The organism is Yeosuana aromativorans (genome assembly GCF_014646655.1).
GTDB classification, from domain to species: Bacteria; Bacteroidota; Bacteroidia; order Flavobacteriales; family Flavobacteriaceae; genus Yeosuana; species Yeosuana aromativorans.
On sequence record NZ_BMNR01000002.1, the window covers coordinates 502,299 to 617,641 of the forward strand.

The 115,343-nt window shown below is 35.5% G+C and carries 116 protein-coding genes and 2 tRNA genes (2 of these 118 cut by a window edge); 77 read left to right on the plus strand and 41 right to left on the minus strand.

Features of this window, described 5'->3' with window-relative positions:
- The 13 genes from IEW94_RS05525 to IEW94_RS05585 form a co-directional block, all read right to left on the minus strand.
- Nucleotides 1–177, minus strand: partial view of a heme-binding domain-containing protein gene (locus IEW94_RS05525; RefSeq protein ID WP_166961751.1) — the 5' end (the start) only. The gene continues 279 nt to the left of window position 1, outside the view; only the first 177 of its 456 coding nucleotides appear in the window; its start codon is at nt 175–177; the stop codon falls past the left edge of the window.
- Nucleotides 178–846, minus strand: a complete 669-nt coding sequence (locus IEW94_RS05530; RefSeq protein ID WP_166961749.1) for a DUF3347 domain-containing protein — start codon at nt 844–846, stop codon at nt 178–180.
- A 56-nt stretch (nt 847–902) separates the two neighbouring features.
- A complete protein-coding gene (locus tag IEW94_RS05535) occupies nt 903–1,289 on the minus strand; it encodes a DUF302 domain-containing protein (protein ID WP_166961746.1) in 387 nt (128 codons plus the stop codon).
- Between the two features lie 5 nt (nt 1,290–1,294).
- The gene (locus IEW94_RS05540) at nt 1,295–1,483 is read right to left on the minus strand and encodes an SHOCT domain-containing protein (protein WP_166961742.1); all 189 of its coding nucleotides are present in this window, start codon (nt 1,481–1,483) and stop codon (nt 1,295–1,297) included.
- 12 nt (nt 1,484–1,495) lie between these two features.
- Entirely contained in the window at nt 1,496–2,794 is a 1,299-nt protein-coding gene (locus tag IEW94_RS05545) for an APC family permease (protein ID WP_188650821.1), read from the minus strand.
- A gap of 2 nt (nt 2,795–2,796) precedes the next feature.
- Entirely contained in the window at nt 2,797–5,166 is a 2,370-nt protein-coding gene (locus IEW94_RS05550) for a multicopper oxidase domain-containing protein (protein WP_166961739.1), read from the minus strand.
- A gap of 39 nt (nt 5,167–5,205) precedes the next feature.
- Nucleotides 5,206–5,640 carry a hypothetical protein gene (locus IEW94_RS05555; RefSeq protein WP_166961736.1) on the minus strand — a complete coding sequence of 145 codons (435 nt, stop codon included), beginning with the start codon at nt 5,638–5,640 and terminating at the stop codon, nt 5,206–5,208.
- A 122-nt stretch (nt 5,641–5,762) separates the two neighbouring features.
- On the minus strand, nt 5,763–6,077 hold the full coding sequence (locus IEW94_RS05560) for a P-II family nitrogen regulator (RefSeq protein WP_166961733.1): 315 nt from the start codon (nt 6,075–6,077) through the stop codon (nt 5,763–5,765).
- A gap of 73 nt (nt 6,078–6,150) precedes the next feature.
- Nucleotides 6,151–6,699 (minus strand): DUF3347 domain-containing protein, encoded by a 549-nt coding sequence (locus tag IEW94_RS05565; protein WP_166961730.1) that lies wholly within the window; start codon nt 6,697–6,699, stop codon nt 6,151–6,153.
- 24 nt (nt 6,700–6,723) lie between these two features.
- On the minus strand, nt 6,724–8,619 hold the full coding sequence (locus tag IEW94_RS05570) for an efflux RND transporter periplasmic adaptor subunit (RefSeq protein WP_166961727.1): 1,896 nt from the start codon (nt 8,617–8,619) through the stop codon (nt 6,724–6,726).
- 8 nt (nt 8,620–8,627) lie between these two features.
- Nucleotides 8,628–9,863, minus strand: a complete 1,236-nt coding sequence (locus IEW94_RS05575; RefSeq protein ID WP_166961724.1) for a TolC family protein — start codon at nt 9,861–9,863, stop codon at nt 8,628–8,630.
- Between the two features lie 22 nt (nt 9,864–9,885).
- Nucleotides 9,886–13,725 carry an efflux RND transporter permease subunit gene (locus tag IEW94_RS05580; protein WP_166961721.1) on the minus strand — a complete coding sequence of 1,280 codons (3,840 nt, stop codon included), beginning with the start codon at nt 13,723–13,725 and terminating at the stop codon, nt 9,886–9,888.
- Nucleotides 13,726–13,832: 107 nt separating this feature from the next.
- Nucleotides 13,833–14,243, minus strand: coding sequence for an HYC_CC_PP family protein (locus IEW94_RS05585; protein ID WP_166961718.1), 411 nt, complete (start codon nt 14,241–14,243; stop codon nt 13,833–13,835).
- A 256-nt stretch (nt 14,244–14,499) separates the two neighbouring features.
- On the opposite strand from IEW94_RS05585, the gene IEW94_RS05590 reads away from it, so the two are divergent.
- From IEW94_RS05590 to IEW94_RS05750, 32 genes are all read left to right on the plus strand, one after another.
- Nucleotides 14,500–14,922: an HYC_CC_PP family protein gene (locus tag IEW94_RS05590; protein WP_166961715.1), complete on the plus strand. Its 423-nt coding sequence runs from the start codon at nt 14,500–14,502 to the stop codon at nt 14,920–14,922.
- A 176-nt stretch (nt 14,923–15,098) separates the two neighbouring features.
- The gene (locus IEW94_RS05595; protein ID WP_166961712.1) at nt 15,099–15,680 is read left to right on the plus strand and encodes a helix-turn-helix domain-containing protein; all 582 of its coding nucleotides are present in this window, start codon (nt 15,099–15,101) and stop codon (nt 15,678–15,680) included.
- A 71-nt stretch (nt 15,681–15,751) separates the two neighbouring features.
- Nucleotides 15,752–16,360 carry a WG repeat-containing protein gene (locus IEW94_RS05600; RefSeq protein WP_166961709.1) on the plus strand — a complete coding sequence of 203 codons (609 nt, stop codon included), beginning with the start codon at nt 15,752–15,754 and terminating at the stop codon, nt 16,358–16,360.
- Nucleotides 16,361–16,517: 157 nt separating this feature from the next.
- Nucleotides 16,518–16,982 (plus strand): hypothetical protein, encoded by a 465-nt coding sequence (locus tag IEW94_RS05605; protein ID WP_166961706.1) that lies wholly within the window; start codon nt 16,518–16,520, stop codon nt 16,980–16,982.
- Between the two features lie 26 nt (nt 16,983–17,008).
- A complete protein-coding gene (locus IEW94_RS05610) occupies nt 17,009–17,272 on the plus strand; it encodes a DUF1517 domain-containing protein (protein WP_166961703.1) in 264 nt (87 codons plus the stop codon).
- A 101-nt stretch (nt 17,273–17,373) separates the two neighbouring features.
- The gene (locus IEW94_RS05615; protein WP_166961700.1) at nt 17,374–17,589 is read left to right on the plus strand and encodes a heavy-metal-associated domain-containing protein; all 216 of its coding nucleotides are present in this window, start codon (nt 17,374–17,376) and stop codon (nt 17,587–17,589) included.
- A 22-nt stretch (nt 17,590–17,611) separates the two neighbouring features.
- A complete protein-coding gene (locus IEW94_RS05620; protein WP_166961697.1) occupies nt 17,612–17,830 on the plus strand; it encodes an SHOCT domain-containing protein in 219 nt (72 codons plus the stop codon).
- 17 nt (nt 17,831–17,847) lie between these two features.
- Nucleotides 17,848–18,123: a DUF5676 family membrane protein gene (locus IEW94_RS05625; protein WP_166961694.1), complete on the plus strand. Its 276-nt coding sequence runs from the start codon at nt 17,848–17,850 to the stop codon at nt 18,121–18,123.
- A gap of 28 nt (nt 18,124–18,151) precedes the next feature.
- Entirely contained in the window at nt 18,152–18,808 is a 657-nt protein-coding gene (locus tag IEW94_RS05630) for an AlbA family DNA-binding domain-containing protein (RefSeq protein ID WP_188650823.1), read from the plus strand.
- A gap of 233 nt (nt 18,809–19,041) precedes the next feature.
- Entirely contained in the window at nt 19,042–19,650 is a 609-nt protein-coding gene (locus IEW94_RS05640) for a lycopene cyclase domain-containing protein (protein WP_229669465.1), read from the plus strand.
- An 11-nt stretch (nt 19,651–19,661) separates the two neighbouring features.
- A complete protein-coding gene (locus IEW94_RS05645; RefSeq protein ID WP_188650828.1) occupies nt 19,662–20,135 on the plus strand; it encodes a universal stress protein in 474 nt (157 codons plus the stop codon).
- 88 nt (nt 20,136–20,223) lie between these two features.
- Entirely contained in the window at nt 20,224–21,579 is a 1,356-nt protein-coding gene (locus IEW94_RS05650) for an NAD(P)/FAD-dependent oxidoreductase (protein WP_188651361.1), read from the plus strand.
- 7 nt (nt 21,580–21,586) lie between these two features.
- On the plus strand, nt 21,587–22,600 hold the full coding sequence (locus IEW94_RS05655; RefSeq protein WP_188650830.1) for a type II glyceraldehyde-3-phosphate dehydrogenase: 1,014 nt from the start codon (nt 21,587–21,589) through the stop codon (nt 22,598–22,600).
- Nucleotides 22,593–23,228, plus strand: coding sequence for a class I SAM-dependent methyltransferase (locus tag IEW94_RS05660; RefSeq protein WP_229669466.1), 636 nt, complete (start codon nt 22,593–22,595; stop codon nt 23,226–23,228). Before IEW94_RS05655 ends, IEW94_RS05660 begins: the two co-directional genes overlap by 8 nt.
- A gap of 29 nt (nt 23,229–23,257) precedes the next feature.
- Nucleotides 23,258–24,319, plus strand: coding sequence for a class I fructose-bisphosphate aldolase (locus IEW94_RS05665; protein ID WP_188650831.1), 1,062 nt, complete (start codon nt 23,258–23,260; stop codon nt 24,317–24,319).
- Nucleotides 24,320–24,335: 16 nt separating this feature from the next.
- Nucleotides 24,336–25,166 carry a universal stress protein gene (locus IEW94_RS05670; RefSeq protein ID WP_188650833.1) on the plus strand — a complete coding sequence of 277 codons (831 nt, stop codon included), beginning with the start codon at nt 24,336–24,338 and terminating at the stop codon, nt 25,164–25,166.
- A 2-nt stretch (nt 25,167–25,168) separates the two neighbouring features.
- Entirely contained in the window at nt 25,169–26,011 is an 843-nt protein-coding gene (locus IEW94_RS05675; protein WP_188650835.1) for an ATP cone domain-containing protein, read from the plus strand.
- A 55-nt stretch (nt 26,012–26,066) separates the two neighbouring features.
- Nucleotides 26,067–26,321 (plus strand): hypothetical protein, encoded by a 255-nt coding sequence (locus tag IEW94_RS05680; RefSeq protein WP_188650837.1) that lies wholly within the window; start codon nt 26,067–26,069, stop codon nt 26,319–26,321.
- A gap of 111 nt (nt 26,322–26,432) precedes the next feature.
- Nucleotides 26,433–27,809 carry an MBL fold metallo-hydrolase RNA specificity domain-containing protein gene (locus IEW94_RS05685; protein ID WP_188650839.1) on the plus strand — a complete coding sequence of 459 codons (1,377 nt, stop codon included), beginning with the start codon at nt 26,433–26,435 and terminating at the stop codon, nt 27,807–27,809.
- A gap of 29 nt (nt 27,810–27,838) precedes the next feature.
- Nucleotides 27,839–29,341 (plus strand): thymidine phosphorylase family protein, encoded by a 1,503-nt coding sequence (locus IEW94_RS05690; protein WP_188650841.1) that lies wholly within the window; start codon nt 27,839–27,841, stop codon nt 29,339–29,341.
- A gap of 10 nt (nt 29,342–29,351) precedes the next feature.
- Entirely contained in the window at nt 29,352–30,245 is an 894-nt protein-coding gene (locus IEW94_RS05695) for a ribose-phosphate pyrophosphokinase (protein WP_188650843.1), read from the plus strand.
- Nucleotides 30,242–30,892, plus strand: a complete 651-nt coding sequence (locus tag IEW94_RS05700) for a hypothetical protein (protein ID WP_188650847.1) — start codon at nt 30,242–30,244, stop codon at nt 30,890–30,892. The genes IEW94_RS05695 and IEW94_RS05700 overlap by 4 nt, the downstream gene beginning before the upstream one ends.
- Nucleotides 30,893–30,899: 7 nt before the next feature.
- The gene (locus tag IEW94_RS05705; protein ID WP_188650849.1) at nt 30,900–31,193 is read left to right on the plus strand and encodes a phosphoribosylpyrophosphate synthetase; all 294 of its coding nucleotides are present in this window, start codon (nt 30,900–30,902) and stop codon (nt 31,191–31,193) included.
- An 18-nt stretch (nt 31,194–31,211) separates the two neighbouring features.
- Nucleotides 31,212–33,281 (plus strand): copper-translocating P-type ATPase, encoded by a 2,070-nt coding sequence (locus IEW94_RS05710; RefSeq protein WP_188650851.1) that lies wholly within the window; start codon nt 31,212–31,214, stop codon nt 33,279–33,281.
- Nucleotides 33,282–33,608: 327 nt separating this feature from the next.
- Nucleotides 33,609–34,016: a hypothetical protein gene (locus tag IEW94_RS05715; protein WP_188650852.1), complete on the plus strand. Its 408-nt coding sequence runs from the start codon at nt 33,609–33,611 to the stop codon at nt 34,014–34,016.
- A gap of 97 nt (nt 34,017–34,113) precedes the next feature.
- Nucleotides 34,114–34,950: a DUF932 domain-containing protein gene (locus IEW94_RS05720; protein ID WP_188650854.1), complete on the plus strand. Its 837-nt coding sequence runs from the start codon at nt 34,114–34,116 to the stop codon at nt 34,948–34,950.
- Between the two features lie 775 nt (nt 34,951–35,725).
- Nucleotides 35,726–36,061: a single-stranded DNA-binding protein gene (locus IEW94_RS05725; protein ID WP_188650856.1), complete on the plus strand. Its 336-nt coding sequence runs from the start codon at nt 35,726–35,728 to the stop codon at nt 36,059–36,061.
- 78 nt (nt 36,062–36,139) lie between these two features.
- Nucleotides 36,140–36,592 carry a JAB domain-containing protein gene (locus IEW94_RS05730; RefSeq protein ID WP_188650858.1) on the plus strand — a complete coding sequence of 151 codons (453 nt, stop codon included), beginning with the start codon at nt 36,140–36,142 and terminating at the stop codon, nt 36,590–36,592.
- A gap of 16 nt (nt 36,593–36,608) precedes the next feature.
- Nucleotides 36,609–36,806: a hypothetical protein gene (locus IEW94_RS05735; RefSeq protein ID WP_188650860.1), complete on the plus strand. Its 198-nt coding sequence runs from the start codon at nt 36,609–36,611 to the stop codon at nt 36,804–36,806.
- Nucleotides 36,807–37,209: 403 nt separating this feature from the next.
- The gene (locus IEW94_RS05740; RefSeq protein WP_188650862.1) at nt 37,210–37,782 is read left to right on the plus strand and encodes a BfmA/BtgA family mobilization protein; all 573 of its coding nucleotides are present in this window, start codon (nt 37,210–37,212) and stop codon (nt 37,780–37,782) included.
- Complete coding sequence (gene mobB, locus IEW94_RS05745; protein WP_188650864.1) at nt 37,751–38,785, plus strand: MobB family relaxase; 1,035 nt, start codon at nt 37,751–37,753, stop codon at nt 38,783–38,785. The genes IEW94_RS05740 and mobB overlap by 32 nt, the downstream gene beginning before the upstream one ends.
- Complete coding sequence (locus IEW94_RS05750; RefSeq protein ID WP_188650865.1) at nt 38,782–40,227, plus strand: type IV secretory system conjugative DNA transfer family protein; 1,446 nt, start codon at nt 38,782–38,784, stop codon at nt 40,225–40,227. The genes mobB and IEW94_RS05750 overlap by 4 nt, the downstream gene beginning before the upstream one ends.
- 198 nt (nt 40,228–40,425) lie before the next feature.
- On the opposite strand, the gene IEW94_RS05755 is transcribed toward IEW94_RS05750, so the two are convergent.
- The 6 genes from IEW94_RS05755 to IEW94_RS05780 form a co-directional block, all read right to left on the minus strand.
- Entirely contained in the window at nt 40,426–42,114 is a 1,689-nt protein-coding gene (locus IEW94_RS05755; protein WP_188650867.1) for an AlbA family DNA-binding domain-containing protein, read from the minus strand.
- Between the two features lie 50 nt (nt 42,115–42,164).
- On the minus strand, nt 42,165–42,386 hold the full coding sequence (locus IEW94_RS05760; protein WP_188650869.1) for a hypothetical protein: 222 nt from the start codon (nt 42,384–42,386) through the stop codon (nt 42,165–42,167).
- Between the two features lie 109 nt (nt 42,387–42,495).
- On the minus strand, nt 42,496–43,197 hold the full coding sequence (locus IEW94_RS05765) for a GNAT family N-acetyltransferase (protein WP_188650871.1): 702 nt from the start codon (nt 43,195–43,197) through the stop codon (nt 42,496–42,498).
- Nucleotides 43,198–43,523: 326 nt separating this feature from the next.
- Complete coding sequence (locus tag IEW94_RS05770; protein WP_188650873.1) at nt 43,524–44,267, minus strand: ATPase; 744 nt, start codon at nt 44,265–44,267, stop codon at nt 43,524–43,526.
- Nucleotides 44,257–44,499 carry a hypothetical protein gene (locus tag IEW94_RS05775; RefSeq protein ID WP_188650874.1) on the minus strand — a complete coding sequence of 81 codons (243 nt, stop codon included), beginning with the start codon at nt 44,497–44,499 and terminating at the stop codon, nt 44,257–44,259. The genes IEW94_RS05770 and IEW94_RS05775 overlap by 11 nt, the downstream gene beginning before the upstream one ends.
- Nucleotides 44,500–44,982: 483 nt before the next feature.
- Entirely contained in the window at nt 44,983–45,243 is a 261-nt protein-coding gene (locus IEW94_RS05780) for a helix-turn-helix domain-containing protein (RefSeq protein WP_188650876.1), read from the minus strand.
- A 983-nt stretch (nt 45,244–46,226) separates the two neighbouring features.
- On the opposite strand from IEW94_RS05780, the gene IEW94_RS05785 reads away from it, so the two are divergent.
- The 3 genes from IEW94_RS05785 to IEW94_RS05795 all read left to right on the plus strand — a co-directional run bounded on the left by IEW94_RS05785 (nt 46,227) and on the right by IEW94_RS05795 (nt 52,130).
- Complete coding sequence (locus IEW94_RS05785) at nt 46,227–49,262, plus strand: SusC/RagA family TonB-linked outer membrane protein (RefSeq protein WP_188650879.1); 3,036 nt, start codon at nt 46,227–46,229, stop codon at nt 49,260–49,262.
- Nucleotides 49,263–49,273: 11 nt separating this feature from the next.
- On the plus strand, nt 49,274–50,668 hold the full coding sequence (locus IEW94_RS05790; protein WP_188650881.1) for a RagB/SusD family nutrient uptake outer membrane protein: 1,395 nt from the start codon (nt 49,274–49,276) through the stop codon (nt 50,666–50,668).
- A gap of 64 nt (nt 50,669–50,732) precedes the next feature.
- A complete protein-coding gene (locus tag IEW94_RS05795) occupies nt 50,733–52,130 on the plus strand; it encodes a TlpA family protein disulfide reductase (RefSeq protein ID WP_188650883.1) in 1,398 nt (465 codons plus the stop codon).
- Between the two features lie 71 nt (nt 52,131–52,201).
- Here IEW94_RS05795 and IEW94_RS05800 read toward each other — a convergent pair whose 3' ends face one another.
- The 4 genes from IEW94_RS05800 to IEW94_RS05815 all read right to left on the minus strand — a co-directional run bounded on the left by IEW94_RS05800 (nt 52,202) and on the right by IEW94_RS05815 (nt 55,747).
- Nucleotides 52,202–52,453, minus strand: a complete 252-nt coding sequence (locus IEW94_RS05800; RefSeq protein WP_188650885.1) for a DUF6520 family protein — start codon at nt 52,451–52,453, stop codon at nt 52,202–52,204.
- 86 nt (nt 52,454–52,539) lie between these two features.
- Complete coding sequence (locus tag IEW94_RS05805; RefSeq protein ID WP_188650887.1) at nt 52,540–54,114, minus strand: MauE/DoxX family redox-associated membrane protein; 1,575 nt, start codon at nt 54,112–54,114, stop codon at nt 52,540–52,542.
- 110 nt (nt 54,115–54,224) lie between these two features.
- The gene (locus tag IEW94_RS05810; RefSeq protein WP_188650888.1) at nt 54,225–55,181 is read right to left on the minus strand and encodes a helix-turn-helix domain-containing protein; all 957 of its coding nucleotides are present in this window, start codon (nt 55,179–55,181) and stop codon (nt 54,225–54,227) included.
- Between the two features lie 194 nt (nt 55,182–55,375).
- The gene (locus IEW94_RS05815) at nt 55,376–55,747 is read right to left on the minus strand and encodes a DUF7793 family protein (protein ID WP_188650890.1); all 372 of its coding nucleotides are present in this window, start codon (nt 55,745–55,747) and stop codon (nt 55,376–55,378) included.
- A 242-nt stretch (nt 55,748–55,989) separates the two neighbouring features.
- Between IEW94_RS05815 and IEW94_RS05820 the strand changes: the two genes are divergently transcribed.
- The 13 genes from IEW94_RS05820 (at nt 55,990) to IEW94_RS05880 (ending at nt 76,159) form a co-directional block, all read left to right on the plus strand.
- Entirely contained in the window at nt 55,990–58,416 is a 2,427-nt protein-coding gene (locus tag IEW94_RS05820) for a bifunctional aminotransferase class I/II-fold pyridoxal phosphate-dependent enzyme/GNAT family N-acetyltransferase (RefSeq protein ID WP_188650892.1), read from the plus strand.
- Between the two features lie 87 nt (nt 58,417–58,503).
- A complete protein-coding gene (locus IEW94_RS05825; RefSeq protein WP_188650894.1) occupies nt 58,504–59,358 on the plus strand; it encodes an RteC domain-containing protein in 855 nt (284 codons plus the stop codon).
- Nucleotides 59,359–59,660: 302 nt separating this feature from the next.
- Nucleotides 59,661–59,939, plus strand: coding sequence for a helix-turn-helix domain-containing protein (locus IEW94_RS05830; protein WP_188650895.1), 279 nt, complete (start codon nt 59,661–59,663; stop codon nt 59,937–59,939).
- A gap of 1 nt (nt 59,940) precedes the next feature.
- A complete protein-coding gene (locus IEW94_RS05835; RefSeq protein ID WP_229669467.1) occupies nt 59,941–60,633 on the plus strand; it encodes a hypothetical protein in 693 nt (230 codons plus the stop codon).
- Nucleotides 60,630–61,292, plus strand: a complete 663-nt coding sequence (locus tag IEW94_RS05840; protein WP_188650900.1) for an ATPase — start codon at nt 60,630–60,632, stop codon at nt 61,290–61,292. The genes IEW94_RS05835 and IEW94_RS05840 overlap by 4 nt, the downstream gene beginning before the upstream one ends.
- 20 nt (nt 61,293–61,312) lie before the next feature.
- The gene (locus tag IEW94_RS05845; RefSeq protein ID WP_188650902.1) at nt 61,313–61,603 is read left to right on the plus strand and encodes a hypothetical protein; all 291 of its coding nucleotides are present in this window, start codon (nt 61,313–61,315) and stop codon (nt 61,601–61,603) included.
- A gap of 340 nt (nt 61,604–61,943) precedes the next feature.
- Nucleotides 61,944–64,025 (plus strand): ATP-dependent nuclease, encoded by a 2,082-nt coding sequence (locus IEW94_RS05850; RefSeq protein WP_188650904.1) that lies wholly within the window; start codon nt 61,944–61,946, stop codon nt 64,023–64,025.
- Nucleotides 64,013–65,917: a UvrD-helicase domain-containing protein gene (locus IEW94_RS05855; RefSeq protein WP_229669468.1), complete on the plus strand. Its 1,905-nt coding sequence runs from the start codon at nt 64,013–64,015 to the stop codon at nt 65,915–65,917. Before IEW94_RS05850 ends, IEW94_RS05855 begins: the two co-directional genes overlap by 13 nt.
- A 12-nt stretch (nt 65,918–65,929) precedes the next feature.
- Nucleotides 65,930–67,249 (plus strand): hypothetical protein, encoded by a 1,320-nt coding sequence (locus IEW94_RS05860; protein ID WP_188650905.1) that lies wholly within the window; start codon nt 65,930–65,932, stop codon nt 67,247–67,249.
- Nucleotides 67,222–67,902, plus strand: a complete 681-nt coding sequence (locus IEW94_RS05865) for a condensin complex protein MksE (protein WP_188650907.1) — start codon at nt 67,222–67,224, stop codon at nt 67,900–67,902. Before IEW94_RS05860 ends, IEW94_RS05865 begins: the two co-directional genes overlap by 28 nt.
- Nucleotides 67,892–71,188, plus strand: coding sequence for a hypothetical protein (locus tag IEW94_RS05870; RefSeq protein WP_188650909.1), 3,297 nt, complete (start codon nt 67,892–67,894; stop codon nt 71,186–71,188). Before IEW94_RS05865 ends, IEW94_RS05870 begins: the two co-directional genes overlap by 11 nt.
- The gene (locus IEW94_RS05875) at nt 71,181–72,128 is read left to right on the plus strand and encodes a hypothetical protein (RefSeq protein ID WP_188650911.1); all 948 of its coding nucleotides are present in this window, start codon (nt 71,181–71,183) and stop codon (nt 72,126–72,128) included. Before IEW94_RS05870 ends, IEW94_RS05875 begins: the two co-directional genes overlap by 8 nt.
- A complete protein-coding gene (locus IEW94_RS05880) occupies nt 72,125–76,159 on the plus strand; it encodes a hypothetical protein (RefSeq protein ID WP_188650913.1) in 4,035 nt (1,344 codons plus the stop codon). Before IEW94_RS05875 ends, IEW94_RS05880 begins: the two co-directional genes overlap by 4 nt.
- 208 nt (nt 76,160–76,367) lie before the next feature.
- Here the strand turns inward: IEW94_RS05880 and IEW94_RS05885 are convergent, their stop codons facing one another.
- From IEW94_RS05885 to IEW94_RS05895, 3 genes are all read right to left on the minus strand, one after another.
- Nucleotides 76,368–76,961: an N-acetylmuramoyl-L-alanine amidase family protein gene (locus IEW94_RS05885; RefSeq protein WP_188650915.1), complete on the minus strand. Its 594-nt coding sequence runs from the start codon at nt 76,959–76,961 to the stop codon at nt 76,368–76,370.
- 118 nt (nt 76,962–77,079) lie between these two features.
- Nucleotides 77,080–77,229, minus strand: coding sequence for an integrase core domain-containing protein (locus tag IEW94_RS17015; RefSeq protein WP_373286591.1), 150 nt, complete (start codon nt 77,227–77,229; stop codon nt 77,080–77,082).
- Nucleotides 77,207–77,482, minus strand: a complete 276-nt coding sequence (locus tag IEW94_RS05895) for a transposase (RefSeq protein WP_229669469.1) — start codon at nt 77,480–77,482, stop codon at nt 77,207–77,209. Before IEW94_RS05895 ends, IEW94_RS17015 begins: the two co-directional genes overlap by 23 nt.
- 314 nt (nt 77,483–77,796) lie before the next feature.
- On the opposite strand from IEW94_RS05895, the gene IEW94_RS05900 reads away from it, so the two are divergent.
- From IEW94_RS05900 to IEW94_RS05935, 8 genes are read left to right on the plus strand one after another with little or no spacing between them, the layout of a single operon-like run.
- Nucleotides 77,797–78,084 carry a hypothetical protein gene (locus IEW94_RS05900; RefSeq protein WP_188650921.1) on the plus strand — a complete coding sequence of 96 codons (288 nt, stop codon included), beginning with the start codon at nt 77,797–77,799 and terminating at the stop codon, nt 78,082–78,084.
- A 1-nt stretch (nt 78,085) separates the two neighbouring features.
- Nucleotides 78,086–78,370 carry a hypothetical protein gene (locus IEW94_RS05905; protein ID WP_188650923.1) on the plus strand — a complete coding sequence of 95 codons (285 nt, stop codon included), beginning with the start codon at nt 78,086–78,088 and terminating at the stop codon, nt 78,368–78,370.
- On the plus strand, nt 78,357–80,759 hold the full coding sequence (locus tag IEW94_RS05910) for a TraG family conjugative transposon ATPase (RefSeq protein WP_188650925.1): 2,403 nt from the start codon (nt 78,357–78,359) through the stop codon (nt 80,757–80,759). The genes IEW94_RS05905 and IEW94_RS05910 overlap by 14 nt, the downstream gene beginning before the upstream one ends.
- Before the next feature lie 34 nt (nt 80,760–80,793).
- A complete protein-coding gene (locus tag IEW94_RS05915; RefSeq protein WP_506016857.1) occupies nt 80,794–81,351 on the plus strand; it encodes a TrbJ/VirB5 family protein in 558 nt (185 codons plus the stop codon).
- Entirely contained in the window at nt 81,351–82,190 is an 840-nt protein-coding gene (locus IEW94_RS05920) for a hypothetical protein (RefSeq protein WP_188650929.1), read from the plus strand. Before IEW94_RS05915 ends, IEW94_RS05920 begins: the two co-directional genes overlap by 1 nt.
- A 36-nt stretch (nt 82,191–82,226) precedes the next feature.
- Complete coding sequence (locus IEW94_RS05925) at nt 82,227–82,856, plus strand: conjugal transfer protein TraK (protein WP_188650931.1); 630 nt, start codon at nt 82,227–82,229, stop codon at nt 82,854–82,856.
- Nucleotides 82,857–82,868: 12 nt separating this feature from the next.
- Nucleotides 82,869–83,828 (plus strand): conjugative transposon protein TraM, encoded by a 960-nt coding sequence (traM, locus tag IEW94_RS05930; protein ID WP_188650933.1) that lies wholly within the window; start codon nt 82,869–82,871, stop codon nt 83,826–83,828.
- The gene (locus IEW94_RS05935; RefSeq protein WP_188650935.1) at nt 83,825–84,613 is read left to right on the plus strand and encodes a DUF4138 domain-containing protein; all 789 of its coding nucleotides are present in this window, start codon (nt 83,825–83,827) and stop codon (nt 84,611–84,613) included. The genes traM and IEW94_RS05935 overlap by 4 nt, the downstream gene beginning before the upstream one ends.
- Nucleotides 84,614–84,789: 176 nt before the next feature.
- On the opposite strand, the gene IEW94_RS05940 is transcribed toward IEW94_RS05935, so the two are convergent.
- Together IEW94_RS05940 and IEW94_RS05945 are read right to left on the minus strand one after the other, a co-directional pair.
- Nucleotides 84,790–86,046, minus strand: coding sequence for a site-specific integrase (locus tag IEW94_RS05940; RefSeq protein ID WP_188650937.1), 1,257 nt, complete (start codon nt 86,044–86,046; stop codon nt 84,790–84,792).
- A gap of 234 nt (nt 86,047–86,280) precedes the next feature.
- A tRNA-Arg gene (locus tag IEW94_RS05945) sits at nt 86,281–86,354 on the minus strand.
- A gap of 85 nt (nt 86,355–86,439) precedes the next feature.
- Here IEW94_RS05945 and IEW94_RS05950 point away from each other — a divergent pair.
- The 6 genes from IEW94_RS05950 to IEW94_RS05975 all read left to right on the plus strand — a co-directional run bounded on the left by IEW94_RS05950 (nt 86,440) and on the right by IEW94_RS05975 (nt 90,573).
- Complete coding sequence (locus IEW94_RS05950; RefSeq protein ID WP_188650939.1) at nt 86,440–87,075, plus strand: Crp/Fnr family transcriptional regulator; 636 nt, start codon at nt 86,440–86,442, stop codon at nt 87,073–87,075.
- 30 nt (nt 87,076–87,105) lie between these two features.
- Complete coding sequence (locus tag IEW94_RS05955) at nt 87,106–87,663, plus strand: YeeE/YedE family protein (RefSeq protein WP_188650941.1); 558 nt, start codon at nt 87,106–87,108, stop codon at nt 87,661–87,663.
- Complete coding sequence (locus IEW94_RS05960) at nt 87,660–88,073, plus strand: DUF6691 family protein (protein WP_188650943.1); 414 nt, start codon at nt 87,660–87,662, stop codon at nt 88,071–88,073. Before IEW94_RS05955 ends, IEW94_RS05960 begins: the two co-directional genes overlap by 4 nt.
- Nucleotides 88,074–88,874: a sulfite exporter TauE/SafE family protein gene (locus tag IEW94_RS05965; RefSeq protein WP_188650945.1), complete on the plus strand. Its 801-nt coding sequence runs from the start codon at nt 88,074–88,076 to the stop codon at nt 88,872–88,874.
- A 62-nt stretch (nt 88,875–88,936) separates the two neighbouring features.
- Nucleotides 88,937–90,352, plus strand: a complete 1,416-nt coding sequence (locus IEW94_RS05970; RefSeq protein WP_188650947.1) for an MBL fold metallo-hydrolase — start codon at nt 88,937–88,939, stop codon at nt 90,350–90,352.
- Between the two features lie 17 nt (nt 90,353–90,369).
- On the plus strand, nt 90,370–90,573 hold the full coding sequence (locus tag IEW94_RS05975; protein ID WP_188650949.1) for a YgaP family membrane protein: 204 nt from the start codon (nt 90,370–90,372) through the stop codon (nt 90,571–90,573).
- A 31-nt stretch (nt 90,574–90,604) separates the two neighbouring features.
- On the opposite strand, the gene IEW94_RS05980 is transcribed toward IEW94_RS05975, so the two are convergent.
- The 7 genes from IEW94_RS05980 to IEW94_RS06010 all read right to left on the minus strand — a co-directional run bounded on the left by IEW94_RS05980 (nt 90,605) and on the right by IEW94_RS06010 (nt 96,138).
- On the minus strand, nt 90,605–90,880 hold the full coding sequence (locus IEW94_RS05980; RefSeq protein ID WP_188650951.1) for an ATP-dependent Clp protease adaptor ClpS: 276 nt from the start codon (nt 90,878–90,880) through the stop codon (nt 90,605–90,607).
- 16 nt (nt 90,881–90,896) lie between these two features.
- Complete coding sequence (gene prmA / locus IEW94_RS05985) at nt 90,897–91,733, minus strand: 50S ribosomal protein L11 methyltransferase (protein WP_188650953.1); 837 nt, start codon at nt 91,731–91,733, stop codon at nt 90,897–90,899.
- Between the two features lie 189 nt (nt 91,734–91,922).
- A complete protein-coding gene (gene tpiA, locus IEW94_RS05990; protein ID WP_188650956.1) occupies nt 91,923–92,672 on the minus strand; it encodes a triose-phosphate isomerase in 750 nt (249 codons plus the stop codon).
- Complete coding sequence (locus IEW94_RS05995; protein WP_188650958.1) at nt 92,672–93,157, minus strand: TlpA family protein disulfide reductase; 486 nt, start codon at nt 93,155–93,157, stop codon at nt 92,672–92,674. The genes tpiA and IEW94_RS05995 overlap by 1 nt, the downstream gene beginning before the upstream one ends.
- 28 nt (nt 93,158–93,185) lie before the next feature.
- Nucleotides 93,186–94,262, minus strand: a complete 1,077-nt coding sequence (locus IEW94_RS06000) for an ABC transporter permease (protein ID WP_188651367.1) — start codon at nt 94,260–94,262, stop codon at nt 93,186–93,188.
- Entirely contained in the window at nt 94,259–95,584 is a 1,326-nt protein-coding gene (locus tag IEW94_RS06005) for a BT_3928 family protein (protein WP_188650960.1), read from the minus strand. The genes IEW94_RS06000 and IEW94_RS06005 overlap by 4 nt, the downstream gene beginning before the upstream one ends.
- A 14-nt stretch (nt 95,585–95,598) precedes the next feature.
- Nucleotides 95,599–96,138: a DUF1599 domain-containing protein gene (locus IEW94_RS06010; protein WP_188650963.1), complete on the minus strand. Its 540-nt coding sequence runs from the start codon at nt 96,136–96,138 to the stop codon at nt 95,599–95,601.
- Between the two features lie 156 nt (nt 96,139–96,294).
- Here IEW94_RS06010 and folP point away from each other — a divergent pair, with 156 nt between their 5' ends.
- From folP to IEW94_RS06030, 4 genes are read left to right on the plus strand one after another with little or no spacing between them, the layout of a single operon-like run.
- Nucleotides 96,295–97,128: a dihydropteroate synthase gene (gene folP / locus IEW94_RS06015; protein ID WP_188650965.1), complete on the plus strand. Its 834-nt coding sequence runs from the start codon at nt 96,295–96,297 to the stop codon at nt 97,126–97,128.
- Nucleotides 97,128–97,811 (plus strand): hypothetical protein, encoded by a 684-nt coding sequence (locus IEW94_RS06020; protein ID WP_188650967.1) that lies wholly within the window; start codon nt 97,128–97,130, stop codon nt 97,809–97,811. Before folP ends, IEW94_RS06020 begins: the two co-directional genes overlap by 1 nt.
- 35 nt (nt 97,812–97,846) lie before the next feature.
- On the plus strand, nt 97,847–98,632 hold the full coding sequence (gene cdaA / locus IEW94_RS06025) for a diadenylate cyclase CdaA (protein WP_188650969.1): 786 nt from the start codon (nt 97,847–97,849) through the stop codon (nt 98,630–98,632).
- Nucleotides 98,633–98,641: 9 nt separating this feature from the next.
- Complete coding sequence (locus tag IEW94_RS06030; protein WP_188650971.1) at nt 98,642–99,487, plus strand: DUF3667 domain-containing protein; 846 nt, start codon at nt 98,642–98,644, stop codon at nt 99,485–99,487.
- Here the strand turns inward: IEW94_RS06030 and IEW94_RS06035 are convergent.
- Together IEW94_RS06035 and truA are read right to left on the minus strand one after the other, a co-directional pair.
- Nucleotides 99,439–101,205 (minus strand): ABC transporter ATP-binding protein, encoded by a 1,767-nt coding sequence (locus IEW94_RS06035; protein ID WP_188650973.1) that lies wholly within the window; start codon nt 101,203–101,205, stop codon nt 99,439–99,441. The genes IEW94_RS06030 and IEW94_RS06035 overlap by 49 nt on opposite strands.
- Complete coding sequence (truA, locus tag IEW94_RS06040) at nt 101,206–101,949, minus strand: tRNA pseudouridine(38-40) synthase TruA (RefSeq protein WP_188650975.1); 744 nt, start codon at nt 101,947–101,949, stop codon at nt 101,206–101,208.
- A 75-nt stretch (nt 101,950–102,024) separates the two neighbouring features.
- Between truA and IEW94_RS06045 the strand changes: the two genes are divergently transcribed.
- Nucleotides 102,025–102,522 (plus strand): metallophosphoesterase family protein, encoded by a 498-nt coding sequence (locus tag IEW94_RS06045; RefSeq protein WP_188650977.1) that lies wholly within the window; start codon nt 102,025–102,027, stop codon nt 102,520–102,522.
- Nucleotides 102,523–102,581: 59 nt separating this feature from the next.
- Here the strand turns inward: IEW94_RS06045 and IEW94_RS06050 are convergent, their stop codons facing one another.
- Nucleotides 102,582–102,992 carry a DUF4293 domain-containing protein gene (locus IEW94_RS06050; protein WP_188650979.1) on the minus strand — a complete coding sequence of 137 codons (411 nt, stop codon included), beginning with the start codon at nt 102,990–102,992 and terminating at the stop codon, nt 102,582–102,584.
- Between the two features lie 199 nt (nt 102,993–103,191).
- On the opposite strand from IEW94_RS06050, the gene rho reads away from it, so the two are divergent.
- The gene (gene rho / locus IEW94_RS06055) at nt 103,192–104,862 is read left to right on the plus strand and encodes a transcription termination factor Rho (RefSeq protein ID WP_188650982.1); all 1,671 of its coding nucleotides are present in this window, start codon (nt 103,192–103,194) and stop codon (nt 104,860–104,862) included.
- A 157-nt stretch (nt 104,863–105,019) separates the two neighbouring features.
- Entirely contained in the window at nt 105,020–105,763 is a 744-nt protein-coding gene (locus tag IEW94_RS06060) for a S1 family peptidase (protein WP_188650984.1), read from the plus strand.
- 181 nt (nt 105,764–105,944) lie between these two features.
- On the opposite strand, the gene rpsT is transcribed toward IEW94_RS06060, so the two are convergent.
- The 3 genes from rpsT to proS form a co-directional block, all read right to left on the minus strand.
- A complete protein-coding gene (gene rpsT / locus IEW94_RS06065) occupies nt 105,945–106,196 on the minus strand; it encodes a 30S ribosomal protein S20 (RefSeq protein WP_188650986.1) in 252 nt (83 codons plus the stop codon).
- Nucleotides 106,197–106,219: 23 nt separating this feature from the next.
- Nucleotides 106,220–106,291 (minus strand) — tRNA-Glu (locus tag IEW94_RS06070).
- A 149-nt stretch (nt 106,292–106,440) separates the two neighbouring features.
- Nucleotides 106,441–107,919, minus strand: a complete 1,479-nt coding sequence (proS, locus tag IEW94_RS06075) for a proline--tRNA ligase (protein WP_188650987.1) — start codon at nt 107,917–107,919, stop codon at nt 106,441–106,443.
- Between the two features lie 99 nt (nt 107,920–108,018).
- Here proS and IEW94_RS06080 point away from each other — a divergent pair, with 99 nt between their 5' ends.
- From IEW94_RS06080 to IEW94_RS06115, 8 genes are all read left to right on the plus strand, one after another.
- Entirely contained in the window at nt 108,019–109,080 is a 1,062-nt protein-coding gene (locus IEW94_RS06080) for a hypothetical protein (protein WP_188650989.1), read from the plus strand.
- A gap of 41 nt (nt 109,081–109,121) precedes the next feature.
- Nucleotides 109,122–110,651 (plus strand): OmpP1/FadL family transporter, encoded by a 1,530-nt coding sequence (locus tag IEW94_RS06085; protein ID WP_188650991.1) that lies wholly within the window; start codon nt 109,122–109,124, stop codon nt 110,649–110,651.
- 170 nt (nt 110,652–110,821) lie between these two features.
- Nucleotides 110,822–111,499 (plus strand): GTP cyclohydrolase I FolE, encoded by a 678-nt coding sequence (gene folE / locus IEW94_RS06090; RefSeq protein WP_188650993.1) that lies wholly within the window; start codon nt 110,822–110,824, stop codon nt 111,497–111,499.
- A 23-nt stretch (nt 111,500–111,522) separates the two neighbouring features.
- Entirely contained in the window at nt 111,523–113,004 is a 1,482-nt protein-coding gene (gene cysS / locus IEW94_RS06095) for a cysteine--tRNA ligase (RefSeq protein ID WP_188650995.1), read from the plus strand.
- A gap of 95 nt (nt 113,005–113,099) precedes the next feature.
- Nucleotides 113,100–113,321 (plus strand): membrane protein insertion efficiency factor YidD, encoded by a 222-nt coding sequence (gene yidD / locus IEW94_RS06100; protein WP_188650997.1) that lies wholly within the window; start codon nt 113,100–113,102, stop codon nt 113,319–113,321.
- 155 nt (nt 113,322–113,476) lie between these two features.
- Nucleotides 113,477–114,445: an MBL fold metallo-hydrolase gene (locus tag IEW94_RS06105; protein WP_188650999.1), complete on the plus strand. Its 969-nt coding sequence runs from the start codon at nt 113,477–113,479 to the stop codon at nt 114,443–114,445.
- 267 nt (nt 114,446–114,712) lie between these two features.
- A complete protein-coding gene (locus tag IEW94_RS06110) occupies nt 114,713–115,207 on the plus strand; it encodes an RNA polymerase sigma factor (RefSeq protein ID WP_188651001.1) in 495 nt (164 codons plus the stop codon).
- Nucleotides 115,191–115,343: the start of a hypothetical protein gene (locus IEW94_RS06115; RefSeq protein WP_188651003.1), read on the plus strand. It continues 489 nt past the right edge of the window; 153 of the gene's 642 nt are visible here — the first part of the coding sequence; the start codon lies at nt 115,191–115,193; its stop codon lies beyond the right edge, outside the window. Before IEW94_RS06110 ends, IEW94_RS06115 begins: the two co-directional genes overlap by 17 nt.

Sequence of the window (115,343 nt, forward strand, 5' to 3'; positions counted from 1 at the left end):
ACTATGGCAATCATAACAGGAAATTTGCAACTTGTTCCCAATAGCTTTCGGAACATCATTAACCAACATAAAGTCTGTTTTAGGCACAACATCACTTTGATTGCGTGGGGTTTTAACAAACTGAATTCCTACAAAAACCACCAATAAAACCAATGCTATGATTTTAACTACTTTCATTTAATTAATTTTCTTTTTTACATTCCCACAGGTTATCATTTTACTACCAAAAAAAGGGTTTTTAATCTCTTTGGTTTCACTTAACCAATTTGTTTTTTTCATTGGGCAATAATCTAGGTATAAGGTTTTATTTGTACCCAATAATGTTACCAAATCAGAGATATCTGTACTCAATGTTTCAAAATGCTCCCGTTGGTGCTCAAGAGGGCTTTCGGAAATATGCTCTGCATGTTCTTTAGCATCTTCAACGATGTCCATGTAGGCTGTATGTTGCTCTTCATTAAGTTGCGACATCTCAAAGTTTGAAAAAGCGGCAAGCAATGCTGTTCCTCCTTTTGCGGCATTGTCTTTATTATCGGCAACTAATCCATTTTTAATTTGAAGGTAGGCATCAATAATCGGCGCTGTTGCAGCGTTTTTTTGAGTGGATGCTTCTATATCCCTAGTTTTCATTGTAGCTCCTTTGTCATGATCATGATCTTCATCACCATCTTCATGATGATGTTCTTCACTTTCATTATTCATTCCCATGTGGTTTTCTTTAGCCCCCATTTCTGTATGATGCCCATTTGAATCAACAGACTCCTTTTTGTTGTCTTTACAAGACATTACTGTTAAGGCTGCAAATGCTATTGCAAAAATTCCAATCGATAATTTTGTTTTTCTCATTTTTATTTGTTTTAAGTTTATATTAATAAAATACTGCTTTGCTCTATTTTATAGAGTCATAACTTTTCTATTACGTTTTCAAGCATTGCGGTTATGTCTTTGGCAACATCACTCAACTTTTCATTCTCCACAGCTTGCATTGATGCCATTGGGTTGACCGCAGCTACTTCGATAATGTCTTTATCAATTTCCTGTACTATAACGTTGCAAGGCAACATGGTGCCAATTTTATCTTCTGCTTGTAACGCTTTATGTGCATAAGGTGGATTACAAGCTCCCAATATTATATACTTTTTAAAGTCTACGCCCAATTTTTTCTTTAAAGTTGCTGTTACATCAATTTCTGTAAGTATTCCAAAACCTTCTTCTTTTAATCCTTTTGTAACTTTATCGATAACCTCTTCAAAAGTTCCATTTACTGTTTTATTAAAATAATAGTTCATGTTTTTTAATTTTTTGAATTAATGACTTGTTTTTTTTCCTCATATTCTTCTTTGGATATTTCACCATTTGCAAAGCGTCTGTCCAAAATTTCCGAAGGACTCTCCTTCTTGGGGATTTTGATCCCATTTTTCCCTGCATATAGTATAACCGCCAAAGCAATTATTACTAAAACAATAATCCATGTATACATCATAATTTCTGCTTTTTATTTGTTATCACTTCTTTTCAAAAACCATTTTTCGCCAAAAAAGATAAGCGTTATGGCGACTAATGCAACAATTATAACAGTTACATCTGAACTTGCCTTAATCCATAAAAAGCCACTTAAAACCACTATATCCAAAATTATTGCCGTTAGTACCATAAAGAAATTAGCCTTTATCTCTTTTCTTATATTTTTTAATATGCCCCATTGGATACCTATGTCCATCACCAAATAGAAAATAGCTCCTAGAGATGCAATACGACTTAAATCAAAAAATACAGTTAATACAATTGCTATGACAGTAACGTAAACCAACATATGCCTTTGAATATTTCCAGGCATCCCAAAATGCTTATGCGGGATAAGTTTCATATCGGTTAGCATTGCCGTCATTCTTGATACAGCAAAAATGCTGGCTATAATTCCAGATATGGTAGCCACTATGGCGATACCTACTGTAAACCATAATCCATATTTACCAAAGGCAGGTTTAGATGCTTCGGCCAGCGAATAATCTTTAGCTGTAACAATTTCAGAAATCGTTAAATTTGAGGAGACAGAAAATGCTACTAACAGATAAACTATGGTACATATTGCAAGAGATATAATAATTGCTCGTCCTACATTTTTGTTTGGGTTTACAATTTCTCCACCACTATTTGTAATAGTGGTAAATCCTTTATATGCCAAAATTGATAAAGCCAATGCCCCTAAATAATCTGTAATTGGGTAGGTTGAGTCATTATTAACATTAACAATATCTTGGAAAGAAAAACCAGCAGCCCAAAGTGCTCCAATTGCAAAAATAGAAATACCACCAATCTTTATAATGGCCATTGTTAATGAAGACCTTTCAATAATGTTATTTCCTGAAATATTAATTAGAAAAGCACCAACAATAAGGATGACACCCAATATTGACACCCAAACACTATTATTACTCACATTGAAAAGCTGTAAAGAATAAGAACCAAAAGTTCTGGCAACCAAACTCTCGTTAATAATCATAGAAAATGCCATTAACAGCGCTCCTGATGAAGCAACAGTACCTTTGCCATAAGCTTTAATCAAATACATTGCGATACCGCCTGAGGATGGAAATGCATTCGACATTTTTATATAACCATACGCACTAAAACCTGATATGATAGCTCCAGCAATAAATGCAAACGGGAAAAAATTCCCTGAGAGTTCAGCAATTTGGCCTAATAAAGCAAAGATACCAGCACCAATCATCACGCCAGTACCTAATGACACTGCACCTGTTAAGCTAATACTATTTTTTTTATAGGTTGACATAATTAAAATCGAACTAATAGACCTCCTCCCCAGCCATATTTATTGTTATAATTTCCTTGTATGGAAAAATTACGGGAAAGAATGTAAGACGCACCAACCAGCCACTGGGTTTCACCTTGATACGATTTGTTATTCTCCAGATGGTTTACCCATCCAAAATCTGCTCTGTACTCGTATTCGCCTTCTAGGAATATTCTTGGAAAAATCAATAACTCTCTGTCCATACGTATTCTTGGGCGCAACTGATAATCTATACTCACATCTACATTAAATCTATATGGGGTAAAATATTTAATACCAACTAATCCTACTGTATTAAAAGTATCATAAGAATCTGGTGTTGATGTTTCTGTATTTACTCCTGCATAAATACGCACCCAATCATTGAGGTATCTATTATAATTTACTTCTATTTCAGCGTTTTGGCTATAATCAAACTCGCCACGCAAACTAAATTCATTTCTAATATTACTTGACGTTAAAAAGAGTTCATTAAAGTTTGAACCTGTACGAGCCAACCCCCAGGAGTAGTATCGATCTGTTTCATCTACAAGTTTTTGAACTGGAAAGTCGGTCATCCTTTTATCTCTAGGTGTATCATAACTAAACACCCGTGCCATACCCCCTACCAAATGGTACAAAATATGACAGTGAAAAAACCAATCGCCATACTCTTCATTATAAAATTCGATAACGACTTTTTGCATCGGTGGCACATTAACAGTGTGTTTTAATGGTGATCGCTCCCCATTTTCATTAATCACCCTAAAGTAATGACCGTGCAAATGCATTGGGTGGTGCATCATTGTAAGGTTATTTAACGTAATCCTTGTAACTTCACCACTTTTAATTTTAATCTTATCCGTTTCGGACAATGGCACTCCATTCATACTCCAGATATAACGCTGCATATTTCCTGTTAGATTGAGCAAGATGTCATTTACGGGTAAATCTGCATTATAAGTGGTATTTTCCTTGGCCTTTAAAAAATCATAGTTGAAATAGGTTTTACGAACATTGTAATCAAAAGCTGTTGTATCTTTTTGTATCTTGGGCATATCATTATTCATATGGTCTTTCATTTTGCCCATGGTTTCAGTATGGCTCATTGAGACCGATCCTGTTTTCGTTTCCTTCATTTTATCCCTAGTCATATGGTCATCCTCCTTGGGCCTCATCTCATCCTTCTTCATATTCATACCCATGTTCATCTGTCCATCTTTCATATCCATCTTCATTCCATATTTCTGCATCAAAACCTCTGGTGTCTTTTTCTTTTTATTTCCAACTATCGCAGGCGCACCCATCTTCATATCCATTTTTGCCATTTGCTTCATCATGGCTACTTTGTCTGGCCTACCTATTACAGTTGCTGGAAAAAGTTTTCCGCTTCCCAAGCGAATTGAGGTATTACCAGAACCATCCTGAGTTGTGGCGGTAATTTCTAAAATTCCTTCCGGAATAGTTACTATAACATCATAGGTCTCTGCAATTGCAAAAAGAAACCGGTTTTTATGAATTGGTGTTACATCAACGCCATCACTTGCAACGATCATCGGGTTGCCAGCACCAAAATCCATCCAATAGTAGGTAGAGGCAGAAGCATTTATAAATCGAAGTCTCACTTTTTCACCTGGTTTAAACTCTGGATATTCAGCAATTTTTTTACCATTTGACAAAAATGCAGGGTAGTATATATCTGCAATATCTGCACCTTCCATACGGTCCCGCCAAAATTTGAACTGTGCTCCCAGAGCACCTTCTTTAATTACCCTACTCAACGGTACTGCTGTTCCTTTTTTAACTTGATACCACTCGTTCCCTCTTTTTAAGTTACGTAGTACATTCATTGGTTTTTCATTGGTCCAATCAGACAATACCACTACCAAATCTTTATCATAATCCAAGGTTTTCTCTTTTGGCTGAATAACTATAGAGCCATAAACTCCCTTTTGCTCTTGTAAAAGTGTATGGGAATGATACCAAAACGTACCTGACTGGTTAATTGGAATTCTGTACTGGAATGTCTCACCGGGCTCTATAGGCGGTGTAGTTAAATAAGGAACACCGTCATAGAAATTTGGCAGTATCAATCCATGCCAATGCACAGACGTTTCTTCATCCATTTTATTGGTTACGTTGATTATGGCAAGGTCACCTTCATTAAATTCTAAAGTAGGTCCAGGAACACTACCATTTATGGTCATGGCATTGGCAGTAACACCACCAAGGGTCATTTTATTTTTATTTAAAGTAAGATTATACTCTTTTATAGGTCGTCCCTCTTCTTTTCTGTCTTTACCGTTTGTACCAACTTGAGCCAATGAGAATGAGGACCATAAAAATAAAAGTATAATATAAATTGATTTCATTTTTTTCGTTTTTCTTATCTTTCTATTATATAATTTAAACTATTTTTTATGAAATTTAAAATATTTTTTGTACGATTGTTCTGATTCAAAATAAAGAACATCATTATTGCCTTGGGGAGACAATACGATATAAGCTAATGCCTTATCTACTTCTTTTCCGGTAAGAGGATCTTTTGAATACCGAACTTCTCTTATGGATTTTAATTTCCCAACACAATCAGGGCAACAACCATAATAGGTTTTTCCCTCAAACACAACAGGAATTTGGTCAATACCCATAAATTTATTATTGACGTAACACACTTTACTTGATTCTATTTTTGCTGCTTGAGCGGATTTTGAAATCATTTTTGTTGGACTTTCAATCTGATTGGTGCCAACTGGTTCTTTTTTATTGTCCTGATTTTTACAACTGCTTATAAATGCGCTTATAAATAATGCGCTTATAAATAAATATTTTCTACTTGTTTTCATGATTCTATAAATTTATCATTGTGCCTGTTGAAGAAAAGAACCCGTTTTTAATAATTGAAAAACTATAATTAACAAATTATTTTTATAAGGTTTCCAAGCTCTTTTCTTAACAGGTCTTATTTTTAATCTCTTATTCTTACTTTTTGCTCTACATTGGTCACATAGATTAAGCCATCACCACTTTTACCTGTATGTGCATGTTCTTTTATTATCTTAACAATTGCATTTTCATCTTCTTTATTGCACACTATTTCTAATTTTGCAATCTTGTAGTGCAAAAAAGGATGTCTTAAACTTGGGTATTCTTTATCCGGATCAGAAAGTTTTCCTGAACCATCGCCTTCAAAAAGGCTAAAACAACAAAAACCGTTTTTTTGCAAATTTAATGCTACATCATTTACTCTATTTATGCGGAAAAATGCTTTAATTTCTTTCATGACTTTAATTTTAAGATTAAAAAGCTGGTTCCAAACTCGTAATAAAACGGACGGAACCAGCTATTGCTATTAATTAGATGGGCTTAAATGTTTCCTTTACACTACCACAGCCAGACATAGCTTTATCCATATATGGGTTCTCAATTTTATTGGAATTGGAAAACCAATATGAACCGCCATTATTTGCCATAGGACAAAACGTTTTAAATATTTCACCTTCTACGATGTTTCCTTTTAATAAAGGTTCGAATGCTGAGGATAGATCAGAAAACAATACACGTTGCTCCTTAATATCTGAAGTAGAAGCCAATTGTGTGGCAACTTGTGCTGCATCTGAAGCCTTTCCATAAGAATTTAATATCTCAACAAGCATTTTAGAAGTCATTTGAACTTTTGCGGCGTTTGTTTCTACCAAAGCTTCATTTATCATGGTATAGTGCATATACGCTTTAGTTAAATTTTCATCATTTAATTTAACCATGTTGTTACCATAGTGATTCATCATATCTTTATTTTGGTGTTCCATGTTCATTTTACTATGATCATGCTGTGCATAGGTGAAATTTGATACGCTTAATATAAAAGCTATCATTACTGCTGATTTCAATTTTAAATTTTTCATCTGTTTTTGTTATTAAAGTTTTTATTAATTTTCAATTATTGTTTTTGTGTCACCACAGGTCAGCATCTTTTTACCGAGATATGGATTATTGATTTTCTCGCTTAAACTCATCCAAAAAGCACCGTTATTATTATCGGCCATAGGGCAAAACTGTTCATATACTTTTTGGTTGACACCAAATAGTTTGACGGCTTTTGATAAATGGGCAGACAAATGCTTAAAATGGTCTCGTTGTTTATAAATATCATTTGTTTTGGATATCGAAAGTGCTGATGCATTTACTTCTTTACTAATGGTCATCCAATGGTTATGCGCTTCCATATCTGTTAATAATTTCATTTCAACCTTTTTCATGGAATTCAAGAGTTCACCTGCATATTTTTGGGCTGCATTAGCATCATCTTTGGTTAAAGCATCCTTAAGTAGGATATATTGATTGAAAACATTTTCTAATTGGCTTTTAAAATCTTTTGATACAGAAATTCGAGTATCCATTTTGGAATGGTCAACATCATTTTTCATTTTCATTGGATCCATTGTCTCTTTTGAAGTTTTCATGTTTTTCATTTCCTCGTCCGTCATTTTATTAGCTCCAGCTGATTTCTTTTTATCTCCACCCATGTCCATTCCTGGCATATTTGCCATACCTCCCGTGTTTCCTTTTTCGCCAGTTGGGTTCATCATGCTTTTTTGACCTAATAATTGGGCTGAGGCATCTATTCTAAAGACACCATTGGATGCCACTGTTTCTCCACCAACTAACCCATCTTTTACTATATAAAAATTCCCCATATCTTGGCCTAGGGTTATTTCCCTATATACAAACGAAATGGTTTTTTCATGAGGAACTTTTACATATACTACTGAGCGTTTACCCGTCCAAAGAACTGCTGATTTTGGAATTACAATAGCATCTTTAACATTGGTTAATTTGGCATTAATAATACCACTTGCATACATTTCTGGCAATAGTGCATTTGATGGATTTTGAAGCTCCACCCGTACTTTGGCAACCCTTGTGTTTGAAGACACAAAGGGATCGACATAAGTCACTTTCCCTTTAAACATTTTCCCGGGAATGGCATTGATGGTAAAATCTACTACATTACCAAGTTGTATCCATGGAATATCGGCCTCATATGCTTCGAACATGACCCAAACACTGCTTAAATTCGCAATATCAAATAATACACTTCCTTCTTTTATGTAATCCCCCAACTCCACATCTCTTTTCATGACATAGCCTGTATAATCAGATAAAATATCTATTTGCTCTTGTATCTTTCCTGATTCTTCTATGGCATCAATTTGAGCATCGGTCAACTTCCATAGTTTTAGTTTATTACGGGTTGCTGTGTACAATTGTGGATAGATGTCCCTTGAATTTATTGACTCAAAAAGTTCCTTTTGGGCGGATATCAATTCTGGAGAATAAATACGCACAATTTTTTGGCCTCTAACCACCTTCTCTCCTGTAAAATTAACGTATAGGCGTTCTATTCGTCCCGGAATGTGGGAGACTTGAGAAAATAACTTACGTTCATCAGGTTGGACTCTGCCCAGTAAACGAATTTCTTTTGTTGCACTTGCTTTTTCAACTAATGTGGTTTGAATATTTCCTAACTGAATAGCTTCTTCCGTGAGTACAATTTCATTTTCTGCAATTTTTTCCTCATTAGCATTAGAGCTTGCATCAAGCGGTATTAAAGTCATACCGCAAATTGGGCATTTGCCCGGTTTTTCCATACGAATCTGCGGGTGCATGGAGCAAGTCCACAATTTTGTTACTGGATCTTGAACAAGGTTGTGTTCACCGTCTTTATGTACGCCCTCTGAACCTCCTCCAGAAAACACATTTCCTAAAATGATTCCGATAAATAAAATACCGGCTGCAATGATGTAATTTTTATATTTTTTCATAATGTTTCTTATTTTCCTATTAAATAATCCATAAACGCTGCTGCAGCATTTTTATCGGTCAATGCCTTTTGCTGTTCCAATTCGTACTTTAACAACTGACGTTCAATACGCAAGACTTCTTCAAAATCTTTTGAATTTGTAGAGTAAGAAGTCATTAAAACATCCAAAACTTTTTTAGCTATTTCAGATTGTCTTCCATTTAAAGCTATACGCCTATTGCCATCATTGAACTCTTTAAGCGTGTTTTTATAAATGGTGCCCAATGTATTTTTTTTGTCTTCTTTTCGTGAAATTTCTGCCTCCTGCATATATTTCGCCTCTGTAATCATTGCCTTATATTTTTTGCGATATAAAGGGATGGTAAGACCTACAGAAGGAAACATAAATACATCCTTACCATTATCGGAAGCGATTGACGATGGGTTTTTTCCAACAACGGTATACCCTAATCCAATATTGAACTTTGGAAGCCCTTCTTTTTTGGCCACAATTTCTTGGTTTAAAAAGGCATTAAGTTTATGATCAATACTTTTAATTTGATGATTTGATACATAAATTTCATCAAGCATTTTTAATTGATCTAGAGGAATTTCGTCTTGCCATAATAGCTCTGGTACCATTATTTCTGATGTATCTTCCCTATTTAATAGGTTATTGAACTTTACCTGTAATACATCTTTAGTGTCTAAAAATAATGCCAATTGATTTTCAAGATCATTCAATTCCAACTCCACACGGAGCTCATCGACAATGGATGCTTTACCTGCTTCTATTTTCACCAAAGAAAGTCGTTTAAAAACTTGCAATATCTCCACATTATCTTTGGTTATCTGTATAGCTTTCTCAATAAAATAGTAGTTGTAATAAGCTGTTTTCACCTCAAAAAATAAATTGGATTTTGCGTTTTCAAAGACTTCATATTTGGCCTTTGCCATTTCAGTGGCCACATCTTCTTTAGCACTCAACAACCCAAACCAAGGAAAGCTTTGTGATAAATTGAAAGTTGCTCTTTGAGGGCCTACCCTGGTTTCTGGTGATTGAATAAAATAACCAAACGCAACTTGAGGATCAGGTAAAGTGCCTACCTGAGGCACTTTTTCCATGGCAGCCATATAATCACTGAACGATGCTTTTAACTCAGGATTATTCTCAGCTGCAATTTTTAGATAATTTTCTAATACTGATTGGCTAAAAGTGTTCAAACTTAGTAGCAACAAGCAGCCAAAGAAAATTATTTTATACATTTTTATTATCATCTTTTTAAGTTTAAGATTGTATGTTTTTTTGTTGTTTCTTTAAACCATGTTCTTTCCACATACTGTATAAAACAGGAACTACAAACATGGTCATCACTTGCAACAGCATGCCTCCAAAGGAAGGAATTGCCATAGGGACTACAACGTCGGCTCCTTTTCCAGTGGCCGTGAGGACAGGAATCAAGGCAATAATGGCCACAGCTGCCGTCATCATTGCTGGCCGTACCCTTTTAGACCCTGCATGCAGAACAGAAGTCCTTACACCTTTAACGGTATTTGGCTTTTCCTCTTCAAAGACCTGGGTTAAGTAGGTTCCCATAATAACCCCATCATCGGTAGCAATGCCAAATAGCGCAATAAAACCTACCCACACTGCTACACTGAGATTAATAGTGTGCAACTGGAACAGATCGCGCATATAGACTCCAGCAAATTTGAAGTTTAAAAACCAGTCCTGTCCATATAACCAGATCATAATAAAACCACCAGCAAAAGCAACAAAAATGCCCGTAAATACCATTAACGATGGCAATAAATTCTTGAATTGGAAATATAAAATCAATAGGATAAGAATCAATGAAATTGGCACGACCAACATCAACCGTTTAGACGCCCTGATTTGATTTTCATAGTTCCCAGTAAAACGGTATGTTACCCCTGCGGGTAATTTAAATTCACCCGAATCCATTTTCTCCTTTAGCAACTTCTGCGCATCTTCAACCACATTGGTCTCGGCATTGCCTTCATTCATATCAAAAATTACGTATCCCGTTAAAAAAGTGTCCTCACTTTTTATTACCTGAGGTCCGCGAACATATTCAATGGATGCCAGTTCACCCAACTCTACTTGTACCCCAGCAGGTGTTGGTATTAAAATTTTCTTCAAATCATCAGGATTGTCCCTATACTCACGTGCATAACGTGCCCGAACCGGGAAACGTTCCCTGCCTTCAACGGTAGTGGTTAATTGCTTGCCACCAACAGCGACCGATAGTTGCATTTGCATATCCTTAATTGTTAAACCATATCTAGACATGGCTTGTCGATTTAATTTCATTTCCAAATAGGGTTTACCAACAACCCTGTCGGCAAAAACGGTAGACGGATTTATACTGGGAACTTCCTTTAACAGGTTTTCCAATTCAAATCCTGTTTTTTCAATGGATTCCAATGTTGGTCCAAATACCTTTATGCCCATGGGGGCCCTCATGCCCGTAGACAACATAATCAATCGTGTTTGAATAGGTTGTAATTTTGGGGCCGATGTCAAGCCTGGAAATTTGGAATGTTTTACAATTTCATTCCAAATGTCATCCGCTTTTTTAATTTTTGGGCGCCATTGTCTAAAGTACTCACCATCCTCATCTTCAATCAATTGCTCTTTAGTTATTTTTCTGAACTCATCCTTACCATACTTATACGTTGTACCATCTCTTAAAACAAATGCATCATGTTTATCAACTTTAAAACGCACTCTTCTTCCATCAGCATCTATTATGTATTCAGGAATATAATTTATGGTATTTTCATACATCGAGGTTGGCGCTGGATCCAATGCCGAATTGACACGCCCCCATTTACCAACAGACGTTGCTATCTCGGGAATAGAGTTCATGTGCTTATCTATGCTCGCAATGACCTCCATGTTTTCAGTTATTCCAGAGTGAGGCATGGTCGTTGGCATTAATAGAAAAGAACCTTCATCTAAAGCGGGCATGAATTCCTTTCCAACCCCCGGAAACGAATTTTCAGCACTTTTCCAAACATCAGTGTCTTTTATAAAATTTGGCATAAAACTGAACGTTTTGCCAAAACCCAACCAAATGGTAATACCAAAGAACACCACAATTATTGGAATTGACAGGAATTTCCATTTATTTTCTAAACACCAAGCTAGAACTGTTGAATAAAAATGAACAATAGTCATCAAAAGTCCTAAAACCGTTCCTACAATAATAATTACGAATATGAAATTTACAAATGTAGAGTTGGAAGCTCCCAAAGGCATCCATTCAATCGTTAAAAAATAAACCACTGTTAATACGGTAATACCAATATTGATGTAATTGGCAATTTTATCCGAATACGGTAGTTTTATTCTGTTTTTCAAAAATGTTCTTTCCGGTACTTGCGTCAATAAATTATTGGCCCCAAATGCGATTAAGGCGAGGGCAATATAACTTCCATAAGCTACTAAAAACACGATACCAAAACCAATTAAAATAGAATTGAATATGCGGCTTGTTTTCCTTTTATCTAATTTTATGGAAAATAATACCTGTGCAATGGCAGGAATAAATAGTATGCCAATAAACAATGAGGATACCAAGGCAAATGTTTTGGTAAAGGCCAAGGGTCTGAATAATTTTCCTTCTGAGGCCTGCATGGCAAACACGGGTAAAAAACTTACTATGGTTGTTGCCAATGCGGTCATGATGGCAGAAGCGACTTCTACGGTTGCCACATAAATTACTTGTACCAATTTTTTACCACCTATATGCTCGTTTTCGGGCATCTCAAGATGCCTTATGATATTTTCGGTAAACACAATACCAACATCCACCATCACACCTATAGCAATGGCAATCCCAGAAAGTGCCACAATATTGGCATCTACATTAAAGAATTTCATCAATATAAAGGTCATTAAAACACCAACAGGCAGCAAGGTTGAAATCAAAACAGATGCCCGAAGGTTTAGCACCAATACAATTACAACTAGGATGCTTATCAAAATTTCGTGGGATAATGATGACTCTAGGGTTCCTAAGGTTTCCTGAATCAAACCTGAACGATCATAAAAAGGGACAATGGTGATTTTTGAAACTGTACCATCAGCCAGTGTCTTAGAGGGCAATCCTGGTGCAACTTCATCAATCTTCTTTTTAAGATTATGAATAACCTCTTGAGGGTTTGCTCCATAACGGGCGACTACTACACCACCAACGGCCTCTACACCACTTTTGTCCAATCCCCCTCTTCTGGTAGCTGGCCCAAATTGTATTTTTGCAACATCCTTTAACCGAATGGGCACGTTGTCATGTACAGTAACTACACTTTCTTCCAAATCGGATAGATTCTTAATGTATCCCAATCCACGAACCAAATACTCAACTTTATTAAATTCTAATGTACGCGCACCAATATCCAGATTGCTGTTCTTAACGGCGTTCATAATCATGTTTACGTTCACATTGTTGGCTTTCATGGCGTCAGGATCAATTTCCACCTGGTACTCTTTAAGGAAACCACCAACCGAGGCCACTTCAGAAACACCGCTTGTGGCCGTTAGATAATAGCGTACATAAAAATCCTGTATGGTTCTTAATTCCTGTGGATCCCAGCCACCTGTTGGTTTGCCAGTTTTTGGGTCTCTACCCTCCAACGTGTACCAATATACCTGCCCTAATGCCGTAGCATCTGGACCTAGTGCAGGTTTAACTTCATCAGGTATCGTTCCCGGTGGCAAGGAATTGAGTTTTTCTAGGATACGGGTTCTGCTCCAATAAAAATCGACATCATCATTAAAAATGATATAAATACTGGACAATCCAAAAATGGAATTGCTCCTAATTGTTTTTACGCCAGGAATTCCCAATAAGGCCGTTGTTAATGGATACGTAATTTGGTCTTCAATATCTTGTGGCGATTGCCCCATCCATTCCGTAAATACAATTTGTTGGTTTTCTCCAATATCTGGAATGGCATCAACGGGAACGGGACTTCGTTCAATCCATGAGGTTTCCCAATTAAATGGTGCCGTTACAATTCCCCCAATAATAAAGGCGAACAGCAACATGAATGTTATTAGCTTGTTTTCAAGAAAATAGCGAATGATTTTATTTAACATATAATTTAATTTTTAAACATTAGACATTGGTGTTATAAAAACACCGAATACTCGAAATCATCCTAATGGAAAATATCCATTGGATAATACAGTCTATTGTTTAAAAATCAAATTAAATAAGTCTCATCAAGCTTGTAGATTTGCTTGATAACTAGTGGAGGTCTATATGACCTAAATGAAGTTACATTTTCATTATTGTCTTCAAAAAGGTTAACATATGTGTATACAAATAAAGCCACAAACTGTTGTTGGTGGAGCGTTAAATTATCAAAAGATGTGTTTAGTTCATCTTGACCTTTAACAGTAATCTGTTTTTCAGAACAACAATTCTTATTGATAACCGAATAGTCAGTATTTGTATGCTCCATATCCATGCCACAAGATTTAGCTTTATGGAATATTGCAACATCAACCAATGTATCACCACAATAGTGCATGTCTATAGTAAAAGATATTGTTGATAACAGCACTAAAAGTGCCATACAAATAGATAATATTTTGAACAAGAATTTTTTCATTATCATTACAAAACTACAAAAATTTCAGCATCTTGGCTTTATTTAACATATATTTTGGATATATAAAACATTCTTTATTTTAAGCTACGGTTTTTAAAATAAAAAAAATTACAAAATATTTTTTACTTTATTCGCTCAAATATTGAGATACAAATAAAAGAGTAAAGTTAGATACATAAAATGATATATATCATATTTTTGTTTAACCATAAGAGATATTTTTGAATGTTAACCAAAAATATGTTAGCTTTATAAAGTGAAATCTTTTTTTTCTAAAATACTATCTTTCCTTTTAGCAGCTTTAATATTGCTAACAACATCTTCTTTTAGGGTTAATATACACTATTGTGATAATGAATTAGTCAGCATGGCTTTTTTTGGTAAAGCTAAAGTTTGCGAAGATTATATAGAGAAGAATGATTTTTCAGTTAAAAACTGTTCTGCACTTCATGAAAAGGATTGTTGTGATAGTCAAACAATTGTTAAACAAGCTGATAATGTTTTCGAAACCTCTAAGAGTGAACTTAGGATTCAAACCATTGTTTTCCTTAACACCTTCTATTATACTTACCAAAACTTATTTGCAGAGAAAGAGAAAAATTTAGTTCCTTTTGATAATTATCGACCACCATTGCTGACTAAGGATGTACAAATTCTACTCGAGACTTACTTAATTTGATTTTCTTCATTGTAGATTGAATTCAATCTGCACATTATATTATAATAGCCAAATATTACTTCTGGCAAAAAATTGTTGTTCCTAATTCTCAACAATATAATTTACCCTACTAAACCTGTATAGTCTTAGCCATATTAAAATTGGACATGATGTACAACGACAAAACATAAAATATTATGAGTTCACCAAAAGAATTTTGGATAAAAAACATGGTCTGCAATCGTTGCCTCAAAGTAATCAAACAAGAATTACAAGAGTTGGGTTTAACTGTATTGTCATTAGAATTAGGAAGGCTTTTAGTAGAGGCCACGAACAAAACAGATAGTAATATCACAGGGGATGTCACAAAAGTGCTTCTTTCCAATGGGTTTGAAATTGTAAAAAGCGAAGAAGAAATGCTTTTAGAAAGAATCAAAATAATCTTGATTGAGCAATTACAAGAATTACCTCTAAACATTAAAGTGAAAACTTCAGAATTATTGTCCTCTGCATTAAATCGTGACTATAAAACATTGAGCAAATTGTTTTCTGCCAATGAAAAAACAACCATTGAAAAATATTTTATTAAACTGAAAACTGAAAAAGCAAAAGAACTCATCCAACTTAAACAACATTCTTTTTCAGATATAGGCTATTTGTTGGATTACAGTAGTGTCAACCACTTGTCACGCCAATTTAAAGATGTTGTTGGAATGAGTATGACTGACTATAAAAACGCAGAAAACTGGAAACGAAATTTCTATGATGAAATTATATAGATAAGATCGAAAATTATATAGCATAAGAAGGACGTCTATAACTAAATTTAAAAACTCTAAAACCAAATAAAATGAAAAAACTATTTATTACATTGATGCTACTTCCTCTATTAGGACTTGCACAAACCATAGAAAATATCGATTATATATCACCTTTTCATGATGGAGTAGCTGCCATAAAAAAAGGGAACGAATGGGGTTTTATTGACCTAGATGGTAAAATAATCATTGATTTTCGAGACGATTTGGTACTAACCAAAAATGACGATACTAGCTATCCCATATTTAGTAATGAAAGATGCTTAATTACACTTCAAAAAGAAGGTGTGCACTATTATGGGTATATCGATAAAACTGGTAAAACCATCATTACACCACAATTTTTGAATGCCTCCAATTTTGAAGGTAACAAGGCATTGGCTCTAAAAGTTGAAAAAGAAACCATTGGTTACAACCATATTTTTAAAAAAGATGTTGTTAGCTATCATTATTTCGAAGTGGTCATAGATATGGAAGGGAAACCCATTGAGCATTTAACCCAATTGGCCATTCACGTCTCACCTAAAGATAAGAATGATAAAAACCCACCTATCATATCATCCAGATTGATTTCGGATAAATTAATAGCAATAAAAGGAAGTAACAGCAAATGGCGTATTAAAAAAATTGATCAACAATAAAAACGTACTCAACAGAAAAGAAAAGCTCAAAAATTGAAGATTTTTTAAACCTAAAAATTAATAGCTGATAATCCATTCCCCTCAAAATGGTTATATAGAGTGTTGGGAATGGGTTTATAAAAATTATAATAAATGTTTAACTCAATAAATCAAAAATATGAAAAAACTAGTAATTACTTTATCTGCAATTGGGCTTTTAAGCTTAAGCAGTTGCAACCAGAAAACAGATGTGAAAGCTATGCTTCAAAATTCTGAAACAAGGAGTGAAGTATTCAAGACCATTGCAGAAAACCACAATTTCATGACAGAATTTATGGAGAATATGCAGGGAAGCAATCACATTATGCAAATGATGCAAGAAAACAAAAAAATGATGGGCTCCATGATGCAAGGAGAAGGTATGCAAATGATGATGAAGGACAGTACAATGATGTACTCCATGATGAGGGGAATGATGGGAAATGTAAAAATGATGGGATCCATGATGAAAATAATGAGCGAGAAAGGAATGATGAGTGAAGAATGCATGAATTCTTGTATCAAGATGATGAGTGCCGAAGGAATGGATAAGATGGATGGAATGAATGGGGAAACCAAAGAAGACCATTTAGAACATCACTAATTTATTAACAGTTAAAACCTAAAACAATGAAAAATCACTGGTTATGGATGGTTCTTGGTTGTGGCTTGCCACTCCTGTTCATCTTTTTAGCACCATCATTTGGGATAGGAGACGGTTCTTCTCTCTTCATTTTTATCATTTTTATGTTTGCCTGTCACCTATTTATGCCTCACGGCTCCCATGGTCATGAAGGGCATAACCATTCAGAAAAGCAGAACAATAACAAACAGGGCAAAGAGGCCACTTCTATTGAAACTAAAAAAGAGCATGAAGACCATCTTCATCATTAAAGGATAAAGCTATGAAATGAGCATAAACAAAAAATTGGTCGCAAATACCAATGAAGATATGCGAATTACATAGACCAATAAACGACAATAAATATCTACATATGAAACATAAATTTCAAATTGAGGGCATTGGATGTGCAGGATGCGTTACGAGAGTTAAAAAGGCTTTAGAGGCACATCCAAAAGTTGAAAAAACAGAAATTTTTCTAAATCCTAAAGGAACTACGATCATCACAATGAAAGAAGCCCTTTCAGTTGATGAATTACAAAAGCAACTCAATACACTTGGGGGTTATACGATTACAGAAATAAATTAATAATAACTTAAAATTAAACATTATGCATTTTTACGACGGACATTTTGGAGGTATGCACTTAATATGGTGGATTATATGGATGGTATTCATTGTTTGGATATTCTTTGTCCCTGCCGATATTCCATATCAAAAATCAAAGAAAGAAAGCCCACTGGATATTTTGAAAAAACGCTTTGCAAAAGGTGAAATTTCCAAGGAAGAATTTGAAGAATCTAAAAAGATTTTAAACTCGGATAATTAATTAAAAAACATAAAATTATGTATCGATTAAATGTAAAAAAATTAGGTTTCGCCTTTGGTCTTACAGGAGCAATAATTTATTTGGGCTGTATGATTGTTATGGCTACAACTGGACAAGAAGGAACAATTACCTTTTTCAACAGCCTACTGCACGGTTTGGACACATCCAGTATCATTAGAATGGATGTTCCACTATTAGAAGTGTTAATGGGAATAGTCCAAACTTTTATTCTTTGGTGGTTAATAGGTGCCTGTATAGGAGGTTTTTATAATGCTCAAATAAAAACAAAATAATTTGAAGCTAAAATAAATGATGGTCAAGATGACAAAAAACATTAAAATAATATTGGTTCATGTATTTATTGGGTCCAGTGTTTTTTACTTCCTCATACATCCATTCACCATGGTGGTCTATTGGTTTGAGTTTAGCCATATCCCTTATTCCACAATGGTATTTAAAGATATCCTTCAAGAGCGTTTGCTGGAGTCTTTTACATTTAACATGGTAGGAATGAGTGGTATCCTTGCAACTCTTGGTGCTATTTTGGGGATTTTTTCTGGATTGTTTTGGATTAATTTAACCAAGACCAAAGACCTGCTAAAAAAACAAAAGCACCTTTTAAAACGAGATGTGCAAAAACTAATAGAACTGGGTGAACATGACTGGGTAGAATTTAAATCGTCCATGCGTTATGACTATTTTAAAAAAACACCCAATAGAGAACTGGAGGTTGTCATTGCCAAAACCATTGTAGGCTTTATGAATGCCAAAGGCGGTAAATTGATTGTTGGGGTAGATGATGAAGGCAAGATCCTTGGTCTGGAAAACGATTTTAAGACCCTTAAGCACAAAAACAAGGACGGATTTGAGCGGGAAGTATTCCGCATTATTTCAACCTATATAGACCGTGAAGCATCCTTTGGCAGTCATGTATCGTTTTATGAACTGGATGGAAAGGATATTTGTTTGATTGATTGATGTTGAACCTTACCCCAATCCCGTTTATGTGAATGATGGTAAAAGCACAACCTTTTATGTTAGGGCCGGTAATGCTACCTACCCGCTTTCAGTAAAAGAAACCGTTTCATATTTAAACCTTCAAAAAAAATAAAGTTATGCAATACGTTTGGTTGATATGGTCCTTGATTATTCTTATACTTTGGGCAATTATATATTTGTCTAAAAATGAGGTAAGAAAAATAATGCTCAAAATGAGCTTGATTACAATGCCCTTTGGGCTTACCGAACCTTTGTTTGTGCCAGAGTATTGGTTTCCTCCTTCGTTATTTAATTTGGCGGAAAAAACAGGTTTTGATATTGAAAGCCTAATATTTTCTTTTGCTATAGGAGGCATCGGTACTATACTGTACAATCTTATTTTTAAACGAGACCATACGATCATGAACGATGCAGACAGGAAAGACAAGAGGCATAAATTACATAACTATATTCTTTTTGTACCAATAATAATGTTCATCATCATGGTACTCTTTACATCGCTCAACCACATTTATTGCGGCATTATAGGCTTGTTTAGTGGTGGTTTAGCAACCATTTATTGTAGACCAGATTTAAAAGGAAAGGTATTTGTTGGAGGCATATTGTTTACCATACTTTACTTTATTTATTTTGGAAGTATCCTTGTGTTTTATCCCCAATATGTGGAACTGTATTGGAACTTTAAAAACCTAACTCGTATTCTTGTACTAGGAATCCCCCTTGAAGAATTAATGTTTGCCTTCACTTTTGGAATGTTCTGGTCAGGATTATATGAGCATCTATATTGGAGAAAACTTATAAAGTCAAAAAAGAATAATTAATTTTTAAAATGATGAAAATTTTGTTAGCAACAGATGGTTCAGAATACAGTAAAGTGGCTGTTGAAGAACTTGCGAGAATGCCGTTTCAACTTAATACCGAAGTGCGTATCCTATCGGTTTTTGATAATTCCTTAGCCAGTGCCATGGGGTCGGTACCTATGGGTGGATTGCCCAGTACTTATAATGACGCTATACTTATAGCAAAAGAGGTCTCTGAAAAAAACGTTAAAGATGCGGCCAAGTCATTAAAAAAAGCTAATTCAAAGCTATCCATTACTACAACTGTTGTCCCAGGTTCACCAAAAAATGCCATTCTTGATGAATCAGAAAATTATGGGGCCAATTTAATAGTGGTAGGTTCACATGGCTATGGAGCGTTTTCGCGATTTTTGCTCGGATCGGTTTCGCAAGCCGTATCATTACATGCAAACTGTTCAGTCTTGATAGTAAGAAAACAAGATGTTACTGAGAAAAGAAAACTATAGATACTGTATTGTTTGCTCGAAAAATAATGTTGGGTAATACTATTGAAACCAACGTTGTATTAAAAATAGTAGTATGACAAAAAACCACATGAAAACACATTGTAGTATTTTAGATTCCATTTGTTTACCAGATTCAAAACTGCCTCGGATAGTAATTATTGGAGGAGGTTTTGGAGGTTTGGCATTGGTTGAAAAATTAAAAAATAAAGACGTTCAAGTTGTGCTGTTGGATAAAAACAACTTTCATCAATTTCAGCCTCTATTTTATCAGGTGGCCACTAGTGCCCTTGAGCCCGATAGCATTGCTTTCCCTTTTAGAAAACAAATCAGTGGGTATAAAAACGTGTCTTTTCGATTGGCAAATGTAGTGGAAATCCAACCCTCCTCCAATACCCTTATTACTGATAAAGGTAGTTTAACCTATGATTCCTTGGTCTTGGCAACTGGCACAGAAACCAATTTTTTTGGCCTTGAAAATGTGGAGCGAAACTGTTTGGGGATGAAAGATATTAGAGATTCCCTTAATATTCGCCATATGATGCTGCAAAATCTGGAACAGGCGACAATTACTTGCAATAATGAGGACCGTGATGCCTTAACCAATTTTGTCATTGTTGGCGGGGGGCCTGCAGGAGTAGAAATGGCAGGATCTTTAGCGGAGTTTTGTAAATACATTCTACCAAAGGACTACCCTGAATATCCTGCTTCATTGATGCATATTTATTTGGTAGAGGCATCCAATGAACTATTAGGAACCATGTCAAAAAATGCTTCTTTAAAAACCTTGAAATATTTAAAAAAACTAGGTGTTAAGGTTTTATTGAATGAATCGGTCATTGATTATAATGGTAAGGTTGTCCAAACAAAAAGTGGTAACACCCTTTTGGCAAGAAACCTTATTTGGACAGCAGGTGTTAAAGGCCATTTTCCAAGAGGAATTGATAAAGAGCATATAACAAATGGAAATCGCTTAAAAACGGACGCTTATTTAAAGGTGGAAGGTTATAATAACATATATGCCATAGGAGATATTGCTTCATTGATTTCAAAAGACACTCCGAAAGGACATCCTCAGGTTGCCCAAGTAGCCATCCAACAAGGCAAACATCTTGCCATGACATTGATGAACCTAATTAATAAAAAACCATTAACGCCTTTTAAATATAAAGACAAAGGATCACTGGCAACTGTGGGAAAACGACGTGCAGTAGCAGATTTAGGAAACTTTAAGTTTGCGGGTTACCTTGCTTGGTTACTTTGGTCTATTGTCCATTTAATGTCAATAAGTGGTTTTAGGAATAAGTTGATGGTTGGTTTTAACTGGGCGGTTAGCTATTTCACCTACGAAAAAAGCAATAGGCTTATCATTAGAAATTTTAAACCAAATTTAAACATCGATGAAAGTACAGAAGCAATTTCCAAAAAGGATTTAATACCAAAATAAAATACATATGAAAAACATAGCTGTTATAGGATATGGTGTTATCGGCAAAAGAGTTGCCGATGCCATTAATTTACAAGACGATATGAATATCGTGGGGGTTTGCGATGTTATTAATGATTGGCGCATGCAAAATGCGGTAAGAAAGGGCTATAATATCTATGCAGCCACCACAAATGCTGAAAAGGAAATGAAAAATTCTGGCATTGCAGTAAAAGGGAGTATGCAAGACCTTTTGAAAAAAGTAGATCTTGTAGTGGACTGCACCCCAAAAAATATTGCAGCAAAAAATGTTGAAATCTATAAAACCAAAGGCATCAAGTTTATTGTTCAAGGTGGTGAAAAGCACACAACAACAGGTCATTCGTTTAGTGCAGAAGCTAATTATGAAACGGCCTTAAATCTTGATGCCACTAGAGTGGTCTCTTGCAATACTACTTCGATATTAAGAACCCTTGGCGCATTAAAAAGAGCAGGGCTACTTGATTATGCAAGAGGCACTTTATTGCGACGGGCAACCGACCCGTGGGAAAGCCATTTGGGTGGCATCATGAACACCATGTTGCCCGAAAAAGAAATCCCCTGCCACCAAGGTCCCGATGCACAAAGCGTAGATCCAGATTTAAATGTCATCACATCCGCAGTAAAGGTACCGGAAACGTTGAGCCATATGCATTACTGGAATGTGAAATTAAAAAGGCAAACAACAAAGGAAGAAGTGTTGAACGCATTTAGAAAATCTAGCCGTATTAAACTTATTCGTTATGACCAAGGATTGGTTTCCAACAATACCATCAAGGAGATGTTTCTGGATATGGGAAGGCCATGGGGTGACATGTATGAGGTAGCCCTTTGGGAAGATATGCTAAAGGTGCAGGGTGATGAACTTTTTTATGCCTATGTTGTCGATAACCAAGCCATTGTTATTCCTGAAACCATCGATGCCATACGTGCGCTTTTGGGAATAGAAAAAGATGGTTCAAAATCTATCTTTAAAACAAATCAAAGCTTATCTATTGCATAAAATAACACGAATGGACAAAAATGGAAAAATAAAGAAACGCTACAATAGAATAGCGAAATATTTTGACTCATTTCAAAAGCCAATGGGAACCAGTGGTTTTGATAAATGGCGAAAAGAACTTGTTCAACAGGTAAACGGTAAGACCCTTGAAATTGGGGTTGGTACTGGTAAAAATCTTCCATTATACTCTAAAGATATACGTTTAACAGCTATTGATTTTAGCAAAAACATGCTCGATAAAGCAATGACAAAATACAAGAAGAGCTTATCAAATGTGAATTTTTTAGAAATGGATGTACAAAATATGGATTTTGAGGATGATACCTTCGATACTGTTATTACCAGTTGTGTATTCTGCTCTGTTCCAGACCCCGTTAAGGGACTAAAAGAAATTAAAAGAGTTCTAAAACCAGATGGACAGCTCGTTATGTTAGAACATGTTCGTAGTAATGGTAAAGTACTAGGCACACTAATGGACTGGTTCAATTTTATACCACTAATTATCATGGGTGCTAACATTAACCGTAAAACCAAACAGAATCTAATAAAAGCTGGGTTCGTTAATATTAAGGAGACCTATCTATGGAAGGATATTGTAAAATACTTCTATGTAAAAAATGAAAAATGAATATTGTAAAGCAAAATAAATAACGAATTATGGATACATATGAAAACATAATACAAAACCTAGGAAACAAAGCTGATTTTTACCTAAATCACGTTTGTGAAAAAATAACAAAAGATGAATTGCAAACCCCTAGCAAGACCTGTTTTGAAAAGGTATTTGAAAATAGTAACAGAAATCCACAGGTGTTAAGGAGTCTTGCACAGTTGTACAACCACGGAAATCTAGGAGGCACTGGCTATTTAAGTATCCTTCCAGTTGATCAAGGTGTTGAACATAGTGCAGCCTTTTCATTCTATAAAAATCCAGACTACTTTGACCCAGAGAACATCATAAAACTCGCTATTGAAGCAGGCTGCAATGGTGTGGCATCTACATTTGGCGTTTTGGGACTGAACGCCCGAAAATATGCCCATAAAATCCCGTTCATCGTTAAGATTAACCACAATGAACTTCTTACCTATCCCAATAAATACGACCAAACGCTTTTTGGAAAAGTGAAAAATGCCTGGGATATGGGGGCGGTTGCCGTTGGTGCCACCATTTATTTTGGTTCAAAGGAAAGCAACCGACAACTAAAGGAAATAGCTGAAGCTTTTGAAGAAGCCCACAATTTAGGAATGGCAACCATTTTATGGTGCTACCTTAGAAATGATGCCTTTAAAACAGAAAAGGAAGATTTTCACGCATCAGCCGATTTAACAGGGCAAGCCAATCATTTGGGAGTTACCATTCAGGCAGATATCATCAAACAAAAACTTCCAACAAATAATTTCGGATTTAAAAATATCGGTTTCGGAAAATATGATGATGCCTTGTATGGAACCCTTACCACAGACCATCCTATTGACTTGTGTAGATTACAAGTAGCAAATTGTTATATGGGTAAGATTGGGTTGATCAATTCGGGTGGTGGTTCAAAAGGTGCTTCCGATTTAGTAGAAGCCATTACCACTGCTGTTATCAATAAACGTGCTGGAGGTTCCGGTTTGATAATGGGAAGAAAAGCATTTCAAAAACCTTTTGGTGAAGGAGTAAAATTATTACAATTCGTTCAAAGAGTTTATATGGATGATAAAATTGACATTGCATAACCCACAAAATTAAAAAATGAAAAATATACTCGTACCCACCGATTTCTCTGAAAACTGCAGTAAAGCGGCACAACTTGGTATAGAAATGGCCAAGTTATATAATTCAGAAATTCACTTTTTGCACCTTATGAAAACCCCTGTAGATTGGGTCAAGTTAGACAAACTAAAGGAAAAACGCTATCCCGAAACCGTAAAACAAATAGGCATTGCCAAAGCCAAATTGCGCGAGTTGGAAATAGAAGCTGAACACAACAGGCTTAAATGCCTTACTTTTCTTCAATTTGATTCAGGACAAAAAGACATTTTGGAACATTCAGGACATTTTCATCACGATTTTATTATTACAGGTAGTAGCGGAACCAAGGGTATAATCAGAGAGATTACTGGTAGTAATGTTGAAGAAATCGTAAGGAAGGCTAACGCTCCTGTAATTGTGGTAAAAGATGAAGATATAACCTTCCCATTCAAGAATATTGTATTTGTTTCAGATTTCAAGGAAGATATAAGCACGGCTTTTATTCAAGTGATATCCATTGCCAAAAAGTGTCATGCCCGCATCCATTTGTTACGAATAAATACCGAAGTAGATTTCAACAGTATAGAACTTGGTTTAAACCCAATAGAACAATTATTGAAGAAGTTCCCGGAAATAAAAAATTACTCAATGTCCGTTTATAATGATCCTTCTGTAGAAACCGGCATCAATACTTTTATTAAGCAGACCCCTATTGATTTAATAGCAATGGCCACCCATGGAAAAACCGGGTTTTTAAGTTTGTTTTCAAAAAGTATCGCTGAAGGCGTAACCAACCATTCAACATTGCCCGTAATGACTATACATATCTAAAAATGGAAAACTCAATTAAAATAGTAAAATACTCTGGTGACATTGTTGAATTCAATGTTGAAAAACTAATCAATTCATTAAGGCGCTCCCAGGCAAGTGAAGAATTGATCCAGCAAATAGTTGAGCAAGTTAAAGGCCAATTATATGACGGAATTACCACCAAAAAAATCTATCAAATGGCATTTAAGATGCTAAAGGGTAAATCAAGGGTAAGTGCATCAAGATATAAACTAAAAAAAGCCATTATGGAACTAGGTCCCACAGGGTTTCCTTTTGAGAAATTTGTAGGCAAAATTCTGGGATACGAAGGATTTCAAACAAAAGTCGGTGTCATTGTACAAGGCCATTGCGTACAACACGAAGTGGACGTAGCTGCCTTAAAAGATAATAGGCACTATATGATAGAATGTAAATACCACAGCGACCAAGGTAGGTTTTGTAATGTAAAAATCCCACTTTATATCCAGTCTAGATTTCTGGATGTAGAGAAACAATGGGAAAAGCAACCAGGGCATGAAACCAAGTTTCACCAAGGTTGGGTATATACCAATACACGCTTTACAACAGATGCCATTCAATATGGAACCTGTATGGGCTTGGGACTTGTAAGTTGGAATTATCCAATAAACAATAGTCTTAAATACAGAATAGACCAATCTGGCCTACATCCATTAACGGCCTTAACAACCCTTACAAAAGCCGAAAAAAGCAGATTATTGGACAAGGGTATTGTACTCTGCAAAGAGCTTCACGAAAACCCTGATTTATTAGAAAAAATTGGGGTGCCAAAATCAAGACACAAAAATATTCTCGAAGACTCAGAAGAATTATGCAGGTCACATTAAAATAACTGCGTAGAACAATAAAACAAACATTCATAAATATTAAAAAAACATACAAATGAAAACAGAAGAATTGCAAAAACAGAACAACATAGATTTAGAGCCATTTTACCAAGCATTGGAAGACGACCCAAAACTACTCGAAGAAGCTCTTGAAATATTGCTGGGGATGATAAACTTCGAACCACAATCCGTAAAGAAGTTCGCGCTACTTATTAAAGAAGATTCCCGCAATCTCTATAATGAAATAGTCGAATTGTACAAATCGAACCAAGAAAAAGGAGATTCGCCTTCCTGTTGTGGGGGACACTAAAATGTGGTCAATAAAAACCTTAACGACTTGGTTGCGACCAATGAAGAAATAGGTCTATCCATATCTTCATTGAAGCAAAAAAAGGGTTTTGGGATATTAAAAATAAAAAAGATGAAAAACAATAAAATAAACATCCATTTTTTAGGAGCCGCTGGCACGGTAACCGGATCAAAATATTTGGTGGACACAGGAGAAAACAAAATATTGATAGACTGTGGTCTTTTTCAAGGTCTTAAAGAACTGCGCCTAAAAAACTGGGAATATCCGCCCGTTAAAGTTTCTGAAATTGATATGGTATTGCTTACCCACGGCCATATGGACCACACGGGATATCTACCAAGGTTGATAAAGCAAGGATTTAATGGCCCTATTTATGGTACCAATCCCACTTTGGATATTGCCAAAATCATTTTGAATGACAGTGCAAAAATCCAGGAACAGGAAGCCGAACGTGCCAATAAGGAAGGCTATTCAAAACACAGTCCGGCAGAACCGCTTTACGATTTAAAGGATGTGGAAAGAACCATTCCTCATTTTAAGGCAATTCCCCAATCCCAATGGGTCCCAATGTTCGACGGTATCAAGGCTCGTTTTCAGTATAACGGACACATTTTGGGTGCTACTTTCATAGAATTGGATGTACACGGAAAACGCTTTGTTTTTTCAGGTGATATTGGTAGGATAAACGACTTATTATTGTACCCGCCACTCAAACCAGAAAAAGCCGATGTGCTTTTCATAGAATCGACCTATGGCGGCAGATTGCATCCCGATGAGATAGAAGCTATTCCACAAATAGAAAAATTGGTCAATGAAACTATCAACCGAGGTGGCAGCCTATTTGTCCCAAGTTTTTCGGTGGAACGTGCCCAACTGATGATGTTGATTTTCTGGAGATTGCTCAAGGAAAACAAAATTCCTAGAATTCCAATGATTATGGACAGCCCTATGGGTGCTAATGTATTAGAGCTATTCCACAGTACCAGAGATTGGCACAAATTAGAAGCCCACGAATGCGATGAAATGTGTTCTTATTTCACAGTGGTGAGCAGTTACAGGGAGACCATGGAATTGAGAACGGACAACAAGCCTAAAATAGTCATTGCAGGCAGCGGAATGCTCACGGGAGGCAGAATGCTCAACTATCTCGAAACACAGGCACAAAACCCTAACAATACCTTACTGTTTGTTGGTTATCAAGCCGAAGGAACACGTGGAAGAAAATTATTGGAAGGCGAGAAGGATTTAAAGGTTTATGGGAAATATGTACCTTTTAAAATGCAGGTTTCTGAAATTGAAGGGCTTTCGGCACACGCTGACCATACCGAACTACTGGATTGGTTGAGTGAAATACAAGATAAGCCTGAAAGAATATTCATCATTCACGGTGAGAAAGAAGGGGCTGAAGCCTTACAAAAAGGTATTAAAGAAACCTATGGTTGGGATGCTGAAATACCACAACTATACAGTATAGAATCAATAAAGTAGTTAAGTAAATCTGAAAAATAAAAACAACTGTGGAGCAACACTCAAATATTCTAAAATACAAGAACCTTGGTATTTACACACAAAATGAGAACGTTGTGTACATGAGGGAAGATTGCCATGTGTGTATTTCAGAAGGCTTTGAAGCCCTTACAAGAATAAGGGTTTCTAAGGCAATGTATTCCATCGTGGCAAGCCTCAACGTTATAAATTCAGATATTCTATTGCCCAATGAGATTGGTCTATCGGATGCAGCTGCAAAAAAACTTAGGGTTTCTGAAAATGACACCCTATACATTTCCCATCTGGAGCCCATAGAATCCTTAAGCCACGTAAGAGCAAAAATTTATAATCAAAAGCTAAATTATAGTGCTTATAAAGAAATCATAACCGATATCGTAGAAGGCGATTATTCCAATATACATCTATCTGCATTCATTACGGCATGTGCAGGTGACCGAATGGATATTGATGAAATATCCAATCTCACAAAGGCAATGATTGCTTCAGGAAAGCAATTGAATTGGAACAAAAAAATCGTGGTCGATAAGCATTGCATTGGAGGATTACCCGGCAATCGAACAACACCTTTGATAGTGGCCATAGTAGCTGCCTACGGTCTAACGATGCCAAAAACATCTTCAAGGGCCATCACTTCCCCGGCCGGAACCGCAGACACCATGGAAGTAATGACCAATGTGACCCTTTCTTCTGAAGAAATTAAAACTGTAGTCGAAAAAGAAGGGGGCTGTTTTGTCTGGGGTGGGACCGCGCAATTAAGCCCTGCTGATGATGTGCTCATAAAAATTGAAAAAGCCTTAGATATTGACAGTGAGGGCCAACTTATCGCTTCGGTGTTATCAAAAAAAGCTGCAGCTGGTTCAACCCATGTGGTCATTGATATTCCTGTGGGCGAAACCGCAAAGGTTCGTAGTATGGAAATGGCTCAAAAATTAAAAAACCATATAGAAACCGTTGGAACTGCTGTGGGACTGCATATAAAGGTCGTCATTACAGATGGTACGCAACCAGTCGGCAGAGGTATTGGACCATCTTTGGAAGCCTTTGATATTTTAAGTGTGCTAAAAAATGAAGATAATGCACCCAGAGATCTTAAAGAAAGAGTGTTGTTATTAGCAGGTGAGTTATTGGAGCTATCAGGAAAGGTTATGAAAGGAAAAGGTGCCGCTACAGCCAAACAGCTTTTGGAATCTGGAAAAGCCTTCGAAAAGTTTCTCGCTATCTGCAGAGCACAAGGCCGTTTTACCAATCCCGTATTGGCTCCATATAAAGTTGAAATTAAAGCAAAAAGATCCGGTACAGTGCAACTTATCAATAATAGAAAGATTGCAAAACTTGCAAAACTTTCCGGGGCACCCCAATCAAAATCTGCGGGTATTTTATTGAATGTCCATTTAGGGGATAAAGTTGACCAAGACCAATTATTATATACGGTGTTTGCAGAATCCCAAGGTGAATTGCATTATGCCTTGGAATATGAAAATAACCACAACGATATATTAACCTTAGTATAAATTAGAGAAAATGAAAACCATTTTATTCAGCTTGCCGGGAAATGAAGAGCAAACAAATCTATTGGCAAAAAAAATGAATGCCGAAATTGGTGAAGCTACCTTACGCAAATTCCCAGACGGAGAATCATACACCCGCATTCTTTCAGATGTAAAAAACAAATGTGTAGTTTTAGTCTGTACATTACACGATCCTGATGAAAAATTATTGCCACTCTATTTTTTAGGACAGACGGCAAAGTCTTTAGGTGCGATGTGCACTTGTTTAGTCGCTCCTTATTTAGCGTATATGCGTCAGGACAAGGTATTCAATAAAGGCGAAGGTGTTACCTCTTCGTTCTTTGGAAAATTAATCTCGGGATTCGCTGATAGCATTACAACCATCGATCCTCACCTACACAGAATAAGTGCTTTGGGAGAAGTCTATCATATTCCCAATAAAGTTATCCACGCAGCAGATGATATTTCAAAATGGATAAAGGAAAACATTGAGAACCCCGTTCTTATTGGTCCCGATTCTGAAAGTGAGCAATGGGTTTCCGAAGTGGCCAAAAAAGCAGGTACACCTTTTACAGTATTGCAAAAAATACGACACGGAGACCGTAATGTGGAAGTTTCAATCCCCGATGTAGAAAAATATAAAAATGCCACACCTATTTTGGTAGATGATATTATCTCAACCGCCCATACCATGATTGAAACCGTGCAACATTTAAAAAAGGCTGGGATGAAGCCGCCTATTTGCATAGGCATTCATGCGGTATTTTCAGGAAATGCCTATCAGGATTTATTAGATTCCGGGGCAGAAAAAATTGTAACTTGTAACACTATTCCGCACCCATCCAACTCCATAGATTTAAGCGATGTTATCGCTAAAGAAGTTAAAGAGTTAATGAACCATAAATGATGAAATTATATCCCATAATAGCCTTATTGCTCTTTGGTATTTCATTAAATGCTCAAAATGAAATGCTCATAGAGCAGTTGTCCGATAGATTTGTTTTACGTAAAAATTTTGATGAAAATGGTAATTTTCTGAACAAACAAACCTTTAATGTCGGAAAACTAAAGAAAAGAAATGGTTATTATGAAATTGACGTGGTGACTGAACTGTTTGATAAAAACAAAAAATCTACTGATAAATATACAACGACCTACCGATGTAAACCTGAAGAGTCAACTATAATGATAATGGTGTTCCCGTTTTCAAACCCGAAATCCAAAGAAACGGAAATAAACACCAACTCCAAAAACTTCAAAGAACTCTATGATTTTAATAACATTGAAGATATTGAACTGGAAATAAACTTTAATTCCGGATTATTAAATTTCTTTGGTTCTAAAAGCATCATAAAGATTTATGATAGAAAATTGAAATCTTTAGGAAACAATACAAACATTCAATCCAAAATAAACGTAAAAGCTTATACCTTGGGAATTCGCATTAAACAACTCAATTACACAGTCAACGAAAAACTAAATGGTAAGGGTTTATTGACCTTTCAGAAATTTACAGAGGAAGATAAAAGTTATTTTACAATAACATATAAATAAAGAAAAGATGAAAAATTACGACACCCTTTCGGAAGCAATAAACGATTTACAGGCAAACGGTTATACTTATAATTTTAACCTTAAACCAAAATGTTTAGAATGTGCTTCCCTAAAACTTCAAATCAGCCCTGAAGATTTTGATGTAGATAAAACCTATCGTTTTGAAGGAATGAGCAGTACAGATGACAACAGTATTCTTTATGCCATCTCTTCCAAAAATGGGATTAAAGGGCTTCTGGTGGATGCTTATGGAGTATATGCCGAAAACATTTCAGAAACAATGAGAAAAAAATTACGATAATACTTAAATAATAATCTAATGGAAAATCATGAACATCACAAAAATAAAGAAATGGATCATTCAAAGATGAAACACAAAAAAGAAGACCATTCTAAAATGAATCATGACCATGGAGCCATTCCCATGGGTATTGCAGGGCATGACCATCATAAAATGATGATAGCAGATTTTAGAAAACGCTTTTGGGTCACATTAATCCTAACTTTTCCTATCCTATTCTTTTCACCGATGATTCAGCAATTCTTTGGATATGAAATTTTGCTTCCAGGTAATCCATATATACTATTCGCCCTTTCAAGCATTGTTTATTTCTACGGGGGCTGGCCATTCCTTAAAGGGTTCTGGTCAGAGGTAAAAAAAGGAGCTCCTGGAATGATGACCTTAATAGCCATGGCAATAAGCGTTGCTTATTTTTATAGTTCTGCCACTGTTTTTGGCCTAAAAGGGGTTGATTTTTTCTGGGAACTTGCCACTCTTATCGCTATTATGTTGGTAGGCCATTGGATAGAAATGAAAAGTGTCCTAGGAGCTTCTAATGCATTACAATTATTGGTCAGTATGATGCCATCTGAAGCCCATAGGGTAAAAGGAGATGCTATTGAAGATATTAAATTAGAGAATTTATTGAAAGATGATATCATTCTAATAAAGCCGGGGGAAAAAGTTCCTGCAGATGGTATTATCGTGGAAGGTACTAGCTACTTAAATGAATCTATGCTTACAGGAGAATCCAAGCCTGTAAAAAAGGAAGCAAAAGACAAAGTTATTGGTGGTTCTGTAAATGGCAATAGTACTTTAAAAGTTAAGGTAGAACATACTGGTAAAGACAGCTATCTTAATAAGGTAATCAAAATGGTGGAGGATGCACAGAAAACTAAATCTAAAATGCAGAACCTTTCCGATAGAGCCGCAAAATGGTTGACATATATCGCTTTGGCTATTGGTTTTGGGACATTGGCGGTTTGGTTATTATTGGGATTTCCGTTTGTATATGCCTTGGAAAGAATGGTTACGGTTATGGTCATTGCCTGTCCCCACGCTTTAGGTCTGGCTATTCCTTTAGTAGTAGCCATTTCAACAGCAGTTTCGGCTCAAAACGGGTTGCTCATTCGCAATAGAACGGCCTTTGAAGAATCTCGTAAAATATCGGCAATACTTTTTGATAAAACGGGAACACTGACCAAAGGGGATTTTGGCGTTACTAGAATTGAATCAGTAGACAAACAGTATACTACTGACGAAATCTTGCGACTGGCAAGTGCTTTAGAACAAAGCTCGGAGCATCCTATTGCTGTTGGTATTATTAAAAAAGTAAAAGAAACCAATGTTTCCATCCCAAATCCAGAAAATTTTAATGCCATCACAGGAAAAGGTGTTGAAGCAAAAGTTGAAGGCAAACAAGTAAAAGTGGTTAGTCCTGGCTATTTAAGAGATGAGAAAATTACTATTCCTAAAGATGCTTATAGTGATGCTTCCGAAACCGTAGTATTCGTTTTAATTGATGGGAAATTGGCAGGTTACATTGCTCTTGCCGATGAAATAAGACCAGAATCCGCCAACGCCATTAAAGTGTTTAAAAAGAATAATATCAAAGTATTTATGGCAACCGGCGACAACGAAAAAACGGCCAAAGCCGTGAGCGAAAAACTTGGACTGGATGGTTATTATGCCGAAGTATTACCGCATCAAAAAGTAGAAATTGTGCAAGAATTACAAAGTGAGGGCGAATTTGTCGCCATGACGGGTGATGGTGTTAATGATGCTCCCGCATTGGCACAGGCTAATGTTGGTGTTGCAGTAGGTTCTGGTTCCGATATTGCTGCCGAAACAGCGGATATTATTTTGGTTAACAGCAACCCACAGGATATTGCCAACTTAATCCTATTTGGAAAAGCCACCTATAATAAAATGATTCAAAATTTAATTTGGGCAACAGGTTATAACGTTGTGGCCATTCCACTTGCAGCTGGAGTATTATATTCTTCAGGGTTTGTTTTGGGACCAGCTATAGGAGCCGTATTTATGAGTTTAAGTACCGTTATTGTAGCAATTAATGCACAATTATTAAAGCGAAAAATTGAAAAATAATAATTAGAAAAGAAAAGCTCAACAGGATTTTTTATCTTATTTAGTTTAGATTTTAAACTTTCTAGCTTTTAAACAAGCCTATTGAAAGCCATGAAATGTAAATTGTTGACATTATTAGGTTAATTTCTATAAAAAAAATATTGAGGTAGAGAGTATTCATACAATATTACCGAAATATAAACGTCGCAAAATATTTCTCGGAAAAGGGACGGCATAAAGCCAACGCTTCTTCCCTCGCCTATTTATATTCCGTTTCCTTTCCACTCTAAAATTTTGTCTTCCGTTTGGGTTTTGCTCAAATATTGTTTAATTAAAAAATTTCTAATTATGGAAACAAAAGTAAAATCAAACGGAACAGCAAAAAAGGACAATGCAACCGTTAAAAAGGAAGTTCAAAAAAAGTTGACAGATGAAGCTGTTGGAAAAACTGTGGTCCAAGAAAAGACCAGAACGGTAGAGAAACCTACAATCAATTTGGATGATCGGATTCAAAAGTTTGAAAAGTTGAGAGGCTTGGCCACACAACGTGAACGGCTAACGGAAACCTTGAACGAACTTACCAAGTTCAATTACAATCAGGACGGTTCCAGTTCTTTTCACATTAGGGATTCCCGTAATCTGGAATTCAAGACCACCAATTCCAATCTGATCAAGTTGGTAACCTCACATTTGCAATCCACGTTGGAACACCGCAAATCAGAGATTGAAGAACAGATTGTACAATTCGAACTTTAATGAAGCTAATGTCTTCAAATCTGAAAGCCTGCTCGCAAGAGTGGGCTTTCTTTTTTTTAATCATATCTGTCACTGGACAGGTCTAAAATCAAATATTATGTATTTAAATCGTTTACCACAAGATGATATTTTCGTTTCAAGTGAAATGAAATCGCTAAAAAGCATTACCGGTATGGAGACTCGAAAGGGACTTGAAAATGCCATAATTTCCAATGGGAAGATTGTTAATGTGGTCTCGAACAGTTATGGCCACATTCCAAATGAACTGTTTTTCAAAAAAGCTGAACAGCTATTGATGGATGCCAATCTGAAATACCACAAACGCACCATTAACAGAAATGACAGGTCCTTTATTACTGACTTTGTAATCGAGGATGGAAACCAATTCTCGTTAAAGAATGGACTGGATAAGATACTGCCAATGCTCCGTTTCAAGAATTCCTATGATGGAAGCGAAAAAACTTCCGGACATTTTGGATTTTATAGGGAGATATGCACAAATGGACTGCATGTTGCCCAAGCAGAAATAGCATTTTCGATAAAGCACAGCAAGAACAATACTGATTTAATAATGCCGAGATTGAACTTGCTATTTGAGAAGTTTCTGAATAATGAGTACTACGAAATCACAAAAAAGTTCAGGGAAATGGAAGAAATCGAACTTATCGATACCAAGGCATTCGTAAAGGACATCTTGGAAAAAACGAAATTGTTCCGCTATGAATGCAGTGACAAGAACGATGACCCTTCAAAAAAATCCAGGGAATTATTGGATATGATAGCCGAGGAAGGTCACCATTATCACCCAACGCCTACATTGTGGGATGGTTATAACGCCTTTAACTGGATGCTTCACAATACCTTGAAAAAAACCTTTTCTAGGCAGGAAAGATTGGATAAAGTATTGTTTGATGAAATATTTGCATTGGTTTAAAGACAAATTGCAAAGGGTTTCTCCAGTACCTAACCCAAACTGGAGTTTTAATGATATTATTGGCATACTGATCCGTTTAGCACATTTCCCTACATTTCGTTGCTCTGCATTTCGGAAAAAGAGCTGCACTCTAAAAAAAGTCTTGGACACAATCCCCGTTTTTGGCTTTACATTCGACTACCCCACCCGCTATGCTGGGAAGGATAGCCTGTCTTGGGCACAGCCAAGGGGCTGCATTCCCAAGCCAAAAACGTGAACCGAGTCCGCTTGCCATCGGAAAGTCAAAGCCTCAATTTTCTTAACAGAATTCCCGGCAAAGCCTTCTTTGGCCTTTGCTCGGTAATCCTTAAAAACCAAACCTTTGCCTTAATTATTTTAAGGGGTTTATAATGGATGAAGCCTGTATTGTTTTTCGGGACAGCGAAAAACAGGCATGGCATAATCAATTCTAATATAACCACATTTGCTATTCTCGCTTAACTGTCTGTACGCTCAGGTCGCAAATGAGCTTAAAAGAATTGCTAATGCCCTTGTGGAACTTGTCAAGACTGTACGAGTTTTAGTCAAAAATAAGGTTTCTACATCCTTGAAAACCTTGCCTGCCGGCAGGCAGGTTTTGCTACGTCGCAGACACTCCCCATTTGTTGCCTAAAAGTCTTGACAAAACCCACTTCATCCATGGTGCCCTGCACGAAAGAAATCAAACAAACACCCCTTAAAATTTAATTCAGTTTGAATCTAAAAGGGAAATTATTAATCTTTTAAATCTTTAATTATGAGTACTATTAAAAATCATGTACAGTTAATTGGAAACGTTGGACAGGAACCAACCATTACGAACCTTGAAAGTGGCAAGAAAGTAGCCCGTCTTTCATTGGCTACCAACGAAAACTACAAGGACAGTAAAGGCGAAAGGCAAACGGACACCAACTGGCACACCGTTGTTGCTTGGGGCAAGACTGCCGACATCATCGAAAAATACGCAGAAAAAGGCAAGGAAATCGCTGTGGTCGGAAAACTAAAGACCCGTTCCTACACTGCCAATGACGGTAACCAACGCTATGTTACTGAAGTAGTAGCCGATGAAATCCTGCTATTGGGCAGTAAGTAAAAAACAAAGAGGGCACAAATACCAGTTTTCAATTAGTGCGTGCCCTCTTTTTTCATTATTAATCTTAAGAGAAAAACAATGACTAAAGACAAAGTTAACGAAATAAAAATCAGTTACAAAGAAAAAAGAACCCTATCAAAATCCCCTGCCATCAAAAGTTCTGCCGATGCAGCACAACTGCTTTTTGAACATTGGGACAAGGACACCATAGGACTGCACGAAACCTTCAAGGTGCTGTTATTGAACAACTCCAATAAAGTGAAAGGGGTTTATGAGCTGTCAAAAGGTGGCATCACTGGAACACTGGTCGATATACGCATTTTATTTGCGGTCGTATTGAAGTCCGTCTCTGTAGCCATGATTTTATCGCACTGCCACCCCAGTGGAAAATTGATGCCCAGTGAAGCCGACAAAAAGCTCACCGAAAAAATCAAGAAAGCGGCTGCTTTTTTTGACGTGAACGTGTTGGACCATATCATTGTTGTGCCTTGTGGTGGGTACTACAGTTTTGCTGATGAAGGTATTTTATAATTAAAAACCCACGATTATGATCTATTTGAATTATAACAACCTCGATGACGAAACCCAACAACGTTTGATTTCCATGTCCAAAAAAGAAGTCGAAAGACGTTTTGGGGAGCAATTAAGGAACTATGCCAGGGAACACTATGTAAATTACCAAACCCTGTTGGAAGAGGAAGCGATACGAAATCTATACAATTATAAGTATGTTTTCAATATCTGAACAGCAAAACGAACCAATCAAGCCCATATATTATGATGGGCTTTTTTTATGCGTAATCCTTTGAAATCAGTATCTTTATAACATTAGGCAATAACATTTTTTGGTCATTACCAATCCTATTCCGATAGCTATCTGGATGGGTGATTTGACTTTCCTGTAATGACCAATCCATAAATTAAAAATAAGGCATCCGACCAAGGTTGGATGTCTGAAAATTTTTGTCCCTGGCGGGACGAAAATCGAAGAGCAAGAGGGTAACACGCAGAGCGGTGTTTCGATTATTTGCACATGTATAAAATGTTGAAAATCAGTATCTTAAATATATTTAAGTCATTGATGTTCAAGGGCTTTTACAGTAAATACCGCCGAACCGCCCATAAACAGGCAATTTTTTACAGTAAAAATGGAAGATCTCTATCAAAAATACCGTTTTTCGGCCATCAGTATCAAAAAGGATGTGGCCGTACGCTTTCGGGAATTTTCCCGTTTGGTGTCAGATTCCCATACCCTTACCCTGGAGGCCATCATGGATTTTTTTGAATGGAACGACCTCTCCCCTAACGATGATCTTGGCCTTAAGAACAACCGTACCAACAAACGGATCAATGCCGTGATCGCCATCTTGAAAAATATTGAAAAGCACCAGACCCTGCCCACCAAGACCATGCTGGACACCCTCTTCCATGATATATCCCAAGTGGAAGATGAGGAAGAAGATGAGGAAAACGTTGATTTCGGGACTCCCGAAAGCTTTACACGGGATACCGAACTGGAACATTACCGGAACCGCCATGAGGAGATGCTACAACAGCTCAGCCTTTATAAAAACCAAATGCAGGAGCTCTTGGAACGGTTGACCTATATAAAAAGCGCCTTTGGAAAAGGACATTATAAACTGGATATGGATAAAAACGACTTGGAAAACTTAAAAAAATCACTTGAACATGTACATCACCATCACCGCACAAAAACTTGAAGGCCATTATGCCCAAAGTGCCACCGATTTTGTGGACTATCTGGAAAAGGAGAACGCCGGGAAACCCACTCCCGACATGGAACATTTCTTTGACCAATACCAAGATGATATATCCGCAGAAGCGGTCATCAAGGACATTGACGGCAATACGGCAAAACTTAAAAGGACGGAGCCCAAATTTTATTCCATTACCCTCAATCCAAGCCAGCGGGAGCTGAAACACATTAAAGATTCCCCCGAGGCCCTCAAACGCTATACCCGGGAAGCCATGAAGGACTATGCCAAGGCTTTTAACCGGGACATCGATGGCAGGCCCGTACATGTGGACGATATCAAGTATTACGCCAAGGTGGAACGCCAGCGCACATTTAAGGGCACGGACAAACAGATACGGGACAATCAACCGTATGCCACCAAAATTTTGGAACTGGAACAGCAGATCCGAAGCATCCAACGCGGGGAACATACAGGGAACATCAAAATGCTCCAAAAAAACATCCAACGTCTGGAACGGGAAGCACCGTACCAACTGGACGGCAAACGGATCGTCAGGGGCATGGCCAAACCGGGACCGCAAAGCCACATCCATATCATCGTGAGCCGTAAGGATGTCTCCAACCGGTATAGCCTATCCCCTGGAAGCAAGTACAAAGCTTCTGAGGTGGAAATGAACGGGAAGACCGTCAAGCGGGGCTTTGATCGGGATGCTTTTTATAAAAATGCGGAAAAGACCTTTGATGCCATGTTCAGCTACAAACGGAACTATGTGGAGACCTATACGGCACGGAAAACCTATTTAAAAGACCCCAAATTGTATTTTCACATGATAACCAAGCTCCCAACCAATGAAAAGGCCATGGCGTTTAAACTGCTGCAGAAATCGGGTGTCAATACCGCTTTATTGCGTATCCCTACCAATACCATCCAACTGACCATAAAGGCGATCAATGCACTGAAAAAAGGTATCGGGAAGGCCATCGAATCAGGCTCCATTGGGATATGAACTGGCAACCTGAACATATTATCCTTTATATCGTAGTCCCTGTACTGTTTGTGGTCACAGTACTCTATGGACTGTTTTATGTAGAAGAAAATCAACGGACGGATAAAAAGTACCGGGTGCGCTTTAAACTCAAAAACGGTCGGTTTAAAATTGATAATATCCGCCGGGGGGCTTCCATTATCGGTTCGGCGGGAAGTGGCAAGACCGAGAGCGTTGTCTATAATGTTCTGCAACATTTCAGGCAATATGGGTTTTGCGGGGTGATCCATGACTATAAGGACTTTGAGCTCACTGAAATCGCCTATCCCTTGTTCAAGGAGAAAAACATTACCTTCTATACCATTGCCTTTGACCAGATCCATTACCGGGTCAACCCCATTGCACCAAAATATCTGCCCAATGAGGAAAGTGTCAACGAAGTGTCACGGGTACTGATGGAAAACCTGCTGGAACAGAATCTCTCGGAAAACAAAGGCAGCAGCAAGTTTTTTTCCGATGCCGTGGAAGGGCTGCTAAGCGGCCTGATCTGGAAAATGAAAACGGCCTATCCTGGGTATTGCACCCTGCCCCATATCATGGCCCTGTTTCAATCGGTGAGCACCAAAAAGCTGGTGGCCTTTTTGAAATCAGACTTGACCTCCCACAGCATGGCCAGCGCGTTTATCAATGGCATTGAATCGGAGAAACAGACCGCCGGGGTCAAAAGTTCCCTGGCCAATGCCTTTAAAAAGATCAGCTCCCAAACGCTGTTCTATGTGCTTTCCAAGGATGAAGTGCCTTTGGATATCAATAATCCCGACAATCCGGCCATCGTTTCGTTGGTCAACAACCCTAAATATGATTCGGCGTATTCCCCAGTGATCGCGATGGTGATGCACACCATTATCAAACAGATGAGCGTTCGGGGCAAAAAGCCCTCCTTTCTGCTCATGGAAGAGGCGCCTACCCTCAAACTCCCCAATATGCACCGCATTCCAGCAACGCTTCGGAGCTATGATATTTGTACGGTGTATGTGATGCAGGACAAGGTACAAAACGACCTATTATATGGTGATAAGGCCAGTAAGGCCATTTTAAGCAACCTGTCCTATCAGTTCTTTGGCAAGGTGAACGATCCGGATACCGCTAAATACTACGAACGCTTTTTTGAGATCATCAAAACCCCGACCAGGAGCATCAGTAAAAGTAGTGGCATGAGTCTCGAAAGCCGTATCACCAAAGGGGAACGGGAAGTGTCCAAGCGCAGGGCAGATATATTTTTTAAGTTAAAACAAGGGGAGTTTATCGCTTTTGCCGATGGGGTAGATAAAAAGGTACGGTTCAGGTTGCAAACAATTTTAAAAGAAAAACCCAAACAAGAAAATCATATCTCAGAAGCAGATCTAGCCATGTATTTTAAACAAATCCACAGAGAAGCCCAGTCTGTTTTTAAAGGAAACTAAAAACAATTTTTAGTGGAAATTAAAAACAAGAACAACGGTATAACCAAGGCAAAATATTCCTAAAGTCACGAAATGGGTTCTCTGTACTTGCAATCAAGCATCAAAAGCACCTCCAACATTTTCTGAAATTTCGTCTAGTATCCATAACATAACTCCTGTTTTAACTCCCCACTTTTTTCTTTAGTACTACCTACTTTTTTAAAGTGGATGACCAATTAAAAAATGAATTCCTCTTTCCGTTATTTTATATTGTTGCTTTGGATCATTTGCCTGTTCAAGCGTATATTCAATCAATTTGTTGTCCTTTAGAGGCTTTATATAATCATCTCTAAAACGCTCTTTACTCCTATAGCCTAATTTGTTAGCCAGATCTTCTAAACCTATAGGCTGAATGGTCCATAGTAAGGTACACAGCAGAACCTTTCCTCGTTTTTTCAATAGCTCTCCACTTTTTTCTTGCCAACTTCCTGCTTTTTTAAATTTCTCAAGTGAAGTTTTTTCATTGACTAAGAATCTAACTTTATCTAAGTCCTTGCTTTTTTCTTGCCAACCATCCACTAAATCAAGAGCAAGTTCATCTAAATCTGTAATTGTTTCTAAATCAAGGTTAATAGGAAAGTTTTTCAAATTATTTATTCTGTCAACCCCTAACTCTTCTTCTTCTTGCTGTGACAAATAGAGATAAAGCTTAAAGCGATCCCCCAATTTACTGGAAGTCATTGGGATGATGCTTTTAAAGGGTTCATCTTCAATAAAAATAGGAGAAGCACCTCCGGAATATACTTTCACAAATTTATTCATGTTTTTTACTCCAGAGCCAATTTCATCAGCCCAGGTCAATACATTGAAAAACGCACGAATATTAGGGTTTTTAGGCTCTGCTTCAAATGTTTCTAAATTTAAATACCCTCTAAATCTTGTTCTATTTGGGTTGGTTGCTTCAACCTTGTCTTTGTAAATGATAATCTCAGTTGGTGCAGCACTATTATATTCACGGTGAATAATTACATTGGCTATTAATTCACGAAAAATTAATTCTCTTAGATCTTTTCTTCCTTCTGAGTCTTGATAAAACTTCTCAGGCCATTTTTGTTTAACAAATTCTAAAGCCTTAAGGTATGAATCAATGAGGTTTGTTTTTAAAACCAATCGATCATCCCACCTGTCCATATTATCTCGCCTTACAAGTAAGTCTATTTTGTAAGCTGGCAGAATGTTTCCGATGACATCATCTGTTCCAAAAACCAGAGCAGCAGCTAAAGTCAGTCCTTCCTGGCCTGTAGTAAAATCTCTTCTTAAAAAACGAGCATCTCTTAATATTCGTTCATTCGAATAGCCCGCTTCTAACCATGGGTGATTACTGTTCACAAGCGCAATACGTGATTTTACTTTGTCAAAAAGAGAGTGATCTAAATCCTGAATACCGAGATTGGGAAAAATTTGGTTTTCTGTAAAAACATTTCGCTTCCTTGCATACATCTCAGAAATGCGAGCTTCATCCGTAATTCTAAAGTCACTATCATTTTCACGATCGTAAACAATACCGGAATGTTTGTGAACAAACGAACTTACAGGAACTCTAATGTACAATATGCTTTGTCCTTGATGTTTTACCTCATTCACAGCTAAAGGGAAAGGAGGGTTCAATACATCAATATTGTTTAGTGCTGTTACAATATCCTGCTTAATAACCATTAAGTTTTGATTATTTAGCCCTAAAACTTTCCCATCGTCATTAACTCCTAGTAAAATGACACCTCCATCTCTATTTAAGAAAGAAGAAACCGTATCATAAAATGAAGCAGGCACACCATTTTGAGCTTCTTTAAACTCAATACGAAGACCTTCCCCTAGTTGTAATATTTTAAGTAGTTCTTGTTGCTCCATATTTTAATTAATCTCCAATGTTTTCTAAAATTTCGCTTGATCCAACATCTTTAAGCTATTTTATGCAATTGACTCCAATTGCTAATATTATCATAAATTAGTTTTTGCCTCACTTTCACATCATTCTCAACACCAATTGAGATAAGGCTACATTCTTCATTACTCAAATGCTTTGCCTCATGTGAAGAATATCCAGAATATTTTCTGGATTGATTTCTATTTTCTGTACCTGGATACACTAAGGCCCCTTTCTTGGCTTTATAATATTCCATATATACAAACATTTGCCTCAAATCTTCAAGGTTTATTTTATTGTTAGCAAATATAATCAAGTACTCTTTTATAACATGACTTTCTTAAAATAAAGAAACAAAATTGATTTCATTTTCCATTGCAGTTTTCCTTATTTTGCTCCCACTCAAGATTCTCAATTTTCCAAGTGTATTTTTTTACTTCCTCAGCAACTTCCATTAATTCTTTATCATCATCTACAGACATTAATAGTTCGTCACTTATTTTATAAAGCGTTTTGTAAGCAAAAAAAGCCCGTTTCTTTAATGTTTCAAATCTTTGTGGTGAAACAACATTATTAACTTCTTGAAGGTTTTCCTTGCTCCAATCAAAATCAGTTTTTTTTAGTTCAAATTCCGATTCGGAGTTGTTTACAGGATTAAACCCAAGTTTGGTAGCTACACTTTTAGAATTCAAATAATTTTCCTCATTAATAGAACCCCTTTTAATAGTTATCCTTTGAGTTTCTCTATCATCATAAAAAATATAGGGAAGAACAGACTCCTGCAAGGCTTTTGTTAAATAGCCCTTTTTTCTATACTTAGGCATAATATACCAATGCAAGTCCCGATACATATCCAGTACCACCCCAATATATTTGTTTGATGCATCTTTTATAAAGAAAAAGCGATAAGAACCAAAGTTTCCAATAATATTGTTTGAGGGTTTTGGTTGCTCTGTCCATACCTTCGCGACATCTACATTGGCGCTTATTTGGCGTGTAAAAATAGATTCGTCTGCCGTTCCCTTATTTAAGTGGTCTATATGTTTTCGAATATCTTTTTCTGTCATCTTAAAATATAGGATAATGGTTAAGGCATTATCCTTTGCTAAATAAACTAAACTTTTTTGTGGTTACATTACGGATTTCCATATGGCAGCAAATCCAAATTTTCTATAACCTTGTCTATAAAATTAACAATCATGATTTGATTATAGGAAAATTTTGATAGTCAATTATAGTTTTCTTGTTTTTTGAAGAAAATGCTTATAAATCTAGCGTGTAAATTACAATTTACAAGAAACTTATTGAGAGAAGCTATAATCAATAAGAATATTTTTATTGAGACGATTAATTAAGGTTAGTATATTTTTGTATTGACCCTTTTTTAATGGATTTATTTCATATAGTAAGGTAAAACAAACTTAATAAACCAATTAGGTAGTTCTTTTGTTTTAATCTCCATTGCTCCTTTATAAAGTTCTGCAATAAGAATTTGTTCTTTGCCTGAATTATCAAACAGATAAGCACGATAACAATAAGGAAGGGCTAAATGTAAATTATTTAAGGTCCTGTAATATCTGTCTATGATTTTGTCTTCTGGGACTTCATGGCCTCCTTTTTCAACACGATTATGTACCCTTGAAACATTTACATCTGGACTATCAGTGCAAATAAAATATAGATAGGCTGCATACCCTAAATTGACGACATTGGAGATTTCATCAATTTTTGAAGGATGGCTCATCACCGTTTCAAAGCTAAATGATTTGTTTTGTGAAATAAGCAGATGTCTTATAAATGAAGCTATGAAAGCACCTTCATAACTATGCGTTTTCTTTGATTTGTCAACAATAAAGTTTTCTTTTACTATAACATCAATTTTATGACCACTTGATTCAGATTTTTTAAATAAGGAAACAGTGGCATCCAAGGTTTTAAATTGATCTAAATCCTCTTGAGTAGCATAGATACCAATTTCAGCTAGATCAATTAAACCAGATTCTTCTAATTTCTTTTCTAAAAGGTCAGCATTAATAAAAAAACCAGTATTATAGCTTTTTGAAAATTCATTGAATAAAGTACTTTTTCCTGAACCATTAGGGCCTGCAAAAACTCTTATCTTTTTTTTACTTGGCATGAAGGACAATTCCTTTTTTTATTTCAAAGGGAGTTTCAACTTGTGCTTCAACACGGCCTTTTTCTATAATTTGACCGTCTTTTTCCTCATAAATTACCCCGTCTTTAATAAATGTAACAGATAAACCTAATGCTCTGGATGCTCTGCGAGCTGTTTTAGAAGCAATTTTACCAGCTTTAACCAATGCTTTAGTTTGGGAGACATCTTTTCTAAAAACAATTTTATTTTTCATAGGTGTATTTAGGAATTATAATAAATTATGACTAAAAGATTAGTCGTAATAATATATGAATATTATCGGTAAATATACAATAATTTGATAGTTTCTATTAACAAATTAATATTTTAAATCCTTCGGGTTCTAGGGAATCTTGAAAAGCGCTTTAGGTTTTGTGGGAAATACTCGCTTTGCTTGGGATGCAATATTTTTTTTGATATTAAATATATCAGAGTCGATAATAAAATTATTAAATTATAGTCACAAAAACATAAAAGTCAATCTATATCGATTGGCAACAGTTTATATTGAGTAGTTAATCCTTTGATTTTATAAAATAACTATCATCTATTTTATCTCCGTATTTCTTTTCAATCAACAAAAAAAAATCAGATAGTTTTAAAACTGGAGAATTACTGGATAAATATTCAGATTTATAATTCTAGTAAACAAAAAAGTCAATAGATTCTGATTAATATGGAAATAGAATGAAAATAATTAGTCATCAATATGATATTTTTTTATGTCAAATTTAAAATCAAACAAATCTTTTGGGTTTATATTTAATGCAGTTGATATTCTTATTAAGGTTTTTATTGTAATATTTTGTTTACCATTTTCAATTTTACTGAAATCACTTGGATCTATATCACATTTTGCATCCATTTCCTCTAAAATCAATCCTCTGGATTCTCTTTCATTTTTGATTTTTTGTCCAATTTCTTTAAGAAAAGAATTTAAAATAACTTCCTCGTCCATTTTTTATTGACAAGTTCATGTTTATTTCAAAAAAAACTTTGGGGATATATCCCTAATAAATAATTTTTATTTATATTTGACTTATTAACATATATTTGCAATACTTCAAATAGAAAAACATTAGAAGCAATTGCTTTGAATCTCGAACAGAAAACTGGTACTTTTCAAATCCACGAGAGAATAAGTAAGTTTGCTCACGACCCGGGCGTGAGCTCTCTTATCGTGGTAAGGTATACCAGTACCCCTGTTCGGTAAGTTGAGTTTCGCGCCCAATTGTTTTTATACATTTGGTATTTACTCTTCTTTTCTTAGCATTGGCTTCTTCTTTTTAATTGAGATTTTGCAATAATGCATGATTAAAAAAAACAGAAAACCAATCAATGAAACTTATAAGGCATAAGGGTATAAAGATTACCAAGGCACAATATAATGTGGCCTTTACGGTATACTTTATCCTTTTTCCTAAAAAGCCAAAATGTCCTATATAGGATAACTATTTGTTACGGGAGTGACGTGTACAAATGCAAAACACCTCTAAACCTCTCCTTTGGAGAGGTCGAAACAACGTATAGTTGTTTCGGGTGAGGACCGGTAATTCTAAATTCTTTTTCTCCTGTAACTGACATCTACACATATTCATGGTATCCGGCCATGTGACGATAACCCCTAAGTAATTAATAATAGTCTTACGGCGGTAAGGTATGTATTAACTTAAAAATTATGCCTATGGAATAACCTTTTGAATTAGTTAGAGTGTCCGGGTAGTTGTAAATCCTATAAACACCACAGGTAGCATGTTTCTGGTTGTCTGCCCGGTCTTAACTATCAAGAGCCCCCGTTCACGGGAGATTTAATAAACAAATACCATATGCCTATGACATAAAAAACCAATACAAACACAAAAAAAAGCCCCCTCACAAACGTTTCAGGTCCTGTAGGAGGCTAACGATTAACAAAAATATGTTTAATACTAATTCAAAAATATGAAAAATAGTCCAATAAATACGGGCAAGGGATTACTATATGTTTTGGTAATGCTCTTTGCCACCCCAATTTTTTCCAATGCCTTGACTTCAAAGGTTTGGTTTTGTTCCAAAACAGTAAAAGTCACTGCTTTTCAACAGTCTGAAGTACATGGCTCTATAACCGATGTAAATGGTATACCCTTGGCAGGGGTTTCCATTATGGTCAAAGGGACCCAAAAAGGAACGACCTCAGATTTTGATGGGAATTATAGTCTACTAGCTGACAATAATGGAGTGTTGGTATACTCCTTTATTAGTTTTAAGACCCGAGAGATTCCTGTATATGGTTCCAATGAAATAAATGTGGTTTTGGAAACCGATATCACCACTTTAGATACCGTAGAAATCAATGCAGGGTACTATACCGTGAAAGAAAAGGAACGTACAGGAAACATTTCAAGGATAACCGCCAAGGATATTGAAAAACAGCCTGTAAGCAACCCTCTTGCAGCCATGCAGGGGCGAATACCAGGCGTGTACATCCAACAACAATCAGGAGTTCCAGGAGGCAGTTTTAACATACAGGTACGAGGGCGTAACAGTATAGCCAGTGGTAATGAACCTTTATATATTGTAAACGGTGTGCCGATAAATACAGAGGTTATTACTTCTAATATTGGTAAAAGTATCACAGGGGGCGGAAATCCTCTAAGCGGGATAGACCTCAATGATGTTGAGAGTATTGAAGTGCTAAAGGATGCCGATGCCACTGCCATCTATGGCTCACGGGGTGCTAATGGTGTGATATTGATCACTACAAAAAAAGGCCATGTAGGCATGACCCGTTTTGACTTGGATATCCAGACAGGCATGGGGAGCGTGGCTAACAAACTGGAACTGCTCAATAGCCAACAGTATGTAATGATGCGGGAAGAGGCCTTTGCCAATGACGGCATTTCCCCAACCACCGCCAACGCCCGGGATTTATTGCTTTGGGATCCCAATCGTTATACCGATTGGCAGGGAGAACTTATTGGTGGGACAGCATACCTGACCAATCTCCAAGGGGCTGTTTCAGGAGGCAGTGAGCTGACTTCTTTTAGAATCGGTGGCGGCTTGCGTGAAGAAACCACCGTTTTTCCGGGTAATTTTAACTACCAAAAAGCATCGGGACATGTAAACCTAAACCATTATTCTGAAGATAAGCGATTTCAGGTTAGATTTTTAGGTAATTATGTTTCAGAAGTGAACGGTCTTCCCAGCCAAGATTTGACGTCTTTTATATTCTTGCCTCCAGTGACCCCAAAGGTTTTTGATGATAATGGTGATTTAAACTGGGGACCCGAAGGAGGAACTTTTGAGAACCCCTATGCCTACCTTTTAACCAATTACGTAGCAAAGACCAAGACATTTATCAGTAATATGCTTTTAAGTTATGTGTTGCTGAAAGGATTAGAGATTAAGGTAGGGACTGGCTATACTACTGCCGATGCCCAAGAGGTACGAACAACACCTTCAGATGCCATCAACCCAGCATATTTAACTTTTTTAAAGCCTGAAAGTAATTTTTATGATAATCATACAAAGTCCTGGATCTTAGAACCTCAAATAGATTATAAATTGAATGTTGGCAAACACGTATTCAATGCTCTTATTGGTGCTACCTTTCAGCAAAATACGGTCGAAGGCCAATATACCTATGCAACAGATTTTGCCAGCGACCTGCTTTTAGAAGATGTAAGCTCGGCTAATACCACTAGGGTAAGTGCCAATTATACAGATTATAAATACCAAGCTGTTTTTGGTAGATTAAATTATACCTACGGTGATCGTTACATCGTTAACCTCACGGGACGCCGTGATGGGTCTTCCCGTTTTGGCCCTGGTAACCGCTTTGCCAATTTCGGGGCAATAGGTACTGCCTGGATATTTTCGAATGAACCATTTTTAAAAGAGGGGATATTAAGCCTCGGGAAATTAAGGGCTAGTTATGGCACTACCGGGAATGACCAAATAGGCGACTATCGTTATTTAGACACCTATACGGCCACAGATTATCCTTACCAAGGGATCACAGGGCTGCATCCAACTAGGCTTTTTAACCCAGTATACGGTTGGGAGACCAATAAAAAGTTAGAGGCAGCCATAGACCTTGGCTTCATAAAAAATAGAATCCAGTTTTCCGCTTCATGGTACCGTAACCGTTCTTCAAATCAATTGGTAGGATACCCGTTGCCCAGTTCAACCGGATTTTCATCGATCCAAAATAACCTGGCCGCCAAGGTTGAAAATACAGGGATAGAACTGGAACTGAATACCATAAATATCGATACGGATAATTTTAAATGGACCATCAGTGCCAATATCAGTTTTCCGAACAATGAATTACTGGAATACCCTGATCTGGAAAACTCATCCTATGCCCAGATCTATGAGGTCGGAAAATCCTTGGGACTTGAGCGTTCTTTTCACTTTATGGACGTAAATCCTCAAACGGGGGTTTATATGTTTGGAGATGTTGATAGCGACGGTGCCATTGGTTATCCAAATGACTTGCAATCATTGATATCTTTGGATCCTGATTTTTACGGCGGGATAGGAAACACTTTTTCCTATAAAGGGTTCCAATTGGTTATGTTTCTTCAATTTGTAAAACAATTAGGGTATGATCCACTTTTCTCATCGGGTACAGCCCCTGGACGAACAGGAAACCAACCTATTGAAGTACTCAACAGATGGCAGCAAGTTGGGGACAATACCTCTATTCAACAGTTTACACAGAGTACTGCTTCCGATGCTTACACGGAATATGCCAACAGCTATTATTATGGAGATAACCGTTTTACTGATGCTTCTTTTGTACGGCTTAAAACCGTATCTCTCACATATCAAGTGCCCAAAGGGATCTTAGGGAATCTTAGCCCTGAAATTTACGTACAAGGACAAAACCTATTGACCATTACCAGCTATAAAGGTCTTGATCCTGAATATTCCGGGTCCTTGAGTTTACCACCCCTTCGAATGGTTACAGCTGGGTTACGTTTAACTTTTTAAAAAAATGATTTATGAAAACTATTGATAAAATATATGATAATGCCCTGTGCATGGGAACTTATTGTTGCAGTATCCTAATGTTGCTTATCCTTGTATCCTGTGAGGATTTTATTGAAGTGGAAGCACCTAAAAATGAACTGGTAGGCACTGTCGTGTTTACGGATACAAAAACAGCTGAGGCGGCCCTTTCAGGAATTTATAGCCAAATGACCGAAGGCTTTGACGGTTTTGCCAATTACAGGACAACACTGCTGGCAGGCCTGTACAGTGATGAACTGGACGATTACTCGGGCAATACCGATATTGTCTCGTTCCATGAGAACAGTCTTAACCCGAACAACAGTAACCTGCTTAACCTTTGGCAGGAACCTTATAAGTATATCTACCAAGCCAATTCGGTCATAGAAGGATTGGAGAATACCCGAGGGCTAGATGCTGATATTAAGCAGCAATTTATTGGAGAGGCCTTGTTTATTCGTGCCTTTTGCCATTTTTACTTGGTAAATTTCTTCGGGGATATACCCTATATCGTTACCACTGATTACATTAAAAACTCATCGGCCGTAAGACAGCCCAACGATGAGATATATAGCAAGATTGTTGCAGACCTTAAAGAAGCTATCCCCTTATTGCCTGATTTTTATGTTTCAGACGGCAGGGCTCGCCCCAATACTTATGCTGCGCAAGCCTTATTGGCTCGGGTGTATTTATATTTGGAGGACTGGGAGAATGCGCATCTATTGACCACTTCTGTAATCGGAACCACAGAGCATTTTGAATTGGAAACGAATTTGGACCAGGTGTTCTTGAAGGATTCCCGAGAAGCTATATGGCAGCTACAACCAGTGATAGACGGACTTAATACCGTAGAGGGTTTTGCCTTTATTCTATATGGAGTTCCCAGAAACAGTGCCCTAAGCAGCAACGTACTAGATGCCTTTGATGACGGTGATTTAAGAAAAGAAAGCTGGATAGGTACCATAACGTCTGATTCGGACACCTATTTCTATCCATATAAATACCAAGTGTTTTTTGGTAGTGACCTTACCGAATACTATATGGTACTGCGCCTCGCTGAGCAATACCTGATCCGGGCAGAGGCAAGTGCACAACTAAATAACATAGAGGCTGCCAAAGCAGATCTCAACGTCATTCGCAACCGCGCTGGATTAGGTGATTTTCTGGGCAACTCCAAAGCAGAGCTCTTGGAGGCTATTTACAAAGAGCGCCAACGGGAACTGTTCGCAGAATGGGGGCACCGTTGGTTTGACCTAAAGAGAACTGGAAAGGCAGATGCAGTATTATCTGTTTTAAAACCAGGGTGGCAATCTACCGATACGTTATTTCCCATTCCGCAAAGTGAACTGCAAAACAATCCAAAAATATCCCAAAATCCCGGTTATTAAAGAGGTTTAAAAATTTATGGGTGAATATATAAACAGATATTGAAACAATATAAAACCATCGATGATGAAAAGATTTTTTTATGCATTAATACTGCTACTGGTAGCATGTAACCTCAATAACTCGAAAAACAAACAGGACGGCAAAGCACAAAACGACCTAGTATCCATGAACAACAAGGAAGCGGCTTTTCCTACTGTTGGAAAGCCCATGCCGGATATTCTGCTGACCAATATTGAACATTACAGAAACAAGGAATTAACGCTGGAAGATTTGAAGGGGAAATTCGTAATTCTGGATTTTTGGACCCGATTTTGTAAATCGTGCATATACAGTTTTCCAAAAGTAGACAAGCTTAATAAGCAGTTTAAGGATCGGGTGGAATTCATGTTGGTGAGCGGAAACAAAGGCAAATACTACGAAGGTACCCGCGAGATTTATGAGAAATACAGAAAGCGGTACAACTTGGGGCTTCCTATATCTTACAGCGTCCATTTGTTTGATAAACTGGGCATAGGTGTAGTTCCTCACATCATTTGGATTGATGACAAAGGAATCGTACAGGCAATTTCGGGCAGTAGAGCACTTACACCTGAAAATATAGAGTCATTTTTAAATGCAGAACCGTTGGATGTTGACCTGAACCCAAATGTAACACAGCTTAACAAAGGGAGCCATGGGTTTGATAAAAAGCAACCACTACTTATTGATGGCAATGGTGGTGAGAATGGTGACTTTGTGTACAGATCTTTATTGACATTGGGCAAAAAGGACATTAATTATTCTTCTTATGGGTATTTTAAACCCAACAATGGAAGTTCCAATATAGCTTGCCAGGTTATCAATGGATCCTTAAAAGAATTATACCAGATAGCTTATGGTGATACGGTCCAAAATAGTCCTGACCGCTATAAGACACAGTCCAATTGTTATGGGGAATATTGGTATGAACCGGTTCTAAAGATAAAAGATACCGCTCTCTTTGTTTCCAATTATAAACGCATGGAGCATATATACTGCTATAGTTTGGTGGTACCGAATGATCGTTTATCCCATACATTGGATAATCAAAGGATCATGCAGTGTAACCTAAAAAATTATTTTGGGTACACCATATCTGTAGAGACACGTAAAATGCCTTATTGGTCATTAAAATCCACAAAAGCAGGAAAAAAAAACTTGGTTACCAAAGGGGGAGCATCCGCTTATAAAGGAAACGGCTTCACCTATTCGCAATATACCAATATGCCCATAGCTCAAATTTTATTGCTCCTTTGGGGAAATAATCAGGTAGGCCCTCCTTTTTTGGATGAAACCGGTATTACTGAAAACATCGATATAGAACTGGACGCCATACTTACTGATTTTGAACAGCTCAAAAAAGAACTTGAAAAAAATGGCCTACTGCTGGAGCAAAAGACAAAAGACATGAAAGTTATAGTGATCAGTGATACTCAGGAATAAATAGACTTTTAGGTCTTTGTGAGAGTGGTCTATTGTAAAGACCACTCTTTTTTTGAATACAATAAAAATCGCTAATTATTAAAATGGTATTCATTTACACACAGTCCTTGGGCATTTTTGTTCTGGTAATAAGTGTTAATGCCCAAAGTACAAATTGGACCTGGATCAGTACCACAATTTGGTGGTAGCGATACTACTTCACAGGTTCCGCCACTTGTTGGAGCCCTGAATACGGATAGAATATCCATTTGGCTAGAAGCAAAAGCTCCACCAATAGCAACTACAAAAGCGACAACGGTTAAAATTCCTTGAATCTTTTTCATGATATAAAAAATTTAAATTAAACATACGACCTACTTTTTTCTACAGGTGTTCAGTCTCATCTTCCTGGTTCTACTAGTAAAATATTTTAAGGCATCACCATGTCTTTGGGTGTTGTTTTTAATAATCCCAGATAATTTTTACCTAGGAGATAGGTAACGATCCTATCCGGATATAAAGCTAAGAGATGGTCATGAACTATTCTAAAATCCTTTAGGAAGTGCCCTTCTATATTTGGGATATAAAAACTGTATTTGTATGTGCCATTTTTTAAATTGTAAACATCGATGACCTCGCCTTGTTCAAACTGCTTTTCAGGTTCGTTTTCAGCACGAATTTTCGATTGGTTGAACAGCCCATATCCTAGGGTCTCACTCCTTCTGTTGACCACTGGGGGAGGTGTGGCCATAGAGCGCTGTTTTTTACTTATTGTTTCCCTGATTTTTATATTCGCCGTGGTAGTGGTATCTATGGTACTATACCTAGCCTCTACCTTTAAGTCTTTGTCAAGTATGATATATTCATTGCGATAGTAATATGTATAGATAAGTTTTTGCATTTGGGGATTGTAATGCAAATAACCATCGGTACAAAAAAACCCTTCTACCTGTTTTTCCAAAGCCTTTGGGTTGAGTTTGGTGATAAGAGAATCTACATTTAAAAGTCCCAAGCGTCTGCCTATATTTGGGATTAATTTTACAACGGCAAGCTTATTGGAGTCCACGGGAATGGCCTCATTAAAATAATTGTTTCCTAATGGAATTGCTTTAAGGTATTGGCTTTTTGTGTCACCTATGAATAACATAGGGATAGTACCATCTGTCATGAAAATTCCCTTATCATTAATACGTATGTGTGTTCTTTTTATGTTTAGCTGTATTGCGTTTGGTAATTTTAGGGTTATAGTATCTATGATATTAAGGTTGCAGTCAACCTTTAAAATTCTAAGTGGGTTGCCTTTTTGATTCAGATAAATATGGTTTTTGGTGAAGCCTGCCAATTGGTATTGGTCTTCTGGCAGTTTGAGTTCCTTTTGCGCTCCTGAAATAACATGTGGCGGAAAAAAGCGGATAAAACTACCAGACAAATGGTTTTTATAATCGGTAAAGAAAAATAACCCCAAAACAAATGCACTGCATAGTGATATGGCCAGGAGTATTTGGATCAATGTTCGTTTTTTTAAAGTTGTAATAGTAGAGTCCATCCTGTTAAGGCTTCTGTATATACAAGGGGTTTCTTTTTGACCTAGGCCATTAAAAATAATGGCAATGCTGCCAAGTACTACGAAAAAGAGATTGAAGATCAAATGTTCCGTCCAACCCATGTGTTCCAAGATTCCGCCACAGGAACAAGGCACAAAATCACTAAGGTTTTGTATGACCAAGATATACATGCTAAAGGAGCTCATAAGCCCAAGACTTGTATATAGGGCAATGGTCCGAAACCTTTTTGTGGCCAGGGCTACAGCTAGCAAGAATTCAATAAATGGAACGCTCCAAGCGACATAATCCGCATAAGCCGTAAGAACAGGTGACTGACCCAATTGTATCTTGAATTGGCCGAAATCAAGAAGTTTACTGGTTGCGGCATAGGAAAACAAAAGAATGAACATTAAACAAATAATCTCTACAATAATTTTTCTATATCCTTCATGCCATTTCATATCATTTGTATTGATTTGATATTCAATGGCGTAAAGTTAAAAAGGAAAAATGATCCCTAAGGGATAATGAATGGTCTGTTAGGGATTATTTAATAATAGGCTTTAAATTTTTATGATTTTTCTTTTGTAGATCTTAGCTCCTTAGGTCTGTATCCATATCTGTTTTTGAACTCCCTGGAGAAATGGGTAGCACTCTTAAAACCTACCATTTTGGCAATCTCCTTAAAGGATTTGTCAGAATGATCAACAATAACATGAGCTTTTCTAAGACGTTCCTCCTTTAAAAACTTAAAAACAGTCATGCCATAAAGTTCTTTAAATCCTTTTTTAAGCTTAAATTCGTTGGTTCCGAAGGTAAGTGCCATATCTTTTAAAGAAGGCAATTCTTCTTCTAAATGGCTCTTGATGTATTCTCCGGCCGTTCTGATATGTTCAATATCCGAAAGTTGTAAAAAGGACTTATTGCTTTTTGGGGTTTTTGAGAATAATAATTGACTTTGCACTCTTCTTTGCACTTCACCTTCAATAACCTTTCTTGTTTGCACCATATCAAAGGTCGTGACAATGGTTTTTCCCCGTAATGGAGTATCGTATGTAAAATGGATAACCCGACAAAAAGCAGGGAGCAGCAAATCTTGATGTGTTATAAAAGATAATTGTAAGGATTGTTCATGCACAGACAAACCCGTAATTTCCTTTTGTAAAGCCTCCCACTGGAGTTGCGACTCGTTTGAGAGTAGATTCACAAACGGTTTGCCCAATAGATTATCATCCTCAAATCCTAAATAACGTTTACTGTTCTCGTTTATTTCTTCAATATGGAATGTTTCATCCAGTATAAAGAGTATTTGAATGGAGAAGGCATAGGAGTCATGGAAATTCACATAGCCTTGGTGTAAAAAGGAATCCTTTATTTCTTCTGTGGTCATATTGACCAATGCCGTAAGGGCTTCAAGATCATCTTTTTTTTCAGTACGCTCAATGCGTGTAGAAAAATTACCTTTGGATAGTTCCAGCAGTTGCTGGTTTATTTTTTTAAGTCGGGTTTTGTTTTCTGGATTATGCATAAACCATATTAGTATTTAAAGTAAACGATATGAGAGGGGCCTTAAAGTAAAACTCTTGTAAAAATATTTTATCTATAGGGAGAGAGTTAGATGCACAAATTTTTAAACAGTGTGAATTTTGAAGGAGACATAAAAATATAAAAAATATATTAATCTATTGAATATAGTTTTAGTTTGATTATAGGATTTTGGAACTAAGAAGCAAATTCAGAGAGGTATCTTAAGGCTTCTGTATCTTGATCGAAAATTTTAGTAGGAATGGGAGGTGTATTTCCTTTTACATAAATTTCTGAGAATACGCTGGACAAGGGCGTATCAGAAATCAAGGCCACAGCTTTTATGAATACCGAACCTTCTGTCGCAAAATACCTTCGGGCATTCATATCAATATTTTTAACACCCCTAATATCACATAACACAGGATATGCTTTCCCCTTTTGTAAGTTTAACCGATCGGATACAATTTGCATCGCTGCTGGCAAATTGATTTCCACATTCTCTTTATAAATAAAAAAGAGAATGCCTCTTTTTATCCAAAAGGAAGCAAAATCATTTTCAAAATTCATGTAACTGGCACTCTTTATTAAGCGTTCAAATTAATATTTATTTTTTAAAAAGTACTCTTGTAGCCCAATAAGTAAACTGTAAAAATATTCTGTAAAGGATTATTTTTGGTCTGTAAAGGATTTTCTTCAATGTAAGATATCATCAAACCCTTTAAAACCATGGATTTTATTTAGTTTAAAATGTTGTTTAATAGTTAACTCTATTACCAAGTATCCGTTTAATTCATAAAATCTCTATTAAAATGGCAAAAATCAAGCGTAATAATTTTCTCGACACCGTGGATGAAGTGTTCACCGATGCAACGAAACAAGGAGTACTACATCTGTATGCAGATGGAGACGTATTTACAGGCAGAAAAATAAGTATAAAAGAAAAACTTTTGTTTCATTTTGGAACTACGGGTTATTTAGGGCTGGAACAAGATGAAAGGCTAAAAAAAGCTGCTGCTGAGGCCATTTTCCGATATGGTACGCAATTCCCGTTATCCAAGACCTATATATCTCATCACTTGTACCGTAGTTTGGAAGATAAGGTTACCCAAATGTATGGACATCCCATTATTATAACAAAAAATAGTAGTCTTGGACATATCGGAGTCATACCCAGTGCTGTATCCGACCGCGATGCCATTGTTTTGGATCATCAAGTACATTGGAGTGTACAAAGTGCGGCAAAGACCTTAAAGACCCGTAGTGTCCCCATTGAAATGATACGTCATAACAATTTGGAGATGTTGGAGGACAAGATCAAAAAGCTGTCTACCAAGCACAAAAGGATATGGTATATGGCGGATGGACTATATTCCATGTATGGAGATGAAGCTCCCGTTCTGGAATTAATGGCACTTAGTAACAAATACCCACAATTGCACTTTTATTTTGATGATGTGCATGGGATGAGCTGGACGGGAAAAAACGGAACTGGATTTGTTATGAGCAAGCTCCATGAATTACCGGAGCATATACTATTGTTCGGTACACTGAGTAAAACCTTTGGAGCCAGTGGCTCGGTATTGGTGTGTTCCAATAAGAAAATGTACAGCAAGATAAAGACCTTTGGTGGCCCCCTCACCTTTTCGGCCCAGTTAGAACCAGCTTCTGTAGCAGCTGCAATAGCTTCGGCAGACATCCATCTTTCAGAGGAAATCTATACCCTTCAAGATGAACTACGGGAACGTATCAATCTTTTTAATTCGTTGTTGGAAACAACACAACTTCCCTTGATTGATAAAAACAATTCCCCTGTTTTTTATATCGGTACAGGGATGCCTATTACCGGTTATAATTTAGTCAACAGATTGATGAAGGAAGGCTTTTTTGTCAACTTGGGGATATTTCCAGCAGTTCCTGTAAAAAACACAGGTATACGGATTACCATTTCAAGACATAACCAACCCGAAGAGATAAAAGCGTTGGTGCAAGCCATGGAATACCATTATCCCAAAGCCCTGGAGGATACATATACTTCCCATGATACAATATGTAGAGTCTTTAATTTGCCAGTAAAGGAGTTGGGTACTTCTTTAGAAAACCAGGCTCATGGTCTAAAGATCCAATTTGAGAAAAGCATTATGAAGATTGATAGGAATGAATGGAATACCCTTTTTGGAGATCGAGGTGTATTTGATTGGGATGGTCTTAGGTTTCTTGAAAAAACATTTTCTAAAAACGAAAAAGCTGAGGAAAATTGGAACTTTTATTATTTTATCATAAAGGATCAAATGGATCGCCCCATACTGGCCACTTTTTTCACCTATGCTCTTTGGAAGGAGGATATGTTAGCTCCAAGGTCGGTCTCTGAGAAAATTGAAACTATACGATTAAAAGATCCATATCACATGACTTCTTATATGCTCAGTATGGGTTCTTTATTCTCTGAAGGTGAACATCTCTACCTTGATAAATCCCATCCCTTGTGGCATCATGGCATGCACCAGCTTTTAGATGAATTAGAAAAACTGGAAGGTCAGTTGAATCCGTCTATGGTCATTTTTAGAGACTTCGAAAAGGAAGAAGTTCTAAATGAATTTTTCCATAACCACGGTTTTTTTAAGGTTTCCATGCCTGAATCCTGTACCATTAACAATCTGGACTGGAAAAATACCGATGGCTACCTGAATACCTTGTCACCTAAATCAAGAAGGCACTTCAAGAAGGATATAGCGCCTTTTGAAGATCATTTTACGATTAATATCTTGGACAAGATTACTTATGAACAGATCGATATGTTTTATGCCCTTTTTGAACAGGTTAGAAAGAACAACCTAGGACTTAACACCTTTGGTTTCCCTAAAAAATTGTTGCAACATATGTCCGATGATCATTCATGGGAATTTATAGTCTTAAACCTAAATGGAGTCCATACCATGGATAAAAAGGCTATCCCTGTAGGTGTTATGTTCTGTTATAAAAACAAGGGAAACACGTATGTTCCGGCATTTGTAGGGATGGATTATAAATATGCCCATAAACACCAAGTGTATAGGCAGCTACTTTATCAAACCGTGAAAAGAGCCGGTGAAACCGGACTTCAAACTATTGATTTTGGGATGACAGCTGGCTTTGAAAAGAAAAAGATTGGAGCCACTGTTACAGAAAAAATGGCCTATATCCAGACCAAGGATAACTTTTCGTTAGAGCTCATGGAAATGATGGACAATACTAAATAATTTTTATGATGAACATCTTTAAAATTAATTTTAAATTCTAAACGCTTACTACACCTATTCTCTCAGGGCAATTAAAAACTCAACCGAATGGATAGAAAATACAAACATGTAATTGATAGGTTTAGTGAAAAATTGAAGGAAATAAAATCAAGTAAAAGAATATCCCTAAAAAGAACCAATGAGGGGATTCATTTATGTAATAATGCCTTATACCTTCTTAAAAACATTGTTGAAGAAAACGGATTTGAAGATGTAAAAGCTGAAATTCATTTTTTTAAAAAGATTAAATCAGAGCCTCTTAGTTTTCTGGTATATTTCAGCGAGGTGCGCTCCTGTGAACTGTTGATGCCCAAAATAGGGCACAATAATCAATTATCTTTTCTTAAAAAGAAGATACGACGAATCAATAAATTCTTTAACCGGAATTGGGATTTCGTCCATTATATGGAACAAGAACTGACCTATCTGGATAACCAGTATTTTACACGGGAAAATCAGGTCTTTCCCCTTTATGCACTTCCCGAAGCTTCGTACCTGGATCCCAAATTTTTTACCTCTAAAGATATGCTTTGGGCACGGATAAAAGGTATGAACCATTTTATAGCCTATATAAAAAACCTGATTAAGGAAATTGAATTGCAAAACAAGGACAACAATTCACAATACCAATTTACAAAACCCCTTCAATGGACTTCCTCAAAAGCTGCTTTAACAGAGTTGATTTACGCACTATATGTAGCACGGGTGATCAATAATGGTAAAGAGGACATCAAAGCCATTGCTTCCAACTTTGAGGTGCTTTTTGGAATCCAACTGGACAATATCTATAAAACGTATTTCGAAATCAAAACCAGAAAAGGTTGCAGAGCACGGTTTCTGGAAGAGTTGATTGAGCGATTTAATGAGAAGATGGAAAAGGATGATGCGTTTTTAAATGACTAGCGCATAGGTGTATAATAAAAGCATTCGTAATTACGAATAGATTACGTATTGATATTTTCATGTCGCTTTCCATAAAGTTTAAGTCTAATTGTTAAGTCTCCAAGGGCGTCAATAGCTCAAATCATATTAAATACCAATAAAGTTTAAAATGTTAAAATTGATTCGTAATTACGAACGCCTTACGAATAATTCCCACCAAAACCCATCAAATTTGTCAAACGAAAGTCAAATCAACGCAAGGCTGTCGGATTATAAAAAAATGTAACGATAACCGATGGTCTTGTTTTTAAAAACGTTTACAAATGTCAGCTACAATTATTACAATGGAAGACCTTCAGGAGTTTAAAGTGGAACTGCTCGATGGCATCAAGGAACTACTCAACAACCAATCCAGTCATACTTCCAAAAGATGGCTAAAGTCACCCGAAGTCAGGGAACTTTTGGATATTTCCCCAGGGACGCTCCAAAACCTTCGAATCAATGGCACTTTGCCCTATACCAAAGTGGGCGGTGTACTCTATTACGACTATGAAGAAATTATGGGCGTGATGGAAAAGAACAGGATCCATAACAGATTTTAGTTTGGTCTTGGAACAGGTCAATTACATTAAGCATTTAAACGCCGTGTTCCTGCAATTCTCAAAGGACGGTCGCCTAAACCCCACACACATCAGTCTGTATGTGGCATTGTTCCAGTTGTGGAACAATTATCATTTTCCCATGGACTTCTATATCAACCGGGAAGAAGCCATGCTGTTTTCCAAGATTGGTTCAAAAACGACCTATCATCGCTGTATCAAAGAACTGCACCATTGGAAATATCTGTTATATGAGCCATCACATAATCCCTTTAAGGGAAGCCGAATCAAGATGTTCAATTTTGGGACAAGTGATGGACAAGCTCTGTACCCAAGTCGTAACAATATCGGGACAAGCAATGGACAAGCACTGGTATCTATAAACAAACCTATACAAACAGTAAGAAACAATATAAACGATATTAAACTTGACCAGCCAAAAAATGAAAATGAGGTCATTGATTTTTTTGAAAAAGAACATTGGCCGGAATTGGAAGCCAAAAAATTTTACAACCATTACCAAGGGATCGGTTGGAAAGTAGGTGGCAAAACAAAAATTGTCGATTGGCAAGCTACAGCCAGAAACTGGATATTAAAAGCAGACGAACTCAAAGAAGAAAAAACAATGGTCACGGTTAGCCAAAATACGGACAACCTTAAGATAAGCTCCAACAAAAATTATAATGAACCCTTATGAATCCTCACAAACCACATATCATCGTTGAGGGCAGTGTTCAATATTCATTGGGAGAGTTGAAGAATAATCAAATACTATATGATTTTGATAAAATGTTGATATACTTGAATGCCAAAGGAAAATTGTTGTTTGGAAAGAAATTTAAAATTTTTGAAGAAGACCGAGAGATTTTGTTTAAACTCTGCAATTATTATATAAAGGATGATGTGAATTGCAAAAAATTGGGCATAGACATCCACAAAGGTATATTGCTTTCTGGTCCCGTTGGATGCGGTAAGACCAGTTTGATGAAATTGTTACGCCATGTTGTACCACACCACAAACCCTATGAGGTCATCCCCTCACGGAATATTGCATTTGCCTTTAACAACATTGGTTATAAGATCATTGAAGATTATGGCGATAAAAAATACTATTGTTTTGATGATTTGGGCATAGAACCTACCGGAAGGCATTTTGGAAAGGATTGCAACGTCTTGGGCGAAATCTTGCTTTCACGTTATGATCTGTTTTTAAGCCACAACATTAAGACCCACGCCACGACTAACCTCAATGCCCAAGAACTGGGGGAACGTTATGGCAATCGGGTACGTTCAAGGATGCGGGAGTTGTTTAACTTAATTGCTTTTGATAAGAGAAGTAAGGATAAGAGGAAGTGAATATGGACTCAAACGGTTTATTGAACATTTACGAACAATATTATCGGGCAAATTTAAGATACGGCTTTTATTTGAGAGAAAACACATGGCGCTCCATTGGCCAGGTGCTATTTATCGTTGGCGTTCAAGAAGGCGAAAAATTGAAGGGGAATCCACCATATTTTAACAACCCAAATGTGTATATAAAATTATACTATGCTAATTCAATCCAGGAAATTGACGCTGTTACAAAATCCAGGGTAATCAGAATTGAAGATGGGGGAAGCTATCGTTATCAACCAGTTGATACAAATTTATCGATTTTGTTCTAGACCAAGGATGTTAACTGATTTTAGGCTAAAATAACCAACCAAAAATCATTTCCAAGGTATTTTCAAAGGCATTAAAAGCCTACATTTACTTTCATTAAAATGAATCACAGAGTACGTAATACCCTAATTAAATTTAATTCATGAAAAATAGGCTGAATTTCCACCTACAAAAGATAGAAAATATTTCTTAATGATTTTTTGGTAATCTGTAGGAAATCATAAGAAATTAAAAAGACATTTTCTTATATTTATAGACATTTACGCTTAAAATATTAATGTTTAAAAAGCTAATGGATAATCATTGGCTTTTTTTTGTTTAAGGTTATTAAAAAATTTATTTATGAAAATAAAAAAAATAAAAATTGAAAACTACAGGCTTTTAAAACAGTTTTCAATTGATTTAGAAGAAATAATGTCTTTAGTAATTGGAAAAAACAATACTGGAAAGACTTCACTATTAACAGTAATAAACAGTTTTTTAAATGGTTCCGATAAAAGTAGGTTTTCATTTGATGATTTCAATATCGATTTTAAAAATGATTTAAGAGCTTTAATTGAAGGTGAATTACCTCAAGAAGAAGATTATAAGTCTGTTGGTATAAAACTCAAGCTTTTTATAGAATATAATGAAGCCGATAATTTAGCTAATATTAGTAGAGTTATGATGGATTTAGACCCTAAAAACAGGTTTATAGTTCTTGGTTTTGAATATTGTATGACTTATGAGTCATTAGTGAAAATTAAGCAAAAGTATGCAGAATTTCAAGCTAACGAGGCTACAAAACTTGCTGGTGATGAAAATTATAGAAAGAGAGATATATTTTATTTTTTGAAGGTATATCAAGGACAATTCTTTAAATCTAGTCGAAAATCTATAGAATACAATAGAATTGATGAAATTGAAAATGAAGATAAATTCATTGATTTAGATGAAGAGAAAATATCTACTAAAGATATTATAAGCTTTAAATTTATTAGTGCTAAAAGAAGTGTTACAAATAAGGAGAATGATAAAACACTATCAGGTCAAACATCAGAAATTTATAATGAAACAGAGAAAACAGATGAGCAGAATGAAAAGATTGAGCAATTTAAAGAAGAACTAATATCAACGGATTATGCTCTATCAGAAATTTATGAAACTCTATTTGAAGATGTTGTTGAAAAAGTTCGATTATTTGGAGGTATAAAAAGTAATGATTCTACGATTAAAATAGAATCTTCTTTACAGCATAGAGAGTTATTGTCAGGTAATACAACAGTTATGTATAAACATAATGACACATCTCTACCAGAATATAATAATGGCTTAGGATATATGAATTTGATTAGTATGATATTTCAGATTGAAATATTAATACAAGAATTTAAAAAAAAGAAAGATGAAAAGCCTGCTGATATAAACTTGTTATTTATTGAGGAACCTGAAGCACATACCCATCCTCAAATGCAGTATGTTTTTATTAAAAATATTAAGTCTTTACTTGACCAAGGAATAGTTCGAGAAGATGGTGATAATAGAAAACTGCAAACAGTGATAACAACTCATTCCTCACACATAGTTTCTGAAAGCAATTTTGATGATGTAAAGTATCTTAAAAAAGAAGATGAAAATAATGTAATTGCCAAAAACCTTGTTGACCTTAAAAAGCAATATGAAACTGATTTAACCCAGTATCAATTTTTAAAACAGTACTTAACTATAAGTAGGGCTGAAATATTCTTTGCTGACAAAGCTATTTTAATTGAAGGCGATACAGAAAGAATTTTGATTCCAACATTATTGAAAAAAATAGATAAAGTTGAGGAAAGGAGATATGCCGCAATGGAAGAAAAAGACACTAAACTCCCCCTGTCTTCTCAGAATATATCTATAATTGAGGTTGGAGCGTATTCGCAGATTTTTGAAAAATTCATTGAGTTTATAGGAATAAAATCTTTAATAATAACCGATTTGGATTCAGTAGGAGATGATACCAAAAAGTGCCGAGTTGCAGAAGGCACTAGCTATTCTAATGACGCACTAAAGTTATTTTTTAATAACGCTACTCTAAATCAATTGAAAGCATTTACAATTGATGATAAGAAGATTAAAAAAAATGGAGAAGTATGGGAAGTTGAAGTAAATGGAAACCTTTGCGTTGTTTATCAAACAATGGAAAATACTGTTAATGCTAGAAGTTTTGAAGATGCATTTATACAAATCAATAGAGAATTCATTAATGGAAGAAAAGAAGATTTTAGAGGATTGAAGAATAGAGAGTTTTTCGATGTTGCAACAAATGATTCTTATAAATTAGCAGAAGAATGTATTAGAAAAAAAACACATTTTGCATTGGATATTTTATATCATACAAACGAAGATTTCACTAATTGGGAAATTCCCCAATACATTAAAGAAGGATTATTATGGCTGAAGTAGTGGAAGGAAATATAGTAGAGTTAGATGAATTTCAACAAATAATGAACCATATTAGAAATGGTAATAATTTCTTATTAAGTGGTGGAGCTGGTAGTGGAAAAACATATACTCTAGTTCAAGTTATTAAAAAATGTATTGAAGATTTTCCTACTTCAAAAGTTGCTTGTATGACATATACCAATGCAGCTGTTAAAGAAATTGAAGAAAGAGTAAATCATAAAAATTTAAATGTTTCTACAATTCACGACTTCTTATGGGATAATATAAAGCATTTTCAAAAAGAACTAAAACAAAGTCTTATTGTTTTGGCAAATGATGATTTAATTACCAAAATTAATATTTCAAGTGTTAACCCGGTTCCAATCGATTTTTTTGATGATTTAGAAAAAGGAATTCAATATAAAGAGTATTTACGTTTACAAGAGGGGATAATATCTCACGATGAATTATTGATATTGGCTAACCACTTATTTCAGATATATCCCAAGTTAAATGATATACTTAAAGATAGGTTTAAATTCATTTTCGTAGATGAATATCAAGATACTAATAAATTGGTAATTGAGATTTTTTTAGAACATTTTAAACTAAGTAATAAGAAAAATATTATTGGTTTTTTTGGAGATGCAATGCAATGTATTTATGATAATACTATTGGAAATTTAGATGCATATAGAGGCAAAGAAGATGATAAAGTTCGAGAAGTTAAAAAACAACAAAATAGACGAAACCCAAAATTAGTTATCGATTTAGCTAATAGGCTAAGAACAGATGGTTTGATACAAACTGAATCAAAAGATTTAAATGCTCCAAATATGGATGAAGTAGGAAACTTAAGATTAGGGGAAATTAAATTTTTATATTCTAATGATAATGATATAGAAAAAGTAAAAACTCATCTTGAGTGGGATTTTGGAGATTCAAAAAATACAAAAGAACTTAATTTAACACATAACCTAATTGCAGATAAAGCAGGTATTAGAAACTTGATGAATATCTATGACAATGACGGTATTCTTAATTATAAAAATAGGATTAGAAAGCATATAAAAGACAATCAGATTGTAGAAGATTTTTCTAATATGACTTTTGGGCAAGTTGTAGATTTTTTTGACACGGTAAATCCTACTCCAAGGATGCAAGAATTTATTGATGATAATCCAGAAATGTATGAAGAAGCTAGAAATCAGAATTGGGATATCTTTTCAAAGATTTACGTAGATAAGGACCAATTACTTGATGATAAAAAACAAAGCGAAGATGATGAAAATAAAAAAGGTTCGAAAAGAGATGCTCTAATTAGACATTTATTTAAGATAGAGAATAATATCTTTCTGTATTCTAGCAAAAGATATAATGAATTTTTAAGAGCAACAGATTATAGATTTAGCATACGAAAAATAGAAGACAAAAAAGTTTTAAAGACAAACATTGAATCATTGATTAATGTTGGAGAAAAAACTATTGAAGAGGTTATTAATGAAGCAAGTGAAAATGGTGTTTGTTTAATTGATGATAAATTAGAGAGATTTATAACCGATAAAGAATATCTGTTTAATAGAGTTAAGAGTGTAAAATATAAAGAGTTTCAAAAATTATTTTTTTACTTAGAAGGTTTTACACCTTTTTCAACTCAACTTAAAACTAAAGGAGCTGAATTTGATAATGTACTAGTTATTCTTGATAATGGAGGATGGAGAAGTTATAATTTTCAAAATCTGTTTTTAGGTACTGGAACAGCATCAGTTTTAGAGAGAACACAGAAACTATTCTATGTTTGCTGTACAAGGTCTAAAGAAAAGTTAGCCATATATTTTAATTCACCAAATGAAGCTGTATTAGCAAAAGCGATTGATTGGTTTGGAGTTGAAAATGTTATTGATTTAAATTAATTAAAAGAGATTGTGGATAGTTTTAACCTCTACAGAGAAGCAAAAGAGCAGTATGAAAAATTAATACCAGAGAAAAACGATGGATTAATTCTTCTGTCTCTGTATGCAAAATATAAGGATAAAGATTTTACAGAAGAGAATATAATATCAACTATTTCTAAGGTCTTCAAAGATCAGGGCAATGAAAGCTCAAGGACAGAATACAATAGAAATAATACAATAATTCTAAGGCTTCAAGAGTCTTTCTTATGGAGAAACGCCTCTAAGAAAACCTATCAATTCAAAAAATACGGATTGGAACTTTGCCAGAATATCGAGAAACGATTAATCGAAAAGTACAATCCAGCGAAAATTAAACGGTTCTTTGCCGAATTACACAAAAGTCTCACTGAAAACATTGAGAAAAACAGAGACTTCAATGAATGGATTGAAGACCATTTTGAGATTAGGCTCCCCGAACTTACTTCCCAAATAGAAATATTAGACCAGCAGGTTAACGAATCCGTAAAGGATTTTAAAACAGGAATAAATTCTGAAGACCAAGGTATACTCGATGTCCTTAAAGGTATTGAGATACGTCTAGAAGTAATTAAGGAACAAGCGTCTGAACTTAGAAATGCATTTCAGATTTCCTATGACATTGATGACCTTTTGATTGGCATTCTCGAAGAGAACAAAGGACAAAATAATATCTCAAATATTCATAGGGTTCAAAATTTTCACGATAATTCTAGAAGCCAATTAGAACAGGTAAGTAAAAGAATCGAAAAAATAAAGCCAAGAATTAGAGAGTTCATTTATGATTTTAACAAAAAGAACTTTGATAGAAAAACGAATAATTTCATTGATTATCTCTTAAAAAAGTCAGTAGTTGTTAGGGAAGGAAGTTTAAAAAGAATTCAACTTCCAGATAACCTTTCAGGATTAACCATAAAGTCAGCAACTCACAGCCTTAAATTCAATGTTATACCAATTAGGGAAATAAGTACCAAACTACCTATTGAAGTTACGGAGAGGAAGGTTGATCCTGTCAAAAGAAAAGAACTTCTTGATAAGACCCTCAAATGGAAAAGAGACAAAGAAAGAATATGGTACTGGACCAATTTAGCATTTGAAGAATTAGAAGCACAAGGTTATCTTGACTTTACACCTTTTTTCTTTAAAGTTCTTGAAGAAGACCAACTCACAATCGCTGTTAAAACAGCTCACAATATAATAAGAAAGAATCCTACATATAGGAATAGATTCAATGTAGCTATCAAAAAAGAACCAGTATACGACACCACAAAAAAAGGAATATCCTTATGGCAGATGACAATACAGAAAAAATAGAAACATATAATTTTTTAAACAACAAGAAGGCAAAAAGCATTTTCGCAAAACTTGATTACACACTTAGAAATGGCACTCATATTCAAAGGGAATATCCTTTGAATGTTAACCTATATCGATTTCTGAACGAGTCAGAAAACTATGAATCACTTAAAAATTATTATAAAGATTTTTTCAATTTAAATCTCACAAAAGAAGGAACTGACTTTAATAATTACTACTATTTAAACTTCAATGAAGATGGCAAAGGCAATGTGCCCTCTGACAATCGGGATTACTTAAAAAGCGAATATATTATAATAGGAATGCTGTTCTTAAAAATGTATAAGCTAGACGGAAACATCGAGCTGGATAGCGTATCTAAATTCACTACCCTACTATATGAGGAATATGAAGAACAAAAAAATGCATTAAGGAAACTTATAAACGACAATTCTTCAGATAAGAGCACAGATTTGAGTGACCAAAGATTTGAAACAGTCTTAACCAAGTCATTTGAAAAATTTGGGGATTTGGGCTGGTTAAAATGGGAAAGAGAAGATGAGAAGGACAAATTTAAGATAATGCCATCCTTTGAGCGTTTGCGTATCAACTATCAACCCCAAATTGAAACTATTGACGATTTAATAATGGAAGTAAAAGATGCAGAATAATTACCCTCGTATATATAGCCTGTCCACAATAGGTATAAAGCAACATTTTAATGCCGATTATCTTTTCCATCCGTATAGAACAGACTTTAGTGGTGAGAGTGGTAGCGGAAAGAGTATGATAGCGGATATGATTCAACTAGTTCTTGTGGGTTCAAGTGAATTTAAATCTGCAACTGAAGGTAATAAGCAAAGAGACGTCAAAGGGATGCTAATTACCAAAAAAGGCCATTCCTCGTCTAGAGGTTATATTTTTCTGAATATTGAAGTGAGCCAAAAAAAATATTTTGTCATTGGGGTTTATATTGAGGGCACAAGTAATGCGGCAGAAATGTTCATTATTCAAAACGGGTACGATTGGGATAATCTGACTACTTTAAATAAGCCTGTTTTCAATAAAGATTTGTTAATAGATAATAAGATTGATACACTTAAAAATCTTTGTGAACGAATTGAATTTGCTATGATGAAATCTTTCAGAAGAAAGAACTACCATCAAATTCTATATGATAATGCAATTCTATCTTTAGATTTAACTAAAGAAGAAACGCTTAAAACTTACGCAAATATCCTTAGGTCTTTTTCAAGAGGGAAAGGTTTTAAGACTGAATCTGAAGATTTAAAAAAGTTCCTTTTTGGCGATGATGAAAAAAATGCTATAATAGAAAAGTATAATGAAGAAGTCGAAAATATAAGTAATGACTTCCACGAGCACAAAAGGTATTCTCAAGAAATTGAACTTATAAATGACAAGCAAGTTTTACTGAAAACCGTGCTGGAAAAACAAAAGAACTACAAAACCATCTATACGGAATATTTAATAAAAAAATTCAGTTACTGGAATACTTTCAAGAAGAAAACAATTACCGAAAAGCTCAAAATAGATGAGGAATTAAATTTTAAAAAGAACGAACTAAATTTCGTAGAAAATGAACTTTTGAAATTAAAAATAGAGGACCTCAAAGAGCTATTGGATACTAAAAAGAAAGTTGACGAATTAATTAAAAGGGACAATTCCAAAAGTGACATTGAAACCAAGTTTCTAAATATTGGCAATACTAAACTGCAAATTGAAGTTGCAGAAAAATGGCTTACATCCCACGATAATAATACTAAAAGAGTAAACAAATGGTTTGCTTCTCAACAGCTAGATAATAATAATAAAACTGCATTAAAAGAATTCTCAAAATACCTTTCTACTAATAATATTCTAGATGCATTTAAAGCATCCAATTGGCTAACGGATTACAAAAAAGAAAATAAGGAATATCCCAAAAAGATTAAAGAATTAGAAAAAGATATAGCAGAGCTTGAATCATTGTCAAGGTTTTCAGACCTAAACAACACTGAATCTTTGGTTAACTGGGCTTTAGATAATTTAGAGTTTCCACTATCGCATTTGCTTGAAAGTGTTTTAATCTACTTTCAAAAATATGGCAAGGTCAAACCTTCTGACGAAAATTCCAAGAGGTACGTTCCATTTCCAGAGAAGCTTTTTCACAATATAGATTCAAATATCAAGGATAAAAGTGAACACGGATTTTGGCTTAACCTTGATGGTGTCTATGAGTTTATAACACATTCAGAACATCGTGCTCTAAATGTTCAAGACCCAAATGATATTATAAAATCTTTATCTAAGCTAAAGGAAGGTGTTGAAGAAAAATTGTCTAAACTTATCACGAAAAAGCAAAATATAGAGCACCTTAAAAATACGCTGTTCGAATACAGTAGTCTTGAAAAGCACATTGAACTTTTTAAAAGAAAGGACGAGCTACTTAGTTTCAAAATTGACGAAAGCTTGGAAGGTCTTACTGAAGATTCTTTTAAACTTCATATGCTGGCACATAATAACAAGACTAAAATTCTCGAACAATACAATTCTTTACAAAAGGAATATGAAGAATTAACAAGCAGAAAGAACCTGCTAGAAAATTACCAAAAAAGAATTAAAAAACTAGAGACCAACCTTTTCGAAGATGATATCACTATTGATGCCCAACTAATAGAAGAAAGAATTGCATCAGAAGGAAAATGTTTGGCAGAGAAAGAAGAAAACCTAAAAGAAAAAGAATTCGATGAAAAGTCATTTTTTGATAAACAAACCAAAGATATCATTAATCAACCGAAATTATCCGACTTAAAATATCAACTTTTAAGTACTATTAAAGACTTAGATATAGAAATTGAGCAGAAGGAAAAGCAACTCAAACTAGCACAAGATCAAATAACAGAAACTAGGCAAATAAATGAACAGCTTTTTAAATCTAAAATTAAGTTTAATGAAAATATTGAAGAAACAGCAGATCCTGAAAATGGCGGAAACAATTCTTTTCAAGCTAAAGCAAGTAAAACACAACTCGCATATATTGAATATTTAAAGATAATAACCAAAGACCTTCCATATGATGAAACAGCTTCAATAGGACAATTGGCTAATTATCTCTTACCAACTGTATTTCCTTCTACCAAAGTAGATGAAGATTTGATTGAAAACGATATTGTTGATAGGTTAAGCAAATTGACTCAGGATATTCAGGAAATAGGTTCTAGAAAAGTAGAAATATTGGGAAGCATATTTAATGATGTCTATAAAGTTTATACAGGGTACCTTACTAAGATTAATGAAATTGACAACTATCTCAAAAAAGGAAACAGAGGTATAACAGGTGGGAACAAAGCATCATTAACTTCCAAAAATTCAATCCACTACCCAGAGAATTGGCTTACCACCTTTAGAAAACAGCTACATAATCAACTCAACTATACAGGTTTGTTTAGTGAACTACGAGAAGAAATTGATATTAATGAGATGATGATTAAAGCATTTCAAAAACTTGGTGGTAGTACTAAAGTTGAACCTGAAGATTTAATGAACCCAAAATCTTATTTTGATTTGGTATTTGAGTTAAAACTCGAAAACGAAGAGGTCAATTCTGGTAGCAATGGCCAAACCTATGCGGCTAATGCTTTATTGTGCTTGGCTAGGCTATCACTAATAGAAGAAAGGGATAAAGAAGGATTAAAAATCATGCCAATAGACGAAGCAGAAGGTTTGGGAAGCAATTATGATATGCTGCACGAACTAGCAAAAAAAGAAAAATACCAAATTATAACGATGGCAATTGAGACCGCAGGCGAAATAACGGAAAACGGTCAATACATTTACATTATGAATGAAAACAACTTGGCCAATGTTGATAGCTTTGTACCACCTCTGGGAATATTCTCTGAACAGGTAACCGAAGATATTGACCAATACATACAATCTCTATCAGATAATGAATAAGAATATTACTTGGAAAGAATTAAAAGCACTAGACGATATCTATCGATTAAAAAAAACTAGAGCCAATATTCAGGAGCATCCTTACATAAAATATCTTATTTATGATTTTGGCATTCTTGACTTAAAACCAGATAATGTAAAAATTATAATAACTACTGATAAGTATGAAAAGTTTTATGAAGATAATTTTAAAGTTCCATATAACGAAGCTAAAGCATTTCTTATTGAAAATGGAATAAAGCCAACTGCAAAAAAGAGTTTCACTCTTGAAGATGTTACAACATTAATGCTAATTTGTGAAAACAAAGATGAAATAATAAACAACCCAACTAACATCGAAGATTTTTCAAATGAGTTTTTTGATATATCCAAATATTTAAAAGAGAAGAAAAGTGTTAGAGAGGCAGTATTCAACATTTTAGGAATTGATCAATTCCCATTAGATAAAAAGGAAAATCATTGGAGGTTAGTTGTTGATAACAAAAATCCAAAAGCAATTGTACTGTGTGAAAACAAATCATTTTTAAAGCAACCTTGGATTGCAAGAAATACAGAAGTTAAAATGTGGTATGTTGGAGGAAATAATATAAAGATATTAGACGATATTGATGAAGTTGAACTATCTAAGCCAATTTATTACTCATGCGATTGGGATTTAGCTGGTTTACAAATTTATTCTAGAATAAAAGTGAAGTTGAAAGATAGAAATAGTGACATTTTACTTCTTTACCCAAACACAACCCATAAAAGAATTAGTACTTATATAAACTATCATAGTAGTCATTGGGACTTAACAAAAACATTATCTGGTTTAAGACTAGAATTTTTTTCTAAAAAAGAGCTATTACTTATAAAGGACTTAATTCAAAATGAAGAATGGATTGAAGAAGAATCAACAGATTTGGCATTAATGATTCACAATAGTTTAACAGAAATATGAACGGAAATACAAAGAAAGAAATAGATGAGATTCAGAACATAATTAAACCATTTGAAACGGAATTCTTTTATCCTAAGGATGAAAAAGCATTAGAAGCTGATTTAAATTGGAATGCATCAATATTTCTTGCAAAACTTTTAATAAAAGCAAAACAATCTGAATCAGATTGGTCAAAAAAGAAATTAAAATTTTTTGTAACAGATTATAATTCAAAAAATAATACTTCGATAGATGTAAATACTTTACTTAATAAATATTGGATTCGTGAGATTTTAGATTTAATACATATACCAAAAGCAGTAAGAGATGTTCTCTATGATTTTGGGAAAATGCAAAATCATCAACTAGAACTGAATTTTGTTCGGACAATTTATGAATCTTATCCAGATCAAAAAATTGATAAGGAAGAATACAATCTGTTCTTAAAAAAATATAAAAGCAAAAATAAACTCACTTTAGATGAAACTTGGATAAAATCAACTTGGATAGAAACAAAGAAAGAAAATGAGTTAAATATTAAGAATATATATTATTATTTCACTCTACTTGACAATTGGGAAGATTTCAGATTTTTATACATCTTAAAAGAAGAAAAAGCAAAAAATGATCCTAGAGGTTTAGCCATATCAAAAAAAGAGTTTAATGATATACATACTGCTCATAAATCATATTTTTTCAAATCCCCTACATTAAATGAATTAAAAGAACAAGAAATTGTCTATGAAAAAGGAGACCAATATTATATAAATTTTTATAATAGCAAAGTTTCCTATTGGAGCAGTTTAGGGGATAAAATAAGTGGATTTGTTTGGGAAGAATTAATCCCGGACAAAACAATTTATAATGACAAGAGTAGAATCAAATTATTTTTATCAAAAGTTCTTTATTGGGAACATCATTGGCCTAATTTCTACAACAACATTTCAAAACAATCGGAAGAACGTTTTGTGAAAGCTGCGTTCGAGTTAGTTCTTGAAGAAAAAGATATAGTTGGTGTAAAAGATGAGTTTTTTAAATGCTATCTAGATGAAAATCTCAATCATAATCTTGCTTTTAAATCTGGCAAAATACCAATAGAAGATAACCTCGAATCTAATGAGGATTATTATGAATTTTATGAAGATTTACATTTTCTTTCAGATAAACACCAAGGGAACTTGTTTTATGTTCAAGAAACTCGAAATCAGCTTGCATTTTTAATTAAAATGATTGTTTGTTGTGATACAGCTTTTTCAGATGTTGAAACTGACGGTGCTATTAAAAAACAACATTATCCTTTAATAAAAAGTCTTCTAGAAAATGGATTGGAAAGACCTTATTTGTTATGGGAAACGAGTCATTTTATAATTCAAAACAAACCAACAATAATACCTTATCTTCTTGAGAAACCAAAGTTTGCTTCATTAGCTTTCAGGTTAATAAATGCAATAAAAATTGAAAGCTCGATAATTCAGGTAAACAATGATATAAAAATTAAACTTTACGAGAGTAGTATAAAACTAAGTCTAAATTCTTTGCTTTATACACCAGATTATTCAAATGAAAATATTGGAGTCTTTGTTTTTCAATTGTTTAAAGAAATAAATAGAGATAAATATAAATCTTTATCCAACGTTAGAACTAAAGAAGAAGAATATAAAATACGGCAAAATAAAAGGGAGAAAGAAAACTTACTGCTTGAATTGATAGAGGATTATCCAGCTTATGGTTATTATGTGAATACAGTTGAAAAGGAACTCTTATTTCCTAAAATAATCACCTCACTTATAACTCTATTTGAACAACACGAAGAAAAAATTAAATATTTGAATGGCACCATTCAGTTTCCGATTATAATACTAGATGGATTAAGTTGGCTTTCAAAATGTATTAATTACAGTAAATATGAAAAGCAATTTAGTGATATTAAAGAACTTAAAGAACTAATATCTAGCGTGTTTAAGGACATTTACCTAGAAAAAATAGAACAGAAGTCAGGTGCCAAAAAAGATATCCAATCCAATGAGCTTATAGATAGTCTGCCAAGTTGGAGCGAAAGAAATGAAAGGGTAAACCAAGTTGACTGGGTTTATCTGATGGTAATTATGTACGATACAAATACCTTAAAGCATTTTTTATCTCCTAGATTTTCTTTAAAAAAAGCTGATCATGAATATGATGAAGAAAATAGATTTAATGCAAAAAAAATACGGACACACCTATTTGTTTTATTAATTACTCTACAAAAAATAACTTTAAATAGATCAGATTTCTTTAATGTTTATGATAGAATTAGACCTGTAAAGGCTCAATTAGAAGAACAAATAGTATTAATTTTAAAAGACTATGCTATTGCAGGAAAATCTTCAAAAATAGATATTTTAAGTTCCTCATTCGAACGCCAATTCTCTGGAATAACAGAAGAAGAACTACTCCCACAAATAGCCCAGGCTATTAATTGGTTTGAAGAGAAAATTAAAGTTATTGATGTTTTAATAAATACAAGTGATTTATTACGTTTATTAATAATTCTTGATTGGATTACCTCAGAAGGGATAAAAAAACAAATACTTGAAAAGGTAAAAGATTCTCAAGTATTAGAGTATTTGCAAACTCAAAATTGGCTTCCGGAGATTGAATTGACATTAACAAAACTTTCCCATTATAAAGAGCTAGTTGAGCAAACGGAAACAGCACTGAGTTTTTGGGAAAAGTTTAATCCACCTCGTGAAAATGTAAAATTCGAGCAAGCCTCTTTTATCGTAAAATTAGTATTGGCATATAACGATAAGGATATAAAACAAATAAACAGCTTGAAAGTACCCGAGCAACACAACTATCATATCAGCGGTATTAAACCTTTTAATTACAAACAGTTTTTCATTGGCTTAATACATTTCGAAAGTAACCCTGAGTCAGCATATAAAATATTCGATACCCTTTATATACAATTTCCTGAGCATTCCTCTATTTGTATCAATCGTTTTGCATCAAAGATTAATTGGGCTACCAAAACGAATGATACCTCTATGAAAAACAGATTATTCAATGAAGCATTACAAGAATGGTTGGACGTAGAAAAGTTACTTCCTGAAAGTTCAATGGAATCTATAATGGACAAAGTTTGGGTTAATAAACTTTCTATCTATTATCATCTGAAAGATTTTGAAGAATTTGAGAGATTATATGTTACACTGCCAACCCCTTATCAAATGATTGGTGATATTATTTCTCTTAAAATAGAAATACTTCTACTTCAGGGGAAACAACATGACGCTATACAACAATTACATCAAGCAATAGAATATCATCAATTGTTAGATGGCAGTAATCCCGATTTTATAACTAAGTTAAAAACAAAGGTTGATGACAAAAGTGATATTAAGCTACTTAAAGCAAACTATCTTGACATATTTTCCAAAAAACCTAAAACCTTAATTCAAATATTTCCTGAAAAATTAAATGGAGAATTGGAAATTGGTAGATTCATCACTAAAGAATTTGCAATAGCAACAAATAAGTTGTTAGATAAAATAATGTCTATTGATAAAATTGAAGATGAGGATAAGTATAATGACTTAATTCAGGTAGCTTTAGAATCGAGATTTAGTGTTTTTGAATGGACTATTAAAGATCAATCACGAGGAGGGCACTCACAGAGCGGTAAAGGGTTGGGAGAAAGAGATATTCTAATTCAAGATTATAATAACGAAACGATATCTATATGCGAAGCTTTTATATACAGGGATTTACCAAGAACTGAAGCCCATATAAATAAGCTATTTAATTATACACCTAGTAAAAATCATTTATTAGTCTTAATATATGAGTTAACCCCTTACAATAAATTTGAAGATAAATGGCGGAAGTATTTTATCCAAACACTATCTAAATTAAAATATTCTAAAGGATTTGAAATAGATGTTTCTAAAAGTCAAGACTTAACAGAAGAGTTTGACTATAAAGAATCCGCAATTAAAATAGGAATAACAAAACACGGAAAGAGTGCTAATATTTATCATATTATGGTTAACCTAAAATATAAAGTTTAAGAGATGTTTAAAGAAAAAAATATTATGTAGAAGTTTGGCTTGCTGATATGAAAAGAACAAATACAATATTGGGGGAAATTCCACTTAGTTAAATTTATCAATAATTTGGATATACGTTTAAATTGATAGCTCTACTTAATTCGACCTAGCCATGCTAAAATAATATCCACTATGTTTTTCACAATCTCAACAAAAAACGCATTCATAGTTATAGATTTAAATGATTAATAATTCCCATTAAAACAGCCAACGCCATTGCTCTTATATTTTGGGGCTTTAAAAAATAATCCGCTTCATCGGTGTTCGTAACAAAACCCATTTCAATAAGTAATGAAGTACTAAATATGTTGTTTTCACGCAGTACCTGAAAATTCGCAAATTGAACATCTCGTTTTTTAAAGCCTAATTTCAAAGTGCTTTCTTCCAAAATGCACAATCCCATTGCAATAGATTCTTTTAAGTTTTTTTTATGAGTATTGGTATTATGCACATAAACATCTATTCCTTTTGAAGAAGTTCTAGAGGCATTACAATGTAATGATACAAATATGTCTGCATTTAGGCTATTGGACAAAAGTCCTCTATCTGATAATGAAATCAAAGTGTCCTTATATCTGGTTAAAAAAATATCAAATTCATTATTTAAGAGAATTTTATTCAGTCTTAAAATTTCTTTGGCAATACATAACACTACATCTTTTTCTTGAATATCATTTACACCAATTGCACCAGTATCATTTCCACCATGCCCAGCATCTACGACAATCACTTTTTGCTGACCAAAAACTATAATTCCCCCCATTGTTAGGACAATAAATCTTTAAAAATAAGTTTAATGATGATGTTGAAAGAGGGGGGTCTGGGGGGAGACTCATAACCTGCCCGATTTGTTGAAAACCCTTTTTGCCTCTTTGGTACCATCATGCCACTTGTTTCTTGCTCTGTTGATAAATTGTTAATGGGGTTTCTTCCCCTAGGCTTTGATGCCTGCGCTCATTGTTGTAATACCTAAAATATTCCTCCAGCCCACGGTAGCACTGCAGACCGTCATCGGCCGGGAACAGGTACACGTGCTCGTACTTTACGTCGCGCCAGAGGCGCTCGATAAAGACGTTCCTCCATCTCCTCGGACTCCGTTTTGGGATCCTTGACCTTATTGTCAAAAACGCCTTCACCGTTCTTTAAAAACTGGGCTTTCCATGTCGTTATCTGTGCCGGGTGGATATCATACTTCCTGCCCAGCTCTTGGATGGTAAAACGTTCCGATAGCGCCTCCAGCACCACCTTGAACTTGAATTTAGATGTGTGTTTCCTGCGTGTCATAATACAGTAAATTTAAGATAAAAATTAAACTTAACTTACTGTCCTATTCTCGGGGGGAATTATAAACAAAGCACATTTTTAACAGCATCAGAAGAAAAATGACGTTTTTGGGCTTAACACACTTCCAAAATTTTAGAGTTATCAACATAGCACTTTCCAATTTCCATAAAATTTGATACCAATTCGAATCAAATAAAAACAATTGATATCAAAATTTATTTTATTCACAATTTATTGATTATCAGATATTTGTGTTACAATATACAGTATTTTTCGAATATTAAAATTGACGTAAAATCTAAATCTTTTTGAGTATGAAAAAATCACATTATGTAACCATCCTATCGTTGCTTATTTCAAGCACAACTTTTGCACAAATTGGAGGTATTGAAGATTCCGTAAACGACGTTTCGGATACCATCCGCACCATTTTCCCCATCATTCTAGGAGTCATCTTTTTAATTGGCTTCCTGTTCAATGCCGGACATTTCTTTGGAGAAAATGCAGACCTAAAAAAAGGCATTACCCGAGTATTGGTCTTTGTATTGATAGCCGGCGCCGTCGTGGGCATCTTTACCTATCTCATTGGAATCGTAGTATAGTATGAAGCGGTTTGAAGTCTATAAAAATATACGCAAGCGGGCGGTGATCATGGGGCTGCCCATATCATTGTTCGCTTTAATGATGACCACTGTAATCGGTTCTTTATTGTTCATAATCTTTTCTTTCAGCTTTGCTGTTATCATTTCAGTATTCCTATTGAACGGGGTATTGTACATCGCTTTGACCCACATTACCAAGAATCCTGCTTTAATGCATATCAAAAAGGTATTCCCACAGACCATTAGTAACAAAAAAGGAAGTCACTTACACTATGAAGAAGATTAACCTTTCCACATACCACCCCATTTTGGATATTCAAGACCATATCGTGTTTGCCAATAACGGTAATGTGGTTTTGGCCTACCAAGTGGACAATCCCGAAATCTATTCCCTATCGGAAACGGATTTTGAGGACATGCACGGAGCATGGTTCCAGGCATTCAAATCATTGCCCATTTCAACAGTTATCCATAAGCAGGATATTTATCAAAAAAAGGAATATTCAGCTGAAGAATTACCAAATAAAAGTTTTTTACAATCTGCAACGCATGATTATTTTAAAGGTCGAGGATTCATAAAACATTCATCTTACCTATTCTTCATCCTTCCGTACAACAAAGCTTTGAACGCACCGAAGTTTGTTAACCCGTTCCGTAAGGTTGAAAAAGGTATCCATAAGCAAATGGATCACAACGTACAGGAATTTATCGCTTCCGTAAATGATGCCGTTTCTTTTGTCAATAACAGTCGAAAAGTATCATTGATACCTTTGGATATCGATAAAGTCCTGTCATTGACCCATGCCTACTTTAACGGGTTTAACGAGGATTTCGATACCGACATTCAATTGAAAAAATCGAATATTGAAATTGGCAACCATCATTTTGATGTTCTGGCAGTTAATAGCGAACTATGTTTTGGTGATCTCGTTCAAAGCAGCAAGACCAATGATAAGTTTACTTCCGACGACTTTGTTTTCCATCAAGGGTTTATGGATGGATTGGGACTTGACCTTAATGAAAACCATATTTTCAACCAGATCATCTATCTGGATGACAAACACAAATGGAGAAAACTACTTGATAAGAAAATCGAGGAACTCAATAAAAGCTCCAACTTTGGCACACAGAACAAGGTCGTTTTAAAGAAGATTGAAGAAATTGTCACCAAAATCAATGGGGATGATAGTTCTAGAATTATTCGAGGACATCTGAACATTGTCTTCTGGGCCCGGGAAGCCCGAGAGCTAGAAAATATTGCATCCAAAATTAAGACCGAATTTAAGGAACTGGATATTGTGCCTTATTACCCTAAAGGCGAAGAACGGAAGCATTACTTTTTAAATTCCTTTTGCTGTTTTACTTCCAATTTTTCCAATGAGGATCTATATGTGACCGATCTAAAGCACGCCCTTTGCCTGTACATCAATAACACCAATTATCGATCGGACAAAACTGGTGTTATCTTCAATGACAGACAGCATAACATTCCTGTATTGAAAGATGTCTGGGATGAAAAAAAGAAACGTATCAAGGCCCGAAACTTTGCTGTTTTTGCCCCTACGGGAGAGGGAAAATCTTTTTTGGCAAACAATATTCTACGCCAATATTTTGAGCAGAATGTTCGGTTGGTCATTATTGATTTAGGTGGTTCGTATTCAAAATTTGCAAAACTCTATCCTGATGACCATATTATTCTTCGTTATGAACAGGGAAAGAATCTGGGTATCAATCCTTTTTACATATCCAATATCGACGATTTAACACCGGAACGATTAGAGGATTTGGGCATTTTCATACTGGAACTGCTCGCTTCTGGAAAAGAGACCACAAAAGCCGAGGAAGTGGCGGTCAAAAAAGTGCTCCGTTACTACTATCAAAAGAAAAGCGATGGTACACACTCACTTGCAAATCTCTATCAATTCGTTGATGCCAAAAAGGATACGCTTTTAGAAGAGCTCCATATACAGGAACAGCATTTTAACCTCTATGATTTTCTGCATATTCTCTCTGAATATGTAGATGATGGCCTCTACAGTTTCCTGTTCAATATCAGTGAGGATCAGACTTATAAAATCGAGGATAAAAGGCTGATTGTCTTCGAACTCGATGAAGTCAGGGACAACAAGGAAATCCTATCCGTGATGCTGAAGCTCATTAAGTCTGCCATTCAAAGGACGATTTGGAGAAACAAGGCCGAAAAAGGTATCATCTTATTTGATGAGTTTGCCAAACAGCTCAAATTTGGAAATGTACTGGAAAGCGTCGAATTCTACTACCAGGCGATTCGGAAGCAAAATGGAGCGATTGGGATTATCCTGCAATCCATAAATCAATTGCCCAATAATTCAACATCTGCAAGTATACTTGAAAATACACAGGTCATTTACAGCCTTCGCAATGAAAAAGGCTATACCGAATTAAAGAACAGGCTCAACCTGTCCAGTCACGATTTAAACCAGTTAAAATCCATTCGTAACAACCTTACTGGAACACGAAAATATACCGAAATGTTCATCAAAATTGGAAAGGAAAGCAACGTTTTCCGATTGGAAGTACCACCTGAAGTATTTGCTGCTTACCTCACGGATGGCAAAGAAAGTGAAGACATTATGAAGCTCTTTGAAGAGCATAACAATATGGAAAAAGCCATAAAACAATTTATTAATTCTTAAAACAAAAATCATGAGAAACACTATCAGAAAATTAATGTTATCAGTACTGTTTGTAGTGCTGATTGCAAGCAAAGCATCGGCCCAGGGGATGCCCGTGTATGACAACACAAACTTTATCTCTTTTATGAAATCTTTAGTGGAATCGGCAAAGCAAACGAGTAATCTAATGCAGACAGTCAAATTTCTTAAAACCCAAAAGGAGAATATCGATAAAGTAAATAATGTAATCAAACAGCTAAAGGCTGTAAGGGAATTGGCAAAAAACAACCAACGTCTATTTGATATAGTTCAGGGTGATTTAAGGGAAATCCTCAATTCTCCCTTTATCAAACCTGATGAAGTCAGCCGTATCTCCGATTCTTTCGATGACATCCTTCAAAACTCTATGGAAGGGATGGAATATATCGACCAGATATTATCAAGTGACAATATGAAGATGACCGATGCGGAACGTGCTGAAGTCCTTAAGGAACATGAGCTGAAATCCAAGGAAATGGTTTCCGAAATCGAGGCTAAGACCAGACGTTATCGGGAGATCATTGCCTTTCGTGAAATGCAGCACAAGATCAATAACCGAGAGACCGATTACTAATGGCAACTATTTTTTTGGGCATAGGATTGGAATATGTGGACACTGTTTTTCAAACGATTAAAAACAGTGATTTCTCGCAATACACAATTGGGGGGATGAAAACCTTGGCAGTATTGTTTTTCCTTATCAATATCCTAAAAAAATACAACGAGGGAGTGGCCAATCACGAAGGCTATACCTGGGGACTTACTCCTACCGAACTGGCGAAGAACTTTACAGTGGTCATATTGGTCATTTTCTCCACACAGGTGTTGGGTGTTTTTGACTCCATCTTGGTGGCCATCGAGACCCAATACCGGGATACGGCACCCGCACTCCTCCCATTGCAGATGCAGGACATTGACATCGAACAGGATGTGGGTGCTTGGGATGCCGCCAAAAAAGCCATGGCAATGCTCTATGAAGCTTTGGTTACACCATTGTATGGATTGAAGCTATTGTCATTTATCGTTGGGGTATTCCTGTGGTTGCTTGATCTGTTTATTTATCCCCTATTTCTGGCAGAACGCTTTTTCCTTTTGGGGATCATGCAGGCTTTTTTTCCTTTGGTCATCAGTTTGGCCGTATTTGAAAAGTTCAGGTCATTGGCCTATAATTTTTTTAAGCTCTATGCAGGGGTTTATATGTTGGTACCGGCTTTTTTTCTGGTCAATGTATTCGTGAACAACCTCTATATTGAAATCAACTCCAATTTTTGGGGTGACCTGTTCGGGACGGATTGGGGAAGCAGTTTTTTTGCTCCGCTCTTGCAATTGGGATCCATCGGGTTTATCGTATTCCTAAAGTTCAAACTGTACCGTAGGGCGACCTCGTTCACTTTCAGACTCTTTACAGGCTAGTGCAAAAGCACGAATGGAAATCATAAAACACAAAAAATGAAAACACCGTATAAAAACATTTACAATATTTTAAAACTCAATCGCTTTATCGTTCTGGCAGTCGTTATTGGAGCTGTACTAATGTGCATTGTTTCCATACTGATGGTTGTAAAGCTGCATAAAGAAACGGTAGACAATGCTTTTGTGGTCAATACGGATGGCAGTGTCATTCCCTTGAAATTGGTCTCACAACAAGAAAATCTAAAAGTAGAGGCACTATCCCATCTGGAACTGTTCCACACCTATTTCTATGGCATAGATGCAAGCAACTATGAAAAGAACCTGGAAAAGGCACTTTGGTTGGGCAATAGCTCAGTAGATGCCCTGTACCGTCAGAAAAAGGCCGATGGGGTCTATAACCGTTTGTTGCAGTATTCACTGGTGCAAAGGATATTGAGTATTGAATCAAAAGTTGACATTCAAAACGAACCTTATCGTTTTGAAACCAAGACCATATTTGAAATCAATCGAGGGTCTATAACGGACACTTATGAACTAATATCAACAGGCAATCTTATCAAGGTTGACCGGAATTTTCCGAAGAACACCCACGGCCTGTTGATTACCAACTTTTTTGAAAAAACTTTAAGAAAGATCAAAACCAATGAAGCCCATAATGGGCATTAAAAAGATATCAATATGAAAATAAACAAGAATAAACTCGTTTTTTCCGCTGTACTGGTATGCATACTTCTGTTCATAGGAGGCTACGGGATGCTAGTTATGGGCGATAACAAAGAACCAACGATAGAGAATAACCAAATACCCTTACCGAAACTGGAGGACAGCCAAAAGGAATACGATTCCAAATTGGATGCAATTAACGACCTTAAAGAAGTTAGACGGGCAAACGCTCCAAGCATATACGACGAACGCCTATTAGATTCCACAGGTGTATATGACCCTGATTTATTGGACAAGGAAAAAATGCGGCTTGTGGACAGTCTCTACCAACAAGGGCAGATCCGATATTCGGAGAGAACCTTTGAAAATATCGATCCAGGATACAATCCTCCAAAGCCTTCTTTTAAAAAAGCAAAAGATGTAATGGACACGGATAATATTGAAGAAAAAGAAACGGATGTTGACGCTAAGGAACGTGCTTTGGAGCACCAACTCTTTTTTGCTTCCCATCCTATTGAAAATGATGATTTAAATTCAAAAAGCACCGATGATTTCATATATGTCCGTGTAGATGGCACACAGACCGTCAAGGCCAAATATCGTTTGCAGATGCGGTTGCTAAAAGATGCCACCGTTTATGGACAGCATTATTCTAAGAACACACCCATTTATGGGTTTGTCAATTTTAAGCCCAATCGGGCAATAATTGCCATTAACAATATTGACCATCGCCCTGTTAAGCTAGTGGCTTTTGATTTTCAGGATGGTAGCGAAGGGATTTATGTTGAGAACAGTTTCAAAGCAGAAGTTGGCAATGAAATCGTTGGGGATATGGTGGACGACATTAACATTGCGGGTGTACCACAGGTAAGTGGTTTTAAGAAAATATTCAAACGTAACCATAAAAACGTAAAGGTTACGATAACAGATAATTACAAACTCATTTTAAGAATCCCTAAAACCAAATTCCAATGAAAACATATATCACATTACTAATATTGATTTATTCGATGTCAATATCAGCTCAACAGCCCCTTGATACCATTTACGCCAATGACCAGAAAAACGTAGCCTTGTTTTTTCCCAACCCAATACGACAGGGCATTACCGGAGCTTCCCATTTCGTATTCACTTACAATCGTGAGAAAGAACAATATTTTGGGCTGTTGCAGGCAAAGCCTGGAACAGAAAGCAATCTTTTGACTGTTACCAATGATGGTAAAGTTTATTCTTATATTCTGAAGTATTCCGAAAAACTTACCAAACTGAATTATTTCATCGATAAAAATGAAAGCATCGGTAGTGAGCAACCTGAACATATAAAACAAAAACCTGTCGTTGCACCGCTAAATGAATATGCCAACAGGATAACTCATTTTCAAAAAATGAGTGAATATCTATTAAGTTCCAGTTTTGAAAATATTGCAACAAAACGTAAAAAGGGCATCAAAGTACAACTGCAAAAAATGGTCTATGATGCTTCTGAAGTGTATCTGGTCATCGAGATTAAGAACAGATCCGGAATTGATTTTGAAATCGATTATCTCAATGTCTATAGAACCAATGGTAACAACAAACGAAAAGCTTCCTATCAAAGGTTAAGACAAGAGGTTATCTATAGATATAAAATACCTGAAGCCATTGAAAATGGACAGTCACAACGCTTTGTATATGTCCTTCCAAAGTTTGTTTTAGGGGACAACGAAAAGTTGATACTGGAGCTGAAGGAGATAAATGGCAGTAGAAAAATCATCCTTTAGCATATTCTCCATTTATTTTCATCTAATTGTATTACCAAAATTTATTCTTAGAAATAGTGAAAAGCTGATAATGGAACCTAAAGAGTTGAAAAAAAATAAAAGTCTGATTTTGAATTCTAAACTTTTAATCAAAAAATGCTTTTGAGATATTCAAAAGCATTTTAAACATTTCTAATTCAGTTTTTCTTTTGGTTTATTCTATCAACAGTAGACACATCTATTTTATTCATTAGTACCTGCATATCTTCACTTACTTTTCTCTCCACTACCCTTGCATATATTTGTGTAGAAGCAATTTTTGAATGCCCCAAAAGCTTAGAAACAGTTTCTATTGGCACACCATTACTAAGTGTTACAGTAGTAGCAAAGGTATGTCTAGCCATATGAAAAGTGAGATTCTTTTTTAATCCACAAGCATCTGCTATTTCTTTTAAATATAGGTTCACTTTTTCGTTTGTTATGACAGGAAATAAAGTACCTGTTATCTGTGTCATAGGATGATTTTGATACTTAATAAGTAATTCTTTTGCCTTTCCAAGCAGAGGAACTTTGACTGGTGATTTAGTCTTTTGACGATTAGTAAATATCCAATCATTACCATCTATGCCTTTTAGAACATTATTGTTAGTTAGATTAATGATATCTATGTATGCAATTCCAGTATAACAGCTAAAAACAAATAGGTCTCGCACTCTTTCTAATCGAGCAATTGGAAGATTATAAGTTTCAATGTTTGATAACTCATTGTCTGTTAAAAATGGACGTTCTCTTTTTTCATAAGTTGGCTTCCATCTAACAAAAGGATCTCTATCTATCCATTCTATATGATATCCTAAAGTTACAATTTTTCGAAACCTTTGAATATGTTTCATTACCGTATTATTGCTCATTGCTTTAGGGTGACCTTTTGGCCAGAAGCAATATAAAAAGTTTGCAAAATCACAAATGAATTTATAATCGAGTTCTTTCAAATAAATATCTGGAGTATTCAATACATTGTTTAAATACTTATTTAAATAACCTTGAGTTACGCTAAAATTTCTTAGAGTACCAATAGCCAATGTTTTTTCGGTTTTATTTTTATGATATTCAAGAAGGTTTTGAAGAGTCCTAGAATTATCACTTTCCCCTAAATATTCAGCTTTGATTAACTCAGCTGTAATTAGTTCTCCTTTAAATTTTAAATCTTGATAAAGTTTTACTAATTGAGAGTGAGCTTGATCCAAATAAGAATTTAGAGCTCTGGAAGTTTCACTATTTCCTTTTGCTCTCTGCCTTTTGGAATCCCATGATCTAATATCAACCTGCAGTTTTAAACTAATGTTGACTTTTTTTCCATTTACTGTGATTCTTGCGTACATCCCAGTTAAATTATCCTTGGCACGAGAAGAGTATGCCCAAAAAAGGATTGCAAATGTGTTTGATGTTCTCATAGTTGTTGTCTTTTAAATTAAACATTTTACAAGACGAAAGTCAAATCAACTATATTGAGTACCTTATGTGTTCACTATTCAAATCGTCAACAATGTTGACGGTCTACATTTTTGTTGACGGTTTGTGACCATTTCATATCAAATCAAATCAATTTAAATGATGGTCTAAAAACCAAGAAACCGTGCAAATCATAGGATTTGCACGGTTTTGAAACTTTTTACAAGTTTTCTTAGTGACCTCGACAGGATTCAAACCTGTAACCTTCTGAGCCGTAATCAGATGCGCTATTCAGTTGCGCCACGAGGCCTTTTTAAGTGGCTGCAAATATACTATTTTTATTAAATTACAGCCAAACAATTTATTTCAAATTTGTAAAATCATTACTTTTACGTATGACTAACAAATTACTGCAACAAAAATTCAATCAAATCTTAGATGATAATCTGCTAAATGAGATTTTTCAAACAGGTATCTTCAAAGAATACAAAAAGGATGATATCATTATTGACATCAACCAACCATTAAATTATATTCCGCTTTTGTTAAGTGGGAATATCAAAATATTACGAGAAGATGCTAATGGTGATGAGCTATTGCTTTACTTTCTAGAAGCTGGTGATACATGTGCCATGTCTCTTACCTGCTGCTTAAAAACCTCAAAAAGTAATATTAGAGCTGTGGCTGAAAGTGATTCTAGCTTAATTTTAATCCCAGTGGAAAAAATTCAGGATTGGTTCAACACCAATGAAAGTTGGCGAAACTTTATCTTGGATGCCTATCAAATCCGTTTTAACGAAATGCTGGAAACCATAGACACCTTGGCATTCATGAAAATGGATGAGCGCATTTTTAAATATTTGATTGACAAGGTAAAACTAAATGCTTCAACAAGTTTAGAAATTAAGCATAATGATATTGCAGAGGATTTACACACTTCTAGAGTGGTCATTTCAAGAATTTTAAAACAATTGGAAAATGAAAACAAAATCAAATTAAGCAGAAACAAAATTGAAGTGTTACAGTTTTAAAATCTTATTTATAATATCAAAATTACTTTCATGGAATTTATTTTAAATCCCTGGCCATGGTATATTTCTGGCCCTTTGATAACCCTGGTAATGGCCCTATTGCTGTATTTTGGGAAAACCTTTGGTATGTCATCCAACCTAGAAACCATGTGCTCTATTGCAGGCGCAGGCAAATTTATAAACTTTTTCAAATTTAATTGGAGAGAAAGCACTTGGAACCTAGTTGTTGTTTTGGGAGCAATCATTGGAGGTTTTATTGCAAAATACATATTATCAAATGATACTATTATGGATATAAATCCAAAAACCGTTCAAGAACTCAATCAACTTGGATTTAACAAGGTTGGTGAAACAATTGTTCCTAATGAGATTTTCGGGTTTGAAGCCATGACAAGCACTCACGGTATTATAATTTTGATTGTTGGAGGGCTATTGGTTGGCTTTGGCACACGCTATGCTGGCGGATGTACATCCGGGCACGCTATTTTGGGTTTAAGCAGTTTGCAAAAACAATCCCTTATTGCCGTAATTGGTTTTTTTATAGGTGGGCTTATTATGACTAATTTTATTCTACCTTATATAATATGAAGTATTTAAAATTTTTATTGGTTGGCATGTTTTTCGGCATTGTCCTTGTAAAATCAGAAGCTGTTTCTTGGTATCGCATTTATGAAATGTTCCGTTTTCAATCGTTTCACATGTATGGTATTATCATGACAGCCATACTAACTGGTATGCTGTTTCTTCAAATAGCCAAGAAACGTCATATTAAAAGTGCATTGGGTGTTGATATCATTGTCCCAAAAAAAGAGAATGGCTTTTCAAGATATATCATAGGAGGCACTATTTTTGGATTTGGCTGGGCACTTATTGGTGCTTGCCCTGGGCCTATGTATGTTTTAATTGGAACTGGCGTGTTCAGTATGGTTATTGTCATTTTATCCGCCATGGTCGGCACGCTTATTTATGGTGCTATAAAGGATAAACTTCCGCACTAAATGGAAACTATAGATGTTTTTGGATATGTTGGTGCCCTTATTGTTGGTTTGGTTTTAGGGCTGATTGGTGGTGGTGGCTCTATATTGACAGTGCCTTTATTGGTATATGTCTTGGGTTATAATCCCATCATAGCAACAGCATATTCATTATTTGTGGTGGGCTCATCGTCTTTGGTTGGTACCATTCAAAAAATAAGAAGTGGCCTCGCTGATATTAAAATTGGTCTGGCATTTTCGTTTCCTTCCTTTTTGGCGGTTTACCTTTCCAGAAGATATTTGGTTCCCGGACTTCCAAATGTTTTTTTTGAGTTTGGAAACATTTCTATAACCAAAGAAATGGTCATCATGACGTTTTTTGCCATTGTTATGCTCATGGCATCACTTTCCATGATCAAAAACAAAAAAGAAGACGACCATCCAACAGTAAAACAACCCTATTACAAAACATTTATTCAAGGAATAGCCATTGGAACCATTACAGGAATTATAGGCGCTGGCGGTGGCTTTTTATACGTACCTGCCCTTGTGCTTTGGGCAAACTTACCCATGAAAAAAGCCGTTGGAACCTCCTTGATTATCATTACTTTAAATTCGTTGATTGGTTTTACAGGAGATATGCAAACTATTGATATTGATTGGTTTTTTCTGTTAGTTTTTTCGCTTTTTACAATTATAGGAATCTTATTTGGTGTCTTTTTATCTAAATACATCAGTGGTAAAAAACTGAAAAAAGGTTTTGGTTGGTTTACCTTGATAATGGCTATTTATATTTTTTATAAAGAACTTAACACTCAAATGTGACTTATATTACATAAAAACCAAGATGGATTTTTAATTTTGTATATTGAATAGTTGAAAATGATATGAAAATAGAACAGATATATACAGGATGCTTAGCGCAAGGTGCTTACTACATTGAATCAAATGGTGAGGTGGCCATTATTGATCCTTTACGGGAAACCCAACAATATGTGGATAAGGCCAATAAAGAACAGGCAACCATTAAATATATTTTTGAAACCCATTTTCACGCCGATTTTGTTTCGGGACACCTTGATTTAGCAAAAAAAACGGGTGCTACCATTATTTTTGGCCCTGGTGCTGAAACCGGCTATGAATCCTATATAGCCAAAGACAATGAGGTTTTTAAATTAGGAAACGTCAGCATTAAAGTCCTGCATACTCCCGGTCATACCTTGGAATCTTCTACCTATCTATTAATTGATGAGCACGGAAAAGATTACGCCATATTTTCTGGCGACACCTTGTTTTTAGGGGATGTTGGCCGTCCGGATTTGGCCATAAAATCCAATTTAACAAAGGAAGATTTGGCAGCTATGCTTTATGATTCCTTACGAAATAAAATCATGCCACTTTCAGATGATGTTATTGTGTATCCTGCACATGGTGCCGGTTCTGCTTGTGGTAAAAACCTAAGCAAAGAAACGGTTGGTGTTTTAGGTGAACAAAAAAAGAGCAATTACGCACTTAGAGCCAACATGTCAAAAGAAGAGTTTGTAAAAGAAGTTCTTGAAGGCATTCCACCACCGCCACAATATTTTGCCAAAAATGCCATGATGAACAAAGCAGGTTATGATTCATTTGAAACCGTACTTAAAAAAGGAAATATTCCTTTAGACGTTGATGAATTCGAAGCCATTGCCAATCATGAAGGTGCTTTGGTATTGGATGTCAGGCATCAAAACGAGTTTGTAAAAGCGCATATTCCCAATTCTATATTTATTGGAATTGACGGAGCATTTGCTCCGTGGGTGGGTGCCTTGATAACCGATTTAAAACAACCCATTCTGTTAGTCACACCAACAGGCAAAGAAAAGGAAACGGTAACCCGTTTATCACGTGTGGGTTATGACCATACCTTGGGCTATTTAAAAGGCGGCATTCAAGCCTGGAAAGATGCTGGCAAAGACATTGAAACCTTAGATTCCATTTCTGCCAAAGAATTGGCAGAACGGGTAAAAAAACACGAATTAAATATTCTTGATGTAAGAAAAGAAGGTGAGTTTGAGTCTACCCACCTAGAAGTTAATGGTGTTAAAAACTTTCCATTGGATTTTATCAATAACAACATGAACCAAATTGATAAAAATAAAGCATATTACATACACTGCGCTGGTGGCTATCGCTCCGTTATTGCGGCCTCTATTTTAAAAGCCAGGGGATTTGATCAACTAGTAAATATTGAAGGTGGATTTGATGAATTAAAAAATACAGGCATTCCAACATCAAACTATGTATGCCCTACAACTTTGAAATAATTTAAACTAAATATATCATGAAAAAAAACATGGGAAGTGCAGACAAAGGTATTCGTGTAATTATTGCGCTTGTAATAGCTGCTTTATACTTTACTAATGTTATTGAAGGAACCTTAGCGTATGTGCTAATGGCATTGGCAATCATATTTTTGCTGACAAGCTTTGTTAGTTTTTGCCCGCTGTATGCTCCTTTTGGAATTAACACAAACAAAAAAAAGTGAGTTTAGGTAAACTCTTAAATTAAGTGTTGTTTTATATAATTTCAGCGTTTAAACCTGCGTCTAACAACATCGTGCAGCGTGGTTTTAAATCGTTGTAAGGACCTGTTTTTACTGTACACTTGCCATTATAGTGAACAATAAGAGAGCATTGTTCTGCTTGCTCTGGTGTGTGCTCACAGGCATAGATAAGCGTTTCAATAACGTGGTCAAATGTATTGACGTCATCATTGTATAAAACAATCTCTTTTTGAGAAACCAATTTTTCATCAACTAGAAGGTCTTCAGATGTTTTTTCTCTAGTACTCATATCAAAAGATTTTTCACTAATTTAAAAATTTTAACGAAACCCACTGATTTCTTTCCAGCTTTTCTTGAAATTTTAACATATGCTTTTCGCATTCCTGCTGAATGACAGGAATGTCTGTATTGTAAAAACCACTTAGTAGTAACATCCCATTTTTATTGAGACAAGATGCATAAACGGCCATATCGTTTAAAAGAATATTGCGGTTTATGTTGGCTATAATAATGTCATAGGTTTTATTTTTTAGTACACTGGCATCCCCTTCAATGACCGTAATATGCTTGCAGTTATTTCGCTCAACATTTTCTATACTGTTAAGGTAACACCAATTATCATAATCCACAGCATCAATTGGTTTGGCGCCTTTCATTTCTGCCAAAATAGCCAAAACACCTGTACCGCAACCCATATCCAATACCGATTTGTTTTTTAAATCATTTTTCAAAATATATTGAATCATCATGTGGGTCGTTTCATGATGGCCTGTACCAAAACTCATTTTGGGTTCTATAACAATGTCATACAATGTATTGGGCTTATCATGAAAAGGAGCTCGAACCGTACAGATATCATCAACCGTTATGGGGTTGAAATTTTTTTCCCATTCTTCATTCCAATTGACTTGCTCTATATCTTCAAAAGAATATGAGATTTCAAATTCGTCAGAGTCTAAAATTTGAATATCACTTAAAATATCAGTGTTCCACTCATCCTTTTGAATATATGCTATAACGCCTTCATCGGTTTCCACAAAGCTCTCAAAACCTGCATAACCGAGTTCTGCAATAAGAATTTCTACACCTGGTTGTAAAGGTGATACCTTAAAATGATATCCAATATATGTATTGTTTGCCATTAGTATTGTTGATTTTTAATATTGAAACACATTAACGTTTATCTTAAAACCTGCGTTAGCGATTGAAATCCTTCGTCAGTTCTCAGGATAATCTTATCCTTTTTTGAGGAACGAGAAAAAGATATAGTTGAAAGCGTAACCCCGTTAACACGGGATTACGCCAAAATTAATGATATTTTATATGTAAAATTAAAACGCGTTTACAATAGCAAAAAAGTCGTCTGCATTGAGTGATGCACCTCCTATTAATCCACCATCTACGTCAGGCTTTGAAAAAATTTCTTGTGCATTATTTGGTTTTACACTACCTCCGTAAAGAATTGATAAAGATTCAGCAACTGTACTACCATACTTATTGTTTAATGTTTTTCTAATGAAAGCGTGCATGTCTTGTGCCTGCTCCGGACTTGCTGTTTCGCCTGTACCAATAGCCCAAACGGGTTCATAAGCCAATACGATATTCTTGAAAGCAGAAGCCTCTAAATGAAACAAGGCGTTTTTGATTTGGCTTTCAACCACGTTTTCATGATTGCCGGACTTTCTGTCTTCCAATACTTCTCCAAAACAAAAGATAATGCGCATGTTATTGGCCAAAGCTGCATCCACTTTTTTAGCCAGCATATCATCGGTTTCATTGAAATATTCTCGACGCTCACTATGTCCTAAAATAACAGTATTAATGCCAACGCTCTTTAACATTCCAGCACTGATTTCGCCTGTATAGGCACCATTTTCAGCAAAGTGCATGTTTTGGGCTATCACTTCTATTTGAGTATCTCTTAAGACCTCAAACGCTGTGTAAAGGTTGGTAAAGGTTGGTGCCACCATAACCGCAGCCTGAGATGTTTTTTCTTGTTTTTTTAATGCCGTTATCAATGATTCGGTTTGCGCTAAATCATTATTCATTTTCCAGTTTCCTGCTACTATTTGTTGTCTCATTATAATACGTTTTTTATGTTTTGGTCATCAGCTTCAATAGCTTTGTATAATTTGATATTCCCATCCTTGTCAACCACCATATATCTTGGTATCCAATCTAAAGCTACAAAATTACCAAAAGGCCCCTTCCAGCCGGATTGCATGAAATAATGATTGCCTTGTACATCATACTTTTCTATGCCTTTTTTCCAAGCTTCTTGGGTTTTGTCCAATGACAAAAAGATATATGTCACTTCTGGATGCGCTTGTTGTAAAGCTTTTACCTTTGGCATGCCGCCTATACAGTCTTTACACCACGAAGCCCAAATATCAATTACCAAGGTTGACCCTTTATGGGCTTCTAAAATACTTTTGAAAGTTACGTTTTCCCCTTGCAAGGTTACAAATGTATCGTTTAAAGCTTCTTTGGAAAATGTAGTCGGTTCTTGTGCGGAACAGCTAAAGAAAACCAAGCCAATAATTATTAGGTGTTTTAAATTTTTCATATTCTGATTTTGTTTTTAAAATGCAAATTTACTCTAATTTTACTTTTGGGTCTAACCAGGCATAAATTATATCCACAAAAATATTGATTATTATAAAGAGTATGGCTATAATTAACACAGAACCCATGATTACTGGCAAATCCAAAGTGTTTAGGGCGTTGACGATTTCTTTTCCCAAGCCATTCCACCCAAAAATATACTCAACAAAAACGGCTCCGGCCAACATAGAGGCAAACCAGCCAGAAATGGCTGTAACCACAGGGTTCATAGCATTTTTGATGGCATGCTTCCTAATGATTTTAAATTCACTTAATCCTTTGGAACGAGCCGTACGAATATAATCTTGATTAAACACTTCCAGTAATGAATTACGCATTAACTGAATCACAACAGCCAAGGGCCTAATCCCTAAAACAAAAGCCGGAAGTATCAAATTTTTCCATTTGATGTGCATGGCTTCACCAAAATCGTCTAATTCATACAAACTTCCTGTCATTTCCAAGTGGATAAACTTATGCAAGATATAACCAAAAAACCATGCGAATAAAATAGCACTAAAAAATGATGGAATACTCATGCCAAATGTGCTGAAAATTTGAATGACCCTATCCAGCCATGTATCTTTATATAGTGCCGAAACAATACCAAGGCAAATACCTAAAAATAACGCGATGGTAATGGCGGATACCGCTAAAACAAAGGTATTGGGAAGCGTCTCGGACAAAACTTGACTCACTTTTTTACCTTGTTTTGTAAACGATTCCCGCAGATAAGGAAATTTTAAAACCGTAGTGGTATTTCCTATTGAAAACAACGACACAAAATTGTATTTGTTATCGCTTAAAAAAGTATAATCTTTTGAGTTGTTTGAATGAAATGAAATAGGGGACAAATCATTGAGATAATACAAATATTGGGTGCTTATGGGTTGGTCAAATCCGTATTTATGCTTTACAATGGCCAACTGGTTGCTATCCTCATTTTGTCCCAACATCATTTGAGCAGGATCACCGGGAAGCACATTAAACAAAAAGAAAATAACAGTTACCACTCCAAATAACGTGAGCAAGGCGTAACCGATCTTATTTAGGAGATAGCCAATCAGGATTGATTTTTCTTTAGTTCAACATTCATAAAACCAACATAATTACTGTTTCGAGCTGTATTTAATGAGTCTAAAACATCCTTTTGGATTGTAAATTTCAGTTGCTTGATAGTATCCTTTTTTTCTAAGGCATCTACTTCTTCTTTTGAAGAGATTCTTCCGTCTATTAAATACAAAATATTGTCTTTATTTTTTTCTTCAAAAGATTGAGGTTTCTTGTCAACTTTTGGCAATTTCAAATCTTCAATATCATTCCAATGCACTTTTTGTTCAATAGTACCTTCATGCAGTTTTAAAATTCCGGGATTGGAACGCACCACTGTTTTAAGGGCTTTTTCATCACACAAATACCAATTAAAATCCAAATGATATGTTTCATTGATTTTTTGTTTGGCTTCGTCACCTGAGGCAGTCAATCCAATAACCGTATAACCGCTTTTCATAGCTTTATCAGAAAAGGCTTTTAATTTTTCTGCGCCTCCTGTTTCTATATTATCTAGGTTATATGAAATGATCATGATGAGATTGTCTTCCGAAAGAAATTGTTGCGTTAAATCATCGTCTTCTGTTTCAATTGAAAAATCATAAATAGGTGGCTGATAGCCTTCTTCTATTACTTTACTGTCAACCGATACAAAATCACCGTCCACACTAGGATACGAACCATTGGTGGTCACTACTTTTTCTGTTCCGTTTACATTGAATTTCCATGCGTATTCAACCACTGGCTTTTTAGCATCTTCAGGAATGCGCATCCCTTCCTGAATATTGGCGCCCACATGATAAGCCCTAAAATCTACCACTGGTAAATGCATCAAGACATGGTAGCCGAACCAAAAACTAAAAATAAAACTCAACAAAGCCAGAATTGTTACAGGAAGTTTCCCAAACAGGGGTTTGATGTGTTTTACTCCAAAAAACAGAACAAGCACAAAAAACAGCAGCACAACATCCTTGGTAAAACTCTCCCAAGGTGTGAGCTTTAAGGCATCACCAAAACAACCGCAATCCCGTACTTTATCAAAATACGCCGAATAAAAGGTTAAAAACGTGAAGAACACAATCATTAAAAGTAAGCTCCACACGGTGAATTTAGGTTTATATCCAATCAGTAAAAAGACACCTAAAACCGTTTCAAAAACTACCAAAAGCACTGCTATCATTAAGGCATAGTGTTCTAAAAAAGGCAGGTTAAGCACCTCAGCACTAAAATATTCCTGAAGCTTATACGAAAACCCCAATGGGTCATTAAGCTTTATCAATCCTGAGATAATGAACAATACCCCAACAAAAAGTCTTGAAATATTGACTATATATTTCATCTGTTTATATTTATTTATCCTTGTTTTAAGTGAATCAATGCAAAAACGGCATAATTAATCATGTCTTGATAATTGGCCTCAATCCCTTCACTCACTAATGTTTTTCCTTGATTGTTCTCAATCTGTTTAACCCGCAATAATTTTTGAAGAATTAAATCGGTCAACGAACTTACCCGCATATCGCGCCAAGCTTCACCATAATCATGGTTTTTGTCCTCCATGAGTTTTTTGGTTACAGCCACTTTTTCGTCATACAAAGCCGTGGCATCAATGGTTGATAAATCTGGCTGCTCGGCCACGCCTTTATCCAATTGAATCAAGGCCATGATACAATAATTGATAATGCCAATAAACTCACTGATTTCTCCTTCGTCAACTTTCCTAACGTCATTTTGTTGCAAGCCTCGTATCCGTTGCGCTTTTATAAAAATTTGATCGGTTAGTGATGGCAGACGTAAGATTCTCCAGGCACTTCCATAATCTTTCATTTTTTTAATAAATAAACTCTTGCAGACTTTTATAACGGCATCGTATTGTTTTGAGGTATCTTGCATTGACGACTTAGAATTTTCTGTAAATTTCGCTTAAATAGTTTAAAGTTCAAAGTTAAAGACCTAAAGTTTTGTCAGGCGAAAATCTACGTTTAAATTTTGAACCTTTTTATATAATTACGTTAACTTTGAACTAAAATACACCAAAACATTGTGTAAATGACCATAAATTGCAAAGGCTCTCTCATTGACGTATCATCCCCTAAAGTGATGGGGATTTTAAACATCACGCCAGATTCATTTTACGATGGTGGAAAATACCGTGATGAATCGGTCGTGATGAACCATGTAAAACAGATGCTGGATGAAGGTGCTAACTTTATTGATGTAGGCGCTTACAGTTCAAAACCCAATGCTGATTTTGTAAGTGACGATGACGAGCTGAAACGCATATTGCCAGTAGTGTCATCCATTTTAAAGGAATTCCCAGATGTACTGCTATCCATTGACACTTTTAGAAGTCAAGTAGCCAAGGCCTGCATTGAAATGGGCGCTGCTATGATAAACGACATTTCAGCTGGCACGTTGGATAAAAACATGCTAAAAACCGTTGCTGATTTAAGGGCCCCATATATTATGATGCACATGAAGGGCACTCCACAAACTATGCAACAACTCACAGATTATGATAACCTCACAAAAGACATCTTATTTTATTTTTCTGAACGGATTGCAACCGCTAGGCAGTTGGGTATTATTGACATAATAGTTGATCCAGGGTTTGGCTTTGCAAAAACCAGAGAACAAAATTATGAGTTGTTAAATCAGTTGGAATTATTTAACATGTTGGAATTACCAGTTTTAGTTGGTGTTTCAAGAAAATCAATGATTTACAAAACACTAGGAATTACAGCCAAAGAATCACTTAATGGCACCTCGGTTTTAAATACCATTGCCTTGCAAAAAGGGGCCTCCATTTTACGTGTTCATGATGTTAAAGAAGCTGTGGAATGCATTAAGCTCGTTCAATCCTTAAACCCAAAAAATAGTTGATGAAACCCTTTTTTTATTGCTTCTTACTTATCCTGTTGTGTGCCTGCGGAAACGATAAAACCGTACAACTTCCTGAAATAAATCATTCTAAAATTTCAAAAATAAATGATGTGTCTGCTGCATATTTGTTTTATGATGCAACCCAAAAAGATAGCATTGAACTTAACAGAAATAATTTGATTAGCACGACCAATTGGCTTATAAACGTGGATAAGCGCTTGCGTTTAGGGCAAGCCATTCCAAAAATTATGTTCTTACAAGACAAAAAACGAAATGCTACTATGCATAAAAATGAAAACGCTAAAAATTTTTACACCTGTAATGATCTTAGCAAGCACACACTGGGTTTTATTGATTTTACCAATGTAGCTTATCATTTGGATGCTTATAAAATGCATAACTTCAACCTTAATCCCACCCAGCTTGTAACCATTAACGTTCAATCTCTTGATTCAATAATCGTCTCGTTTACCATGGATGGGGCCACTTTGAGCCATACTTCCAATTACAACAAATTATTGACTCATTTAAAAACCAATGTTACCAAAGACGGCAATGCTAATATTGTCTTGGAATTCAGCAAAAAACTTTCCTTTCAAGATTATATATCCTTGAAGCATTTACTTTCTGAAATGGATTTAAAAAATGTGACCATAGCCCGTGATGAATTTGTTTTTAATTAGCTATATTTTACTAAATTTACCAAAACCCATATACTTTGGATATTTTTAAGGACCTTTTAAAATTTACCGTTGTTGATGTCATAGATGTTATTTTGGTAGCACTCCTACTCTACTATATTTACAAATTGGTAAAAGGTACGGTTGCCATCAATATTTTTATTGGTATCATTATTATTTATCTGGCATGGCGATTGACCGATTTCCTCAATATGGAATTGCTCTCCAGTATTTTTGGTGGCTTTATGAAGGTGGGCATTATTGCACTTATAGTCGTGTTTCAGCCAGAAATTCGTAAATTTTTGTTGATGGTAGGCTCTGCTAATTTTAGTAGACGGCGAAATTTTTTGAAACACTTGAACTTTTTAAAAACCGAAACTAGCGATGAAACCAATGTAGATACTATTGTATCTGCTTGTAACAAGATGGCCTCAACCAAAACAGGAGCTTTGATAGTCCTTGAACGCAACAACAGCTTGGATTTTCTTACCACAACAGGTGATGAAATGAACATCAGAGTTACGCAACCTATTATTGAAAGTATCTTTTTCAAAAACAGTCCATTGCATGACGGTGCTATTATTGTAAAAAACAATATTGTAAAAGCCACTCGGGTTATTTTGCCGGTCAACAATGAAAAAATCATTCCACAGCGTTTTGGGCTTCGTCACAGGGCCGCTATTGGTGTTACTGAAAAAACCGATGCTTTAGCCCTTGTTGTCAGTGAAGAAACTGGACATATTTCGTATTTTAAGGACGGTGAGTTTATTGTGTTTAAAGACACTGATGAACTTACTAAATTGATTAAAAAAGATTTGGTTTAGACATTTAAAATGAATTGCAAGAATTGTAATAAGACCTTATACTCCAAAAATAATTATTGCGATGGTTGCGGTGCAAAAGTGATTAGAAACAGGTTGACCATTAAAAATTTGTTTTCAGATTTTATTGAAACTTATTTAAACTACGATAATACATTTCTTCAAACATTTTTTAATTTATTCAAAAACCCTAAGGATGTTATTGATGGCTATATTAATGGTACCAGAAAAAAGTATGTCAGCGCAATTAGTTATTTTACCATTGCCATTACATTCACTGGATTAGAATATTTTATATTGAAAAATTATTTTCCAGGCTTTTTAGACTTATCCGATATTACTCAAAAAGGTATGGAAGCCATTTCCAACACCATCTTAGATAAAGCTAGAGATTATCAGTCTTTTGTTTTATTACTTTTTGTTCCGTTATATGCTCTAATGGCCAAACTTGTGTTTTTCAACATAAAGAAATACAACTATACTGAACTTTTGGTTGTTTTTATGTACATCATTGCACATTCAAATATCATTGGTTCTGTTGTTATTGTTACATCGGCTTGGTTAGGGTTCCGAATGGGGCAGCTAAGTCTGTTTATTTTGACCTTTCAACTCATCTATTCTGCATATTGTTTAAAACAACTTTACAACTTAAGTCTTACGGGAATCATTTTAAGAACATTATGGTTCATCTTTGTTTTTTCCATAATATACGTTGTGATCATTTTTCTTTTTGTGGGCATCCTGTTTTTAACAAAAGGCACTGAATTTTTCAAAGAATTGATGCATACAAAACAACTGGCATCACTTGCTCAGGCAACCTCTTCTTTTAAAAACTGCACCTCATATAGGTTTCTGTAGTAACCGTTTTCTTTCTTTAAAAGTTCTTCATGGGTGCCTTGTTCCACAATGTTACCGGAATCCATGACAATAATCTTATCGGCTTTTTTAATGGTTGCCAGTCTGTGGGCAATGATAATTGAGGTTCTTCCTTTGGTTATTTTGTCGGTTGCTGTTTGAATGAGTTGCTCAGAATACGCATCAACAGAGGATGTGGCTTCGTCCAATACCAAAATACTAGGATTGGTAACATAAGCCCTTAAAAACGAAATCAATTGGCGTTGGCCAGATGATAACATCACACCTCTCTCTTTAACATTGTAATAATAACCTCCTGGTAAACTTGAAATAAAATCATGTATTCCAATATCTTTGGCCGCTTGTATTACTTCAGCTTCTGTTACTGCTGGATTATCAAGTGTAATATTATTCATAATGGTATCAGCAAATAAAAAGACATCCTGTAAAACCACAGCTATTTGCTGTCGTAACGATGCCAAGGTGACATTTTTTATATCAATGCCATCAACCTCGATAACTCCATCCTTAATTTCATAAAACCGATTCAATAAATTGATAATGGTAGACTTTCCAGCACCGGTTGCTCCAACTATTGCAACCGTCTCACCTGCTTTCACATCAAATGAAATTCCATTTAAAACAACTTCATCCTCAATGTAACTAAAATACACATCCTTAAAGCTTATATCCCCTTTAAAGGATTCTGCCACAAAGGTTCCTTTATCATCAATGTGAGAGGTGGTTTCCAATACTTTAAACACCCTATTGGCGGCTACCATACCCATCTGTAAGGTGTTAAAATTGTCAGCAATTTGACGTAATGGCCTGAACAACATAGGGATAAACATTACAAATGCCGTTAAGTCACCTTCTGTGGTCGTTCCTTGAAGCACCACGTTCAAGCCGCCATACCAAGCTACCAAGCCTATGGTTATTGATGTTGATAACTCTGCAATTGGAAAAAATATGGAGTTATACCAAACTGTCTTTAGCCAACCTTTTTTATGGCGTTCATTAATTTCCTGAAACTTTCTATATTCGGTATCTTCCCTAGTAAATAATTGCAGAATCTTCATTCCGGTGATACGCTCTTGCACAAAGGAGTTTAAGTTTGAAACCTCAGTACGCACTTCTTCAAACGCTTTTTTCATATACTTTTGAAAAATTCGTGTGGCAATCAAGACCAACGGAAGCATGACAAAGACAATCAAACTTAATTTCCAGTTCATGAAAAGCATAAATATGGACACCACAATCATGGTCAATAAATCCCTGAAAATGGTAAATAAGCCCTGTCCAAAAATATCGGCAATTCGTTCCATATCGGTTACTGCCCGTGTTATTAAAACACCAACCGAGGAATTATCGTAGTACTTCATTTTAAAGCTGAGCAAATGATTAAATAATTTAACCCGAACATCTTTAACCACATTTTGTCCCAACCAACCGGCATAATATATGAATGATAACTGACCAATGACTTCCATGAGCAACATGGCGCCCATAATCAACACATACGGTAAAAAGCCTTCCAGGTTTTTATTTGCTAAATTCGTATCAATTGCCAACTGCAATATTTTGGGTCGTATTGCTCCAAAAAGAGCAATTAAAATAACAGCACCAAGCACCCCAACAAAGACTAATTTATAGGGTTTGATATAAATTAAAAGCCGTTTGAATAGGTTAATATCAAAAACTTGTTCTTTCTTTTTCTCCATTTAAAATACGATCTCTTTTGAATAGTCAACTTTTGTTAAATATAAGGCATGGGCCGGCACAGAATATCCAGCTTCACTCCTGTTTTTTGATTGTATTATAGCGTGCAAATCAATCACCTCAATTTTTCCAACGCCAATATTGACCATGGTTCCCACAATAGCCCGTACCATATTACGCAAAAACCTATCGGCCTTGATCACAAAATGAAGCTCATCATTTTTAATTGTCCACGCTGCTTCCATGATTTTGCAATGATACGTTTTTACATCGGTATTTGTTTTTGAAAAGCATTGAAAATCTTGATACTGAAATAGTACTTTTGCGGCCTCGTTCATACGGTCAATATCAAGGTGTTTTGTAAAATAGTATGCATGATCAAAGTTAAACGCATTTTTTGAAGTGGCTATTCTATATAAATATGTTCTGCTTGTGGCATCAAAACGTGCATGAGCGTCTGGCTTAACCTTAAGAATAGAATGAATGGCAATATCATTTGGCAAAAAAGAATTCAACTTAAAAACCAAATCGCTTTCCTCAAAGGACATATCACTGTCAAAATGGGCAAACATTTGCATGGCATGAACGCCTGTATCGGTTCTTCCGGCCCCAACAATAGGCGTATCTTCCTTTAAAATCAACGAAAGCCCTTTTTCTATAACTTCTTGTACAGAAATAGCCTTGGGCTGGTTTTGCCAACCGTGGTACGCTTTTCCGTTATAAGAAAGTTCAATAAAATACCTCAATCTATTTTGATACTTTTGTTAAAACAACAAAGATAAATAGATTTACGAGTTTAGATTTACCATTAACATTTTATAATGATAAAAATACTGTTGCTTTCTGATACCCACAGCTATATTGATGATGATATATTGAAATATGTTAAAGACGCCGATGAAGTTTGGCATGCTGGCGATATTGGTGATATTGCAGTCACCGATGCCATTAAACAGCTTAAACCGCTTCGGGCTGTTTACGGCAATATAGACAATACAACCATTCGCTCTGAGTTTCCTGAACATAATAGATTTATGTGCGAAGCTGTTGATGTGTGGATGACCCATATTGGGGGTTACCCCAAAGCGTATGACATGCGGGTTAAGCAAACCATTAAAACCAATCCACCTAAACTATTTATCTGTGGACATTCCCATATCTTAAAGGTTATGCCCGACAAACAATTGGGGCTCCTGCACATGAATCCCGGTGCAGCAGGTAAACATGGATTCCACAAAGTAAGAACCATGCTGCGCTTTACCATTGATGGTGCTAAAATTGATAATTTAGAAGTGATAGAATTTAGCAAACGGTATTAAAAAAACCCAAAGCTTTCACTTTGGGTTTTTAACGCACTAATACTACTAAGATGTTAGGTTTATCGCAATCGATCTACAGATTTTACAAGATCTTCATCCTTTTTAATGGCTTTATTGGCCAAGACCAATAACACGATAGAAATAATAGGAAGAAACATCCCAATACCTTTCTCAGAAACAACAGTTTCTCCAGATACATTTAGAGATTGATACACAAAAAATCCTAGTAAAAAAAAGTTTAATATGATGTTAAGTCGCCCCAACATAAACTGGAGCTTCCTGTTTTTATACATGAAAATTGAAATTAAAGACAACGCCGCTGAACCTAAAAACAAACCTAAGTAGAGTGGATTATCATTAGCAAACACAACTATACCTTCTTTTGTTTCCCACAAATCAAACAAATATATAAGGCCTGCAGAAACACCTGCTGCCAAAATAAGATAAACTGTTTGTATGCGCTGTAACATTTACTTTTTAAAATATAGATGGCAAAAATAATAGTTTCTTTTATAAATTTCACTTAAAAAATTAAAATAAAGTTGTATTATTGCATTATAATTCTCAACAGCCACTACGGTAGGTTGTTAATTCTTCAGATTAAAAATCTATTTTTTTTCAGAACCAAACAAACTTATATTCAAATTATATCATTTAAGTAAACATCAAATGTTTGAAATTTCTCAGTTAAACGAAAAGAAACTCTCTGACTTACAGGAGATTGCTAAAAAATTGAACGTATCTAAGTATCGTTCATTAAAAAAATCAGATCTAGTTTACCAAATTTTAGATCACCAAGCAGCAAACCCAAAAGCTGTGGAAGAAGTCATTAAGCCTTCAGAAACTGCAACAGATAATAAGCCCAGCACGCAACGTGCAAAAAAACCTAGAGCCCGCATTCAAAAGCCTGCCAATAAAGCACCTCATAAAAAAGAGGAAGCTCCAACGGAAGATAAAGCTCCCGAAAGACAGAACAAACCTGAAAAACAGAGTAAACCTGTTGCTCCTGTTGAAAATAAAACAACCGAAAAACCAAGTTCTGATTCTTCAAACAAACCTACCCAGGACAATAAATCCAAGGACAATCAGAAACCTCATCCAAAAAGAGATCACAACCAAAATAAAAATCAAAACAAAAACCAAAATAACGGAAACTCAAATAGTGGGAACTCCAATAACGGCAATAAGGATAGTAGAAACCGTTATCGTGAGCCTGATTTTGAATTTGATGCCATTATTGAAAGTGAAGGTGTTCTGGACATCATGCAAGATGGTTATGGATTTTTAAGGTCGTCTGATTACAACTACTTATCGTCACCCGATGATATTTATGTGTCACAATCGCAAATTAGATTATTTGGATTGAAAAAAGGTGATACTGTTCTTGGTCATGTAAGACCACCTAAAGAAGGCGAAAAGTATTTCCCACTGATTAAGGTCATTAAAATCAATGGCCAAAACCCTGACGTGGTGAGAGACCGTGTGTCTTTTGAACATTTAACACCATTATTTCCAAAGGAAAAGTTTGATATAGCTGAAAAGCAAAGTACCATATCAACCAGGATTATGGATTTGTTTTCTCCTATAGGAAAAGGACAACGTGGTATGATTGTATCGCAGCCAAAAACTGGTAAAACCATGTTGCTTAAAGATGTGGCCAACGCCATTGCTGCGAATCACCCTGAGGTTTACTTAATGATTTTATTGATTGATGAACGTCCTGAAGAGGTAACCGATATGCAACGTAATGTACGTGGTGAGGTTATTTCATCAACCTTTGATAAAGAAGCCCATGAACACGTAAAAATTGCCGACATTGTTCTTGAAAAAGCGAAACGTTTGGTAGAATGCGGACATGATGTGGTTATTTTATTGGATTCCATTACCCGTTTGGCAAGAGCTTACAATACGGTACAGCCTGCCTCTGGTAAAATATTAAGTGGTGGTGTTGATGCCAATGCATTACACAAACCAAAGCGTTTCTTTGGTGCTGCGAGAAATATTGAAAATGGTGGCTCTTTAACCATTATTGCTACTGCCTTAACAGAAACCGGTTCTAAAATGGACGAAGTGATCTTTGAGGAATTTAAAGGAACGGGTAATATGGAATTGCAATTGGATAGAAAAATATCCAATCGTAGAATTTTCCCTGCTATTGACCTGACTTCATCCAGTACACGTCGTGATGACTTATTGTTGGATGAAAACACCATACAACGTATGTGGGTGATGCGTAAATATTTAGCGGACATGAACCCTGTGGAAGCTATGGAATTTATCAATGACCGCTTTAAACAGACTAGAAATAATGAAGAGTTTTTAATATCCATGAACGGATAAAAAACCTCAACCATCATATTGCTAAAAGCCTTAAAATTAAATTTTAAGGCTTTTTTCGTGTTAAACTTGTAAGTAATTATTTATTATATTTGAGATAAGTATAATGGGGATAAACACAATATATTTGTTAATCTATGTTCTACGTCATTTGAAAAACATGAAAAAACATTCACTCTTATTTTTAATATTAATAATAATTCCAAAATTGATTATGGCACAAGATTATCTAACGACCGATATCTTATCGAGAGTTTTCCATATGAAATATAAGACCCAAACTGGAACAACTTTTTTGGTAGCAAAGGACTCTGTTAACTACTTCGTGACTGCGAAACATGTTTTACAAAATCCAAAATATGGAGAAAAATTAACCGTTGAAATATATCAAGATAGTTTATGGAAAACATTAACAGGCAATGTCTATTTTGACAAAACTAATGATGTTGATGTTGCACTGATAATGCCAGAAGGATTTGGTTTCGTACAATCAGGAATAAGCTTAAAAAATATTCAAACAATAATTGGAGACGAAGGTTATTTTCTCGGATTTCCATATGGCTTAAGTTCATTGGATAAGGGTAAAATTAATGCTGGATTCCCATTTCCACTAGTTAAAAAAGCTGTGTTTTCTGGAACAACAACTAATAATGATGTTCAAACTATATTCTTAGATGGACATAATAATCCCGGTTTTTCTGGAGGACCAGTACTTTTTAAAGATAGAATGAAAAATGGTGATAACAAATTCCATTTAGTTGGGATTGTTTCAGCATACCTTAATCAACAAAATGATTTGATAACACCATTCGGTAAATTAAAATACAAAGAGAATTCAGGAATTATAATCGCTATTGGCAAGGAACAAATCGATACAATTATTGAAAATATAAAAACGCCGTAGAACACCATATATAATTTATTGCTAGTTCTAGCTTACTTACGAAAATCCTACGATTTTTTTATATACAATAGAATTAAAACTAACGGTTAATACGTGCTAAACAAATAACTTACAATAAAAAAAGAGCCTCCCATAAAGAGAGGCTCTAAATTATTATTATATAACTTAAAAATGCTTTATCTTATAAAGAAGCTACATGTTTAGCCAAACCAGATTTTAGGTTGGCTGCTTTGTTGGCATGAATGATGTTTTTCTTTGCCAATCTGTCCAACATAGACACAACAGATGGAAACAAAGCCTCAGCTTCTTTTTTATCTGTTAACTCACGCAATTTCTTAACTGCATTACGAGTTGTTTTATGTTGATACCTGTTTACAACGCGTTTCGCTTCGCTGCTTCTAATTCTTTTTAACGCTGACTTGTGATTTGCCATTATTCCTTTTATTATTAAAATTGTAGCCCGTAGGGGAATCGAACCCCTCTTACCAGGATGAAAACCTGGCGTCCTAGCCGATAGACGAACGGGCCATTTGTTATAACACCGTAAATTTGATTTTAAAAAAAAAATAAACTTACACCGTTTTCAAATAACTCTCAATGTTTCCATTGCGGATGCAAAAATACAACTATTTTTAAATGTCGCAATAGCTGGATAATATTTTTTTAAAAAAAATAATTTAATAGGCTTTTGCGAATAAAACCCTGCCTTTTGAAGGCTTTCCAGTGAATACACAAACACCTTCTTCTGGCTTGTTATCCAGAGGAATACAACGAATGGTCGCTTTTGTTAGCTCTTTTATTTTAGCTTCTGTCTCATTGGTACCATCCCAATGCGCTGAAATAAATCCGCCTTTGGTCTCCAAAACAGTCTTAAATTCATCAAAAGTATCTACCTCTGTAATGTGTGACGCTCTATAATCGAATGCTCTTTTAAATAAGTTCTCCTGAATTGCATCCAATAAACTTTTAACTGTTTCAGACACCTTATCAAGAGCAACAATTTCTTTGGTTAATGTATCACGTCTGGCAATTTCAACCGTTCCATTTTCTAAATCCTTAGGACCTATGGCCAAACGCAATGGCACACCTTGCAGTTCATGTTGTGCAAATTTGGCTCCTGGCCGTTGTGTATCCCTATCATCATATTTTACGGAAATTCCTTTAGCCCTTAAATCGGCCTGAATACCATTTGCTACCTTTGAAATGGCGTTCAAATCGTCCTCATTTTTATAAATTGGAACAATAACCACTTGATAAGGCGCTAAAGTTGGCGGCAATACCAGTCCATTATCGTCACTGTGGGTCATAATGAGCGCTCCCATCAAACGTGTGGAAACACCCCACGAGGTGGCCCAAACATAATCTTGTTTTCCTTCTTTATTGGCGAATTTTACATCAAATGCCTTGGCGAAATTTTGACCAAGGAAATGGGATGTTCCTGCTTGTAGGGCTTTACCATCCTGCATCAATGCTTCAATACAAAATGTTTCCTCGGCCCCTGCAAAACGCTCACTTTCGGTTTTCACACCTTGTATAACAGGCATAGCCATAAAGTTTTCCGCAAAAGTTGCATACACATTGTTCATGAGCTTTGCTTCCTTTAAGGCTTCTTCTTTGGTTTCGTGAGCTGTATGTCCCTCTTGCCACAAAAATTCAGCGGTACGCAAAAATAAGCGCGTACGCATTTCCCAACGCACCACATTGGCCCATTGATTGATTAATATTGGAAGGTCTCTATAGGATTGAATCCAGTTTCTGTAGGTATTCCAAATAATAGCCTCTGAGGTAGGACGCACAACAAGCTCTTCTTCAAGTTTTGCCTCTGGATCAACACGTAATTTACCTGGTTTATCTGGGTCAGCTTGCAAACGATAATGTGTCACAACGGCACATTCCTTAGCAAAGCCTTCTGCATTTTTCTCTTCGGCTTCAAACAAGCTTTTTGGAACAAATAATGGGAAATAGGCATTTTGATGGCCCGTTTCTTTAAACATTCTATCTAATTCTGCCTGCATTTTTTCCCAAATTGCATAACCATACGGTTTGATTACCATACAGCCCCTAACCGCTGAGTTCTCAGCTAAATCGGCCTTTACCACAAGTTCATTATACCATTTTGAATAATCCTCTGTTCTAGTTGTAAGTTTTTTGCTCATATGCTTGTTTTGGCATAAAAATTGTGAATATGTTAAATGTAAAAATAGTTCAGCAAAACTAACTATTTTTGTTATGTTCAACAATAAAATTATAGAGATATGCAATTAATTAACTACTTAAAACGGAAAATACCATTTTTGGCAATTCTTGGATTGCTGTTTGGTTTGTCATCATGTGGTTCTTATCAATATGTTGGCGTAGATAATGATGGTATTTACAATTCATCATATCCAGATAATAGTGACTATCAAGAAGCTGTTGTTGACGCTGAAAACAACTCCAAATCAAATAATTATTACAAAAATTATTTTAGGGAAAAATCCTTAGAATATGACAATATAGCAAACGGCGAAGTGTTTACTGATATAGATTCATATGAAGGAAATAATGTGGTAAACGACAGCATTGACAACAATTACCAAGGTTATGGTGGTTGGGGACAAAATAACAGTTCCGTAAGCATTAATGTGTACCCAAGCTATGGCTATTATAACTATTGGTGGAACAGGCCTTATTACGATTATTGGGGATATGGCTGGAATTCTTGGGGTTACTACGATTGGTACAGACCGTATTATTACGGCGGTTATTACAATAGTTGGGCTTATTACAATCCATACAGCTATTACTATTATGGAAATCCGTATTACTATGGTGGCTACTATGGCTATTATGGCAATCATGTGTACAGCAGAAGAGGACTTTCATACAGTGCGACCAGACGAGGCAGTTTATCATCAAATTATAGTTCAAGCTCAACTAGAAGCAGCTATGCAAATTCTTCGGCATATAATACATCCAGAAGAAGCACTACCAATTCTACCTCTGTAAACAGATACAGCAGCAATGACCCTAGGGTGTATTCCAATACCCAAAGACGGACAAGCAGTGGAACGTCACCTGTTCTAAGACGATCAAGTAGTGTTTCATCGCCTGCATCCAATTCAACAAGCCGAACATCATCAGTTAGAAGAAGTTACAGTAATTCGTCTTCAAACAATAGCACTTACACGCCTAGAAGAAGTTCTACTTCTAGTTCGCCAAGTTACAATTCAAGCAGGAGCAGTTCTAGCAGTCCAAGCTATTCCAGATCATCCTCAAGTAGCAGTAGCTCTGGAAGTCGATCAAGTTCCAGTTCATCAGGCAGAAGAGGGCGCTAAAACAACATATAAAGAATCAAAAAAAAGAAAAGAAAAAGCATATGAAAAAGTTAAGCTTATTATTGATAGGTCTGTTATCTACACCCTTTATTTACGGTCAGGATATTACGGATGCACTTAGATATTCACAAGATGAAATTCAAGGTACAGCTCGTTTTAGAGCCTTAAGTGGTGCATTTGGTGCGCTTGGTGGCGATATGAGTGCCGTTAGTTTAAACCCAGCAGGTTCGGCAGTATTCAACAGCAGTCATGCCTCTTTTACGCTTTCTAATCTAGACACCAAAAATGACGCCCAATATTTTAATGGTTTTAACAGTACTTCAGATTCAAAATTTGATATTAACCAAGGTGGTGCCGCCTTTGTTTTTGTTAACCACAATAGCAATTCGCCCTGGCGTAAATTCGCATTATCTGTCAATTACGATAAAACAAAAAATTTGGAGACCAGTTGGTTTGCCTCAGGTTTAAATACTAATAACGATGGACAATTCAGCAATTCAATTGCGAGCTATTTTTATGATTATGCTGATGGATTACGTTTGGATCAAATCTCTGCATTTCCTGATGAATCGATCTCAAACGCTTACTCTGATATAGGCAGCACATATGGGTTTGCCAATCAACAGGCATTTTTGGGCTATGAATCGTATATCTTAGAACCTGACACCAACGACGATGCCAATACCCTATACTCTGCAAATGTGGCCAATGGAAACTTCCATCATGATTATTCCTACGCATCTACTGGTTACAATGGCAAAATTGCTTTTAATGCAGCTTTCCAATATGAGGACAATTTATATTTAGGAATCAACTTAAATTCACATCTCATTAATTTTGACCGTTCCACCTACTTAAAAGAAGACAACACCAACGGTGGTTTAATAAATTATATTGATTTTGGAAATACACTATCTACAACGGGTTCTGGTTTTTCATTCCAATTGGGAGGCATCATGAAATTAAGTCCGGAATTTAGAATAGGTTTAGTGTACGACTCCCCTACCTGGTATACCATTTCCGAAGAAACAACACAATATTTAGACACAAGCGAATTGGCAAACATTAGCCAAGATCCTATAGACCCGCAAATTACTAATGTGTATCCAGACTACAAACTGCAAACTCCTGGTAAGTTTACTGGTAGTTTGGCTTATGTATTTGGTGAACAAGGTCTTATAAGCTTTGACTATTCGGTAAAAGATTACAGTAAAACAAAATTCAAACCTGAGTCTGACCCTGCTTTTATTGACCAAAATAATAACATCAGCTCTGAGTTGACTTCAGCTTCCACTTACAGAATTGGTGGCGAATACAAGTACAAACAATTTAGTTTTAGAGGTGGTTACCGTTTTGAAGAAAGTCCCTATAAAAATGGTTCTACCATAGGTGATTTAAACGGCTATTCACTTGGCCTTGGTTTTAATTTTGGAAATACCAAATTAGATATTACGTATGACCAAGCACAACGCGCTTCGCAATATCAACTTTACAATGTAGGTTTGACCGATAGTGCAAATATTGACACAAAAAACTCTAACGTCACGTTGTCATTAAGTTTTAATATTTAAAATAAAATCCATATCACCTGAATCAAAGCTTGAACTCATTTGTTCAAGCTTTATCATTTAAAAGAAATCAAACGGTAAAAAAGCTAATTTATTAATTGTTTGCTAATTCAAAACCATAACAAAAGTGAATTACTTATCTTTGCAGACTTAAATCGTTATTTATTCGGCTGATGAAATTTGATAATAACATAGAAGAATTTGAATCATTAGGTGATGACCACATTGGAACATCATCAAACACACCTATGAGGTCTGATGCTTTTAAGCTCTCAAATGAAGAAAAAATAGACATCATTAAAGATGATGTTCGACATATTATGGAGACCTTGGGTCTTGATTTAAGTGATGACAGTCTAAACGGAACGCCCAATAGAGTTGCCAAAATGTTTGTCAAAGAACTCTTTGGTGGTTTAGACCCTAATAAAAAACCAAGCGCTTCAACCTTTGAAAACAAATACAAGTATGGCGAAATGCTGGTTGAAAAAAACATTACCGTGTATTCAACTTGTGAGCACCATTTATTGCCTATTGTTGGTAAGGCTCACATTGCGTATATTTCAAATGGCACTGTTGTTGGTCTTTCAAAAATGAACAGAATTGTGGATTATTTTGCTAAACGTCCTCAAGTTCAAGAACGCTTAACCATTCAAATAGTTGAAGAACTTCAAAATGTTTTAGGAACCAAAGATGTGGCTTGTGTTATTGATGCCAAGCATTTATGCGTGAATTCAAGAGGTATACGAGATATTGAAAGCAGTACGGTAACCTCAGAATTTGGTGGTAAGTTTAAAGATAAAGCGACACGAAGGGAATTTCTGGACTACATCAAATTAGAAACGAAGTTTTAAGTTAAAAACATACTGACCACAAGATGCAACTTTACAAGCAGCAGCAAATTAAAATTTACAATTCGCTTTCCGGACAAAAAGAAACCTTTAAACCTATTAACGAAGGTCATGTAGGCATGTACGTTTGTGGCCCCACCGTTTATAGCAATGTGCATTTAGGCAATGTAAGAACCTTTATGTCTTTTGATGTAATTTTTAGATATTTAAAGCATTTAGGATTTAAAGTTCGCTATGTAAGGAACATTACAGATGCCGGCCATTTAGAAAATGATGCTGATGTTGGTGAAGACCGAATTGCTAAAAAAGCGCGTCTGGAAGAAATTGAACCTATGGAGGTTGTACAACGCTACACTGTTGATTTTCATAACATTTTAAATACGTTCAATTTTTTACCACCCAGCATTGAGCCAACGGCTACAGGGCATATCATTGAACAGATTGAATTGATTAAAACCATCATTGACAATGGTTTTGGATATGAAATCAATGGTTCTGTGTATTTTGACGTTCACAAGTTTAATGAAACCCACGATTATGGCAAATTAAGCAAGCGAAAACTTGAGGATTTAATCCATAATACACGAGAATTGGATGGTCAATCTGATAAAAAGAATCCACAAGATTTTGCACTTTGGAAAAAAGCAGAACCTCAACACATCATGCGTTGGCCATCCCCTTGGAGTGATGGGTTCCCCGGTTGGCACTTGGAATGTACCGCTATGAGCACCAAATATTTAGGCGAACATTTTGATATCCACGGGGGCGGAATGGATTTGAAATTCCCACATCACGAATGTGAAATTGCCCAAAATGAAGCCGCTAAAGGCCAAACACCGGTCAACTATTGGATGCACGCCAATATGTTGATTATGAATAGCAAAAAAATGGCCAAATCTACAGGAAATTATATATTGCCAGGAGAGATTTTTACTGGAAACAACCCGAATATAACCAAGGCCTTTTCGCCTAGTGTGGCCCGCTTTTTTATGCTGCAAGCCCATTACAGAAGTATTCTGGACTTTACCAATGAAGGTTTACTGGCCAGTGAAAAAGGGTTTTACAGATTAATGGATGCCGTTAATGTATTGGATAGTTTAAAAGCATCCAAAACTTCTTCCATTGACATTAATAAATGGAAACAAAGTTGTTATGATGCCATGAATGACGACTTCAATACCCCTGTATTGATTGCTAATTTATTTGAAGGCGTTAAGTATATCAATCAAATAAAAGAAGGAAACATTTCAGTGACTGCCGAAGATTTGTCTATTCTTAAGGAAACCATACACGCTTTTGTTTTTGATATTTTAGGTTTGGAAAACAACTCTAAAAGTCAATCTGGAACTGATAAATTGACAGGGACTATTGAAGTGCTCATCAAATTGAGGCAAGAAGCCAGGGCGAACAAGGATTTTGCTCTATCGGATAAAATCCGCGATGAACTGGCTGCTGTTGGCATTGAGCTTAAAGATGGTAAAGACGGCACCACGTTTTCTGTTAATTAATATATTTATTGTCATTCTGAATTAATTTCAGAATCTCATCATATTAAATAAGTTATGAGAATCTGAAACAAGTTCAGGTTGACGAAAAATTCAAAATGAAAAAAATACTCATTGTACCGTTTTTGTTTTTAATAAAAGTGTATCAAGTACTGATATCACCTTTAACGCCCGCAACCTGCAGATACCAACCCACCTGCTCCCATTACGCTAAAGAAGCCTTACAAAAGCACGGTTTACTAAAAGGCGGAAAACTGGCCATAAAACGTATTTTAAGTTGTCATCCTTGGGGTGGTAGTGGTTATGATCCGGTGCCTTAAAAGAATCACAATTAAAAATTTATTGATTATTATATTAAAAATCCATTAAGTTATACCCACAAACTATTTGTCGATTTACGTTTAACCACGAACAATTATCTTTAGCAACCTTAAAAACCATATCTTTATCTACACAGATCATTAAAATGATTTAAATGGATAAAACCAATACCAAATTTTCAGAAAAAGAGCATATTAGCAAAAAAAGGATTGAAACCATATTGTTTATCTTTTTATTATCACTTCTTTTTCTGAAAGGTAACTTACAAGGCCAAAACACCAATCCCAACACTTTAAAAACAAGGGTCGTTCTATTGGGAACCGGTACACCAGGCCCCAATCCGAATTGCTCGGGTCCAGCAACGGCTGTGGTCTACGGAAAAAGATTTTTTTTATTCGATGCAGGATCTGGAGTAGAACGCATGATAAACGCAGCTAAACTACCTATTAACGGACCAGAAGCTACATTTATTACCCATTTGCACAGCGATCATACCTTGGGTTATCCCGATTTGATCCTTACCTCTTGGCTTATGAGAAGAAAAAAAGCTCTAAATGTATATGGGCCCCATGGATTACAACGAATGACCAACCTCCTGCTGGATGCCTATTATGAAGATATTGATATAAGGACCAACCATCTTGAAAAAGAACAAGCTGAGTACCTAAAAGTAAATGTAAAAGAGATTGACTCAGGAATTGTCTATGACAGTGCCGGAGTTAAAATAACCGCCATTCCTGTATTGCATGGTGATTGGAAAGAAGCCTACGGATTCCGAATTGATACTCCAGACCGTTCAATCGTGATTTCGGGTGATACCCGTCCCTGTGATGCCTTGGTTAAAGCTTCTGAAGGCGTGGATATTTTAGTACATGAAGTCTATTTTGGAAAAGGACTCAAACCCGAAAAGCGACCAGGCGGAGAGTATTGGCCCGAATACTGTAAATCATACCATACCTCTGATATAGAACTAGGGACAATAGCCAATAAGGCAAAACCAAAATTGTTGGTATTAACACACATCATTCGTAATGACGCCACAGACAGTGACTTGATAAGTGGAATACGAGAGGGCGGCTATAAAGGAAAGGTTATTGTTGGAAAGGATTTAGACCAGTTTTAATCTGTAGAAAAGCACTCTTAGTAAAACCTGTTTTTAATAGGTTACCAAATTAGTCCTAGCCCAACTTAACCGTTTATTAAACGACACACCATGTTCTTTATAAGCTTTGATGGTTTTTACTTTGATTTGAGTAGGAGGCTCCTACATTTTTTTAAGCAACAGTCATTTCGAAATGAGGAACGATTGAGAAATTACATCTTTATCAAAAAAAAATGTTTTTAGGGTGTAATATTTTTTAACTTCTGCCACTAACCTTAAAAACAATGTTTGAGTAACGATTTTTACACATCATCCATTTTACCCTATTCCGGAATAATTATAAAAATTTGTAGGGCTTATACTGATTCGCAAGAAGATTTTGAGGATTATTATCAAGAAGTCTGTTTACAAATTTGGAGAAGTAGGGATAGCTTTCGTGGTGACTGTAAATGGTCAACATGGATTTACAGACTATCGTTAAACATTTGCCTAACGTTAATTAGAAAAAAGAAAAAAAAGAATCAATTCTATAACGTTGAAGCTGTAGGTGAAACACTAGAAACTGAAGACATTACAAGGTTTTCTGATGAAGATTTGAGCTTTTTATATGAGGCCATCAAACAACTATCTGAAATTGACAGGGCCGTTATATTACTCTATTTGGAAGAAAAACCAAACAAGGAAATTGCAGAAATAATAGGAACAACACCTAACAACATTGGGGTTAGAATAAACAGAATTAAAGACCGATTAAAAAAATTATTAGATGGAAAAATCAATTGAATCAATTTGGAAACATGGTTTTTTAGACAAAAATGCCATGGTAGCACCAAAACTGAACAACCTTTACAACAAAAAATCCATTCATATTATAGACAAGTTCAAAAGAATGTTTAAGATAAACTTCAATGTGCTTGTA

Excerpts from the sequence above, each read along its gene's own strand:
- IEW94_RS05530 (WP_166961749.1), bottom strand. The coding sequence starts at position 846 with ATGAGAAAAACAAAATTATCGATTGGAATTTTTGCAATAGCATTTGCA.
- IEW94_RS05535 (WP_166961746.1), bottom strand. The coding sequence starts at position 1,289 with ATGAACTATTATTTTAATAAAACAGTAAATGGAACTTTTGAAGAGGTT.
- IEW94_RS05540 (WP_166961742.1), bottom strand. The coding sequence starts at position 1,483 with ATGATGTATACATGGATTATTGTTTTAGTAATAATTGCTTTGGCGGTT.
- IEW94_RS05545 (WP_188650821.1), bottom strand. The coding sequence starts at position 2,794 with ATGTCAACCTATAAAAAAAATAGTATTAGCTTAACAGGTGCAGTGTCA.
- IEW94_RS05550 (WP_166961739.1), bottom strand. The coding sequence starts at position 5,166 with ATGAAATCAATTTATATTATACTTTTATTTTTATGGTCCTCATTCTCA.
- IEW94_RS05555 (WP_166961736.1), bottom strand. The coding sequence starts at position 5,640 with ATGAAAACAAGTAGAAAATATTTATTTATAAGCGCATTATTTATAAGC.
- IEW94_RS05560 (WP_166961733.1), bottom strand. The coding sequence starts at position 6,077 with ATGAAAGAAATTAAAGCATTTTTCCGCATAAATAGAGTAAATGATGTA.
- IEW94_RS05565 (WP_166961730.1), bottom strand. The coding sequence starts at position 6,699 with ATGAAAAATTTAAAATTGAAATCAGCAGTAATGATAGCTTTTATATTA.
- IEW94_RS05570 (WP_166961727.1), bottom strand. The coding sequence starts at position 8,619 with ATGAAAAAATATAAAAATTACATCATTGCAGCCGGTATTTTATTTATC.
- IEW94_RS05575 (WP_166961724.1), bottom strand. The coding sequence starts at position 9,863 with ATGTATAAAATAATTTTCTTTGGCTGCTTGTTGCTACTAAGTTTGAAC.
- IEW94_RS05580 (WP_166961721.1), bottom strand. The coding sequence starts at position 13,725 with ATGTTAAATAAAATCATTCGCTATTTTCTTGAAAACAAGCTAATAACA.
- IEW94_RS05585 (WP_166961718.1), bottom strand. The coding sequence starts at position 14,243 with ATGAAAAAATTCTTGTTCAAAATATTATCTATTTGTATGGCACTTTTA.
- IEW94_RS05595 (WP_166961712.1), top strand. The coding sequence starts at position 15,099 with ATGAGTTCACCAAAAGAATTTTGGATAAAAAACATGGTCTGCAATCGT.
- IEW94_RS05600 (WP_166961709.1), top strand. The coding sequence starts at position 15,752 with ATGAAAAAACTATTTATTACATTGATGCTACTTCCTCTATTAGGACTT.
- IEW94_RS05605 (WP_166961706.1), top strand. The coding sequence starts at position 16,518 with ATGAAAAAACTAGTAATTACTTTATCTGCAATTGGGCTTTTAAGCTTA.
- IEW94_RS05610 (WP_166961703.1), top strand. The coding sequence starts at position 17,009 with ATGAAAAATCACTGGTTATGGATGGTTCTTGGTTGTGGCTTGCCACTC.
- IEW94_RS05615 (WP_166961700.1), top strand. The coding sequence starts at position 17,374 with ATGAAACATAAATTTCAAATTGAGGGCATTGGATGTGCAGGATGCGTT.
- IEW94_RS05620 (WP_166961697.1), top strand. The coding sequence starts at position 17,612 with ATGCATTTTTACGACGGACATTTTGGAGGTATGCACTTAATATGGTGG.
- IEW94_RS05625 (WP_166961694.1), top strand. The coding sequence starts at position 17,848 with ATGTATCGATTAAATGTAAAAAAATTAGGTTTCGCCTTTGGTCTTACA.
- IEW94_RS05630 (WP_188650823.1), top strand. The coding sequence starts at position 18,152 with ATGACAAAAAACATTAAAATAATATTGGTTCATGTATTTATTGGGTCC.
- IEW94_RS05640 (WP_229669465.1), top strand. The coding sequence starts at position 19,042 with ATGAGCTTGATTACAATGCCCTTTGGGCTTACCGAACCTTTGTTTGTG.
- IEW94_RS05645 (WP_188650828.1), top strand. The coding sequence starts at position 19,662 with ATGAAAATTTTGTTAGCAACAGATGGTTCAGAATACAGTAAAGTGGCT.
- IEW94_RS05650 (WP_188651361.1), top strand. The coding sequence starts at position 20,224 with ATGAAAACACATTGTAGTATTTTAGATTCCATTTGTTTACCAGATTCA.
- IEW94_RS05655 (WP_188650830.1), top strand. The coding sequence starts at position 21,587 with ATGAAAAACATAGCTGTTATAGGATATGGTGTTATCGGCAAAAGAGTT.
- IEW94_RS05665 (WP_188650831.1), top strand. The coding sequence starts at position 23,258 with ATGGATACATATGAAAACATAATACAAAACCTAGGAAACAAAGCTGAT.
- IEW94_RS05670 (WP_188650833.1), top strand. The coding sequence starts at position 24,336 with ATGAAAAATATACTCGTACCCACCGATTTCTCTGAAAACTGCAGTAAA.
- IEW94_RS05675 (WP_188650835.1), top strand. The coding sequence starts at position 25,169 with ATGGAAAACTCAATTAAAATAGTAAAATACTCTGGTGACATTGTTGAA.
- IEW94_RS05680 (WP_188650837.1), top strand. The coding sequence starts at position 26,067 with ATGAAAACAGAAGAATTGCAAAAACAGAACAACATAGATTTAGAGCCA.
- IEW94_RS05685 (WP_188650839.1), top strand. The coding sequence starts at position 26,433 with ATGAAAAACAATAAAATAAACATCCATTTTTTAGGAGCCGCTGGCACG.
- IEW94_RS05695 (WP_188650843.1), top strand. The coding sequence starts at position 29,352 with ATGAAAACCATTTTATTCAGCTTGCCGGGAAATGAAGAGCAAACAAAT.
- IEW94_RS05700 (WP_188650847.1), top strand. The coding sequence starts at position 30,242 with ATGATGAAATTATATCCCATAATAGCCTTATTGCTCTTTGGTATTTCA.
- IEW94_RS05705 (WP_188650849.1), top strand. The coding sequence starts at position 30,900 with ATGAAAAATTACGACACCCTTTCGGAAGCAATAAACGATTTACAGGCA.
- IEW94_RS05710 (WP_188650851.1), top strand. The coding sequence starts at position 31,212 with ATGGAAAATCATGAACATCACAAAAATAAAGAAATGGATCATTCAAAG.
- IEW94_RS05715 (WP_188650852.1), top strand. The coding sequence starts at position 33,609 with ATGGAAACAAAAGTAAAATCAAACGGAACAGCAAAAAAGGACAATGCA.
- IEW94_RS05720 (WP_188650854.1), top strand. The coding sequence starts at position 34,114 with ATGTATTTAAATCGTTTACCACAAGATGATATTTTCGTTTCAAGTGAA.
- IEW94_RS05725 (WP_188650856.1), top strand. The coding sequence starts at position 35,726 with ATGAGTACTATTAAAAATCATGTACAGTTAATTGGAAACGTTGGACAG.
- IEW94_RS05730 (WP_188650858.1), top strand. The coding sequence starts at position 36,140 with ATGACTAAAGACAAAGTTAACGAAATAAAAATCAGTTACAAAGAAAAA.
- IEW94_RS05735 (WP_188650860.1), top strand. The coding sequence starts at position 36,609 with ATGATCTATTTGAATTATAACAACCTCGATGACGAAACCCAACAACGT.
- IEW94_RS05740 (WP_188650862.1), top strand. The coding sequence starts at position 37,210 with ATGGAAGATCTCTATCAAAAATACCGTTTTTCGGCCATCAGTATCAAA.
- mobB (WP_188650864.1), top strand. The coding sequence starts at position 37,751 with ATGTACATCACCATCACCGCACAAAAACTTGAAGGCCATTATGCCCAA.
- IEW94_RS05750 (WP_188650865.1), top strand. The coding sequence starts at position 38,782 with ATGAACTGGCAACCTGAACATATTATCCTTTATATCGTAGTCCCTGTA.
- IEW94_RS05755 (WP_188650867.1), bottom strand. The coding sequence starts at position 42,114 with ATGGAGCAACAAGAACTACTTAAAATATTACAACTAGGGGAAGGTCTT.
- IEW94_RS05760 (WP_188650869.1), bottom strand. The coding sequence starts at position 42,386 with ATGGAATATTATAAAGCCAAGAAAGGGGCCTTAGTGTATCCAGGTACA.
- IEW94_RS05765 (WP_188650871.1), bottom strand. The coding sequence starts at position 43,197 with ATGACAGAAAAAGATATTCGAAAACATATAGACCACTTAAATAAGGGA.
- IEW94_RS05770 (WP_188650873.1), bottom strand. The coding sequence starts at position 44,267 with ATGCCAAGTAAAAAAAAGATAAGAGTTTTTGCAGGCCCTAATGGTTCA.
- IEW94_RS05775 (WP_188650874.1), bottom strand. The coding sequence starts at position 44,499 with ATGAAAAATAAAATTGTTTTTAGAAAAGATGTCTCCCAAACTAAAGCA.
- IEW94_RS05780 (WP_188650876.1), bottom strand. The coding sequence starts at position 45,243 with ATGGACGAGGAAGTTATTTTAAATTCTTTTCTTAAAGAAATTGGACAA.
- IEW94_RS05785 (WP_188650879.1), top strand. The coding sequence starts at position 46,227 with ATGAAAAATAGTCCAATAAATACGGGCAAGGGATTACTATATGTTTTG.
- IEW94_RS05790 (WP_188650881.1), top strand. The coding sequence starts at position 49,274 with ATGAAAACTATTGATAAAATATATGATAATGCCCTGTGCATGGGAACT.
- IEW94_RS05795 (WP_188650883.1), top strand. The coding sequence starts at position 50,733 with ATGAAAAGATTTTTTTATGCATTAATACTGCTACTGGTAGCATGTAAC.
- IEW94_RS05800 (WP_188650885.1), bottom strand. The coding sequence starts at position 52,453 with ATGAAAAAGATTCAAGGAATTTTAACCGTTGTCGCTTTTGTAGTTGCT.
- IEW94_RS05805 (WP_188650887.1), bottom strand. The coding sequence starts at position 54,114 with ATGAAATGGCATGAAGGATATAGAAAAATTATTGTAGAGATTATTTGT.
- IEW94_RS05810 (WP_188650888.1), bottom strand. The coding sequence starts at position 55,181 with ATGCATAATCCAGAAAACAAAACCCGACTTAAAAAAATAAACCAGCAA.
- IEW94_RS05815 (WP_188650890.1), bottom strand. The coding sequence starts at position 55,747 with ATGAATTTTGAAAATGATTTTGCTTCCTTTTGGATAAAAAGAGGCATT.
- IEW94_RS05820 (WP_188650892.1), top strand. The coding sequence starts at position 55,990 with ATGGCAAAAATCAAGCGTAATAATTTTCTCGACACCGTGGATGAAGTG.
- IEW94_RS05825 (WP_188650894.1), top strand. The coding sequence starts at position 58,504 with ATGGATAGAAAATACAAACATGTAATTGATAGGTTTAGTGAAAAATTG.
- IEW94_RS05830 (WP_188650895.1), top strand. The coding sequence starts at position 59,661 with ATGTCAGCTACAATTATTACAATGGAAGACCTTCAGGAGTTTAAAGTG.
- IEW94_RS05840 (WP_188650900.1), top strand. The coding sequence starts at position 60,630 with ATGAATCCTCACAAACCACATATCATCGTTGAGGGCAGTGTTCAATAT.
- IEW94_RS05850 (WP_188650904.1), top strand. The coding sequence starts at position 61,944 with ATGAAAATAAAAAAAATAAAAATTGAAAACTACAGGCTTTTAAAACAG.
- IEW94_RS05855 (WP_229669468.1), top strand. The coding sequence starts at position 64,013 with ATGGCTGAAGTAGTGGAAGGAAATATAGTAGAGTTAGATGAATTTCAA.
- IEW94_RS05865 (WP_188650907.1), top strand. The coding sequence starts at position 67,222 with ATGGCAGATGACAATACAGAAAAAATAGAAACATATAATTTTTTAAAC.
- IEW94_RS05870 (WP_188650909.1), top strand. The coding sequence starts at position 67,892 with ATGCAGAATAATTACCCTCGTATATATAGCCTGTCCACAATAGGTATA.
- IEW94_RS05875 (WP_188650911.1), top strand. The coding sequence starts at position 71,181 with ATGAATAAGAATATTACTTGGAAAGAATTAAAAGCACTAGACGATATC.
- IEW94_RS05880 (WP_188650913.1), top strand. The coding sequence starts at position 72,125 with ATGAACGGAAATACAAAGAAAGAAATAGATGAGATTCAGAACATAATT.
- IEW94_RS05885 (WP_188650915.1), bottom strand. The coding sequence starts at position 76,961 with ATGGGGGGAATTATAGTTTTTGGTCAGCAAAAAGTGATTGTCGTAGAT.
- IEW94_RS05895 (WP_229669469.1), bottom strand. The coding sequence starts at position 77,482 with ATGACACGCAGGAAACACACATCTAAATTCAAGTTCAAGGTGGTGCTG.
- IEW94_RS05900 (WP_188650921.1), top strand. The coding sequence starts at position 77,797 with ATGAAAAAATCACATTATGTAACCATCCTATCGTTGCTTATTTCAAGC.
- IEW94_RS05905 (WP_188650923.1), top strand. The coding sequence starts at position 78,086 with ATGAAGCGGTTTGAAGTCTATAAAAATATACGCAAGCGGGCGGTGATC.
- IEW94_RS05910 (WP_188650925.1), top strand. The coding sequence starts at position 78,357 with ATGAAGAAGATTAACCTTTCCACATACCACCCCATTTTGGATATTCAA.
- IEW94_RS05915 (WP_506016857.1), top strand. The coding sequence starts at position 80,794 with ATGTTATCAGTACTGTTTGTAGTGCTGATTGCAAGCAAAGCATCGGCC.
- IEW94_RS05920 (WP_188650929.1), top strand. The coding sequence starts at position 81,351 with ATGGCAACTATTTTTTTGGGCATAGGATTGGAATATGTGGACACTGTT.
- IEW94_RS05925 (WP_188650931.1), top strand. The coding sequence starts at position 82,227 with ATGAAAACACCGTATAAAAACATTTACAATATTTTAAAACTCAATCGC.
- traM (WP_188650933.1), top strand. The coding sequence starts at position 82,869 with ATGAAAATAAACAAGAATAAACTCGTTTTTTCCGCTGTACTGGTATGC.
- IEW94_RS05935 (WP_188650935.1), top strand. The coding sequence starts at position 83,825 with ATGAAAACATATATCACATTACTAATATTGATTTATTCGATGTCAATA.
- IEW94_RS05940 (WP_188650937.1), bottom strand. The coding sequence starts at position 86,046 with ATGAGAACATCAAACACATTTGCAATCCTTTTTTGGGCATACTCTTCT.
- IEW94_RS05950 (WP_188650939.1), top strand. The coding sequence starts at position 86,440 with ATGACTAACAAATTACTGCAACAAAAATTCAATCAAATCTTAGATGAT.
- IEW94_RS05955 (WP_188650941.1), top strand. The coding sequence starts at position 87,106 with ATGGAATTTATTTTAAATCCCTGGCCATGGTATATTTCTGGCCCTTTG.
- IEW94_RS05960 (WP_188650943.1), top strand. The coding sequence starts at position 87,660 with ATGAAGTATTTAAAATTTTTATTGGTTGGCATGTTTTTCGGCATTGTC.
- IEW94_RS05965 (WP_188650945.1), top strand. The coding sequence starts at position 88,074 with ATGGAAACTATAGATGTTTTTGGATATGTTGGTGCCCTTATTGTTGGT.
- IEW94_RS05970 (WP_188650947.1), top strand. The coding sequence starts at position 88,937 with ATGAAAATAGAACAGATATATACAGGATGCTTAGCGCAAGGTGCTTAC.
- IEW94_RS05975 (WP_188650949.1), top strand. The coding sequence starts at position 90,370 with ATGAAAAAAAACATGGGAAGTGCAGACAAAGGTATTCGTGTAATTATT.
- IEW94_RS05980 (WP_188650951.1), bottom strand. The coding sequence starts at position 90,880 with ATGAGTACTAGAGAAAAAACATCTGAAGACCTTCTAGTTGATGAAAAA.
- prmA (WP_188650953.1), bottom strand. The coding sequence starts at position 91,733 with ATGGCAAACAATACATATATTGGATATCATTTTAAGGTATCACCTTTA.
- tpiA (WP_188650956.1), bottom strand. The coding sequence starts at position 92,672 with ATGAGACAACAAATAGTAGCAGGAAACTGGAAAATGAATAATGATTTA.
- IEW94_RS05995 (WP_188650958.1), bottom strand. The coding sequence starts at position 93,157 with ATGAAAAATTTAAAACACCTAATAATTATTGGCTTGGTTTTCTTTAGC.
- IEW94_RS06005 (WP_188650960.1), bottom strand. The coding sequence starts at position 95,584 with ATGAAATATATAGTCAATATTTCAAGACTTTTTGTTGGGGTATTGTTC.
- IEW94_RS06010 (WP_188650963.1), bottom strand. The coding sequence starts at position 96,138 with ATGCAAGATACCTCAAAACAATACGATGCCGTTATAAAAGTCTGCAAG.
- folP (WP_188650965.1), top strand. The coding sequence starts at position 96,295 with ATGACCATAAATTGCAAAGGCTCTCTCATTGACGTATCATCCCCTAAA.
- IEW94_RS06020 (WP_188650967.1), top strand. The coding sequence starts at position 97,128 with ATGAAACCCTTTTTTTATTGCTTCTTACTTATCCTGTTGTGTGCCTGC.
- IEW94_RS06030 (WP_188650971.1), top strand. The coding sequence starts at position 98,642 with ATGAATTGCAAGAATTGTAATAAGACCTTATACTCCAAAAATAATTAT.
- IEW94_RS06035 (WP_188650973.1), bottom strand. The coding sequence starts at position 101,205 with ATGGAGAAAAAGAAAGAACAAGTTTTTGATATTAACCTATTCAAACGG.
- IEW94_RS06045 (WP_188650977.1), top strand. The coding sequence starts at position 102,025 with ATGATAAAAATACTGTTGCTTTCTGATACCCACAGCTATATTGATGAT.
- IEW94_RS06050 (WP_188650979.1), bottom strand. The coding sequence starts at position 102,992 with ATGTTACAGCGCATACAAACAGTTTATCTTATTTTGGCAGCAGGTGTT.
- rho (WP_188650982.1), top strand. The coding sequence starts at position 103,192 with ATGTTTGAAATTTCTCAGTTAAACGAAAAGAAACTCTCTGACTTACAG.
- IEW94_RS06060 (WP_188650984.1), top strand. The coding sequence starts at position 105,020 with ATGAAAAAACATTCACTCTTATTTTTAATATTAATAATAATTCCAAAA.
- rpsT (WP_188650986.1), bottom strand. The coding sequence starts at position 106,196 with ATGGCAAATCACAAGTCAGCGTTAAAAAGAATTAGAAGCAGCGAAGCG.
- proS (WP_188650987.1), bottom strand. The coding sequence starts at position 107,919 with ATGAGCAAAAAACTTACAACTAGAACAGAGGATTATTCAAAATGGTAT.
- IEW94_RS06080 (WP_188650989.1), top strand. The coding sequence starts at position 108,019 with ATGCAATTAATTAACTACTTAAAACGGAAAATACCATTTTTGGCAATT.
- IEW94_RS06085 (WP_188650991.1), top strand. The coding sequence starts at position 109,122 with ATGAAAAAGTTAAGCTTATTATTGATAGGTCTGTTATCTACACCCTTT.
- folE (WP_188650993.1), top strand. The coding sequence starts at position 110,822 with ATGAAATTTGATAATAACATAGAAGAATTTGAATCATTAGGTGATGAC.
- cysS (WP_188650995.1), top strand. The coding sequence starts at position 111,523 with ATGCAACTTTACAAGCAGCAGCAAATTAAAATTTACAATTCGCTTTCC.
- yidD (WP_188650997.1), top strand. The coding sequence starts at position 113,100 with ATGAAAAAAATACTCATTGTACCGTTTTTGTTTTTAATAAAAGTGTAT.
- IEW94_RS06105 (WP_188650999.1), top strand. The coding sequence starts at position 113,477 with ATGGATAAAACCAATACCAAATTTTCAGAAAAAGAGCATATTAGCAAA.